Raw genomic sequence first — 115,343 nt, 5'->3', positions numbered from 1 at the left:
CGCGGTGGCGCAAACCGGGCCGTACTTGCAAGGGTTCGGCCTGAAGGCCGCGCTCTGCGATTATTCGGGGCTGAAGGGCAGCGATGAATGATGAAGATTGATCTTCAAATCACCGTCAACAAGGACGTAGCCAAAGGTGTACTCGACCTTTGTCTCGTTACCGTCCGGGCCTGTGAAGTAGTAGTTACCCATGGCCATTGCGGAGGTGTCGTTGGTGTAGATGCCGTTGTTCTCCCACCGAACATTGGTCCAGCCCGAGATCGCGAACCCTTTGTCCTCCGTTCCGTCTTGCCCAATGAAATAGCTCAGAGCTTCGTCAAATGTTTCACGGAACTGATCTTCCGCTGCCATGGTCGGCTTAAACATGACGTTGGTCTCGCCATATGCATAAAGGTCATTGATGTGTTCCTTCGCACGGGCGGTGTAGTCGCCGCCATCGGCATGAGCTTTGGCAATCGCGACAATACCCTCGCCCCAGGCTCTCTGTGCATCAATGACAGTCTGTTCGGAGATCGGTTCCGCTGCAGCTGACGTCGCAATGGCGGCAACGGCGAGGCCGGAGGCTGCGGTCAGAACAGGATGTAGTTGTTTCTTCATGATGGGTGTCCTCTCTTTCGTGGAATCGACGAGATCGTGGGCTCCCGTTCTTTCGCCGCGTCCGGGGATCGAAGGGTAGACGGGAAGCGGTCGCCTCGTCAAGATCGGGAGGGAAAGAAGCTTGTGAGCGGCTAGGGTTATGGGAGAGCGATGACCAAGAGAAGATCTGGTCCCGGCGCGCGCGTGGTCGTGAGGGCGCTCGTCGCGGTGCTGATCGGCATGCTGGCCGGCGGTGGCTTCAACGCCGCGCTGGGCGAGCAAGGCGCTGACACCCCGGCGCTTGCGTTGCTCGGCGGCGGCCTGGCGCTCGTCGCCGTGATCGTGTGGGAGATCCGGCGGCGAGCCAGGCAGACAGAAGGAGACTGACGCCCCGCCTACTGCAAGGAGAAGGCGACCAACTCCGCGATGTTGTTCTCGTCCAGAGCCGCTACGACGAGGTATTGCCGGCTGTCCGCCCTGTACGTGATCGGGAACCCGGTGGTGGGGCCTCCGGGCAGCGAGATCTCATGGACGATGTCACCCGTGCGCTTGTCGTACGCCCGGAGCACCGGAGCTCCGCGCTGCCCTTCGCCCGCGAACAGGAGGGTGGACGTCACCAGCAGCCCGGAGCTCTGGGTGAGGATTCCGGTCTGCGGCACGTCCACGCCCTGGAGATCCGGATGCTGCTGGATGTACTCCGGCGTCTCGCCGTGCGGGATCTGCCACAGAATCTCGCCCTCAGTGAGGTCGATCGCGGTGATCCGGCCGTAGGGCGGCTTCAGGAGGGGCAGGTCGCGGACGGTCGGGACTCCCCGTGAAAACGAGATGTGGTAACGCACGCCGGTCCCTTCCGTGCCGTCCGTCAAGCCGAACAGCGTCGGTCTCGTCTGCGACGGCACGAAAAGGAGGTCCGCCTCGACATCTACCGCGCCGGCGGGCCAGTTGACGCCGCCACCCGCGCCGGGGAGCCCAAGGGTCCCGAGGTTGACGCCCGGCTCAATCAGTGACGGCGGGGTATACAGCGGCCCGAGCCGGATTTGCTCCACGATCCGCAGCGCCTCGGCCCGGAGCTCCGGCGTGAAGTCGATGAGGTCGTCTTCGGTGACGCCCTGGCGTTCAAACGCGGGCGGCTTGGTGGGGAAGGGCTGGGTAGGAGACGTCCACTCGCCCGGCACGTCCGACTCTCCGACGGCGCGCTCTTCGATCGGCCACACGGGTTCGCCCGTCTCGCGGTTGAGTACGTAGGCAAACCCCTGCTTCGAGAGCTGCACGAGCGCCTTGATTGGGGCGCCGTCGACCTCGATGTCCACGAGGATGGGGGCGGTGGGGATGTCGTAGTCCCAGAGTTCATGATGGGTGAGCTGAAAATGCCACGCGCGCTCACCGGTCTCCGCGTCGAGGGCCAGGACGGAGTTGCCGAAGAGGTTGTCCCCGGGCCGATAGCCCCCGTAGTAGTCGTTCGTGGGCGTTTCCGTAGCCACGTAGAACAGGCCGAGCTCCGGGTCCGCCGTTACCGGCGCCCAATGTCCGACGTTCCCCGTGTATTTCCAGGACGCATCGAGAAGCTCCGGATTCTCCTGCACCCAATCGTGGGTGCCGGTCGGCACGTTCCAGAGGGATTCGTCCGCCTTCAGCCAGGTGTCGACGCCGAATTCTCCCTCCTTCGGGACCGTGTTGAAGCGCCAGAGCATCCGACCAGTCCGGGTGTCGTACGCCACGATGTCGCCGGGCATGTTCATGGGCCAGACCTCATTCGGAGAGGCCCGGGTGGGAATGCTGCCGGTATGCAGCGAGATCGATGCCACGAGCGCGTTGCCGAGAATGGAGGGCGGTGACGTATTGGCGACGCGGCCCGCTCTCTCCGCGGCCGGTCGCTCGTTCCACCGCAGGTCGTCCATCATGTCCACGACCCCGGCCGTGCCGAAATCCTCCACCAGGTTGCCCGTCCGGGCGTCCAGCGCCACCAGCTGAAAGCTCGGCGTCACGACGAAGATGCGCTCGTCGCCGGCTCCGTCCGTCCAGTAGGTCACGCCGCGCCCGGCGCTCCGGGCGACGGGCTCGATGATGTCGCCCCACCGGCGCTCGTTGTCGCCCGGGTGCCAGTTCCAGATGGTCTCGCCAGTGGCGGCATCAAGGGCGATCACGCTGCGCTGGTTACCGATGGTCGTATAGAGGACGCCGTTGACGACGATGGGACTGATCTGCGTCCGGCCGGACGGAGGCGGATCGCCCTGGTCTCGCGCGCTCCATCGCCAGGCCACTTCCAGGTCGCCGACGTTGGCGGCGTTGATGTCATCCAGCGGGGAATACCGGGTGGCGCCCGCGTCTGCCCCGAACACGCCCCATTCCCCATCGGCGGCGCCGTTCTGGGCGCTCGCGCCGACGGTTCCCAGGCATGCGACGGCCGCGACCGCCGCCCAACGGATCACCGGGCGCCGACTAGAAGACGTATTGCACATGGTTGTAGAAAATATATTACGAGGGCGATGACCGACGACCACACTTTCCGGTTGATCCTCATCCTCGGCATAGTGGTCTTCCTGCCGGTGGCCCTCTACTACCGGATCCGCTCACAGGCGAGCGGCGAGAAGCTCGACCGGCGACAGGAAGGCCTGTTCATCCTCTTCACGCTACGCCCATGCGGGATGGCCGCGCTAGGCGGCCTCCTGGCCTTCCTCATCAACCCGGCCTGGATGGCGTGGGCCTCCGTGCCGCTTCCCGCCGCCCTCCGATGGGCCGGCGTGGCGATCGGTCTGCCCGGGATGGCCCTCGGCTTCTGGACTTTCCGCAGCCTCGGCAGGAACATCACGGACACCGTCGTCACCCGACGCGAGCACACGCTCGTGACGAGCGGTCCGTACCGCTACGTCCGTCACCCGTTCTACGTCATGGTTGCCTTCGCACTCGTTGCCTACGCGCTCGCAACGGCGAACTGGTTCATCGCGCTGACCGGCCTCGCCACCCTGGTCCTCCTGGTGATCCGGACCGGGACCGAGGAGGCGAAACTCGTCGAGCGGTTCGGCGATGACTACCGGCGCTACATGGCGCGGACAGGGCGCTTCTTCCCGCGCCTCCGGTCTGTCCCCCCGCCGCCGGCGTAGGCTTACCCCTGCCGGGCCGGCGGTGAGGCATCCGAACCGAGGGGTCTCGCCGGCACCCCGGCATAGGTGCCGGGCCCGTCCAGGGTCACGTGCTTGGGCACCAGGCTCAACGCGCCGATCTGCACGCTGGGACCGATGGTCACGCCGATGCTGATCAGCGATCCGAGCCCGATCGTGGAACGGTCTCCCAGGCGCACGTGCGCCGTCTTCACGAAACCGCGCTCGACGGTGTGGCCCGACAGGTGAACGTCGCCGCCGATGACCACGTCGTCGCCGAACTCGAGAAGGTTGTGGTCGCTCACGGCCAGGCTGTTCACGTAGACGCGGCGCCCCACGCGGGCGCCGTTCAGGCGCAGGTAGGCGCTCCAGATCGGCGTTCCGCGGAAGAGGGTGCCGGCGAACAGCCGTACGACGTGAATGGCGACCATGTAGCGCACCCAGTCCAGCAGCGGCCAGTCGAGATCGGCGAGTCGCATCTCGGCGTCGGGCCGTGTTCGCCAGCCGGTCACGCGGGTGGCGAGCGCCGATCCGAACATCAACGTGATGGCGAACAGGGCGTACGACGGAACGATGGCGAAACTGGCGGCGACCATCCGTGCGACGGGGTCGCCCTCCGTCCAGGCGAGCAGCGGCTGCCACACCGCCATGACGGGCAGAATGGCCAGTCCGCAGACGATTCCCTGGACTACGACGAGCGACGCGACGGCCCATGCGCAGCGTGCCCGCGCGGCAAACGTCCCGCCGCCCCGCGGCCGGCCCGCGGCGTCGCCGGCCGACTGCGGCACGGACTCCGAACGGCTCACATGATCCTCGAAGGCCCAATCATAGCCAATTGCTGGTCGTGAACCGCCGCGCCGGCACTCGGGCCTTCGTCAGGCCCGCACGGCGCCGGCGAGCACGGCGCAAAGGACGTCGAGCAGCACGTCGAGGTCGGCGGCGTCGTTGTACAGATGCGGCGCGATGCGGATGGCGCCGCCGCGCAGCGAGACCGACACATTCCGCTCGGCGAGATTGCGGCCAAGCTGCGGGATGTCGGCGCCGTCCGGCAGCCGCACGCCGAGCAGGTGTCCGGCGCGCCAGCGCGCGTCCTCGATGCGGCAGCCCAACTCGCGGAGGCGCGGCACCACCCGGTCGGTAAGGGCACGCGTGTGCGCCGCAACCGTCTCCGGCTTCCAGTCGCGCACCTGCTCCAGCGCGGCTTCGAACATCGGCAGCAGGACGAAGTTCGAACGTTCGCCGACGTCGTAGCGGATGGCGCCCGGCCGATAGTCGTCGCGGTAGTTGACGAGCTCGTTGAAGTGGTCGCTGTCGGGGCGCGTGATCCAGTTCTCCTCGATCGGCGTACCACCGTCGAAGGCGGGGCCGTACCAGGCCGCGCCGACGGAGTACGGTCCGGTCAGCCACTTGTAGCCGGCGCAGGCCACCGCGTCCGGACGGATGCGTCCGACATCCAACGGCAGCGCGCCGACGGACTGCGTCCCGTCGATGACCAGCCGGGCGCCCACGGCCCGCGCGCGCGCGCCGACCGCCGCCAGATCGAACCGCGCACCGTCGGTCCAGTGCAGCTCCGGAATGGCAACCACCGCCGTCCGCTCGTCGATCGCGTCCAGTAGGGCGGTGTTCCAGGCCTCGGCGCGCGATCCGGCGGTTTCCGGCGCGGCGACGGTGCGCAGCGTCGCGCCCGCCTCGCTGCAGGCGCGTCGCCAGGTGTAGACCACGCTCGGGAACTGTTCCTCGACGACGACGACCGTCTGTCCGGGCGCGAGCGGCGTGTTGCGCGCAATCGTCGCCATGGCATAGGAAACGGACGGGATGATCGCGACGCGATCCGGATCGGACGCGCCGATGATCTGCGCGAAGAGCTGGCGGACGCGCGAGCTCGGCTCGAAGAAATCGGCGATTCCGAGCCGGGCGGGCGCTTCGATGCGCTCCAGCGCCTGCCGCCCGGCGGCGGCGACGCGCTTCGAGGCCGGGGCCATGAACGCGCAGTTGAGGTAGTGCGACTCGGGCGGCAGCGAGAAGAGCGAGCGGTAGTCGCCTTGTGGAGTGCCCATGACTCCAGCTTAGTCCACGCACAGACACGGCGCGTTCCAAACGGCGAGGTCGACGGACAGACGTCGATTGGCTATGCCGGCGGGCTGACCGACGTTCCGCGCGCCGGCTGATGGTCAGCGGCCGGTTGGCTTCGGCAGGCCGCGGTTGGTGAGGACGTAAGCGGCGAACGTGCCCAGCCAGTGGCCGCCCTCGTAGGTCGCTCCGGTGACCGAGGCGAGCCCCGACGCGCGGTGAGCCTCTGCCGCGGCGAGGAGGGCGGTCCGTCGGCCATCACTCGCCGGGAGCCCCGCCGCAATGCCGTCCAGCATCCAGGCGCGGCTGAGGTTCAGGCCGTCGAGATGCACCAGCTTCCCGTCGGTCGGGTCGGTCACCACGGCCGGTTCGAGCCACCCCGCCCCGCCGGCATCCGGAATCCCGGGCAGAAACCGGTGCAGCCAGTCGGCGAAGTCGGCTGGAGCCTTCACGCGGCGGACGAGATCCGCCTCCGCCAGGCAGGGAGAGAGGAAGTCCTGCCCCGACGGCTCGTAGCGCAGGGGACAGTCGTAGTCGGCGAAGTAGTAGTCGCCGATTCGGCCCTCGAGCAAGGCGGCCATTTCGTCGTCGCCGGCGGTACGGGCCCAGTCGAGGATGAGCCCGAACGCGAATGCGGTCTGGGAGTGCTCGCCGCCGCGAATCGGATACGTCAGCTTCGGCAGCCATTCCCGAATCCGTTCCGCCGCCAGCGACTCGAGCGGGGCGAGGGCGTCCCGCCAGCGCCGCGCGTCGGGATCGTCCCACTCGCGCAGCTCGGCCGCGAGCTGCAGCAGCCACGCCAGCCCGTACGGCCGCTCGAACGTGTCGCGTCCAGGCGTGTCCACGTAGTCCACCTCCGCCCGCAGGTTCTCTGCCGTGAGGCTCCGGGTGAGTGCGGTGCGGGACGCCGCAGCCGTCTCCGCCCCCGGATAGAGCCGCGCCAGGCGGGCGAGCAGCCAGTGCCCGTGCACCGAGGAGTGCCAGTCGTAGCAGCCGTAGAAGGCGGGGGTCAGTTCCCGCGGCGGGCGCGCGTCGCCGTCATCGTTGAGGACGTGCGCGACCTTGTTCGGGTACTCGCGGTGCACGCAGTCGAGCGCGAGCCCGGCGAGCCGTGCCGCCACCGCCTCGTCGGACTGGGCGGCAGCCGCCGGGACGGCGCCAAGGGTCAGCGTGACGATGGCAGCGAGACGAAACCAAGGTTGGGCCTGTATCGGCACATCGCAGATTCTATGCGGTGACGTGCCAGCGCGCGTTGGACGGGAAGCCGCCGGGGCTTGAAGGTGTCACGGAGTCGGCGGAAGCAGCATGCACCCCCCGAGCGCGCGGTTCAGGCCACTTCCTTTGATCCGTGAAAATGCTCTATTGAACTACTGTTTTTCAAGAAATATAATGCCATGTGGTCATTGCCCGCCCGATACCTATCACGCGCATCCACGAGTCGTTCGGCGTTCATTCGGTCGTGGCCCTGACGGGTCCTCGCCAGTGCGGCAAGACTACCCTCGCGCGTGCGATTGCGGCTGACGTCCACCAAAGCACGTATTTCGATCTCGAAGCGGCGGTCGACCGCAGGCGGCTGCAGGCGCCGGAACAGACCCTCGGACGCTTGTTCGGACTCGTGGTTATCGATGAAGTGCAGAGGCTGCCTGCCCTCTTCGAAACCGTGCGGGTTCTCGTCGATCGGCCGGACAACGGGGCGAGGTTCCTGTTGCTCGGGAGCGCGTCACCCGTCTTGGTCAAGGGCGTGTCGGAAACGCTCGCCGGCCGTGCGGGGCTCGTCGATCTATCGGGATTCGATCTTCGCGAGGTAGCCGCAGACTCGTGGCGGAGGCTCTGGCTGCGCGGGGGGTTCCCGCGCTCCTATCTCGCTCCGGACGGCAAGGGCTCATGGCTCTGGCGCGAGAGCTTCGTCCGCACCTTCCTCGAGCGCGACATTCCGCAATTCGGAATCACGATTCCAGCGGAAACGCTGCGCCGGTTCTGGACGATGATTGCCCACTACCACGCACAGACCTGGAATGCGGCCGAGCTCGCCCGTGCGCTTGGCGCCAGCGAGGGCACCGCGCGCCGCTATCTCGACATCCTCGCCGGGGCGTTCATGGTGCGCATCCTGCCGCCGTGGTTCGAGAACCTGAGGAAACGCCAGATCAAGGCGCCCAAGGTCTACGTGCGCGATACCGGCCTGCTTCACGCCCTGCTCGATCTGGAGCGGGAAAACGACCTCGCCGGCCATCCCAAGGTCGGGGCCTCGTTCGAGGGCTTCGCCATCGAGCAACTGTGCATCGCCTTCGAGACGAGCAACGCCTGTTTCTGGGCGACGCACGGCGGCGCGGAGCTCGATCTGCTAGTCACACACGGCGGGAAACGCTACGGCTTCGAGTGCAAGCTCGCCGACGCTCCAGGCACGACGCGGTCGATGCGCGTCGCGCTCGATGACCTCGGCCTGGAGCATCTCTGGGTCGTCTATCCCGGTGATGAGCCGTATCGTCTCGATGACCGGATCTCGGTGCTGCCGGTAGCGCGCATTCCTCAGTTGGCGGCGTCGTTGCGGGAGGGAGCCTGAGGGGATGCCTGCTTCTCGCGGACAATCTCGCCCGTCCGCTCATCGTAAGCCCGGAGCAGCGGCGGGCCCCGCTGCCCGTCGAGACATCGGCTACCTGGTCGAGGAGCGAGAGATCGTGAACCCACCGGATCCGAACCAACCGCTGCTCTCGAAGGCAGGACGCCAGCGAACTGATCGACGAGCTTCTGGACATCCCGACCCGCTACGGCTGGCGCGCAGATCACCGGCTCGTAGAGAATCAGAGGTGCCTCCATGGGTTCTGATCCGCCGCTGGTATCGGCAGTTCTTTCCAGAGCTGGCAGCGAACGGTCCATCGTCCACGGGGCAGGGCGACAGCTAGCTGCTATGCCCGTGGAGTTATAGGCTCGCGTTGTTTCGGAACAGGCACGGTTGCTACAGCATCGGCCTGCCTCGGTAATGAACCTGCACCTGCTCTACGCCGCCATCGACGGCGCCCACGTCGCCTTCCTGGTGGCGCTCGCAATCCGGCTCCTGGCGCTGGCTCCGCGAAACCGCAACGTGCAGTTGATCGCGCTGCTCGCTTTCGGCGCGATCTGCTCGGTCGTGTCCGCGCGGCACTCCTACATGGCCGTGCTCCCTGCCGCGTTCGCGGTGGACTTGGGACCGCTCATCATTCCCATGAACCTCGCCCGGAACCTCACGTCGGGCCTTGTGATGGTCCTTTCCCATCGGATCTTTCGGGACGGAGAACGGTTGCCTCCTCCGCTGTTGGCAGTCTGGGCTGTGCAGACGTCACTCGAGGAGCCGCTCGAATGGATGGCGACGTTCGCGTGGGCGCCGGCACAGCCACACACGATGTTCGCCCTCTATGAGGTCGTTCCGTCAGCGCTCCAGATCGTCATGCTCGGGTTCGCGCTCGTCTGGGCGCTGCGCGATTCCGATGCCGACCTGGTGGAGGCGCGTCGGAAGACCCGCGTCGTGCTCGTCGTGGTGTCGGTGGCCCATATCGTGTTGGCACTGCTCGTCGAGCGCCTTGCCCTGCAGATCTGGGCCCTGCCCAGCGACGTCTATTTCGCCGTGCACACTTGTGTCACTGTCCTCGGCTTACTGCTGTCCGGCACCATCGTCGTGCTTCTCCTCCGACCTGACGCCGCGCGATTCGTCGATCCGCTACGACCGGCGCCCGTCGCCGCGGCCGCCGAAGTCAGCCGGGACGAGTACGACGTGGCGCGGATTCGGGCCGCGTTCGAATCCGAGCGGGTGTACCGGCGCATGGGGCTCACCGTAGGTGCGCTCGCAGAGCACCTCAAGATACCGGAGTATCGCCTCCGCTCCTTGATCCACAAGAATCTGGGCTATCGCAACTTCAACACGCTGCTACATGACTACCGCGTGGCCGAGGTCTGCGAAGCGCTGGCCGATCCCGCTCAGGACGATATGCCGGTGCTCACACTGGCCCTGACGGCCGGCTACCAGTCGATCACGCCGTTCAACCGGGCGTTCCGGGCACTCAAGGGGATGACGCCGACCCAGTTTCGCGCCCGCAGTCGGCAAAAGCCGGCCGATTGCTGAAAAGTCAGGGCGATTCCCGAAAACGACCGCTGCTTCAACAATTCGCCGAGACGACCTGGTCCGTCGAACCGTAGATTCGCTCAACGGTTTGCGCCAGGAGGTGTCGCGATGAGTGAAGCGGAGGTGTTGCCATGAGTGAATCGTTGGTCGAGTGCCGTAGCCTGACATACGCCTACACGCGAGGCGGCCAGACGCTCGTCGTGCTGGATCATCTCGATCTCACGATTCAGAAGGGCGATTTCACGGCGCTGATGGGGCCGTCGGGTTCCGGGAAGACGACGCTGTTGAACCTGATCGCCGGCCTGGATCGACCGATGTCGGGGGAGGTTCGAGTCCTCGGGGTGCCGCTTGGCAACCTGACCTCGACGGCGCTGGCTGAGTGGCGGGCGCGCCACGTCGGGTTCGTCTTTCAGTTCTACAACCTGTTGCCGGGGCTGTCTGCGGTCGCCAACGTCGAGTTGCCGCTACTCCTGACATCGCTCACGCGAAGCCAGCGGCGCCAGCACGCGGACACCGCGCTGCGGATCGTCGGGATCGAGGATCGTGCGGCGCACAAGCCGTCGGCCCTCTCGGGCGGTCAGCAACAGCGGGTCGCGATTGCCCGCGCGATCGTGACCGACCCAACGTTGCTGGTGTGCGACGAGCCGACCGGCGACCTCGACCGGGAGACCGCGACCGGCGTGCTGTCGCTCCTCCAGTCGCTGAATCGCAAGATGGGAAAGACCATCGTCATGGTCACGCACGACCCCCAGGCCGCGGAGTACGCCGATTCCGTCGTTCAACTGGACAAGGGCGCACTGATCGGAGCGGCAGCATGACTTGGCTGAGCTTGGTCAGAACCGGGCTGTGGCGCAAACCGACGCGGACGGTGCTGACGACGCTGTCGCTGTCGGTGGCCTTCGTCCTGTTCATGCTGCTGCGTGCTCTCAGCGTAGCGTTCACGGGCGGCGCCAGCGTTCCGGGCGTCCAACGACTGCTCGTCGATGCGAAGTACGCGATGACCGACAACCTGCCGCTCGCCGCGGTGCAGAGCGTGCGAGAGATCCCCGGTGTGGCCGGAGCAACGCAGATGAGCTGGTTCGGCGGCTACTACCAGGATCCGGCGCACGCCTTCGCGAAAGCCCCGGTCGACCAGACGCAGTACTTCCGAGTCTTTCCGGAACTCGTGATCGCCGACGATGTGCTTGCCCGGTTCCAGGCATCGCGCCGGGCCGTGGTCGTTCCCGTCGCCATGGCGGAGGAGCACGGTTGGCGAACCGGCGACCTCATCCCGATCGTCGGCGACATCTGGCCGAAGTCGGACGGATCGTGGGACTGGGAGTTCGAGGTCGCGGGGACCTACGAGGTACCTCCCGGAAGCGTTCTCCAGCCGTGGTTTCTGCTCCGCTACGACTACTTCAACGAATCGGTCGCAGACTGGGCGAAGAACGAAGTCGGCTGGGTCGTAGCGCGCCTGGACGACGGCGTCGATCCGAAGATGGTCGTCGACGCCATCGATGTCCGCTTCGAGAACTCGTCCGACCCGACACGTTCGCTGTCCGAAGATGAGTGGAGCCGGCAGTTCGCGAACCAGCTTGGAGACATCGGCCTCATCGCGACCCTGATCCTCGGCGCCGTGTTCTTCACGATGCTCCTGCTGACAGCGAACGTTGCAGCACTGGCGTTTCGCGAGCGCGTGCCGGAGCTGGCCGTCATGAAGGCCCTTGGATTCAAGGACGGCACCGCCGCAGTCGTGGTGCTCGCCGAGGCCTTGGCGCTCTGCCTCATGGGCGCCGTGGGCGGCGTCGGGATCGGGTTCGCGCTCGAGATGCCCCTGAATGCACAGCTCGCACCTGTCGTCGGCCGCTTCCAGATGAGTTGGGTTGACGCCGGACTCGCCCTTGGGATCGCGGGAGGGCTGGGTTTGGCCATCGGCTTGCCGCCGGCGGTCTCCGCGAGACGCCTGTCGATTGTCCACGCACTAAGGGAGATCAGCTAGATGTTGAAGCAGACAGCCGCCGTCACCCGCATGAGTCTGGAGAGCCTCGGCTCGCGCGCCGCCTCAAGCGCGACCGTCGTCGTCGGTTCGGCGGCCGTGGTCGCCGTGCTGCTCGGGCTGCTTGCGATGTCCTCCGGCTTCCGATCCGCTCTCGTAGAGACGGCGAAGCCCGACCGCGGGCTGATCCTCAGGAACGGCAGCAACAACGAGATGGACGGGTGGATCGGTCTTCAGGAGCTCGCGATCCTCGAGGCGTACGAAGGCCTCGACGTGACCAGCGGAGAGGTCTACGCAACGCTCACCGTGCCGAAGCGTGGGGCCGGCACTACGGTGGACGTCGTCTGCCGCGGCGTCACCGCGGCGGCGTTCACGCTGCGCCCCGAGGTCAGGATCGTCAGTGGACGCACGCTGACGCCGGGAAGAAACGAGGTCATCGTGGGCGCTTCCGCTGCGCGGCAATACGCCGGCCTCGAGGTGGGCGACAGGGTGCAGGCGCGCACCGCGATGCTCGAAGTCGTCGGTCACTTCGTCGCCGAGGGCGCCCCGGCGGAGTCCGAAATCTGGATGGATCGGGCGATCTCGCAGAGCGTCTTCCGACGCATGTCCGCAGTCAGTGTCGCCCGCGTGAAGCTGGCTGCGGACGCCGACGTGCAGACATTGAACCAGCGCTTGGCCGCCGATCCTCGGCTGACCAGCACGTTGATTCCAGAGCACGAGTTCTTCGCCGCGCAGTCGGCGTCACGCGCTGCGCTGATCGATGCGTTCGCCTACCTGATCGCCGGCATCATGGCGCTCGGATCAGTGTTCGGCGCGCTGGCCACGATGTTCACAGCCGTCAGCCGGCGCTCGGTCGAGATCGCGACTCTGCGCGCGCTCGGTTTCCACAGCGTTCCGGTCGTCATCTCGGTCTTGGTCGAGGCGACGGTGCTTGCCCTCGCCGGGGGAATCCTGGGCGTCGCCGTTGTGTACGCAATTCTTGACGGCTACACCGCATCGACGCTCAACCCGGCCGCGGGGTCCCAACTGGCCTTCGCCTTCCGGGTGACACCGGAGTCGATTGGGCTCGGTCTCGCTTGGGCCCTTGCAGTCGGCGTCATCGGCGGCATGGCGCCGGCAATACGCGCGGCGCGTCTACCGATCACAACCGTGCTGCGTGGGGCCTGAGTGTTGCCACGCGCGTTCAATCAGGAGGAACCACCGGTGGCAGCGTCACTCGACGAGCTGAAGATCGACCGGTCGCGGCGCGGCCGATCCCCGCTCGTGCGAATCGTTGGGCTGGTTCTCGGCCTCGCCGTCCTGGGTGGTGGGGGCGTTGCCGGCTGGCACTGGTGGGAAGAAACCCGGATTCCCGCTGTGCGGACCACGGTGGTACGACAGACATTGCCAGCCGACGGTGCTGAACGCTTCGGGCTACGTTACGGCGCGCCTGCAGTCGACCGTTTCCTCGAAGATCACGGGACGCATTGTCGAAGTTCTCGTCGAGGAGGGGATGGCGGTGACCGAAGGCCAGGTCCTCGCCCGGCTCGACGACACGACCGAGCGGTCGTACGTGGCGCTGGCCGAAGCCCAGCTCCGCGCCGTGCGGAGCGCCTTGGCTGAGCTCGAGGTGCGACACGAGGAGGCGCAACTCGACCTTTATCGCCAGCGCCAACTGCTGGACAAGCACCTGATCGGACAGGCGGACTTCGACGCGACGCAGGCCCACGCGGACTCGCTTGAGGCGCGGATCGCCAACCAGCGCGAGCAGGAGGTCGTTGCCGAGCGCGAAATCGACGTGCGACGGACGGCCCGGGAGGACACCGTCATCCGCGCGCCGTTCAGCGGCGTGGCCATCTCCAAGGACGCCCAGCCGGGAGAGACGATCTCGCCGGTCAGCGCCGGCGGGGGCTTCACCCGCACCGGCGTCTGCACCATCGTCGACATGTCGTCGCTCGAGATCGAGGTCGACGTCAACGAGAGCTACATAAACCGGGTTTCGCCCGGACAGCGTGTGGTTGCGACCCTGGACGCCTACCCCGACTGGGAGATAGGGGCCCGCGTCATCACGACTATTCCCGCCGCCGACCGCCAGCGCGCGACAGTTTTGGTGCGGATCGCGTTCGACGCGCTCGGCGACTCCCGCATCCTGCCGGACATGGGGGTGAACGTGAGATTCCTCGAGGCCGGGTCGCCGGAGGAAGATCAAGTCGAGAGAGCTACGGAGGGGTAGGGATTTCCACGGGTAGATGCTCCCGGTCGCCCCACTCCTTCCACGAACCGAGATAGTTCCGGACGCGCGGATAGCCGATGAGGCGTAGCGCGAGGTATCCGTGGGCGGCGCGGTAGCCGCCCTGACAGTAGGTGACAACTTCCCGGTCGGGAGTCACGCCGGCTGCTTCATACATGGCGCGTAGGTCGGCGGCCGGCTTGAAGGCGCCGTGCTCGTCCAGATTGTTCGTCCACTCGACGTGGATCGCGCCCGGAATGGCGCCGCCCCGCTTGGCGCGGACGGTGGCGCCGCAGTACTCGCCGTCGGTGCGCGTGTCGAGGATCGCGGCATCGGTCTGACCCAGCCGCGCCTCGACGTCGCGCCACGTCGCGAGCCGCGTGTCATCGCGGCCCGTCTCCCATCGCGCCGCCTGCGGTGGCACGGCCTCGGTGGTGGTGAAGTAACCGTCGCGCTCCCACGCGCCGACGCCGCCGTCGAGCAGCCGCGCGCCGGTGTGGCCGAAGAACTCGAGGAACCAGAAGGCGCGCGCCGCCCGGATGCCGGACTGTTCGTCGTATACGACTACCGGCCGCCGGGCCTCGACGCCGCGCGTCGCCAGCAGGTGACCAATAATCCAGAGAAAGGCGTCGAGCGGCGCGGGATCGGTGTCGATGAGGCTGATGCCGAACAGGTCGAGATGTGCGGCCCCGGGAATGTGGCCCGCCGCGAACTCGGCGGCCGGCCGCAGGTCGATTACTACCGGGACGCGCGCGCTGTCGGCGGGCGGACGCCGCGCCGCGGAGCCGGCCGCGACGCCCAGTTGCCCCGCCAGTTCGTCGGGCGTAATCAGCAGTCGGGGATTGGCGTAGCCCTTGGGGTTTGCCCGGTTGGCCATCGCGCCCCTCACGTTATGTGACGACCGGCGAGCCGCTCATCAGCGACTCGAGCTTCTCACGCAGCGTGTCGGGGATCCGGACCGGCCGCTCGACGGAATAGTCGTAGACCACCTGCACCGACTTGCTGGTGGCGACCAGGGCATCGTCGCGCACGCGCCGTGCCTCCATGTCGAGCGTGAAACTGGCGCCGCCGATGCGGTTCACGCCGACGCGCACCTCGATCTGGTCGCCGAACACCACCTGGACCTTGTAGTCGCAGGAGGTGTGCGCCAGGATCAGGCTCAACCCGGCCTCCTCGAGCGTGCGGCGCAGGCCCAGGGTCTCCGCCATCACCAGGCGCGCCTGCTCGAAGTAGGTGAAGTAGACCGCGTTGTTGACGTGCTTGAACGCGTCGCAGTCGCGGAAGCGAACCTCGATCCGGTGGGAGAATGCGGGCGTCACGGAAGCCGGGCGTATTATATCGCGTGCCGTCGACCGTAGCCGCGACCGAGACGTTCACGCCGGCCGAGGCGGCGGCCCTCTCTCCCTACTTCGGCAACACCGACAGCCCCATCTTCGTCCTCACGAACCTGCCGGAAGTGGTGAAGGGGGCGCTGTTCGCCCGCTACTCGCGGTCCGCGAAGTCGGTCCGCCGCCTCTTTCTCGACGAGTTCCTCGAGACGGCTGGCGAAGTCGACCACGGCGGCGCCGAGGGACCAGGATCGGCGCGGGCCGAGACGCTCTACCGTCGCGTCTTCGACCAGTACGGCGACGACTCGGTGGCGCAGCTCGGCGGCGCGCACCTTGCGTGCGAGGGCGTGTCGAACGTCCTGACGAAGGTGCTCGAACGGGGTCGGCTGATGTCGTACCTGGAGCAGTCGACGCGCTACGTCCCCTACACCCAGCGGCCCGACGGTCGGTGGAAGTACGTCATTCCCGGCGAGCTGCAGGAGGATGCCGAGCGCGCGGACTACGCCGCCGTGCTCGACCGCGCGTTCGAGACCTATGCCCGCTGGATCGAGCCGATGCAGCGGCTTTTTCGCGAGCGCCACCCGCAGGCGGAGGGCGATTCCGACGGCGTCTACCGCGCCGTGATCCGGGCGAAGGCGCTCGACACGTTGCGCGGCCTGCTGCCGGCCGCGACTCGATCCAACGTCGGCATCTACGGCTCGGGCCAGGCGTGGGAAGCGCTGTTGCTCCGGATGCGGGCGCATACGCTCGCCGAGAGCAGGGAAGTGGCCGGCCTGATGCTGCCGGAGCTCCGAAAAGTGATTCCCGCGTTCCTCCAGCGCGTCGATCGCGAGGACCGCGGCGTCCGTTGGAGCGGCTACCTCCGGGAGCAACGGGCCGCGACCGAGGCGCTGGCCGCGTCGATGGACGGGCCGGGGGGCGTGCACCGAGGTGGAGTAGAGCAGGTTGCCGGCCTGGAGGCCGGCGCACCAGCCGGCGCACCAGCAGACGCACCGTCCGGGGCGCCCGCGGGCGACGAAGTGACGCTGACCGACTTCGACCCCGACGGCGAGGTGAAGGTGGTGGCGGCGGCGCTCTATGCCGCGTCGGACGTGTCGCATGGGCAGCTCCTCGCACGGGCCCGCGCAATGTCGACGGAGGAACGGGTTCGCGCGCTTCGGGCCTATGCCGGCGAGCGGAGCAATCGACGGCACCGCCCGGGGCGCGCTTTCGAGCACGCCGACTACACATTCGACATCCTGTCGGATTACGGGGCGTTCCGCGACCTGCAGCGCCACCGCCTGCTGACACTCGACTGGCAGGCCCTGACCGCCCGCCACGGCTGCACCCGGCCGGAGGCAATCGACGCCGTCGGGGCCCGCGATGACTGGGACCGCGTGATGGGCGACTCCGCCGATCTGGCCGCCCGGATCGCGGGCCGCCACTCGCCGCTCGTCGCGCAGTACGCGGTTGCGATGGCGTACCGGATCCGCTTCTACATGCGGATGAACGCCCGTGAGGCGATGCACGTGATCGAGCTGCGAACGACGCCGCAGGGGCATCCTGCGTATCGGCGGGTCTGCCAGCGGATGCACCGGCTGATTGCCGAGCGCGCGGGTCACCGGGCGATTGCCGAAGCGATGACGTTCGCCGACCACTCCGAGGTGGAGCTGGAACGGCTCGATTCCGAGCGCGCGAGCGAACGGAAGCGGACCGCTAGTCCCCCGCCGCGAAGCGGTCGTACTCCGACAGGAACGTGAGGCTGTCGAACGACGACATCCGGTCGAGGAAGAGCACGCCGTCGAGGTGGTCGGTCTCGTGCTGAATCACCCGCGCCGCGAAACCGGCGGCCGTGAACTGCTGCGGCGCGCCGTGCCTGTCCAGCGACTGCACGCGGATCTTCGTTGCGCGGGGAACGCGGCCGCGGATGTCCGGGATGCTCAGGCAGCCCTCCCAGTCTTCTTCCGTGGCGTCCCCGAGCGGCTCGATCTCGGGATTGATCATCACGACGGGCGGCAGCCCCTGGTCCGGATCGTCCACGCCGGCCACGAACAGGCGGAGCTCGCGGTGCACCTGCGGCGCCGCCAGCCCGATGCCGGCGTACTCGTTCATGGTTTCGAACATGTCGTCGATGAGTCGCTGGATCTCGGGCGAACTGATGTCGGACGGTTCGAGCGGCGGGGTGGGAGTGCGGAGGACGGGGTGCCCCATGCGCGCCACCTTCAGGATGGACATTGCGGGTGGATTATAGGCCGTGCGGCGCTTCGGCAGCCTGCGAAGCACCCTCGTCGGCCGGCGGTTTCGGCGCCCGCGCGTCGCGCCGCGCCGGAAACACCGCGTCTGTCCGCTCGGCCGCGGCGAGGGCCTGGTCAATCATCGCGTCCATCGGCAAATCGCGCTCGGCCCGCTCCACTTCGTCCCGGGACGCGCGGGTGGCCGGCCGGCGCGGGACGAAGAGCGTGCAGCAGTCCTGATCCGGAATGATCGAAATCGGATAAGTCCCGAGCCGGCGCGCTTCGTTGACGATTTCCTCCTTGTCGGATCCGACGAGAGGGCGCAGCACGGGTAGCCGGACGACGTCGTTGATCACGGCAAGGTTGTCGAGGGTCTGCGACGCCACCTGGCCGACCGACTCGCCGGTCACGAGCGCCCGGGCATCGCACGCGCGCGCCAGGCGTTCGGCGATCCGCATCATCAGCCGGCGGTAGAGGACGACGCGGAGCGGCGGCGGCGCCGACAGCACCACCTGCTGCTGAATCTCGCCGAACGGCACCGCATACAGCCGCGACTGCAACTGCCGCCGCGTGAGTAGCTCGACCAGCTCGCGTGCCTTGTCGAGCGAGGCGCGCGACAGAATGGGGTAGGCATGAAAGTGGACGAACCGGACGCGGCAGCCGCGCTTCATCAGGCGGTTGGCGGCAACCGGCGAATCGATGCCGCCGGAGAGGAGGCAGACGACCGAGCCGCTCGATCCCGTCGGCAGCCCGCCCGCTCCCGGTTCCTTCCCGATGGTGTGGAAGATGCGGCCCGGCAGCACTTCGACCCGGATCGGAACGTCGGGCTGCTCGAGGTTGACGCGCCAGCCGATCTCCTGCTTGATCCGGCCGCCTACCGCCCGTTCGATCTCGGGCGACGTGAGGGGATAGGTCTTGTCGGCGCGCGTCGCGCGGACACGAAAGCTGGTGTCGGCGCCCGCCCCGTCTACTCCCGCTTCGAGCTGCTCGACGATGGCGGCGGCAATCGCGTCGACGTCCGGTTGGGATGTCCCCGCGCGGGCAAAGTTGGCCACGCCGAAGACGTTGGACAGCCGTTCGCGTAGCGCCGGCCAGTCGGCTGACGGGCCGAGCGTTACCTCGATCCGCCCCATGAGGGCGCGGACCTGTTTCACGTCGAGGCCCGCGGTCGCCTGGCGCAGGTTGCTCACCAGACGGTCGATGAACCAGGGACGGTTCCGTCCCTTCAGCGCGATCTCCTGATAGTGAACGATGACCGAATCCATGGCGACTTCAGGCGGCCGCGCCAGGACCCCTGGGCGGCGGAGACATCCCCGCGGCGGATCCCGTTACGATACCCCGGATGCGTGACGTCGTGGCGGCGCTTGTCGCCATCGCCCTGTTCGTCCTCGCGCTCCGCCTGATGACGTCGTTGACGAAGGACCGGCGGCGGCGCAAGTCGGAACGGGCGACCTTGGAGGCGGGTGGACGATCGGTCCTGGCCGAGATCCCGGGCGACGAAGGGCTGACGCTATTCACCGAGGATGGGTACGCCTTCCACTTCGGCGACCGGGAGATCCCGAAGCACACCATTCGCTCCGCGCGCGTGCTGATCAACGGCGCTCCGATCGCGGCCTCCGTCGCGCCGGGTCGTCCCGAAGCGAACGCCATTCCGACCGAGGTGGTAGAGGACCGGCCGGAAGGGATCACGCGCGACCGATGGGACGTCGCGATCGACACGGACAGCGACACCATCCTCGTGCCGTGCGGCGCGATCCGCGAACGGATCTCCCAGGAACTTGCGCGCGGCATCTTCGAAGCGGTCAAGGCGGTGGTGGAATCGGCCGACCCGCGGACCGACCCGAACTGAGCGTCGGCAGGGGCGCGTCGGACCCGCGCGTGGGCAGAGCGACGGAGGACTAGTCGGACGTGGGGGGATCATTCTGGACGCGATGGCGGTCATACAAGCTGTCAAAAAACGTGACATGCATGACGACGCTATATGGCGGTTGATCCAGATCGAGGCGTCCAGAGAAGCTGCCCTCAACCTCGTGCTGCCGCCGGACTGGAGAGTTCAGCTCGATCGACTGAAACGCGTGCGTGCGATTCACGGAACGACCGCCCTCGAGGGCAATCCCCTCTCAGACGCGGCGGTGGGTCGGCAGATGGATGCCATGGCCTCCTCGACTACTCCTCCCTCCGGTCAGTCTGGGCGCCTGCGGACGCATCCGGTCGTCGTGGGGACCGAGGCGCTGGGCGGAGTGCATCGGGGCGCGCCGCCGGAAGACGTATCCAGACTCGTTGATGAATTCGTCGAGTTCGTGCATTCCCGGGCGTTCATGGCGAACCACCCCGTGGTGCGAGCCCTGCTCGCGCACTTCTTCCTCGTTACGATTCACCCGTTCGGCGACGGAAACGGAAGGGTCTCCAGGCTGGTCGAGGCGGGGATTCTCTACCAGGGCAACTACAACGTCTTCGGGTTCTATGGTTTGTCGGACTATTTCTATCGTCATGGAGACGAGTACAAGCGGCTGCTTCAGCACAGCCGGCGCACGCAGCCGTTCGACCTGAATGCGTTCGTGGGGTTCGGTGTCGAGGGCTTTGCCACCGAGCTCAAGGGCATCAACAACTTCATCAAGACGAAGCTGAACCGAGTCGTCTACCGTGCCACCCTGCTGGACTTTCTTCTCCACGAAACCGAGCCGGTCGATCCCTTCACAGAAGCACCGTCGCAGAAGATTGACTACTCGGAGCTCCGCGACGCTCCATACGTGAAGAGCGTGTACCGGGGCGTCACTACGCGCACGTTCTACCGGGAACTGACAAGGCTGGCGGAAACGGGGTTCATCAAGTTCTCGATCCGAGAACGCGAACCGACCGTTGAGATCGACTTCGGAGCAATCGGCAGGTACTGACTCAAGTGAGCGAATACGACTCCGATCAAGCCGCTCCGCGCCAACGCTCTCGCAGACGCGGTTCGGGCATACCGGCCGGGCTCTTGGCGATGTTGGCGATCGGCCTACTGGCCGTTGCCGGCATTGGCGCCCGCTACTACCTGCACGGGGATCTCGACGTCCTCCATTCCGTGTTGAGTCTGTTCCTGTCCATCAACCTGCTGATTTCCTATTGGGAGGCGTGCCTGTTCTTTCGGCGGGACTACATCGAGCAGCGCACCGTGTACTGGCGCAACTGGCAACGGGAGACGGGCCGGACGCCGGCTGGTGAGTTTCTCTTCAAGAGGGTGCCGTTGAGACGGGCGCTTTCCCCGACGGTCTGGGCGGATGTCTGGGCGACGTACTCCCAGTTCGACGAGTCCTATTCGGATCGCCGCACGTACGGCTTCAACGTCGATATCGTCAACGGTTTCGTCACGCCGGCGCCGACGCTGATTCTCTACGCGGCGTATACGGTCGATTTCCTGCCCGCGGTCCATGCCGGTATTCTCGGCGTCATGCTGTTCTGGCAATGGACTTATGCGACGTCGGGCTACCTGGTGAGTTTCTTCGTGGCCAACCGGCACAGACATATCACCAGGGGCGAGATGTGCGCGTACATTTTCGCCACGAATTCCCCCTGGGTGCTGTGCGGGCTGTTGGGGCTGTACGTGTCCGTTCGCCTGGTTCTGGACGGCAACTACAGCGTCCTGGGCTATTGATCATCGGATTGGGGGGGAGCATGGACGCGCTTTTCTTCGAGCTGTTCAGCGGGTTGCCGCGGCAGGGGCCGGGAGAGGCCGCGAGTACGCTTCGAGCCCTTGCGCTCGTTCCGGGTGTCGGCCCGGGAACCCGCGTGCTCGACATCGGCTGTGGCACCGGCGCCCAGACACTGGTTCTGGCGAAGGGCTCGGCGGCGCACATCGTGGCGGTGGACAATCACGCGCCGTTCGTCGACTTCCTGAACCGCGAGGCGCTGCGCCTGGGGCTGACGCACCGGCTGGAAGCCCGGGTCGCCGACATGGGGCGGCTCGACTTTGGTGACGGCTCCTTCGAGGTCATCTGGTCCGAAGGGGCGATCTACAACATCGGCTTCGAGGTCGGGCTCCGCGACTGGCGCCGGCTCCTCGCGGATGGAGGCCACATCGTGGTGACGGAGGCCTGCTGGCGGCGGCCGGACCCGCCCGGTGCGTGCGAGGCGTTCTGGAGAGAGGAGTATCCGGACATGCGTGACGTGCCGACTCTTCTGCAGGCCGTCGACCGGTGCGGTTACGAGACGGTGGCCCACTTTCCCCTCCCCGCGTCGGCCTGGTGGGACGACTACTATCGCCCCCTTCAGGACAACGTGACCGCGTTCCGCAAGCGTTATCCCGGCAGGCGGGACGCACAGGAGCTGGCGGACGGGATCCAGCGCGAGATAGACGTCTGGCATGCCTTTTCGGAGTGCTACGGCTACCAGTTCTTCGTGCTCCGCGCCCACTGAGACGCCTGGCGGCGCGCCCCAACCGTGAGAGAGTGTTGACGGATGGTGGTCGATGTCGACGGGCTGACGTTTACCTATGCAGCCGGGACGAGCCCGGCGGTCCGGAATCTGTCGTTTCGAATTGACCGGGGCGAGATTCTCGGGTTTCTCGGACCGAGCGGCGCGGGGAAGTCGACGACGCAGAAGGTTCTGATCGGGCTGCTGCGAGGCTATGAGGGCGCCGTCTCCGTGCTCGGCCGTGACCTCGCGGATTGGGGAGCCGACTACTACGAACGAATAGGCGTCTCGTTCGAGTTGCCCAATCACTACCTTCGGCTTACGGGCGTTGAGAACCTGAGCTACTTCCGGGCGCTGTACCGGGGAGAGACTCGTGAGCCGGAAGCGCTTCTGGAAATGGTGGGTCTGGCGGACGACGGGCCCCGCCTCGTCTCGGAGTACTCGAAGGGCATGAAGACACGGCTCGGCGTGGCGCGCGCCCTGCTCAACGACCCGCAGTTGATCTTCCTCGACGAGCCGACGGTGGGGCTCGACCCGGGTAGCGGGCGGGGCATCCGCAACCTCGTTCGGGAGATGAAGGCTGCCGGGCGCACCGTGTTCCTGACGACCCACGACATGACGGTGGCCGACGACCTGTGCGACCGCGTGGCGTTCATCGTCAACGGAGAGATACGGATCGTCGAGTCGCCGCAGAAGCTCAAGCTGGCCCACGGCGCGCGCACGGTCGTGATGGAGTACCGCCTCCGGGGCAACCCCGGGCGACGCGAGTTTCCGCTCGACGGGCTCGGCGCCAACGCCGACTTCCAGGCCCTGCTGCGTGACGCCACTATCCAGACCCTGCACACGCAGGAAGCGACGCTCGAGGATGTCTTCCTCAGCGTAACCGGCCACAGCCTGGAGTAAGCCGATGCGCAGGCTGGCCGCCACCGTTCGCCTGGACTTCCAGTTGCAGATGCGGAACGGCTTCTACTACGCGGTGGCCTTCCTGCTGGCCTGCTGGTTCGTCGTGCTAACGGTCCTTCCCGCCATCGACTGGGCCTATGTCCTGCCCGCCTTCGTGTTCGGCAATCTGGTCGTGGTCAACTTCTACTTCGTCGCCGGACTCGTCCTGCTCGAGAAGAACGAAGGGACGCTGGAGGCCCAGGTGGTGACGCCGCTCGCGGACTGGGAGTATCTCGCGTCGAAGACGCTGACGCTGGCCGCGCTCTCGCTGGTCGAGCAGGCCGTCATCGTCTGGTCCGCCCATGGCGGCGGTTTCGCGATAGGCCCGCTGGCGGCGGGCATCGTGCTGGCGGCCACCCTCTATACGCTGACGGGTTTTGTCCTCGTCGCCCGCTATCGGTCGATCAACGAGTTCCTCTTTCCCTCGGTCCCGTTCACGTTCATTCTCTCGCTGCCGATCCTGCACTACTTCGGCGTATGGGATACCTGGCTGCTCTATCTCCATCCCTTCACGGCGCCGCTCACGCTGCTGGCGGCGGCGTTCGGGCCGATTCCGTCGTGGCAGTGGGCCTATGGGTTGCTCTATTCCGCGGTCTGGGCGGGGCTGCTGTTCCTTGCCGGCCAGCGGGCGTTCGAACGCTACCTGGTTGCCCGTGAGGGGACCCGCTGATGCCGTCGGCAGCCGCCGTTATCCGGGCGCTCGGGCCTATCGACGCCAGGAGCATCGCGCGCGACAGCATGCTGCGGTGGCTGGTCGGGGTGCCGGTCGTCATCGCCCTGGCGTTCCGATGGGGCTTTCCCGCCCTGAACGTGTGGCTCGGCGAGCGCTACGGGTTCGACCTCGTCCCGTACTACCCGCTCCTGGTGAGCTTCCTCGTCCTGATGATCCCGACGCTGATGGGGTCCGTGGTCGGATTCCTGCTGCTCGACCAGAAGGACGATCGCACCCTCACGGCGCTTCAGGTCACGCCGCTCACGGTGGAGGGCTACCTCGCATACCGCATCGCGGTGCCGATGGCGGTGAGCGTGCCGGTGATGATGGCGTGCATCGCCATCGCGGACCTGGTGACGATAGGTCTGGTTCCCGCCTTTGTCGCCGCCGTCCAGACCGCGCCTACCGCGCCGCTCTACGCGCTGTTCGTTGCCGCCTTCGCCTCGAACAAGGTTCAGGGATTCGCCCTCATGAAGGGAATCGGCGTGCTCTCGTGGCCGCCCGTCATTGCCTGGTTCATCTCGCCGCCCTGGCAGGTGGCGTTCGGAATCGATCCGCTGTACTGGCCTCTCAAGGTGTTCTGGATGCTGGAGGCCGGCGAACCCCGGGTGTGGCTCTACTTCCTCGCCGGACTGGCTTACCAGTCGCTCCTGCTCGCGATCCTGATGCGGCGCTTCAAGACCGCTATGGCACGGTAGGGGACGCGCGTAGGCGTCCTACGAACATCTCGTGTCGGCCTGGCTCCACTTCCGGGTGCACGAACGGCACGCTGCGAGCCTCGAAACCGACCTCGGCCAGCAGATCCAGCCAGCGCTGGCGCGTGAAGAGCCCTTCGACGTGACGGTCGTGCACGACCCGCGCCGAGCCGTCACGGTCCCGCAGCAGGAACGCGTAGTCGACGACGTACTGAGTGTCGTCGGGGTCCGGATCCCAGCGCCACTCGAGATAGCGCAGGCCGCGCCGGTGCGCGCCGGCGGGGCCGGTAGGCGCAGGCTCGTCGCAGCCACCGTCGTCCGTCATTTCGTCTGGGAAGTTCTCGCGGACGTAGTCGGGCGCGAACAGCACGGCGCCGCCCGGCCGGCAGTGGACCCGCGCAGTCTCGATGGCGCGGCGCAGATCGGCTTCCGTCGCCATGTAGCAGACGGCGTCATGGACGAACACCGCGTCGAACGTCCGGCCGAGCCTCAGCGTGCGCATGTCGCCGAGCCGATGCTCGCATTCCGGGTTGAGGGCGCGGCTCACGGACAGCATTTCTTCCGAGATGTCCGTGAGCAGCAGGTTGGGGAACCGCCGCTTCATGTGCAGGGCGTTGTTGCCGCCGCCGCTGCCGAGCTCCAGCAGGGACTCGATCGGCCCGTCACAAGCGTCGGCCAGCAGGTCGGCATAGATGCCCGCTTCCACGGCGTAGGCGGTCGCCGGGTCGTCGAGGAGCGGCCACCACTCCGCGAGTTCTTCGTACAGGCGCATGGCGATGGGGAGCGGCTACTCGACGGTGAAGGTCCCGTTCACGCTGCGACCGCCGTCGGCGCGCTGCCGCCGGACGGAGGGGACGTCACCGACGGTGAACCCGAACGTCCCGGTCCGGATCGGCGTGAAGCTGAACTGGGCCGTGCCGCCGACGTCGAATTCGATGGCTCGGAACGCCAGCGCCTGCAGGTGCACCTCGATCCCGTTGATGGTGACGAGGCGCAGGTGCGAGTTGCGCAGCAGGTCGTCGACCTCGAGGCGCCACGACTCGGTTCCGTCGCTGGTGATGTTAAGCCGGTAGTACTCGCCGGTCACGAGGTTGAACTCGGCGGTGGACAACACCGGGCCATCCGGGCTCGTCGTGATTTCGAGGTGGATGTCCAGCGGCGGTCCCGCGGCCAGATTGCCGCCCACCTGGGCCTGGGCGCCGGCAGCGGCGAGCGCCAGCGCCAGGCCGCAGGAGGCGACGACAGTGATTCGCGGCCGCATGCCGGTGGTTATACCCGAACGTCATCCGGCGGGCCAGCGGTCTCGCCAACAAAGTCCCTTGACGGAGTTCTCCCGCGGGGGCATGCTCGGCATGAACGGTCGCCGCCGTCGCGTCACGACGGGGCGCCGGCCGGAGCGCAACATGGAGGAGCACGATGAGCAAGCGTTTTGCCGGAGCGTCGGTCGTCGCCGCGTTGGTTGCTGCGGCACTGGTCTCCTTCTCCGCGTCCGGCCGCGCCCTGGGCGGGGCGCAGGCCGCCGAGGCGGACATCAGCGGCGTGGTTACCAGCGCGAACGGACCCGAGGAGGGCGTCTGGGTCATCGCGGAAACCACGTCTCTCCCGACGAAGTTCGTCAAGAGCGTGGTCACCGGCGACGACGGCCGGTACCTGATTCCCGACCTGCCGGAGGCGACCTACGACGTGTGGGTGCGCGGCTACGGGCTGGTCGATTCCGATCCGGTCACTGCCGCGCCGGGCGACACGGTGGACCTGGAGGCGACCGTGGCGGCAACGCCAGCCGAGGCCGCCCGGGTCTACCCGGCCAACTACTGGTATTCGCTCATCCGGCCGCCGGCGACCGACGAGTTTCCGGGCACCGGTGAGGACGGCAACGGTATCGCCGCGAACCTGCAGCACCAGGAACAGTGGGTCGATATCCAGAAGCAGGGTTGCATGCTGTGCCACCAGCTCGGCAACCGGATAGTCCGCGAAATCGACAACCTCGACCAGTTCGACTCCAGCCTCGAGGCTTGGGACCACCGCGTGCGAATGGGCCAGCGCGGCGGGCAGATGACCAACGCCATGAACCGGTTCGGCCGGGTGCGCGGGCTGCAGATGTTCGCCGACTGGAGCGATCGGATCGCCACCGGCGAAGTGCCGCCTGCCCCGCCGCGCCCACAGGGGATCGAGCGGAACGTCGTCATCTCGATGTGGGAGTGGGGGACCGACATCGACTACATCCACGACGAGATCGCCACCGACAAGCGCGATCCGACGATCAATGCCGGCGGCCCGGTCTACGGTGTGAACATCTCCAACGACGCGCTCACGATTCTCGATCCGGTGACCCACACCGCCACCAGCCTGAACGTCCCGCTGCGGGTCGACCCGGACACGGTGCCGGGAATGATCGCCCGCTCGATGCCGGCGCCGTCGCGGTTCTTCGGAGACGACCTCATCTGGAACGACCCGGCCAACCCGCACAATCCGATGATGGACAGCAAGGGGCGCGTGTGGATGACCTCGGCGATCCGTGACCGCGCCAACCCCGACTACTGCCAGGAAGGGTCGGACAATCCCTACGCGAAGTACTTCCCGCTGCCCAGCGGCTTCCGGTCCGCCGTGTACTACGAGCCGGACCGGGAGCAGTTCGTGCTGGTCGACACCTGCTTCGGAACTCACCACCTGCAGTTCGCCGAGGACGAGAACGACACCCTCTACTTCAGCGGCGGGGGGCAGGTCATCGGCTGGATCGACACGAAGCTCTACGACGAGACCGGCGACGAGCGGCTCTCGCAGGGCTGGTGCCCGACGGTTCTCGACACTAACGGCGACGGCGTGATCACGAAGCCGTGGAACGAGCCGGCGCCGCGCGGGCGGGCGGCCGAGCAGGACCCCGACCTGTCGCTCGACACCCGCGTGAACATCGGCAGCTACGGCGTCATCGGCGATCCGACCGACGACAAGGCGGTCTGGATCAGCTCGAACCGGTTCCCGGGCCGGCTCGCCCGGCTGCACGTCGGCGACAGCCCGCCGGAGAGCTGCGTGACGGAGATGTACGAGGTGCCGTCGGTCCTCGATCCGAACGTGCCCCCGGAGAAGCGCGGATTCGGCTCGCGCGGGCTGGACATCGACCGCGATGGCGTCATCTGGACCGCCCTGTCGGGGTCGAGCCACCTGGCCAGCTTCGACCGCCGCAAGTGCGCGGTGCATAACGGTCCGGTGACCGCCGAGGGCCGCCACTGCGTCGAGGGCTGGACGCTCTACCCCACGCCCGGCCCCACGATTGCCGGGACCGACCCGCCAGTGCGGGCGGACTACCACTACTACAACTGGGTGGATCAGTGGGACACGCTCGGCCTGGGCCGGGACATCCCGATTGCGACCGGTTCGAACTCCGACTCGCTGCTCGCTTTCGACCCGGACACCGAAGAGTGGACAGTGTTGCGGGTGCCATATCCGCAGGGCTTCTTCACGCGGGGGCTCGACGGCCGGATCGACGATCCGGACGCCGGCTGGAAGGGGCGCGGGGTGTGGGCCACCTACGGCGCGGCGGCCACCTGGCACATCGAGGGAGGCGTCGGCGTGAAGCCGGGCATGCTGAAATTCCAGGTGCGCCCGCATCCACTCGCAGAATAGTGAGCGGATCGAACACGCAGACGGTGCGTCGTGCAGGAACGTGGGCGGACGGAGTGCGCCCGGCAGTCGGTCGGCGAACTACTCAGAAGGACGCGTGGAGACTGACCTGGACCTGCCCCTTCGAGCCAACCGGTAACGTCTGGATCATGTAGCCGGCCTGGAGGCGGGACCGGTCGCTGACTCCGAAGCCAAGCGCGGTGTAGAACCGGTTGCGGTCGAAGCGCTCCACCGTCCTGCCCGGCCCGATGTCGAGCTCCCCGTTGACGAAGACTTCGTTGTACAGCGCCAGGTAGATGGACCCACTTCCGGTCCCTCGTCCATTCAGCGCGACATCGCCGAACAGGGCGTAGCGAAACCGTGTCCGGAAGTCCTGGCCGTCAACCCAACGCTGTTCGTAGCGGTAGCGGTGGCGCAGAAAGACGACCCCTCCAAAGGCCTGGGTAAGCGACGCCTCCTGGTACACGCGTCGCTCTGCGCTGGTCTCGCTGCTGTCGCCGAAGGCGCCGCTCGTGATGTGCGCCACACCCCCAGTCAGCAGCACAGAGGATGCGGGCGAGTAGGTCAGGCCACCCCGGATCAGCAACTGCTCCAGGTCGCTTCCCAGATCCCAGTTGCGGTGCTGCACGTCACCCTGTAGCCCCAGCGACGAGTCGTCGAAGCGAGTCGACCAGTACAGCATGTACCAAGCGCCGAGCTGGTCCCTGTCGACCGGCGTCTGCGCCAGGGCCGCACCCGGCGACAGCATCGCGCCCGCAAGAACAAGGGCGCCGATCAACACGCGCAGCACGGGGTCAGGCAGCACGGGGCTCAGACGCGGAGCATCCCGCCAGGGCCAGTCCGGCGGCCGATAGGCCGAGACGTTGTCCACAGGCTCTGCGCGACGTGGTTGGTAGCGTGCTTGCCGTGTCGGCAGCGGGTACGTGTGTGACCCTGTCGAACATCTCGTTTTCCCCTCCTTCGGCGGTATGGGCAGTTTAGCAACAACGGGAACCAGTACCTGATACCTCACACGTTACCAGAGGCGCAGTCGACGACGGCGGCGGCAGGCCGAGCGGCGCAGCGCGCAGGCGATCGCTCGACGAGCGCGGGAATCGACTGCGGGCTCCGTGTCATGCTGTGGCAGAATGGCTGGGTGAAGCGGCCAGCCGTCACGGCGGTCGTGCTGTCCGTAGTCCTGGCCCTCGCGGCGGGGACCGCGTTCGCCCAGTGGGGCTGGGGACGCTCGCGCTATCCGCCCCGCTTCCGTCCCCCCGAACACCGCGACGCCGGATTCTCCTTCTGCCGGCTCATGTACTCCAGCGAGTACGCGGGGCGCGGCATGGGCCGCTGGTCGACCGACTATCCATACGCCGACATCAACTTCATGATCCGGCTGTCGGAGATGTCGACCACCAACGTCAACTTCGACGACGAAGACGAACCCATCCACTGGGTGGTCCCGATCACCGACGACACGCTGTTCGACTGCCCGTTCATCATCGCGTCGGCCGTCGGGTCTATGGTGCTTTCCAGCGACGACGCCGACCGCCTGCGCGAGTACCTGCTGAAGGGCGGCTTCCTCTGGGTCGACGACTTCTGGGGAAGCTGGGAATGGGAGCAGTGGGAAAGTCAGATCCGCAAGGTGCTGCCGCCGGGGCAGTACCCGATCGTCGACTTGCCGATCGATCACGCGCTGTTCCGGACCCTGTTCCAGATCTGGGAAGTGCCGCAGATCGCCAACATCGGTTTCTGGATGCGGTCCGGGGGAGGCACGTCCGAGCGCGGCAGCGACAGCGCGGAGCCGCACTTCCGGGTGATCTTCGACGAACGCCAGCGCATCATGGTCGCGATGACGCACAACACGGACATTCAGGACTCCTGGGAGCGCGAGGCGGACGATCCGCGCTTCTTCGAGGAGTTCGCGCCCGACGGCTATTCCTTGGGGATCAACGTCCTGCTCTACGCGATGGGCTACTGATCGAGGGCGGGCAGGACGGCGGACGGAAGCACTACTGAGCGCCTACCTGCGTCTTCTTGGAGACGAGGTTGAAGAACGAGAAGAGGTGCCCGACCACCTCGGGGTTCCTCGAGATGAACAGCGAGTGGTCGCCGCCGGGGATTTCGATGTAGACGTGCTGCATCCCCAACTCCCGCATCTTCGCCACTGACTCGCGTACCCCCGCGGTGGGCACGACGCGGTCATCCGAGCCCTGCAGGACCAGGAACGGAAGGTGCCGGATCGCGTTCGCGTCGACGTAGTCGGCGTTCATGCTGCCGCCGGCCACCGCGGCCAGTCCGGCCCAGAGGTCCGGGTAGCGGCTGGCGAGGTAGTAGGTGCCGGCGCCCCCCATGGAGTGGCCCCAGAGGTAGATCCGGTTCTCGTCGATGTTGAGCTCGCCGGTGACGAGCTCGAAGACGTTCATGACGTCCTGCTCGGCCCGCCGGTCCTGTTCGGAGTCGCCGCGGTAGCCGTATCCGCCCCGCCGCGTATAGCCGAGCGGAGTCACCACCACGTAGCCGTGGTGTTCGGCCAGATCGAGGAACCCCGCGTAGTTCATCAGCCAGTCGTACTGACGTCCGGCGCCGTGCAGCGAGACCATCAGCGGCGCGGGACTTGCGGCGTTGTAGCTTGAGGGCACGAAGAGGGCGTACGGGATAGTCTCGCCTGTCTCCTCCATCACGTACGTCCGATGCTGGACGCGCGGGTCGTTGACCGCGTACTCGTCATCCCGCGCTTCGCGTTGGGCGAGGGCATCCGCCGGGACGAAGGCCGCGAGAGCGAAGAGGACCGCGAGCGTCACGATCGGGCGAGCCAGGGTTCGGATTGTCTGCATCGTTGTCCTCCTGCGGGCCCGGCCGGTCTTGCACGTCTTGGTAAACGTGCCGCTTCCGGCCGGAGTCGTCTCCGTTAAGCGGTGTCGCACTACTATTGACGGCGTGGGGCTCTCGGTACGTTTCGGCATTCCAACATGAGGTGCACTATGCGGAAGGGTATACCGGCGTTGTCGGCGTTGGTTCTCGCCTTCGGGACGTTCGGCACGCTCGGCGCGGCTCCGGCCGCGGCCGAAGACATCGAGATCACCGAGTGGGTGGTGCCCTGGGAAGAGACCCGGCCGCGCGACCCCTACGTCGATGGCCAGGGACGCGTCTGGTTCGTCGGTCAGCGGGGCGACTATCTGGCCTACCTCGACCCGGGGACGGGCGACTTCCGGCGCTACGACCTGGATCCGGGCACGGGGCCGCACAACCTGATCGTCGACGAAGACGGGATGGTGTGGTATGCGGGCAACCGCGCGATGCACATCGGCAAGCTGGATCCGGAGACCGGGGACATCGAGAAGATCATGATGCCGACGCCCGACGCGCGGGATCCGCATACCCTCACCTTCGACCACAACGGAGACATCTGGTTCTCGGTGCAGGGCGGCAGCTTCGTCGGCAAGCTGGGCACGCAGACCGGCACCGTGGAGCTTATCCCGATCGAGGGTAACGGGCGGCGTCCCTACGGCATCGTCGTCGACGCGAACAACCGCGCGTGGTTCTGTCAGTTTGGGACGAACGTGCTCGCCACCGTCGACCCGGAGACGATGGCGCTCGAGGAGTTCGAGTTGCCGCGTGCCGAGGCCCGGCCGCGCCGGGTGGGGCTGACGTCGAACGGCCACCTGTGGTACGTCGACTACGCCGGCGGTTACCTCGGCCGTCTCGATCCGGCCAGTGGCGACGTCAAGGAGTGGGCGGTTCCCGGCGGCGCGGATTCGCGGCCGTACGGGATGGCCGTCGATGCCGACGACCGTCTGTACTTCGTGGAGTCGGGCATACAGCCGAACCGCTTTATCGGGTTCGACCCGGCCAGCGAGGAGTTCTTCGCGATGACGGAGATCGCCAGCGGGGGTGGAACCGTCCGCCACATGTACTATCACCCGCCGACGCGTGAGATCTGGTTCGGCACCGACACGAACAACGTCGGCCGCGCGCGCGTCCTACCGTAGCGCGGAGCACTTGGTTCGATACGCCGCTGCCTCCGCCGGCGCTCTGACGGTGGCGCTGCTGGCGGCAGCGCCCGTGTCGGAGGCCATCTACCTCGAGGGCCCGCCGCCGGAGCACGCCGGCGGGTTTGGCGGGGATACTTGTCACACCTGCCATTTCGAGAACGACCTCGATGCGCCGGGAGGCTCACTCACCCTTAACGGCGTCCCCGACACGTTCGATCCATCGGCAACCTACCGCATCACAGTGACACTGGAGCGGCCCGGGATGGAACGGGCCGGTTTCCAGTTGGCGGCGCGGGTCGGCGAAGGCGACGGCGGCGGCGGAGCGGCGGGCGTGCTGCAGGCCCTGGGCGAGGATGAGCGCGTGCAGGTGGTCCTTGGAGCGGACGGCGTGACGTACGCCCAGCACACCGAGCCGGGCACGGCGCTGACTCTCCCCGACGCGGCCCTCTGGACCGTCGAGTGGAGCCCGCCGCCCACCGGCGATGCAATCTCCGTCGTCTTTCACGTAGCGGCGAACGCGGCCAACGACGACGCTTCGGAGTTCGGCGACTTCATCTATACGGCCTCGGCGACGACGCGTCCGGCTGTTCGCTGATCCTGCCAGCCTGTGTGACGACTGTGGATGGTGCCGGCCTGGAGGCCGGCGCACCAGGCTGTCCCACCCACCGGCGCACCAGCCGGCGCACTACCTAGTTGAGGCTGGCGACACGCCGGCGGAGCGCCTTGACGTGCTCCCAGATTTCGGCGTGTTCGTCCTTCTCGCCATCGCCGTCGCCGTCGGCGTCGCCATCGCCGTCGGAGTCGGCTTCCTCCGGTCTTGCCGTGAAGCGCAGGTAGGCTTCGAGGTCGCGCAACGCTGCCTGGTAGTGATTCAGGTGGTAGGCCAGCAGACCTCGATCGCGCAGCTCCGTCATGGCGGACGGATCGAGTCCGAGGAGGAGACGCGTTACCGCGTGCGCCTGCGGGAACGACCGAAGCTTGACGTAGATCTGCTTCAGGTTGACCAGCATCCGGATCAGGATCTCCAGCTTCGTCGCCCGGGCGAGCAGGCGCGGATCGAAGGCCGCGTCCTTGCCCGCGTAGCGCTGCAGCAGCGATTCGCAGTCACCTTCCGAGAGAATGGCGCCGTCGTGAAACGGGTCGACTATGACCTGATTGCCGGCGCCCCCCGATGCCCCCGGTTCCAGCGGCGACTTCAGCAGGAAATGACCCGGGAAGTTGACGCCGTGGATCGGGACGCCAGCGCGCCGTGACACCTCCATGTAGACCAGCGCCAGCGTGATCGGGATGCCGGTGCGGCGGTCCAGCACCTCGTTCAGGAAGCTGTTGCGGGGATCGTCGTAGTGGTCCTGGTTGCCGGCGAAGCCTTGTTCCGTGAAGAGGTAGTCGCTGATCGCGGACACGCGCCGCGCCGCGCCGGCGTCGTCGCCGAGCGCCCCCACGCGTGCGGCCGCCTCCCGGCCCATCTCGTCCAACTGATCGAGATAGGGCGACGTGTCGAGCCGCGGATACTCGAGCCGGGCAATCAGGAAGGCGGCGGGAGCCAGGTCGGGCGCGGGTGAGTTGGCGACCTCGGTGAAACGCCTGATGAAGTCCTCCGAGATCATGGTCGATGGCGGCCGGCCGTCAGTGCCCTAGAAGCGCCGTGAGCGCGAAGCGGTCGAGTTCGTCGAGGCTCTCTACAACCGCCGCGGCGCCCGTGAGCTCGTCCGCAGTATAGCTGGTGGTGACGCCGGCACAGGGCAGCCCGGCGGCGTTCGCTGACTCGATCCCCCACCGTGAATCCTCGACGGCGACGAAGCCGGCGGGTGAGACCGGGCGGCCGAGCGCGTTACAGAGCAGTTCGACCGCGCGGACGTAAGTGTCCGGGGCGGGCTTGCTCGCCGGCACGTCGTCGGCCGCCACGATCGCGACGAAGTGCTGTAGCAGTCCCGCGCGAGTCAGGATGGCCTCGATCTCGTGGTGGAGCGCCCCCGACGCGACGGCCAGTGCGGTCCCGTCCGTCGCGAGCTGCTCGATACAGCGCCGGGCGGCCGGGTACACGACGTCCGTCGCCGCAACCCGCGCCGCGAAGCAGTCGGCCTTCGCCGTCGCCAGTCGCGCCGCCGCCTCGGGCTCGAGCGGGACGTTCCGATCCCGCGCCAGCGCGACGAACAGGCCGGCGTCGTCCAGGCCGAGGTAGCGTTCCCAGTACTCCTCGTCCGAGAGCGTCATCGGTCCGCCGGCCAGGGCATCCTGAAACGCCCGCAGGTGGATGGGTTCGGTGTCGGCGATGACGCCGTCGAAGTCGAGGATGACGCCGAGCAGCTTCACGGCAGCCGGCGTTCGTCCTCGGGCGGCAGCCTCTCGCCGGCGCGAATCGGAATCGGCAGGCGGTTCTGCGGCGGCGGGAACGGGCAATCGAACTGCTCGTCGAAGTAGCAGGTGGGCGTGTAGGCCCGGTTGAAGTCGAGGTCGTACACGCCGGTCGGGGAGAATGGCAGGTCGAGGTAGCGGCCGGCGGCGTAGGTCTCGGTGCGGCTGGTCTCGTCACGGAACGGGATGAACAGTCCGGGATCGCCGTCCGAGACCAGCGCGTCGAGCCGGTACCGCTCGCCCTGCAGGACGAACTCCAGGTGGCCGACATGCTCCATCTTCCGCATCAATCCGGTCGACGTGGGGACGTCGAAGACCTGCGGGTCGTCGGAAAGCACCAGGTTGGCGGGAACCCGATATGCGGGATTCGGTTCGTAGTACCGAAGTGGAAGCATCCATGACCGGCGGTCGAGCGGTACCGGCGAGTCGGGAGCGCTCCGGAAGAACTCGTCCTTGAGGGCGCGGTCTTCCAGAAGCCGCGGCACGTAGTCCGCCTCGTCGGGCGGCGGCGGGCCGCAGGCGGCGGCCACCGCCGCCGAGACGAGCATCGTCAATGCCAGACTGCGGCCCGCCGACCGATGCCGGGCCCGGCGCCGGGCACCGGGGCCTGTCGCCGACTTCGTCGCCACCATTGCAGTCTAGACGGGATACGCTCCCCGCGCGACCGCCGCATCCGCCAGACGCCGGCGTACCGCGACGGCGTTGACCGGCGTCACCTTCAGCAGGCGCCGGAGCGCCGCAAGGTGCGTGCGAAGCGTGTCGCCCGCCGCCATCGTCGCGAGCGCCGCCCGCGCCGCGACGTCAATCCGCATTGCCGCCTCGTTGACGTACACCGTCGCGGCATCCACCTGCAGATCCGCGCCCGGCACCCCGGCCGCCGATGCCGCCCGTGCCCGCTGCACGGAACTGTCGGCCGCGTAAGTGTCGATGATGATGTCGGCCGCGAGCGACAGGACCTCCTGCTCGTCGTTCAACCGGTCGCCGTAGGTCTGGAGCGCCAGACCGACCACCGCCAGCACCACCTTCCGGAACATGCCGACGGCGGCCGCCTGCGCTTCCAGCAGGCCGTCGCCGGGCGGCGGGGCTGGGGCCGGCGTCAGCAGCTCGTCCTGCAGCTTCCGGGCCGCCTCGATGAGAGGGAGGCCTCCCTTGAGCGCTCGCTTGATCAGCATGCCGGGTATCAGCAGCCGGTTGATCTCGTTCGTGCCTTCGAAGATCCGGTTGACGCGCGAGTCGCGGTAGTGCCGCTCGGCGGGGTAGTCCCGGACGAACCCGTTACCGCCGTGAATCTGGACGTTCTCGTCGAGGACGTAGTGGAGCGCCTCGCTGCCCGCCACCTTGAGGATCGACGATTCGACGGCGTATTCCTCCAGTGCCCGCAGCAGCGCCGCGGAGTCGTCCGTGTCGGCCCCGCCCAGGGTGGTGTCGATGAGGCCGGCGGTGCGGAAGACCATCGACTCGACGGCATACGTCCGCGCGACCATCTCCCCCAGCTTGTGCTTGATGGCCCCGAAGTTGGCGATGGGCTGGCCGAACTGCTGCCGGCTCGCGGCATAATGTGCGGCCTCGCCGACCGCCGATTCCGCGCCGCCTCCCGCGGAGGCGCCCAGCTTGAAGCGGCCGTAGTTGAGCACGTTGAACGCGACGCGGTGCCCCTTGCCTACTTCGCCGAGCAGGTTCTCCGCCGGTACGTGAACGTCCTGCAGGACCACCGGCGTCGTCGACGAGCCGTGCAGGCCCATCTTGTGCTCTTCCTTGCCGCTCGCGACGCCGTCGAACGACCGCTCGACGATGAACGCGGTGAACTGCTCGCCGTTCACCTTGGCGAAGACGATGTAGAGATCGGCGAAACCGCCGTTGGTGATCCACATCTTCTCGCCGTTCAGAACGAAGCTGCCGTCTTCCTGGGGAGTCGCACGGGCCCGCGCGCCGAGCGCGTCGGAGCCGGAGCCCGTCTCGCTCAGGCAGTAGGCGCCGACCGTCTCGCCGGTGACGAGGCGAGGCAGGTAGCGCTGCTTCTGCGCTTCGGTGCCGAACATCAGGATCGGCAAGATGGCGAGGCCGGTGTGGGCTCCCATGGTGGAACTGAACGAACCGCCCCGGCCGCTCGATCCGCCGATGATGGCCGAGCTCACCTTGTCGAGGGCCAGGCCGCCGTAGGCCTCCGGCACGTCGGTTCCAAGTAGTCCGAGATCACCCGCCTGCCGGAGTAGCCGGCGCGCCAGATCCCAGTCCTTGGTTTCGAGCTGGTCATTCTGGGCCAGCGTCTCCTCCGCGAACTGATCTGCGGTCTGGCGGATCAGCCGGTGCTCCTCGGTCATCCGTTCCGGCGTGAAGACGGTGTCGGGTTGCGTCTCCGCGAGCAGCCACGCGCCGCCTTGGGCCGCGGGTTCCTGTGCCGTCATTGTTGCCGTCGCCATCGTCTTCTCCTTGTTTTCGAGTGCGGCCAGCTTCAGAGCCGCTCGAAGATGCCCGCCGCGCCCATGCCGCCGCCGACGCACATGGTCACCATGCCGTACCGCCCGTTCCGCCGCCGCAACTCGTGGAGGAGCGTCGCGGTCAGCTTGGCGCCGGTGCATCCGAGCGGGTGGCCCAGCGCGATGGCGCCGCCATTGACGTTCAGGCGGTCCGGATCGATGGGGAATTCCCGGACGCAGGCGAGTACCTGCGCGGCGAAGGCCTCGTTCAGTTCCACGAGGTCGATGTCGTCGATCGTGAGATTCGCGAGGCGCAGCGCCTTCCGCATCGCCGGCACCGGGCCGAGGCCGAACAGCTCCGGCTTGACGCCCGCGGTGGTGTAGGTGACGAACCGCGCGAGCGGTGTCAGCCCAAGCCTTGCGGCATGCTCCGCCGTGGTCACCACCGCCGCCGCCGCGCCGTCGCTCATCTGCGACGAGTTGCCGGCGGTAACCGAGCCGTTGACCCTGAAGGCCGGGCGCAACGACCCGAGCTTGCCGAGCGAGGTGTCGGCGCGCGGCCCCTCGTCGGTCGTGACCCGGACCTCGCGAACCGTCGGTCCGTTGCCCTGACCGCTTCCCGTCGCGCCGTTGCCGGCGCCGTTCCCGTTGGCCGGTTCGGCGCGCTGCACGGTCACCGGGACGGTTTCCTCCTCGAAGCGTCCCGCGTCGATGGCGGCCAGCGCGCGCTGATGGCTCCGGAGCGCGAAGGCGTCCTGCTCGTCGCGCGTGATGTGCGATTCGCGGGCGTGGTTCTCGGCCACCAGCCCGGTGCTGAGGTAGACGTCGGGGTAGTTCTGCACGAGCGCCGGGTTGGGCACGAACTTGTGGCCCACCATCGGTACCAGGCTCATCGACTCCGTGCCTCCGGCGACTATGGTCTCGGCGTTGCCGGCCAGGATGCGTTCGGCCGCGAACGCGATCGATTGCAGACCGGAGGAACAGAAGCGGTTGATGGTTACGGCGGATGCCTCCACCGGAATTCCCGCCCGCAGGCTGGCGATACGGGCGACGTTCATCCCCTGTTCCGCTTCCGGCATGGCGCAGCCCAGGATCACGTCATCCACCTTGGCGGGGTCCAGGTCGCCGGCGCGCTCGAGGGCCGCGCGGATAGCGATGGCGGCCAGTTCGTCGGGGCGCGTGTTCCGGAACGATCCCTTCGGCGCCTTGGCGGCGGGAGTGCGGACCGCGGAAGCGATGACTGCCTCTCTCATGTTCTGCTCCGTCTTCCTGTCCCCGTCCGGCGCTGATCGCCCGCCATTCCGTGCCTGGCCCGGGTGCGTGTCACGCGTGCGCGGGCGACGGAACCGCAGCAGCCACTATGGCGTCGTTCGCAAACCGCGCGACGACGTCGGCAAACCGGTCGGGCTGGGTAACCAGTCCTATGTGTCCGGTGCGTTCAATCCCATCGTACCGCGCTCCGGGGATGGCGTCGAGGTACGACCGCGTGCTTTCGACCGGCACCACCCGGTCCAGTTCCGCCTCGCCCGTAACCACCTGCACGGGAGCTTTGACGCGGCCGCAGTCCGCCGTGAAGTCGACCGCGGCGGCCAGACGGACCCGCTGGGCCATCCGGATGGGCGACATCGCAAAACGGATCACCCGGTAGAGATGGCCGGCCGCGAATCGAGCGCGATCTCCCATGTCCGGGAGCGCGGCGGCGATTTCCGGGTACAGGCGGAACGGTGAGCCGAGGGCAAAAACGGGGGAGAGCAGCCGTGGCGCGCGGAGGTACCACTCGACGCGACAGCTCGGCCTCCACCCGGGCGCCGGAGTGGACGCCAGCGTCAGGCTGCTCACGCGCGCGGGCCGTGCCGCGGCGTAGTGGAGTGCGACCCACCCGCCGTACGAGACGCCGCAGAGTGCCGCCCGTGCCACACCAGCGTGGTCCAGCACCGCGTCGAGCCACGTGACGTAGCTGTCAAAACCGAGCGCGGGGTCTATGGTGTGGGACGCGCCGGTGTCACCCGGCAGCGATCCGGTCAGGACGCGGGTGCGGGCGGCCAGTGCGTCCACGGCGGGCGCCATCCATTCCCAGCGGCCCTGGATGCCCGGGATCAGCACAAGGGGGGTGCCGGCGCCGCGGTCGATGACCATCGTTCGCGCTCCCGCCGTCAGTTCCTGAGCGGCTTGCCTGTCTTCAGGATATGCGCCATCCGCTCCTGTGTCTTCCTCTCGCCCAACAGGCTGAGGAACGCTTCCCGTTCGAGGTCGAGCAGGTACTGTTCCGTCACCGCAGTGGCGTGAGGCAGGTCGCCTCCGGCCAGGATGCGCGCGAGCAAGCGGCCGATGTGTGCGTCGTAGTCGCTTATGTGGCCCGCGCGCCAGGCGATATGGACACCCAGGTCGAGCGCCGCGCGGATGCCGGCGCCTCCCACCGGAATGTCGGTGAGCGGCCGGGGCGGATGGTAGCCGCCGCTCGCCAGGTCGAGGGCCACGCGCTTTGCATCCGCCATCAACCGCTCCCGGTTCATGGAGATGCCGTCGGTCTCGCGGAGCAGGCCGAGGCGCTTGGCGTCGGAGGCACTGGTCGATACCGTGCCGAAGCCGATCACCTCGAAGGCGCGCTGCACGTGCGGCAGCACATCTCCCCGGGGCGGCGCCAGGTTCGTAAACCGGACCAGGAGCTCCTTCGTTCCACCGGCGGCCGGGATCAGTCCGGCGCCCACCTCCACCTGTCCCATGTAGGTCTCGGCCGCGGCCTGCACCCGGTCGCCGTGCAGGGTGATCTCGCAGCCGCCGCCCAGTGTCAGTCCAGCCGGCGCGGCGACTACCGGTATCGGGGCGTAACGCAGGCTGACGACGGTCGACTGGAAGGTGCGGATCATCAGATCGAGCTCGTCCCAGTTCTCCTCCTGCGCCTCGAGGAGGGCCAGCATCAGGTTCGCGCCGGCCGAGAAGGCGGGCGCGTCGTTGCCGATGACGAGGGCCTCGAAGTTCCTTGCGGCCTCCTCGATTCCCGCCGTCAGCATGGCGAGCGTGTCGCCGTCGATGGTGTTCATCTTCGAGTGGAACTCGACCGCGAGTACGCCGTCGCCCAGGTCTATCAGGCTGGCGCCCGGGTTCTCGCGCACCGGCGGCCGTTCCGCCTTCGCGTTCCCGAGGATCTGCAGCCCGGACGCGGCCGGGGGCAGGAGTCCGTCGCGGAACCGGGTCGTTCCCGGCGTGGACGCGGCGCGCCTCGCGGCGACCAGCGGGGGCGGGTCGTCGCTTGCGCCGGCGGCCTCGAGGACCGCGTCGACGCCGATCGCGTCCCACAGCTCGAACGGTCCCAGCTCCCAGCCGAAGCCCCATCGCATGGCGCGGTCGATGTCGTCGATCGAATGGGCGATGTCCGGAGCGACGCGCGCGGCGTAGACGAGGGTCGGCGCGAGCGTTGCCCGCAGGAAGTCGCCAACCCGGTCACGACCGTGGAACAGGGCGCGGGTCCGCTCGCCGGCCGATTCAATCGACGCAGCCGCATCGAGCGACGCCAGGCGCGGCGCTTGCCGCCCGCGGTAGTCCAACGTCGCGGGATCGAGGGTGAGGATGGCACCGCCCTCCGCCTTCGATTGTTTCCGGTAGAAGCCGCGTCCTGCCTTCGCCCCGACCCAGCCCCGTTCCACCAGGGAGGCGACGACCGGCGGCAGCCGAAAGGCCCCCCGCTCCGTGTCGTCGGTCAGTTGATCGGCGAGGTTGACGGCGACGTGCGCCATCACGTCGAGCCCGGCGACATCCACAGTCCGGAACGTCGCTGATTTCGGGCGGCCGATCACGGGTCCGGTGATCGCGTCGATCTCCTCGATCGTGTAGTCATCGAGTTGCTCGAAGATCCGCAGCACGCCGTACAGGCCGATTCGGTTGCCGATGAAGTTGGGTGTGTCCTTCGCGACCACCACACCCTTGCCCAGAATGCGGTCGCCGAAACGGATCATCGCATCGACCACTGCCGGGTCCGTATCGGCGGTCGGGATCACCTCGAGGAGAGGCAGGTAGCGGGGCGGATTGAAAAAGTGCGTGCCGAGCCAGTGCCGGCGGAAGGCGTCACCACGCCCCTCGGCGATGCTGGCGATGGGGATGCCGGACGTGTTCGAGCTGACGACGGCAGCTTCGGCCCGGTGGCGCTCCACCTTCGCGAGCAGCGCCTGCTTGATGTCGAGCCGTTCGACGACAGCTTCCACGATCCAGTCGCAGCCGGCGAGACGGTCGAGGTGGGTGTCGAATCCACCGGTGCCAATCAGGCCGGCGGCGTCGCGCGTGAAGAATGGAGCCGGTTTCAGCTTGCGCGCCCGCGCCAGACCGTCCCGTGCGGCCGCCTCATCCAGATCGAGCAGGAGGACGGGCAGGCCCGCGTTGGCGGCGTGAGCCGCGATCTGCGCTCCCATCACCCCCGCGCCCAGGACGCCGACCGATCGGATCTGGTGCACGGAGCTTCGACAGGAGGGGACTGCTGACTGCTATGGAAGAGCGGAGAGCGTGGCCTGCGCCTGGGCGCCTTCCTCGGAATTGGGGGCAACGTCCACGACGCGCTGGAAGTACTCCTTCGCGGCCTCGATGTCGCCCTGGTTCAGCGCCACCAAGGCGCGCTTGAAGAGCGGCTTCTCCCAGTTTCCGTCGACGGAAATCGCCTTGTCGTACCAGTCCTTTGCTTCTTCGGTCGCCCCGCGGGCAAACGCCTGCTCCCCCTGGTTGTAGAGGTCCTCGCGCGACGCATCGAGGCTGGAGGCCTGGTCTTCCAGAAGCTGCAGCTCCTCGGGGGTCGCGGTGCCGGCCACCATCTTCGTGCGGGCGCGCGCCACCTGGATGTCCCGGTTGCCCGGATCGTCCTCGAGTGCCCGATCGAACGCCGCGACGGCCTCGTCGTGATTGTTCTGCACGGCATGGGCGTTGCCGATGTTGATGTATAACTGGGTCAACTGCGGGAGCTGAGCGAGAATCTCCTCGTACCCACTGATCGCCGTGGCGTAGTCGCCGGAGTTCAGAGCGGCGTCCGCCGCGTCCTGGGCTGCTTCGATGGCGTCCAGATCGATCCCCGCGACCGCCTCCGCGCCGAGGGCCTGTTCGAGCGGATGAAGGATGCGGTTCAGCGTGAAGTTGATGGGCGGCGTTCTCGCCTGCGACACCGTCGCCGGCCCCTCGCTGGGGGTGAAACCCCGCGGTTGCCCGTTTGCCGTCCCGCACTCGACATCGCAGTCGGCCCGGAAGGTCCATTGGCCGCTTGCGAGGCCGAGAACGGCGTAACGGCCGTCGTCCTCGGTGTTCGTCACGAACTCGGGGGGATTCGCTTCGGGGTTGGTTGCCGTGATGGTGACGCCGGCCAGCGGATTACCGTCCTGGTCGGTCACCGTGCCGCCGACGCGTCCCCGTTGCGCGTCGGCAGTGGCCGCGGCGGCAAGCACGAACAGCGCCGCGACGGCGGAACAGACTGCATGGCGTGAGTGCAGATGCATGGCAAACTCCTGGGCCCGCCTCTGGGGCCATCAACCTGTGAGTATATCCGAACCGGGCGGTATCATTGGCGGATGCTCAGGGTGGGAATCGGCCTCCTGGTGACGCTCGCAATGGCCGGAGCGGTGGCGGCCTGGGTCTCGGCGGGACAGGCCGAGGGTCCGGCGCTGGCGATAGAGCAGCCCGAGACGTACGTCGGCAGAACGGCGTCGTTCGTCGCTACCGCGGAGGCGCCCGGGGCCGAGTTCACCGCGCTTGACGCATACATCGAACAGAATGGAGCCGTCCACGCGCTCTTCGCGCTGAACGGCTCGGAGTCCGCGGCGGCGCAGGCCGCGGTGAGTCAGGAAACCGAAGCGCGCCTTCGCATAAGCCGGACGTTCGATCGGGAGACTCATCCGGGACTCTCGCCCGGACCCGCCCGCGTTGTCGTTACCGCTACGCGCCCCGTGCTGTTCGGCCTGCGCGAGCGAAGCAGCGAGGTGGCCATCGACGTTACCGTGCGCTTCGATCCTCCGCGGCTCTCGCCCGTGTCGACCTTCCACTACATCAATCACGGCGGCTCGGAGCTGGTCGTTTACCGCGTCACGCCGGACGATGCCGATTCCGGCGTCCGGGTGGGTGAGCGGGAGTACCCGGGTTATCCGCTCTCCGCCGCCGGCGTCGACGGCCCGGATGATCTGCGCGTCGCGTTCTTCGCCCTGTTGCACGATCAGGATCTCGCCACGCCGGTCGCACTATGGGGACGCGACCCGGCGGGCAACGAGGCGTCCGCGCCGTTCGACCACCGTATCTTCGAACGCCAGTTCCGGCGCGCGCGCCTGCCGGTGGGGGACGCCTTCCTGCGTAGCGTCGTCCCCGCCATCGCGGCCGAGGCCCCGCAGTTGGCCGACGAGGATGTGGATGGCGGGACGGACGTATCCGATCTGCTTGACCTCTACCTGTTCATCAACCGTGAGCTCCGCCGGCAGAACCGCGAGACGGTCTCCGCTCTTGCGGCACAAACCGCCCCGCAGCGTCTCTGGGACGGTCCGTTCCGCCAGCTTGCCAACACGCAGGTGGAATCCGGCTTTGCGGATCACCGCACGTACCTCTACGGAGGCGACGAGGTGGATCAACAGGTGCATCTCGGTTTCGATCTCGCCTCGACCGCGAATGCGCCCGTTTCCGCCGCCAACGCCGGCACCGTCATCTTCGCCGACTACCTCGGCATCTTCGGCAACTGCGTCGTCATCGATCACGGTCTCGGGCTGCAGTCGCTCTACGCGCACCTTTCGTCCATCGATGTCGCTGTCGGCGCCACGGTGGCACTAGGCGAGACGATTGGGCTGAGCGGTCAGACCGGCCTCGCGGGGGGCGATCATCTCCACTTCGCCATGCTGCTCCAGGGCCAGCCGGTGACGCCCATGGAGTGGTGGGATCCGCAGTGGATGGAAGATCGGATCATGCGCAAGCTGCGCTCGGCGGGCGGTCGGTGATCCCGGTTATAATTACCGGGATAGACGTGTGTCGCGGTCCGCAACCGTCACTGTGGCCGTTCCCGTTTCAGTTCACACCGTGCAGGAGAGAAGTTTGATGCGACAGCGAACAATCTGGACCGTCGTCCTAATCGCGGCGATCGCGACGGCAGTCGCGTGCAGCCGCCGTTCCGATGTACCGCCCGTTTCGGTGATTCCGGAAGCGGGGGGGGGCGCCGCCAGCATGGCGGCCGGCGCCACCGGCACCAGCCGCATCACCGGCACCGTCACTTTCGACGGCACTCCGCCACCAGCCGAGACCATCCGGATGAACTCCGACCCGGTCTGCGTCATGGAGGCGACCGACACCGAAACCGACTACTACGTCGTCGGCGACGGTGGCGGTTTCGGCAATGTCTTCGTTTACGTGAAGGAAGGCATCTCCGGGACGTATCCGACGCCGAGCGAGCCGATGCTCCTCGATCAGCAGGGCTGCCGCTACACGCCGCACGTTTTCGGCGTGCAGGTGGGCCAGACGGTGACAATCCAGAACTCCGACCCGACGCTGCACAACATCCATGCCACGCCGGCTGCCAACCCCGAGTTCAATACCGGCCAGCCGATCCAGGGGATGACCATGGACCGCACGTTCGATGAGGCCGAGGTGATGGTGCCGTTCAAGTGCGACGTCCATGGCTGGATGAACGCCTACGTTGGCGTGCTTCCGCATCCGTACTTCGCCACCACCGGCTCGGACGGCGGCTTCGACATCTCGAACCTGCCGGCCGGCGACTACGTGGTCGAGGCGTGGCACGAGATGCTCGGCGCGCAGACGCAGAGCATCACCGTCGGCGACGGCGCCACCGCGGAGCTGTCGTTCAGCTTCAGCGCCGGCTGATTGCGGCGGGCGGCGGGGGCGCGAGGTGCGCTGGCTGCATCGCTACACCCGGCTCCTGGCCGTGGCGTCGCTCCTGCTGATAACGGCCGGAGGTCTGGTCACGAGCACCGGTTCCGGCCTTGCCGTGCCGGACTGGCCGAACACGTACGGCTACTTCATGTTCGCGTTCCCTCTCTCCGGCATGGTGGGAGGGATCTTCTACGAGCATGGCCACCGGTTGATCGCGAGCGTTGTCGGCATGCTGACCATCGGTCTGGCGATCTGGCTCGCGCGGGTCGAGCCGCGCCGGTGGGTGCGCCGACTCGGCTGGATTGCGCTCGCGGCGGTGGTCGTGCAGGGGATACTGGGAGGGATTACCGTCCTCTATTTCCTGCCGGCGCCGATCTCGATTAGTCACGCCGGACTGGCGCAGCTCTTCTTCACGCTCATCGTCAGCCTGGCCATCTTCACGTCGCCCGGTTGGCATGACCGCTACCGCGGTCGGGCCGGCGCGGCAGACGGACCGGATGCGCCGTCCGGCGCCGACCCGATCCTCGCACGGCTGGCCGTCTTGCTGCCGGCTGTCATCTACTTGCAGATCCTGGTCGGAGCCACGATGCGGCATACCGGTGCGGGACTGGCTATTCCTGATTTTCCGCTCGTGTTCGGAGGCCTCGTTCCGCCGGAGTGGACCAGCGCGATCGCCATCCACTACGCACACCGCGTCGGGGCGGTGCTGACGACCGCGCTCGTCTTCGCGACCGCCGCGCATGCGCTGCACCACCACGGGACGCGGGCAGAGCTCGCGCGGCCGTCGATGCTGCTCTGCGCGCTGGTCGTCGTACAGGTGGGTCTGGGTGGATGGACGGTGTGGAGCAGCCGGCAGGTGGCGATCAACACGGCGCACGTTTCGGTTGGCGCCCTGCTCCTCGTAACGTCAGTCGTCCTGGCCTTGCGGGTCCATCGCGGATGGTTCACGGACGCGGCTGACGATCGCCTCGCGGGGTCATCGATCGCGGCCGGGAGGCTGCGAGCCGGATCGGAGTCTCCCGCGTGAGCGCGTTGCGCGCCGGCGCGCTGGCTCTTGTTGCCGCGCCTCATCGCGCGGTCCATTTTCTTGCGCTGGCAAAGCCGCGCCTCAACTCGCTGGTGGTTGCGTCGGCCGGCGTCGGCTACTGGCTGGGGATGGCGGGTCCGCTCGATCTCGTGGCGACGCTCCACCTGTTGGCAGGGACGGCGCTGGTGGCGGGGAGCGCCGCCGCGCTGAATCAGGTGGATGAGCGGGACATTGATGGGTGCATGGCACGGACCCGGCAGCGTCCGCTGCCGGCGAGTCACGTCACGCCGTTGGAGGCTCGTCTGTTCGGTGTTCTGCTCGGTGGGGTAGGTCTGCTCGACCTGGCGTTGTGGGTGCATCCGCTTGCCGCGACGGTCGCGCTGGCGACGCTGCTGAGCTACGTCTGGATCTACACACCCCTCAAGCGCCGAACCGCCTGGGCGACGGTGATCGGCGCCGTGCCGGGTGCGCTTCCGCCGGTGATCGGGTGGGCCGCGGCGCGCGGCACGCTCGGCGTGGAGGCGCTGGTGCTGTTCGGGATTGTCTTCTTCTGGCAGCTGCCGCATTTTCACGCGCTGTGCTGGCTCTACCGTGACGACTACGACCGCGCCGGCCTCCCGCTCCTGGCGGCCCGCGACCCGGACGGAGGGCGGACGGCCCGACATGCTCTCGGCTACGCGACGGCGCTCGTGCCGGTAAGTCTGGCGCCGGTGTTCGTCGGCCTCGCGGGAACGGGTTACCTGGCGGTAGCGGCGCCGCTTGGGTGTTTCTTCGTGTTGTTGGCGGCCCTTTTCCTCCACCGGCGGACCGAATGGCGCGCCCGCGCGCTGTTCGTCGGGTCGCTCGTCTATCTGCCCGTGCTATGGAGCGCAATGCTCGTCGCACGCATGATGTGATGGCCCGCGGGTCGGGAGAACCCGGTCCGACGTCGCGGGACGATTCGTGGGACAACTCGTGGTGACGCCATGCTGGACGTAACCTGGCTCCCTCACCTGAACGCTACTCTGAACGCGACGTCCGGCATCCTGCTGTCGGCCGGATACCTCTCGATCCGCGCCGGCCACGTCGGTCGCCACCGCGCCTGCATGCTGGGCGCGGTTTCCGTGTCGATCATCTTCCTGGTTTCGTACGTCATCTATCACCTGGAAGTGGGCTCCGTGCCGTTTACGCGCGAGGGTCCCATACGGCTCGTCTACTTCACGGTCCTGATCACCCATGCGGTGCTGGCGGTCGTGATTGTCCCGCTCGTCACGCTCGCCGTGATGCACGCGCTGCGCGAACGGTTCGACCGGCACGTGGCGATCGCACGCTGGACGCTGCCGATCTGGATCTACGTCTCGATCAGCGGCGTAGTCGTGTACTGGATGCTCTACCAGATGTAGTCGGGCGCCGGCCGGGCTGCTAGCGCACCGTGCTGACCGCGGCGGCTGCGAGGGTCGCGACCCGTCCCCGTAGCGCCACGACGCTTCCCCCACCGTCCGGATGGACCCGATTCGACAGGAACACGACCACCGTCTCGGTCTCCGGGTCGATCCAGATCGACGTCCCGGTGAACCCGGTATGGCCGTACGATCGCGTCGCCGGGAAGAGATCGCCGCGCGCCGACGAGTAGGGTGAATCGAGATCCCAGCCCAGGCCGCGCCGGATCGACAGTGCCGGGGGCGTCGACGGAGCGGCCATCCGGTCGACGGTCAGCGGTGAGAGCACGGCGCGGGTTCCGTCCGCCGTTCGGCCGCGTGCGAGCAGCATGGCGCCGAACCGGGCGAGGTCGTCCGCCGTCGAGAACAGCCCGGCGTGCCCGGCCACGCCGCCCATCCGGCGCGCCGTCGGATCGTGGACCGTGCCGCGCAGCATGACCCCGTCGGGACCGCCGCAGGGCCATCCGAGCGGCGTGCATGCCTCGGTTGGCGCGGTCCGGGCGGCGGCGTCCGCCGGCGGCTGGAACATGGTCTCCCGCATGCCGATCGGGTCGAACAGCCGTTCCCCGGCAAAGGCGTCCAGCGTTTGCCCGCTCACGCGTTCCACGATGGCGCCCAGCAGAATGAAGTTGAGGTCGCTGTAGATGAAGCGCTCCCCGGGGGGGGACTGGAGTTGTTCGTCGAGGATTCGCCGCAGCGCCTCGCCGGTTCCCTCGAACTCCTCGTCGAGCGGCAAGTCCGGCCGGAGTCCCGAGACATGCGTCAGCAACTGCTCGATCGTGATTGCTTCCTTGCCATGGCGCTCGAAGCCAGGCAGGTGGAGCGCGACGGGGTCACGCAGGCGCAGTGCGCCATCCTCGACAAGCGCCATTACGCTCGGGGCGGTCGCCACGACCTTGGTGAGCGACGCCACGTCGAATAGCGTTTCGGCGGTCATCGCCTCACGTTCCGGGCGGATTGAACGCAGTCCGATGGCTTCCCGGTAGATGGTCCGGCCGCGATGGCTCACCAGCACGACGGCGCCGGGGAGATCGCCGGCCTGAATCGCTTCTTGAACGACCGTGCCGATCCGCGCCAGACGAGCGCTGTCGACAGTGATGGAGCGTTCCGGCTGCCCGGTCGCCACGCTGGAGATCAGGCCGGCCGCGAGGAACGTGGCCGTTGCCGCGGCGGTCCGAAGGCATGGGTGGATCAGGGGCATCGCTGGGGTTCCGGGTGGCCGTTTCCGAGTGTATACTGGCTGATCCGTGCTATCAGCCTGAGGGGCACCGTATGTCGAGAGTAGCTGTCGTCACGTCGGCGTTATTGGTCGCTGGTTCGTTTCTGGTGGTGCTTGCTCCACCTGCCGAGGCGCAGCCCGGCTTCATAACCGGAACCGTGCGGGATATAGCGGGCGAGCCGATCGTCGGCGCGGAGGTGGTCGGAGAGAACCCGCGCACGCAACGCAATGTTGCGGGGGTGACGAACGACTCGGGGCGTTTCTCGTTCGTCGGCCTGGAGTCCGGGCGGTGGCTCTTCATGGTCCGTCGTCGCGGCTACGAGCCGGTGCAGGGGTTCGCCAACATCAGCGCCAGCGGCAACGCCCGGGTCGGTTTCGTGATGGAGGTGGATCCGTTTCATCCGCCCGCGCCTTCCACCGGCGTACTCGCCAACCTGCGCGGTGACGAGTTGGAGGCGGCGCTCGATGCCGCCGATGCCCACTTCGAGAACGGCGATTTCGACGCTGCAATCGAGGCGTACCAGGCCGTGCTTGCGAGCGTACCCGGCCTGACCGCCCTGCATCTGCAGATTGGTCACGCCTACGAAGCGAAGCAGGATGTCGACAGCGCGCTTGCGGCGTACCGTGCCATCGCGGCCGACGACCCGGTCAGCCCGGAGGCGCAGGCGGCGATCGACGCGTTGCTGTCGAGTGGCGGCGACCGCTAGAGAGTTGGTAGAATTCTTCCGTTCTCGACGGCCTGTGGCGGTATCGTCTAGGGGTTAGGATACGTGGTTCTCAGCCACGGGACCGGGGTTCGAATCCCCGTACCGCTACCATTCAATCTCATCCGTCGGGTCGTCTGTACGAGCTTAACCACGGGCTGCTAGGCGCTTGCGCCAGCGGAACTTCCAACGCGCCGGGCACGGCGCGCTAGCGGGGTCCCCTGTACGGGTACTCGCGGTACCAGTCCGCCCAGCGCGCGCATCCCCGGTCGCCCGCCTGAGTGCAGATCTGTCCGCCGCGGACATAGTGGCCCCGCGCGCTCTGGTGATCGCCGGCAAGGTCGTGGACTTTTCCGAGCTCCAGGTGGGCACGGCCTCGAACCCAACTGGCGGCGCCGTCGCGCGCGGCGAGGACGAGATCGGGCCGCGCCAGGTCGCCTTCGCCCAGCCCGACGAGCGCGGTACCCCGCTTCAATCGCCAGATGGCGTCCTCGCCCATCATCCGGTCTCGATGGTCGCGCTCCAGACGCCGGAAGCCGTGGGACAGGATCAGTTCGGCGAGCGCCGGCCGGCCGTCGCGGAGCCAGGTGGAACCGGTTTCGATCCATAACAGCCGGTTTCGGGGGAAGCTTCGCCGCAGGTTGTTCAGGACCCCATGAGCGCGGCGGAACTCCCGCTCCCGGTTGTAGATCATCGCCAGCGCAAACTGCGCCTCGGTCCGCACCTGGGTCGACCGTCTGGCCGCGTCCGCCAGTATCCGGATCGCCTCTGGTTTCCCGCCGTCGAAACCGACGAGGTACGCCATCCACCGGAGGGGGCGCGGGAGGACGGAGACGATGTAGCGGTAGAGGCCGACCAGCATCTTGGCGTCGTGGTACCCGGGGTCCAGCTCCAGGACCCGGTCGTGCGCCAGGTAGGCGCGGCGGGCGGACCGCAACGCCTGGAACGGTTCCCGCAGGATTGAGGCGCGGTATGACGCGTCGAGCGCCACCGCGACACCCAGTTCGTAGTGGGCGTCGGGATCGCGCGGATCCTCCCTGACCGCTGCCTCCGCCAGCCGGATCGCGTGGGCAGCGTGCTGCTCGAAGGTCCGGGCAAGTTCCTCCGGAGGATCGTCGAACTCACCGGAGGGGCCGTACATCGATCCCGCAAGATAACTGTCGAGTAACGACGTTCCTCGCTCGAACAGTATCCGCAGCCATGCCGCCACCGCCACGGCGCGGTACGGGGCCGGGTGGTCCGGCCGTTCGGCGACGGCCCGCTGAAATGTGTTGATTGCCTCGTCGAAATCCAGGTTGTAGACCAGCTCGAAGCCGGTTGCCAGCGTCGTGTCGTAGTCCTCCGCACTGGCTGTGGCGGGTGCGTTCCGCGGGTTGGCTTCTGCCCAGGAGGCCAGGGTGGCGAGGGCGACGGCAAGCACGACGGCCAAGCGCCTGTGCGGGGGACAGCGGGACATGGACTGCTGATGATAAGCGACCCGTCGCGTCCGCAACGCTCGCCTCGAACCTGAGATAGACTCTGCCTGCTGAGATCCAGTCTGATCTGGGAGGCGCACGCTCAGGTGCATCAGGGGCTTCGTACGCTCGATGAGTTACCCATCGGCCAGTCGGCGGTAGTCCACCGCGTCGGCTGCGAGCAGCGTGTCGGCTGCCGTCTCATGGAAATGGGGCTGCTGCCGGGGACGCCGATCGAGATGGTGCGCCGGGCGCCGCTTGGGGATCCACTCGAGATCCGGTTGCGCGGCTACCTGCTGAGTCTCCGATCCGCCGACGCCGCCGGCGTAACGCTGGTGCCCGACGGGCATGCGGATCCCCCGGGCGCAACCGACGGCGACGGTCACTCCCACGGCAGCGCCATTCCCTTTGCCGCGCATCCAGCGCGCGCCGCGACAATCGGCGGGCGCGTGCCGCGCGTCCTGGTCGCGGGTAACGCCAACTCGGGCAAGACCACGATCTTCAACCGGCTGACCGGCGCCCGCGCCAGGGTAGGCAACTACCCCGGCGTGACGGTGGCGCGTGCATCGCGTGAAATCGACCTGCCGGACGGCCCGCGCGTGGAGGTGGTCGATCTCCCGGGCACCTACAGCCTCAGCACCTACTCGCCGGACGAGCAGGTGGCGGTCGACGAGGTGCTTGGCCGCCGCGGCGACGACCCGGACGCGGTCGTTGTGGTCGTGGATGCCACCGCACTGGAGCGTGGCCTGTATCTCGTGATGCAGATCGTCGAGACCGGTGTCCCGGTGGTCGTAGCGCTCAATATGGTGGACGAGGCGCGGGCGGCGGGCGTGGACGTGGACGCGTCGAAGCTGGGTGACTGGCTCGGTGTGGAAGTGGTGCCGATGGTCGCCACGACGGGCGAGGGGCTCGACGACCTGCGAGCCGCAATCGCGCGCGCCGTCGGTCTGGCGGCCCGCCCGGAGGTGGCCTGGTCCGATTTTCCGCCGGCCGTCGAGAGTGCCGTCAGCGAAGTGGAACAGTCGCTCGATGGCTCGGGGTTCGTTCGGACCCCCGCCGCGCGACGTTCCTGGGCCGTCTGGTCACTCCTGTCGCATTCGGCCGACGAGGATGACGTCGAAGGTTTGCCGGACGGGGTACGCCGGACGGTCGATACGGTGCGTCAGCAGGCGGCGGACGCGCAACTGGAGTTGGGCCGCGGCCTGATCGCCGCCCGCTACGGCTGGATCGAGCAGGTGGTGGCGGACGTGCGGCGCGTGCGGCCGGCTGCCGCGCCCAGCGTTGTCTGGACCGAGCGGATTGATTCGGTCCTCACCCACCGGCTTTGGGGCCTGGGCGTGTTCGCCGTCGTGATGGCGTTGCTCTTCGAGGCGCTGTTCACGTGGTCCGAGCCGTTCATCGGCGTGATCGAGACGGTAACCGTCTGGCTGCAGAACGGCGTAACCGGCGTGTTGCCGGCGGGCGCCCTGCAGGACCTGATGGTCAATGGCGTGATTGCCGGCGTTGGCAATGTCGTCGTGTTCGTCCCTCAGATCGCGATGATCGGGTTATTTATCGCCGTCCTCGAAGATGCCGGCTATCTCGCGCGCGTCGCCTTTCTCATCGACCGGCTGATGGGCCGGGTCGGTCTGCACGGGAAAGCGTTCGTTCCGATGCTGTCGGGCTTTGCCTGCGCCATTCCGGGGGTAATGGCGACCCGCACCATCGAGAGCCGGCGCGACCGATTGATCACGATGCTGACCTTGCCGATGATCTCGTGCAGCGCGCGGCTGCCCGTCTTCGCACTGGTGACCGCGGTGGTCTTTGCGGGCAGCGGGCGGGTGTTCGGACTGTTCAGCACGGGCGCCGTCGTGCTGTTTTCGATGTACGCGGTCTCGGTGGTGGCGACTCTCGGCGCCGCCGCCGTGCTGCGCCGGACGGTCCTGCACGGCCCACGCCTGCCGCTGGTGCTGGAACTGCCCCCGTATCGCATGCCGGTCTGGCGCAATGTCTTTCTGGCGACATGGCGCGGGCTCCGCAAGTTCCTGATCGATGCCGGCACGATCATTCTGACGATGACGATCATCCTGTGGGCGCTGCTCTCGTACCCCCGGAGCGCGGAGATCGCGCAGCGTTACGAGGCGGAACGCGTTGCGGTGGCGGCGTCGGTGGCCGATGCGGACGCGCAGGCCGAGCAGATGGCGGCACTTGACGGCCAGGAAGCGGGCGAGCAACTCCGCTACAGCGTGGCTGGCCGGGTAGGCCGCCTGATGGAGCCCACCATTGAGCCGCTCGGTTTCGACTGGCGAATCGGAGTGGGCATTCTGGGCGCCTTCGCCGCTCGCGAGGTGTTCGTTTCCACCCTCGGAATCGTCTTCGGCATCGCCGAGGCGGATGAGGAAAGCGTGTCGCTCCGGACGTCGCTGCAGGAGGCGCGGCATCCCGACGGCAGTACGCTGATGACGCCGCTCGCCGGAATATCGCTGATGGTCTTCTTCGTCCTGGCGTGCCAGTGCATGAGCACGATCGGCGTCGTGCGGCGCGAGTCCGGTTCCTGGGGCTGGCCAATCTTCATGTTCGCGTACATGTCGGTGCTGGCCTACGTCGCGTCGCTCGTCGTCTACCAGGTGGGTTCTCTGTTAGGCTGGGGTGTCTGACGCCAGGGAGGCAAGCGCCGATGGAATGGCTGTTCGGCGGGCCCGCGGGCTGGCAGGAAGGCGTGGCGGCGGTGATTGTCGCCGCGGCCGTCGTGTCGCTCTACCGCCACCTCCGCGGCATGTTCGGCGCCGCCCGACCCAGTAGCGGCGCCGCTGCCGGGTGCCACGGCTGCGCCAGCGACTGCGAGGAGCCGGATCCGGCTACGAATGTAGCGACAGCGATCGGGCCGGGAAGCGACACGCCATCTCCCGGCGGCGCGCCCGTCACGCCGACGGTGCGCGGGTCACTGCACTGACGAAGGCGTCGAGGCGGTTGCGGTGCGCGTCCAGGATGGGATGTGACCACCGTGCCGTCACGGTCGCCAGCACGGTGTGCTGGTACCAGAGCATCCCTTCCAGGTTTGTGTTGAAGGCCTCGATGAAGACCGGTCCCTGCCGCTCGAGTTCCATCGTCATCGTCGTCAGGTTGTGGATCTTGTCGGCCGACGCGACGGCGAGCGAGCCGAACCTTGGCGTCGACCGGAGCTGCTCTATGTAGGTCTCCTTCCGCTCCTGCCAGGGGGCCGCCTTCTGCGGCTCCGAGACGTCACGGACCATCCCGAGGACGAGCTGTCCGAAGTTCGAACGGATGACGTCAGGATCGAGGTCCGTGTCTTCCAGCGTGTCGTGGAGCATCGCGGCGATGACGGTGTCCTCGTCGAAGCCGAAGTCGGCGGTGATCAGTGCGACCGACAGGACGTGCCCGGTCTGGTAACCGCGCTTCGCCTTGCGCCGGCGCAGGCCGTGGGCTTCGATCGCTGTGTTGATCGCCAGCTCGATGCGGGGGGACCAGGTCACTGGCCGACCGCGTTGCTGCTGGGAGCGAGGTAGCTGCGCCGCGCCCGCGCCGTCAGGCCCCGTTGCGTCAGCAGCACCCTGATATCGTGAAGCTGTCCGTCGGTGCGGGGCGTGAAACCCAGGACGTACTGGCTGTGCAGCTCGCGCGCCACGCGCGTGAAGGTGGGGCCCAGGTCGGCCGCCTCGGTGAGCTCGAAGTAGCCGCCGCCGGTTTCCTCGGCGAACCGGCGCAGGTTGCGGTCCGGCCGTGTCGTGACGTAGCGGATGCCGTTGAAGTAGTTGCTCTCGAAGCCGATCGAGTAAATCATCACTTCCTCGGCCACTGCCCGGTCGACCACGTTGCCGGCGCCCACGTCGCTGTCGGTGTCGTCGCCGTCACTGAAGAGAAGGATGACGCGGCGGCCGTCCACGCCGGTCAGCGCGTCCAGTGAAACATAGGCCGCGTCGTACACCCTCGTGGAATTGCCGAAGCCCAGGTCGGGAAGCTCGGCAATCAGCGCGTCACGGTCGCCAATGAACTGGGGCGGGTTGATCTCCAGCTTGTCGTTGAACGCGCCGACCCGCGCGCGGTCGGCCGGCAGCAGACGCAGCAGGAACTGCTCGGCGCCGGCCATCAACCGGTCGCGGTTCAGGTCCATGCTGGCGCTCGTGTCGAGCATTACCACCACTGTGATCGGCCGGACAGAGTTTTCGAACAGCACGATCTCGGTGGGTTCCTCGTCGTCGAAGATCGCGAAGTCCTCGCGCGTCAGATTGGGAACCAGCCGCCCGTCCCGGTCGGTGACCGTGACGTAAAGGTCGACCAGTTGGGTGCCGCTCCGGAACATCGGCTGCTGCTGGGCGGCGACAATCGCCACGGAGGCGAGAAGCAGGAGGGCGAGCGACGGCACGAGGCGCTGTCGACCGTTCATGTAAGACACTCTAACTCCGCCATTCCCAGAGGGCAATGTGGCAGGTGTGGCTGATTGTCAATGACGGCCGGTCGGTAGTACGGTTAGGGAACTGGCAGGGTCGGCGGGGGCGCCCCGGGAGGATGAAGACAATGGCAAGGCACGTGAGAATCTCTCGTCGGGGAGCGGCGTTCGCGGTTTCTGCCGTGGTATTGGTTCTGTTCGCGGCGCAGCCCGCGTCGGCTGCCGTTGCGGAGGGACTGGCGGCGCCGTACCTGCACATCCAGTTGGCCCTCGCCAACGATTCGATGGACGGTGTCAACGATGCCGCCAGCACGATGGCGGCCGAGGCGGAGGGCATGGGCGCACCCGCCAGGATGATTGCCGCCACCGCGCGGGCGCTGGCTGGCGCGAGCGACATCGAGACTGCCCGCGCGGCCTTCGGTCCGTTGAGCGACGCGCTGATTGCCTACGGCGAGGAGGTAGGTTTCGGCGAGCTGCGGATTGCCTACTGCCCGATGGTGGACAAGTCGTGGGTGCAGGCGGGGTCCGAGCTTCGCAACCCCTTCTACGGGTCCCAGATGCTCACTTGCGGCTCCTTCGTGGAGGTGGGCAGCCGGTGACGGCGCCGGTGTGACCGGCACCGGCGTGCGGCTCCAGCTCGACGCCGCGCTTGAGGATCGGATCCTGATCCTCGACGGCGCGATGGGGACTGCGGTCCAGCGCTACAGGCTGGGCGAGGCGGACTTTCGCGGCGACCGGTTCGCGGACCATCCGCACGACCTCAAGGGCAACAACGACCTTCTGGCGCTGACGCGCCCTGATGTCGTCGGCGCAATCCATGACGCCTACCTGGAGGCGGGCGCCGACATCATCGAGACCAACACGTTCAGCGGCACGGCGATCGCGCAGTCGGACTACGGCCTCGAAGCGATCATCCCGGAACTGAACTGTGAGGCGGCGCGTCTCGCGCGCGCCGCGGCCGACCGCTGGACCGAGCGCACGCCCGACCGGCCGCGCTATGTTGCCGGCGCCATCGGCCCCACCAACCGGACGCTGTCGATTTCGCCTGACGTCAACGATCAGACGTTTCGGGCCTCGACGTTCGACGCCATGCGCGATGCCTACGTGGAGCAGGCGCGCGCGCTTATCGAGGGCGGTGTCGACCTCCTGCTGATCGAGACGATTTTCGACACGCTGAACGCGAAGGCGGCAATCGTCGCCGTGCGCGACCTGTTCGACGAGCTGGGGGTGGAGCTGCCGATCATGCTGTCGGTGACGATCACCGACCGGAGCGGGCGAACGCTCTCCGGCCAGACCATCGACGCGTTCTGGGTCTCGGTGGCCCACGCCGACCCGTTCGCGGTCGGCCTGAACTGCGCCCTCGGCGCCCGCGAGATGCGGCCGTACCTGGCGGAGCTCGCCCGGGTGGCGACCGGCACCTGGATCAGTTGCTACCCGAACGCGGGCCTCCCGAATGCGTTCGGCGAGTACGACGAACATCCGGAAGAGACCGCGGGGCTGCTGCGCGAGTTCGCGGAGAGCGGCTTCGTCAACCTTCTGGGCGGCTGCTGCGGGACGACGCCGGAGCACATCAGCAAGCTGGCCGAGGCGGTGGCGGATGTCGCGCCACGCCAGCGGCAGGCGCCTGCCGCCGCCGGGCGGGTAACCGAGTACAGCGGCCTCGAGCGGCTCACGGTCCATCCCGACAGCAACTTCCAGATGATCGGCGAGCGGACCAACGTCACCGGCTCGCGGCGCTTCGCACGGCTCATCAAGGAGTCGGACTACGCCACGGCGGCCGACGTGGCGCTCGACCAGGTGCGGGGCGGCGCCAACATCATCGACGTCAACATGGACGAGGGGATGCTCGATTCGGAAGCGTCCATGAGCTATTTCCTCCGGCTCATCGCCACCGAGCCGGAGATAGCGCGCGTCCCGATCATGGTCGACAGCTCGAAGTGGTCGGTCCTCGAGGCGGGGCTCAAATGCGTGCAGGGCAAGGGCATCGTCAACTCGATCAGCCTGAAGGAGGGGGAGGGGCCGTTCCTGGAGCAGGCGCGCCGCATCCGGCGCAACGGCGCCGCGATGGTGGTGATGGCATTCGACGAGACGGGTCAGGCCGACACGGTCGAGCGGAAGGTCGAGATCTGCTCCCGGGCCTACCGGTTGCTGACCGAAGAGGCGGGCGTGGCCCCGGAAGACATCATCTTCGACCCGAACGTCCTGGCGGTTGCCACGGGTCTCGAAGAGCACGCCGACTACGCGGTCAACTTCATCGAGGCGACACGGCAGATCAAGCAGCGTTGCCCTGGAGCGAAGGTGAGCGGCGGAATCTCGAACCTTTCGTTCTCGTTCCGGGGGAACGACACGGTCCGCGAGGCAATGCACGCCGCGTTCCTCTACCACGCGGTTCGCGCCGGCCTCGACATGGGAATCGTCAACGCGGGCCAGCTCGCCGTCTACGAGGACATTCCGGCCGACCTGCTGGAGCATGTCGAGGACGTCATCTTCAACCGGCGCGCCGACGCGACCGAGCGGCTCGTGAGCTTCGCCGAAGGGGTGAAGGGAAGCGCCCGCGAACGGAGAGAAGACCTCTCGTGGCGCGAAGCGACGGTCGGCGAGCGTCTCGCGCACGCCCTGGTGCAAGGCATCGTCGACTTCATAGAAGCCGATGTCGAGGAAGCCCGGCAGCAGGCGGCGCGTCCGCTCGACGTTATCGAAGGCCCGCTGATGGACGGGATGAAGGTCGTGGGTGATCTCTTCGGCGCCGGGAAAATGTTCCTGCCGCAGGTGGTGAAGAGCGCACGCGTCATGAAGAAGGCGGTGGCCTACCTGCAGCCGTTCATGGAGGCCGAGCAGAGCGCCAGCTCGGCGCAGGGGACCATGGTGCTGGCCACGGTCAAGGGGGACGTCCACGACATCGGCAAGAACATCGTTGCCGTCGTGCTTCGCTGCAACAACTACCACGTGGTTGATCTCGGGGTGATGGCGCCGTGCGACGCCATCCTCCGCCGCGCAGCGGAGGAGCAGGCCGACCTGATTGGGCTGAGCGGCCTGATCACGCCGTCGCTCGACGAGATGGTGTTCGTGGCCGGCGAGATGGAGCGGCGCACCCTGCGGACGCCGCTGCTCATCGGCGGCGCGACGACGTCCCGGCAGCACACGGCGGTGAAAATCGCGCCGGCCTACGGGGGCAGCACGGTGCACGTCGCGGACGCCTCACGCGTGGTCGATGTGGTATCGGGCCTGCTCAATCCGGACCGCCGCGCCGCGTTCGATGCCGCGAACCGCGCCGATCAGGATCGGCTGCGGGCTCAGCACGCGGGGCGGGCGGAGCGGACGCTCGTGCCGTATGCGGATGCGTGCGCCAATCGGTTCCGGACCGACTGGGACGGCGTCGACCTGCCGGTTCCGTCCTTCAGCGGGCGGCGGTGCGTCGAGGTGGGGCTGGACGAGCTAGTCCCGTTCATCGACTGGACGTTTTTCTTCGCGGCATGGGAGTTGAAGGGACGTTTCCCCGACATCCTCGACCACCCGGTGCGGGGCGCCGCGGCGCGCGAGCTGCATGAACGGGCGACCGCCCTGCTGGGTGAGATTATCCGCGACGGCAGCCTGACGGCGCGCGGCGCCTACGGCTTCTGGCCGGCCGCGTCGGAAGGGGACGACATCGTCCTCCATGCGCCGTCATCCGCTGCCGGCGGCGAGCCGGGCCCGGAGCTCGTCCGATTCCACATGCTGCGCCAGCAGGAGCAGTCCGGCGATGGCCGGCCGCACCGCTCGCTCGCCGACTACATTGCGCCCGGCGACTCCGGCCGGCGCGACCACGTCGGGGCCTTCGCCGTCACCGCCGGTCTCGGCGTCGACGATCTGGTCCGCCGCTACGAGGCGGATCACGACGACTATCACGCCATCATGGTGAAGGCGCTCGCCGACCGCCTGGCGGAGGCGTTCGCGGAGTATCTGCATGCGCGGGTTCGGCGCGAGTGGGGCTATGGCGCCGGCGAGCAGTTTTCCAACGACGACCTGATCGCCGAACGCTACCGCGGCATCCGCCCCGCGTTCGGTTATCCCGCCTGCCCGGACCACAGCGAGAAGTTCAAGCTGTTCGACCTGCTCGACGCGCGTGCGGCCGGCCTGGATCTGACGGAAAACGGCGCCATGACGCCCGCCGCGAGCGTCAGCGGCCTGTACTTCGCGCATCCGGAGGCGCGCTACTTCACGGTTGGCCGTATCGGTCCGGACCAGGCGGCCGACTACGCGGCGCGCAAGGACGTTCCGATCGCCGCGATGGAGCGCTGGCTCTCGCCGAACCTCGCGGCATCGCCGGCTGAAGCCCCTCCACTCGCCGCGTCCGGACGCTGACGGACGGTGCACGACCTCGGCATCCTCCGTGACCTGGCGATCATCGCCGGGCTCTCCATCCCGGTCGTCGCGCTGGCGCAGCGCCTGCGCCTGCCGCCCCTGGTCGGCTTCCTGGCGGTCGGCTTGCTGATCGGCCCGTCCGGGTTTGCGCTGATTCCGGATCCGGACGAGGTGTCGGCACTGTCGGAGATCGGCGTCGTCCTGCTGCTCTTTGCAATCGGCCTGGAGCTGTCGCTCTCCGACGTCCTTCGGTGGGGACGCTCCGTAGTCGTCGCCGGCGGCCTGCAGGTGTCCGGAACCGTCGCCCTGGCGCTCGGCGTCGGTCTGGCGGCGGGTCTCCCGCCGGGGCGCGCCGTCTTCTACGGCACGCTGGCCGCGATGTCCTCTACGGCCGTCGTAACCAAGACGTATGCCGACCGGGGCGAACTGGATACAGCCCACGGCCGCGAAGTGATCTCCATCCTCCTCTTCCAGGATCTGTGCATCGTCCCGATCATGCTGCTGCTGCCTCTCGCGGCTGGCGCGTCGGCGGACAGCGGCGCGGCGATGATGGACGTCCTGGTGGGTCTTGCCGCCATGACCGTGCTCATCTTCGGCGGCCGCGCGATAGTACGCGCGACGCTCGATCGCATCGTCCTGCTGCGCAACCGCGAGCTGTTCACGCTCTGTGTCGGCTTCGTCGCTCTCGGCACGGCGCTGGTCGCCGCGGAAGCGGGATTCTCGCTCGCAATAGGAGCGTTCATCGCGGGTCTCGTCATTTCGGAATCGGAGTACGGTCTGCAGGCGCTCTCCGACGTCATTCCGTTCCGCTCGCTGTTCAGCGGCGTCTTCTTCACGTCGATCGGCATGCTGCTCGACCTCGGCGTCGTGATGGACGCGCCGGTCGCCGTCTTTGGCATGACGCTCGTGTTGATGATCGTGAAAGGGGTAATTGCGACGGGCGCCGTCGTCCTGCGCGGGGTGCGCCTCGAGACGGGCTTGCGCAGCGGAATCAGCCTGGCGCAGGTGGGGGAGTTCTCGTTCGTCCTGGCGGCGGTCGGCCTGGACCTGGGGCTATTCGCCGGCGACGACTACCAGTTGTTCCTCACCGCCGCGGCGCTCTCCATGATGGCGACGCCGTTCCTGATCGGGTCGGCATACCGCGTGTCGGAAGCGATTGGCCAGATGGTGCGGGGCACTCTCCACCTTGGACGCGAAGCGGATGCCGAAGCCCGCGGAGGTGACGAGCTGAGCGCACTGCGCGACCACGCGGTGGTGGTGGGCTACGGTGTCGCCGGCCGTTACCTGGCCCGCATGCTGCAGGCGGCCGGGATCCGGTGCGTGGTGATCGATCAGAACGGTGCGCTGGTTCGGCAGGCGGCCGACGACGGACTGCTGGCCGTCTACGGCGACGGTGCGCATCCGAGCATGCTCGAGGAAGTGGGATGCGAGCGGGCGCGCCTCGTGGTCTACGCCATCTCCTCGCCGGTAGAAGAACGCCGCGGCGTAGCGGCCGCGCGCGAGTTGGCGCCCGGGGCGACGATTGTCGTGCGAACCCGTTACGTTCGAGCTATAGAAGACCTGATGCGGCTCGGCGCGAACGAGGTGGTGGTGGAGGAGTTCGAGGCGTCGCTCGAACTGTTCGCCCGTGCCCTCAGGAGCTACGAGATCCCGCCGCGCCGCATCGCGCATGAGCTGAGCGCGGTGCGCGACGAGCACTACGGGCTGCTGCGGGGCACGGCGGCCCCGGACATGGCCCTTGATGCGCTGCAGCATCTCGGCATCCACGACGCGCTCGAGCTGGTGGAAGTGGAAGTGGGATCGAAGGCGGAGGGCGAGAACGCCCGAACGCTGGACCTTCGGCGGCAGACCGGCGCCATCCAGATTGCCGTCGTGCGGGGCGGCGTGCCGATCTACCGCCGGGACGACGCGTTCCGGTATCAGCCGGGAGATACGGCCGTCATCGTAGGCGACCCGGAAGCCCTGGAACGCGCCGCCGCGTTGTTTCGCGCGGATCCTCCCGCAACGTTGTAGGTATCATCGAGCCAGGAGTCAGCAGATACGGACTCCCCGCGCACCTCCATGGAGTATCAGATCCGGCAGTACGGCCTGCAGCAGGGCGCTCTTGAAATCGAATACATCGAGGAGTACTTCGGCGAGTTCCGGCGCCGCAAGAGCGCCGACGAGGTAATTGCCCGGCTGGGGGACCGTGACCACCAGATCCTGATGGCGGAGGCGCCCCTTCCGGACGACCCGTCCACCGTCGTCCCGGTTTCCTACAAGGTGTCGCACGAACTCCGGACCGAGGAGACCATACCGAAACTGGCGGATCTCGTAGCGCGGCTCCGGTCGTACATCGACTTCGACGGGCGCAAGGTCCTCTATAGCTGGATCGGGGGCACGCGGCGCGACTGGCGCGGCCGCGGGTTCTTTCGGGCGCTGACGGAGGAGCAGGAGGCCTGGGCGCACGACAACGGCTTCGCCGAGATCGTCGTCAAGACCAAGAACCGCCTCTACGGCATGCGCGGCACGCTCGACCACCTGCAGTTCAACGTGATCAAGTTCGAGCCGAACGAGGCGGACAACCGCGAATCGAAGGTGTACCTGAGCAAGCAGCTCGGTCTCGAAGTGCTCGACGGCCACCGCAGCCAGCGGTCCGTTGTCCGATCGGTGTGAACCCCGTCACCATTGACGCGATCGACGATCCGCGCATCGGCGACTTCCGCGTCGTCTCCGACCCGGCCCTCATGCGCGAGCGAGGGCTGTTCGTTGCCGAGGGCTCGCTCGCCGTCGAGCGCCTGCTCGCCTCCCGCTTCCGAACGCGCGCGCTGCTGGTTACCGAGAGCGCGCTTGCCCGGCTGAAGCCAGCCATCGACGCGTCCGTCGAGTCGTCCCTTGCTGGCGCGCCTTCCGATGCCGCTGCGCCGTCCGATGCCGCTGCGCCGTCCGTCGTTAGCGCGCCGGCGCCTGACCTCTACGTCACCGGGTCGGCGGAGCTTCGGCGCATCACCGGATTCCGGTTCCACCGCGGATGTCTCGCCCTCGGGGAACGGCCCCCAGACGGTTCGACGCCGGGCGGCCTGCCGCCGCCCCGCGCGGGGGCTCCGGTCGTGACTCTCGACGCGGTTGCGGACCCCGACAACGTCGGAGCCATCTTCCGCAACGCGGCGGCCTTCGGCGCCGCGGGGGTCCTGCTGTCGCCCCGGTGCGCCGATCCGCTCTACCGGAAGGCGATACGCACGTCGATGGCGACCACGCTCTCGCTGCCGTTCCAGGTTGCTGCAACGGACGACTGGCCTGGGCCGCTGGAGCGGCTGCGTGACGACCGCGCCCGCCTGATTGCTCTCACTCCGGCGCCGGGCGCGGCCGACCTGGGGTCCGTTACCCGGTCGTCGTCCGGCGGCCCGCTCGTTCTGATAGCAGGCAACGAAGGCGACGGTGTCAGTCAGGCCGTTCTCGAACGGTGCGATGCGACGGTCCGGATCCCGCTCGATCCTGCGGTGGATTCACTCAACGTTGCGACCGCGGTTGCCATTGTCCTCCAGCGGTTCCACGAGGCGACCGGCCACCAAGATACGTTGCCAGGGTAGACCGAAGAGCCTTTTTCAAGTGCCTACAGGGTAATCTAGACGAAAAAACGTTATAATCGCAATGTGATTCACCGATTCGCCGTATCGAACTACCGATCCATACGCGACGAAGTAGTCCTCGATCTGCGCATTCCCGGCACCGCTCCTGACCTTCCGCGCTTTCGTCCCAGCCGGGTGAAGCCCGACATCCGCCTCCCGACCATCGCAGTCTTGATGGGGCCCAACGGGTCTGGGAAGACGACGCTGCTGCGGGCGTTGACCACGATGGCGAACGTCGCTTCTCTACCCTCGCGGTCCGACGATGCTAACGCCTTCATCGACGCGGTAGTGCCCTTCGCCTCGGAGTCGACAATCGGAGATGCCACGCGCTTCTGTCTGGACGTCGAAGCAGATTGGTTGGCCTTGGACGAAACTCCGCAGCTCTTTCGCTACGAGCTGGCTCTGCGGCGGGACCGCCGCGACCAGAATAGTCCCGTTTTCAGTTACGAGGCTCTGTCTCACTTCCCCCGGGGGCGGTCACGCCGCCTCTTCGAACGTGAGAGTGCAGAGGCGCCGGTCCGCGTTTCCAGAGAGATTTCCGGCGCTCTCGGGTTCGACTCCAGGGCTGGCCGGATCGGCGCGATCCGGGACGACGCACCAGTCATCGGCACCCTCGCGATGCTCAAGGTCCCCCTCGCAACGCGGATTGCCGACTGGCTGCAGAGTCTTGCGGTGGTCTCCAACGTCTCCATTGTCAAGACGCTGGCACTACCCACCAAGAACGTGGTCGACATTCTCGCGAGCAACTCCGAACTACGTGCATGGGCGTCCAAGCATCTGGAGTCCAGCGACCTCGGGATTCAGGGCGTCGAGGTTCGGGAGCGAACCGTCACGGATCCGGAGGACTGGCTGACAGTCTGGTTCAACCATCGCGAACCGGTCGCCGCTCTGCCCCTCATGGTGCAATCCGGGGGTACCCAGCGGCTCTTTCATCTCTTGCCTCAGCTCTATGTCGCCCTTGAGAAGGGCCTTCCTGCCGCCCTGGACGAGATCGATGCCGACCTTCACGTCGACATCGTCGGCGACATGCTGGGGTGGTTCAGGTCTCGAGAGACCAATCCGCGCAATGCGCAACTCCTTGTCACCTCACACAATGTGGGGTTGCTGGACGACATGGAGAAGGAAGAGCTCTTTGTCGTGGAGAAGACACGACGAGGCGAAACCAAGGTACACGGCGCTCAGGACGTCCGAGGCCTTCGGCGCGATACTCGGCTCTACCCCAAGTACCGCGCCGGCGTTCTCGGCGGCATTCCGAAAGTCGGTTGAGACAGGATGCGGCGTCGGCGCGTCGTCGAACCCCGCCAGGTGATCTTCGTCGGTGTCGAGGGCAAGAGTGATCGCGCTTTCGCTCAGCTTCTCCAACGTTGCTGTGAGGACGCGGGTCTTCACTTGCACCTAGACGTCAAGCCTGCGACTGGTGGCGACACCGTCTCAGTCGTCGAAGAGGCCGGTCGTCGGATCGCCAGACATCCCGGCAGGCGGTTTTTCACTGGGCAGGTCGTGCTGCTGGATCGGGACCGCCTTGATCGAGACCGGAAGAACGGTCGCGACGCACGTATCACGGCGGCCAAGTGGCGGCTGGAAGTCGTCTTTCAGGAACCGAATCTGGAGGGGTTGCTCCTCCGGCTGCATCCGGGTTGCGAGCAACGAAGGCCGACTGCAAGGGAATCGCTCCTGGAGCTGCGACGAGTGTGGCCCGCCAGCCGGACACGCCCCAGGCTGTGGAGCGTCGCCACTTCCCAAAGCGAGATGCCGGACACGAGCAGCGGCGACGACGGGCTGGCGGATGCAACCGCGTTCCGCTGTGCCGGCGAGAGTCGTGCGCTATCTGTGAGCCACCAGATCAGGACGTGTGTATCGAGCAACGCGATCACCGTCGAAGGCTCTCCCAATGTTCTTCGGGGACAGCCGGTCCGACGATATCGCCCAACACGGCAACGGTGCCCTTGAGGGCCATCTGGGGATACGCGGCGCCGGTGCGGTTGGCCGGCCCCAACTCCGCGACCGGCCGGCCGCGCTTCAGGATGACCACACGCTCGCCGGTTTCCGCGACGCGATCGAGGATGCCCAGGCAGCGTGCCTTGAGATCGGATGCGTTGATGGTCTCCACATGACTAGCGTCAATGACTAGTCATATTCGTGTCAAGCGCGAGACGAACACCGGCGGACGACTTCGGCATCGAGCCGGGAGGCGTGTCGGTGATGATGTAACTTAGAAGATCGCGATCGGATTCAACGGTGACCCCGTCCCGCCGATGACCGGGATCGGCGCCGCCGTCAACATGAACTCCCAACGGTTCTCCGCCGCCGCGGTCTCGGCCAGCGCCTCGAGGTCCATGTTGTCGAAGATGTCGGTCCCCATCGCGGCAATCAACAGCGTATGGACCGGCAGGTTCACATCCTCCACCAGGGACGGCTGCACGTCGGTCGCGGCGTCGCTCCCGACGAACGAGACGTCCCGCTCGCGGATCCAGCGGACGACCGACGCATGGATACCCGCGGAATTACCGGAGAGTTGCCACGGCCCTTCCGCCGCGCGTCGCGCCCAGCGCCCGGTCCGGATGAAGATGACGTCGCCGGATCCGACCGTCGTGCCGGCCTGCTCCAACCACGCCTCGATGTCCTCGACGTAGATCGCTTCGCTCGGCTCCAGGTACGGCACGCCCTTCAGCCGGGGGATGTCGAGCAGGACGCCGCGCGTGACGATCCCCTGCTGCAAGTTGGAGATGTCGTTCTTCGTGCATCCCTCTTCGGCCGAGCTCGCCGAGGTCGGGACGTTGTTGTAGAGCAGGCCGTTGTAAGCGAAGTGACACAGCGAGTCGATGTGGCTGACGCCGTAGCCGTGGTAGGTGAACTCGATCGTGTCGCTCGTCAGGCTCTCCGACATCGTGTGGTTGAAAGCGCTGTCGGGGTTGTCGACCGCCTCGTCGGGCATGGGGCTGTGCGCAAGCGATACGGTAATGCCGCTCTGGACCAGCCCCGCCGCCTCCCGCACCTTGTCCGGTGTGATCAGGTTGGCGGTACCGAGCTCGTCGTCCGCGCCCCAGCGGCCCGCGTTCGACACCTCCTGAAAGAGCGCATCGAACTCCTCCGCGTTGCGCGGGAAGTTCCGATCCTCCTGGGTGTCAGCCCCCGAGCAGGCGGCGATGATCACCGCAATGGCCGCCGCCGCTACTGCTGACGCCGTCGTCCACTTCCGTGTCATGGTGGTTCTCCTTCGGTGCCGACCGGTCAGGCGGTCATTGTAGTCAGCATTTGCACTCTCACGGTCGGGGTGCGACGTCACGCGGTCAGGCGCCCCAGTTCCTGCACCTCGCCGTAGCGGAAGCAGTCGACCTGGTGATCGTTCACCATGCCGGTAGCCTGCATGTGCGCGTAGCAGATGGTGGAGCCGACGAACGAGAAGCCGCGCGACTTCAGGTCCTTGCTCAGCGCGTCGGACTCCTTGGTCCGAGCCGGTACCTCCGACCACGATCCCCATCGGTTCTGTCTGGGCCGACCGTCGACGAAACGCCAGATGTAGGCGTCGAAAGTGCCGAAGTCCTCCTGCACCGCGAGAAACGCCCGCGCATTCCTGATGGCGGATTCAATCTTCAGCCGGTTCCGGATGATGCCGGCGTCGTTCAGCAGCCGTTCCACCTTGCGCGCGTCGAATCGCGCCACCTTCCTCGGATCGAACAGGTTGAACGCCCGGCGGTAGGCCGGCCGCCGCTTCAGGATGGTCAGCCAGCTCAATCCCGCCTGCGCGCCCTCAAGGACGAGCATCTCGAAGATCTTCTGATCGTCATGGAGCGGGACGCCCCATTCCTCGTCGTGGTACGGCAGGTAGAGCGGGTGGGACGCGCCCCACGGGCAGCGCACGCGATCGTCGCCCGGTGCGGTCACGGGGGCATGATACTGTCCGTAACCGATGCGCAGCCGTTGTCTGGCCGCTCGGTTCGCGGTCGCCGCCATTGTCCTCGCGGCAGTCCCGCCCGCACTTGCGCAGCAGGCCGAGCGGGAGCCGTTCGTCGCGACGCTCACCGTCGAGGAGATGTCCGGCAAGCAACTCGTCCTTGACACGGCTCTCGGGATGATCGCGATCGACCTCCGGCCCGATATCGCCCCGAATCATGTCGGGCTGCTCCTGCAACTCGTCGAGCAGGGGGCCTACGACGGGACGACGTTCCACCGGATGGTGGCGAACGGCATCGTTCAGGGAGGCGATCCGCTTACGGCCGATCCGGATCGAGCGACCGACTACGGCCGCGGTGGGCTCGGCCTGGTGGACGGAGAGATGAGCGATGCGCCTCATCTCCGAGGAACGGTGTCCGCCGTGGTTGCGCCGGGCGACCCGAACAGCGGCGGCGCGCAGTTCCTGATCTGCGTCGTGGATCAGCCGGGCCTCAATGGGCAATACACCGTCTGGGGCCAGGTCGCCGACGGCATGGATGTCGTCACGCGCATCTCCGAGACCCCGATCGACGCGGAGGGACGCGCCACCGAGCGCGTCGTGGTCCGGACCGCCACGATCCGCGACAAGCCGCCGCCGGAGGCGCCGCCGTACACGACCGAGACCGACGCCGAACTGGCAGCCTATCGGGTCGTTCTCAACACGACGCATGGCCGGATCGCGATCGATCTCTACCCCGACCGCGCGCCCAGCCATGTCCGCAACTTCCTTCGCCTCGCCGACGCCGGCGTCTACGACGGCATCGCCTTCCACCGCATCGTCCCCGGCTTCGTCATCCAGAGCGGCCATCTCCCGACGCGCCGCGAAATGCTGACCGACCGCCAGCAGCGCTTCATCGAGAACCTCGATCCGGAGTTCAACGATACGCCGCACGTGCGCGGCGTCGTCTCCATGGCGAGACTCGACGATCCATCGAGCGCATCCACCAGCTTCTTCATCGTCACCGACACGTCGCCGGAGCTCGACGGCGTCTACACCGCCTTCGGCGTCGTCACCGAAGGGCTCGATGTCGTAGCGTCTATCGAAGCGGTTCCCGTCGACGGGGAAACCCCGGTCGACCGGGTGGAAATCGTCGACGCCGAAGTCGTCCGCCGCTAGCAGCCCGTGGTGAAACCCCCGCTACATTCGAGCGGCGATACATCCCGGCTGAACTGCGTTGCTCCTCGGTCGCATATGGCCAATATGCTCCCTCGTCGCGCCTTGTCAGCCGGGCGTCTCGCCGCTCTCGGTGTGACGCGGGGTTTCACCACGGGCTGCTAGTCGTCTTTCGCTTGACACGCATATGACTGGTCATTGACACTAGTCATGTGGAGACCATCAACGCATCCGACTTCAAGGCACGCTGCCTGGGCATCCTCGATCGCGTCGCGGAAACCGGCGAGCGTGTGGTCATTCTGAAGCGCGGCCGGCCGGTCGCCGAGTTGGGGCCGGCCAACCGCACCGGCGCCGCGTATCCCCAGATGGCCCTCGAGGGCACCGTTACCGTGTTGGGCGATATCGTCGGACCGGCCGTCCCCGAAGAACATTGGGAGAGCCTTCGACGGTGATCGCGCTGCTCGATACGCACGTCCTGATCTGGTGGCTCACGGATAGCACGCGACTCTCGCCGGCGCAGCGGGATGCCGTTGCCTCCGCCAGCGCGACGTCGCCGCTGCTCGTGTCCGACATCTCGCTTTGGGAAGTGGCGACGCTCCATAGCCTGGGACGTGTCCGGCTGGCGGTTCCGCTTCGGGACTGGCTGGAAGCGGCGGTTGCGCCGCCGCTCGTGCGGGTCCACGGCATTTCCCCAGCCATTGCGGCGGAGCTTGGCGCATTGCCCGATTCATTCCACCGCGATCCGGCCGATCGGATTCTCGTGGCGACAGCCCGTGTCCTCGGCGCCACGCTGTTGACGCAGGACCGGCGCATTGTCGAGGCGGGCCTGGCCAGTACGCTCAGTTGATTGCCGGTGAGCCGGCGTGCGCTTCCAGCGTGTCCGTTGCGGTGTCCGCGGCGCGTGGCGGATACAATCTGCGCCACCGATGGATCTCGAAGCACGCATTTCGACTTTGTTCTCCCAGGGCGCCGACGCCGACCGCACCGAAGCCCGCGCCGCGTTCGCCGAGTTGCGGACGGAACTCTCCGCCGGCCGCGTCCGCGCGGCAGAACCGGACGCTGACGCCCCGACCGGCTGGCGCGTTAACGCCTGGGTGAAGCAGGGCATCCTGGTCGGCTTCCGCTGCGGCGACATCGTGCCGTTTGCGTCGCCCGACGAGACGTCCCCCTGGCTCGACAAGGACACGCTGCCGCTCCGGCCGCTGTCGGCGGAATCGCGCGTGCGCCTGGTGCCGGGGGGATCGTCGGTGCGTGACGGCGCCTACCTCGGCGCCGGCGTCATCTGCATGCCGCCGATGTACATCAACATCGGCGCGTATGTAAGCGACGGCAGCCTGATCGATTCGCACGCGCTGGTGGGCTCCTGCGCCCAGGTCGGCAGCGGCGTTCACGTCAGCGCCGCCGCACAGATCGGCGGCGTGCTCGAGCCGGTCGGCGCGCTGCCGGTCATCGTGGAGGATGACGTTCTCGTAGGCGGTAACACCGGGCTATATGAAGGGGCAGTGGTCAAGCGCCGGGCGGTCATCGCGGCCGGCACGGTCCTGACCGGCTCGACGCCGATCTACGATCTGCCGAACCGGTGCGTGATCAAGCCGGTCGCGGGCGAGCCGACGGTGGTGCCCGAAGGGGCGGTCGTCGTTCCGGGCGCCCGCGCCGTCACGGCGGAGCCGGGCCGGGAGTGGGGCCTGTCCCTCGCCACGCCGGTTATCGTGAAGTACCGCGACGCCAAGACCGACACCCGCACCGCGCTGGAAGACTGGCTTCGGTGATTCAATGATGGAACCTGCCGCGACCGACGTCGTCGATCTCGCCCGCTCGCTCATCGACATCGAGTCGACCAGCGGCCACGAAGCCCAGGCTACCGACTGGCTCGCCGCCTGGCTGCGGCGCCAGGGCTACGACGTCACCGAGCAGCCGGTGGTGGACGACCGCGTCAACATCATCGCCACCGTAGGCGCCGGCGATCCGGAGATTGTCTTCTCGACCCACATCGATTGCGTGCCGCCGTTCTTTCCGAGCCGTGTGGAGGGGGACGTTCTCCATGGCCGGGGCGCATGCGATGCGAAGGGGATCCTGGCGGCCGAGATCATGGCCCTCGAACGTTTCCGGGTGGCCGGGGAGGAGCGTGTCGGCCTACTCGTGGTGGTGGGTGAGGAGCGAGGCAGCCACGGCGCGCGTGCCGCGAACCGGCTCGCGACGCGTTCCCGCTATCTGATCAACGGGGAGCCGACCGACAACCGGCTGGCCCTGGGGACGAAGGGCGCGTTCCGCGTGCGTATTTCCGCCACGGGACGGGCGGCCCATTCAGCCTACCCGGAGCTGGGGGAGTCCGCCATCGACAAGCTGCTCGACGCACTGATCACACTGCGCGATCTCGAGCTCCCGTCGGATCCCGTCCTGGGCCAGGCGACCTGCACCGTGGGGCTCATCGGGGGAGGCGTCGCGCCCAACGTGATCCCTCCGGAGGCGGAGGCGGACGTCAACTTCCGCACCGTCGGTCCGTCGAGCGCGATCCGCGCACTGCTCGACGCGCGACTCCGGGATGTCACCGTCGAGGAGATCCTGGACGTCCCCGCGGTGCGGCTGACGACGCGGCCCGGTTTCGACACCCAGGTCGTCTCGTTCGCTACCGACATTCCCTTCCTCACCTCGTGGGGCCAGCCGCTGCTGCTCGGCCCAGGTTCCATCCATGTGGCGCACACGGACCAGGAGCAGGTGGCCATCCCGGAGCTGGTCGGCGCCATCGACCTCTACGAGTCGCTGGCGAAGCAGCTATTGGACGAGGCCTAGACCCTTCAAAACGCCGATGATCCGTTCGTGGCTCTCCGGGCGGGGAGGCGCCATGGGCGAGCGGTAGGTAGCGGTGTCGATCAGGCCCATTTCCGCCAGCGCCGCCTTGACCGGGATCGGATTCGACTCGACGAAGTTCACCTGCATCAGGGGCAGGAGGCGGTTGTGGATGGCGCGAGCCTCGGCGTAATCGCCCGCCGCGGCACGGTCGACCAGCGCGGCCATCTCCTCCGGCGTCTCGTTGGAGACGACGGAGATGACGCCGCGGCCGCCGAGCGCCATCAGCGCGAGGGTGAAGGCGTCGTCGCCCGAGAGGACGGAGAAATCGTCCGCCATCGTCTGGCAGATCTCGCACATCTGGCCCAAGTCGCCGGAGGCTTCCTTCACGCCGACGACGTTTGGAATCTCGGCCAGTCGGCGCAGCGTCGCGGGCGTCACGTTGCAGCCGGTCCGGCTCGGGACGTTGTAGACGATGATCGGCAGCTCGGTCGCTTCGGCAATCGTCGCGTAGTGCAGGAATAGCCCGTCGGGCGTCGGCTTGTTGTAGTACGGCGTCACCGACAGGATGCCGTTGGCGCCCGCGCGGGCCATGTCGGCGGCCAACTCGGCGGATGCGCGGGTGTCGTAGCCGCCCGCGCCGGCGAGCACGGGGACGCGGCCGTCTGCCGCCCGCGCGACCAGCTCGACGACGCGGATCTTCTCGGCGTGCGCCAGCGTCGGGCTCTCGCCCGTCGTGCCGCACGGCACGAGGAAGTGCACGCCGCCGTCGACCTGGCGCCGCGCCAGGCGAGTGACGGCCGCTTCGTCCAGATCGCCAGTCTCGGTGAACGGCGTTACGAGCGCCGGTCCGCAGCCCGCCCAGTTGGTTGCCATCTCAGTCGAGTCCCAGCACGTCGCGCATCGTGAACCATCCCTGCCGGCCCACCACCCACCTGGCCGCCTCGATCGCGCCGCGCGCAAACGTCGCCCGGTCACGCGCGGTGTGGGTCAGCGCAATCGTCTCGAAGGGTCCGTCGTAGCCGACCGTGTGCATTCCGGGCATCTTGCCGGCTCGCGTCGAGGCCATGTCGATCTCGCGCGTGTAGCCGGCGCCGCGCATCGCCGCCTGGAGGGCGAGGGCGGTCCCGGATGGCGCATCCCGCTTGGCCGCGTGGTGGTGCTCGTGAATGAACGCGCCGAAGTCGGCGTGCGGCGCGATCAGCGCGGCGCCGCGTTCCACGATCGCCTGGAAGAGATTGACGCCAAGCGAGAAGTTGGCCGCATGCACGACGCCGATCCCGGCATCGTCGGCCAGCCGCCGCACTTCGGTTTCGCGGTCGTTCCAGCCGGTCGTGCCGATGACGACGTTGATGCCGCGCGCCGCCAGCTTCGCGACATTCGGCACGATCGCGTCGGCGAGTGAGAACTCGATGGCCACCTGCACGCCGTCGAGGGCCGGCGAGTCGATCCCGCAGCCGTCCCGGTTGTTGTGGATGTCGAGCCGCTCGGCCACCGCACAGCCGTGCGATTCGGCGATCGCGTCGACCGCCCGGCCCATCCTGCCGTAGCCGACCAGCACAAGGCGAACCGGAGCGTGATGGGACGATTGGGAGGCCATCGGTCGGGTCCGGCGGTTCACGGAGCCGCGTGCCGGACGATTATACTCGCGCGTTATGCCGACACCCGCGGCCCTGCCCGAGACGATGACCGCCATCGAGATCAGCGAACCCGGCCCGCCCGAGGCGCTGCGGCCGGCCGTGCGGCCGACGCCGCGGCCCGGCTCCGGTGAGGTGCTGGTGCACGTGGCGGCAGCGGGCGTCAACCGGGCCGACGTCATGCAACGCGAGGGACGCTATCCGCCGCCTCCGGGTGCATCCGACATCCCGGGACTCGAGGTTGCGGGCACCATCGCGGAGGTCGGCGGAGATGTCGTGGACGTTGCGGTGGGCGACGAGGTGTGCGCCATCGTCAGCGGGGGCGGCTACGCCGAGTACTGCGTCGTGCCGGCGCCACAGTGCCTGCCGATTCCGCCGTCGGTCAGTCTCCGGGATGCGGCCGCCCTCCCCGAGGCGTACATGACGGTCTGGACGAACGTTTTCGAGCGGGGCCGTCTCGCGAGGGGGGAGACCTTCCTGGTGCACGGCGGATCGAGCGGCATCGGGACCGCCGCGATCCCGCTGGCGAAGTTGCGCGGCGCGCGCGTCTTCACGACGGCCGGCTCGGAGGAGAAGTGCACGGCCTGCGCCGCCCTCGGAGCGGACCTGGCGATCAACTATCGCGAGCAGGACTTCCTCGAGGTGGTGCGCGAGGCGACCGATGGCCGCGGCGCCGACGTCATCCTCGACATGGTCGGCGGCGCCTACCTTCAGCGCAACATCGACAGTCTCGCCCTCGAGGGCCGGCTCGTGATCATTGCGCTGATGGAAGGCGCCGAGTCCGAGCTGAACCTGGCGGCGGTCATGTCGAAGCGTCTCACCGTTACCGGCTCCACCCTCCGCGCGCGGCGCGTGGACCAGAAGGCGACGGTTGCCCGCGCCGTGCGTCAGGAGGTCTGGCCCCACCTCGCCAGCGGCGAGCTCCGGCCGATGGTTCATGCGACCTATCCGCTGGCCGATGCCTCCGAGGCACACCGCGTCATGCAGTCCAGCCGCCACATCGGGAAGCTCCTAATGATCCCGTAACGCTTGTCATGGCGCGGGCCGGCGCGTCCGTCCCCAGACCGGCCTCGCGATATACTTCTGCAGCACGAGTCAGTTGGGGAGGCCTCATGGCAGCCAGCAAGGTTGGGCGTAACGATCCATGCCCCTGCGGAAGCGGCCGCAAGTACAAGGCGTGCTGCGCCAACAAGGCCGAGTCGCGCTCGAAGATTGGGCTCTACGCGGTTGTCGCCGTCCTCGTCGCTATCGCCGGCGTCATCGTCTATACCTTCACCACCGAAGGCACCGGCCCTCGGCAGGTGTGGGACCCCGCCCACGGGCACTACCACACGGTTCCGTAGACGCAGCTCTGGTCAACCTGCCGGGATCGCCGGTCTGGAGACCGGCGCACCTGACGGGCCGCACCGATCACGCCGACAGGCGCGCCATCCCGTCCGAGTAGATCCGCCGCACCTGGTCCGTCGTAGCCGTGTACTGCTCCAGCAACTGACTGCCCGAGACGGACGTGCGCAGGCGTCTCGCGAGCGGTTCCAGCGCCCCCGGGTCCGTGGAGATGGCGTTGGTGCCGCTGTCGGATTCAATCCGCAGGACGGTTTCCAGTTGCCGAAGGAAGGCGTAGGCGTCGCGCAGGACATCGGCTTCGTCCGAGGGCAGGTAGACGCTGTCGGGCAGCGACGCGAGGAGGCGGCGCGAGCCCGGGACCCGAAAACGTTCGTCGTCCCGACCCGCGCGGAGCTGGAGCACCTGCAGCAGGAAGTCGATGTCGGCCAGGCCTCCCTTGCCCCGCTTCAGGTCGAAACGGTCGCCGGTCGCCTCCCGGGCCAACTCGGATTCGATCCGGCCGCGGACATGCATGGCGTAGGCCGGGATGCGCGGCGACCATTCGCCGTAGACGAACCGATTGACGACTGCCTGGACCTCTTCGCCTAGCGCCGGGTCGCCCCCCGCGAAACGCGCCCGCGTCCACGCCATCCGTTCCCAGATCTCGGCCCGGCCCTGGAGGTAGCGCTCGAAGGCGACCAGCGGAATCGCCAGGGCGCCCATCTTGCCTTCGGGACGGAGCCGGGTGTCGATCTCGTAGGCCGCGCCGGCCGCGGTTCGTTTGGACAGCAGGTCGAAGATGGCGCGGACGAACTTCTGGTGAAGCTGGAATCGCTCCGCGTCGGAGGGGTCGCCGTCGTAGAGGAACACCAGGTCGAGGTCGGAGTGCACTGTCAACTCGGAGCTGCCGAGCTTGCCGAGGGCGAGAACGGCCCAGCCGGTGTCGAAGTCAGACGCATCGGCGGATGCCCGGGCGGTGACCGCGGGAGCGGTGCTCGCCGCGCGCGCCGCGGCCCGCAGGGCGCAGTCGGCCACCAGGGAGAGCTTCTCGTTCAGGGGGGTGAGCTCGCGCAGAGCGAGCCACTCGACGAGCACCTTGAACTCCTGCATCGCCTTGACGCGCCGGAACGGATCGAACTGTGACTCCAGGCCGCCGCCGTTGTCCGCCAGCACGTCGGCGAACGCCTCTTCGACGGCTGGCCGGAAGGCCTCGATGTCGAGGACGGCCGACGCCATGAAATCGAGGAGTTCGGGATACGCGGCCAGTCGTGCGGCGAACAGATCGCCGGCGTCGAGGCCTGCCATCAACCGGCGCCGTAGACCGGCGTTCTCGAGCAGCGTCCGGAAGAGCCCGGTCGCGCCGAGGGCTTTCGAGACGACGCGCTCGAAGCGGATGAGGACGCGGTTCGGCGCGGTCAGTGGCGGATCGTCCGACATGATGGTCGCCAGGAGATTCGAGAGCAGGTTGCGCGCCGACGCTCGCCCCGTGGTAGGCGCCGCGTCGAGCGCACGGAGGGCGGCGAGCCCACTGTCCGGATCGTCGAAGCCGGCCCGCTTGAGCCGCTGGCGTGCCTCGCCGTCCTCCATTTCGCCGGCGAGCAGGCGAAAGATCGTGCGGCCGGCCAGCGCCTCGGCCTCGGTCTCTTCGTAGAACAGGTTGGCGTAGATCGCATGGACCCTGTCCCGGTGCGTGTCGAGCACCTGGGTCAGCGTCTCCATCGCGTCGAAGCCGAGCCGCCGGGCCAGCGCGCGCAGGCCGCGCTCGGTTCCGGACAGGCTGTGCGTTTGCTGGCCCTGGGCCGCCTGCAGCCCGTGTTCGATGTTGCGGAGGAAGATGTACGCGGCCTGAAGAACCTGTTGATCGTTCGGCTCGATGAAACCGAGCGCCCCGAGCTCGCGCAGCGCGGTCAGGGTGTGGCCGGTGCGGAGCGATGCATGCTCGCCGCCGTAGATCAGCTGAAAAACCTGTGCGAAGAGTTCCACCTCGCGGATGCCGCCGCGGCCTTCCTTGATGTTGGCGTCCAGATCGCCGTGCTTCGCATGTGCCCGATCCGCCCGCTTCTTGTAGCGAGCCAGTTCTTCGATGGCGGCATGGTCCAGGTATTTCCGGAAAACGAACGGCGCCACCCGCTCGACGAACCGGAGGCCGAGCTCCCGGTCGCCGGCGATCGGCCGGGCCTTCAGCAGGGCGAAACGCTCGAACGTCTCTCCCGTGGTCTCGTAGTAGTGCACCGACTGCTGCAGCGAATAGACCAGGGCGCCCCGCTGGCCGAGAGGACGCAAGCGCATGTCGACGCGGTAGAGGTAACCCTCGGCGGTATGCTCGCTCAGCAGAGCGGTCAATCGGCGCCCCAGCTTCTGATACCGCTCGTGGGCGTCGAGCGCGGCGGGGTCGTCGTCCCCGCCCGGCAGCTCATAGACGTAGATCAGGTCGATGTCGGAGCTGTAGTTCAGGTCGCCGCCCCCCAGCTTGCCCATGGCGATGACGGCGAAGCGGCCCGGCAGCGGTCCCGCCTTGCGGGCCGCCATCTCCCGCGACGCAATCCCCAGCATGCCGTCCACCAGCGCGTCGGCCAGATTCGACAGTTGCGCGGTCGTTGTCGTGAGCGTGGTGGCGTCCAGCATGCCGAACAGGTCGCGCGCCGCGATGCGCAGGAACTCGCGTCGCTGAAACCGCTTGAGCGCGTCCACCTGGTGTTCGGTGGCCGCCATCTCGTTAAGCAGCCGGTTGACCTCGCTCGCGTAGTCGTCCCGGTCGGGTGGCCGCTGCTCAAGCTCGTGGTGCAACCAGTGGAGGTACTCGGGGTTGCGAATCAGGATCTCGCTCAGGAACGGGGACGTGCCGAGAATCTGCGTCAGGATCTCCAGCATGCGTGGGTCCGCACGCAGGTTGTTGATGAAGGTGATCTTCGGCGTGTGTTCCGACGCGAAGCGGCAGAACCCGACCAGGGCGGCGTCGGGGTCGGGTGTGGTGGCAAACGCGTCGAAGAGCGTTTCCGCCATTTCGCCCAGGGCCAGCCGGCTCGGCAGATCGGCGGCCAGTTGCTGCAGGTGCGCATCCGCCGCGGCCCCGTCGCGCAGCCCGCACGTCTCGAGGAAGGCCGCCGCACGTTCAGGCGCGAGCTGCGCCGCGAGGAAGATATCGCGGGGAGTGACGACTGCCGGCTCGGTGGGAGGCATCCCTGAGGGGGAGTATCAGGGAGCGGGCGGGCTGGTGCAAACCTCGGCGTGGAGGCCGGCGCGCTGGCGGGCGCACGAATGGTTGCCGGCCTGGAGGCCGGCGCACCAAGGAGGCTGGCGCACCCGGGAGGCCGGCGCACCAGGAAGGCCGGTGGGCCAGGAAGGCAGTAGCCCGAGGCGCCGGCAATGACGCCTCGGGCTACCGGGTGGTGACGAACTTGCGGCCGACGTCGTTCGCGCCAGCGCGCCCTTGGGTCGCGCGGGAGCAAACTCCTAGATGTCGAAGTAGAGCGCGAACTCCCACGGGTGGGGCCGCAACCGGATCGCGTCGACTTCGTTCTCGCGCTTGTAGGAGATCCAGTTCTCGATGACGTCGGGCGTGAAAACGTCTCCCTTCAGCAGGAACTCGTGGTCCGCCTCAAGCGCGTCGAGCACCTGCGACAGGTCGCCCGGCGTACTCTCGATCTTGCCCAGCTCCTCCGGCGGCAGGTCGTACAGGTCCTTGTCCATCGGCTCCGGCGGCATGATCTTGTTCTGGACCCCGTCGAGGCCCGCCATCAGCATGGCGCTGAACGCAAGGTAGCCGTTGCAGGTCGGATCCGGGAACCGGCACTCGACCCGCTTCGCCTTCTCGCTCTTCGAGTAGACCGGGATCCGGACGGCCGCGCTCCGGTTCCGCATCGAGTAGATGAGGTTGATCGGAGCCTCGTAGCCGGGCACCAGGCGCCGGTACGAGTTGGTCGTCGGATTGGTCAGCGCGAGCAGCGCCGGCGCATGCTTGAGGATGCCGCCGATGTAGTGGACGGCGGTCTCGCTCAGGTCGCCGTAGGTGCCGGCCGCGAAGAACTGGTTCCGGCCGTTCTTCCAGATGCTCTGGTGCACGTGCATGCCGGAGCCGTTGTCCTGGAACACCGGCTTCGGCATCAGCGTAACCGTCTTGCCGTGCTTCCGCGCGACGTTCTTGACGGCGTACTTGTACTTCAGCAGCTTGTCGCCCATGTTGACGAGCGAGTCGAACCGCATGTCGATTTCTGCCTGGCCGGCGGTTCCCACCTCGTGGTGGTGCACCTCGATGTCGACGCCCAGCGCTTCGAGGGCGAGCAGCATCTCGGTCCGCAGGTCCTGGTGGCTGTCCATCGGGGGCACCGGGAAGTACCCCTGCTTGTAGCGGATCTTGTAGCCGAGGTTCCGGGAGTTCCCGGCGCCGTCCGGATTCTCCACACGTCCGGCGTTCCAGAAACCCTCGCCGGCGTCGATGTGGTAGTAGCCCTCGTTGTAGCCCTGCCCGAACCGGACGTCATCAAAGATGAAGAACTCCGGCTCCGGCCCGAAGTAGGCAGTGTCGCCGATGCCGGTCGACTTCAGGTAGTTCTCCGCCTTTTGCGCGATGTGGCGCGGGTCGCGGGAGTAGTCCTCGCCGGTCACCGGGTCCTTCACGTTGCAGATCAGGCAGAGCGTCGGCTCGGCCGAGAACGGATCCATGAACGCGGAGGATGCATCCGGGACGAGCAGCATGTCGCTCTCCTGGATCTCCTGGAACCCGCGGATGCTCGATCCGTCGAAGCCGATTCCCTCCTCGAACACGTCTTCCGCAAACTCCTTGGCGGACACCGTGAAGTGCTGCCACAGTCCCGGCAGATCGATGAACCGGAGATCGATAACGCGGATCCCCTCCCCCTCGATCTTCGCCATCACGTCATTCGCTGTCATTCCGCTACCTCTCCATCATGTTGGTGGTCGCTACTCCGTGGTGTTCCTCCTCGCGCGACGTTCGACCATCCGCGCGCACACCCTGTCCGCCGTCTGCGGCGCAACGCCTACACGACGTCGCGCTCTCCCGTCCGAATGACGCAACTCTGCTCGACCGGCAGGACGAAAATCCGTCCGTCGCCAATCTCGCCGGTCCGCGCCACATCCATGATCGCGTCGATCGCCGTCTCGACCTGGTCGTCCGCGACGACCACTTCGATCTTCACCTTGGGCAACAGGCTGATCTCGTACTCCCGGCCACGGTAGATGGAGGAGTGACCCCGTTGCCGGCCGTGTCCCCGCACCTCGCTCACGGTGATTCCCGACAGGTTCGCCTCGTTGAGGGCGTCCTTTATTTCGTCGACCTTGTTCGGTCTCACAATCGCCTTGATCAGTTTCATGCCGTCGTTCGTCCAGAAGGCCCTCGGTAGAGCGCCGCTCAGTGATTCGCCGCCGCCCCGAGCGTTTCCTCCAGGTCCGCCTTCAAACGCTCCTGTGTCTCCTCGGTCAGTTTGCCGCCCTGCTCCGTCAGGTGGAAGACGTCCAGCGCCTTCGTTCCCTCGGTGTTGATCAGCACCAGATCGATCGAACAACCGCTGTCCGCGATCGCGCGGCTTACCCGGTAGAGAAGCCCCCATCCGTTCGGCGCGACCATTTCCACCACCGTAAAGCGCTTCGAGTAGTGGTTGTTGTAGTGCACGTGGGGCGTTATCTGCTCGACCGGCAGCTTCTTCCGGCCGGCCCGCCAACGGCCCTTCAGCTTCTCATCGATCACCACCCGTCCGCCGATGACGTCGTCGAGCAGGGCCTCCAGCTCGTCGCGCGCGGACGGGTTCAGGGTGAGGAACTTCTCGCGGTCCTCGAACTCGAAGATATCGAGCGCCACGCCATGCTGATTGCTCATCACGTGGCCTCGCATGATGTCCATTCCGAAGAACGACAGCACCCCGCAGATGTTCGAGAAGAGGCGCGGCTGATCGAGCGCGATGGCGCTCAATTCCCACGACGTCTCATGCGTCTTGAGGATCGGTCTTACGATGCCGGGCTTCAGGTCCCTGGCCAGGCGAAGGTGGTCGTAGACCACCGGGCCGTCCACGAGCCGGAGGTAGCGCTGCGGAAACCCCTCGAGGTACGACGTGAGCTCCGCCTCCGTTATGTCGTCCGGACGCTGCACGTTCAGCGCGATCCGCGCGACTTCGTCGTGGTCGATCGAGTCGTCGCCATAGCCGAGCGTCAACTGGTTGTAGCTCTCGACGTAGAGCCGCCAGAGCATTTCTTCCTTCCACGGGGTCAGCACGCCGGGGCTCACCGCGTCGACATCGGCCAGGGTCAGGAGCGTCAGCAGCTTCAGCCGCTCCTCGGTTCCGACGAGCCGTGTGAAGCCGATCACCGTGTCGGGATCCTCGGCGTCGCGCCGGAACGCAACGACGGACATTTGCAGATGGTGGCGTATCAGGAACTCGACCATCTGCCGCGACCGTTCCGGCAGGCGAAGGCGCCGCATCGCGTCGTTCGCCATCCGGACGCCTTCTTCGGCGTGGTTCCGGTTCGTCCACTTGCCGACGTCGTGGAACATCAGCGCGAGCACCAGCAGCTCCGGCTCATCCAGTTCCCGGAGCAGCCCGGCGAACCGTTTCCGGCTGTGCGTCATCGGCGTGCAGAGATGCTCCACGTTGCGGATCGCGCGGAGGGTGTGCTCGTCGACCGTGTACCGATGGTAGAAGTCGCGCGTCACGTGGCAGTAGATCTTCTGGAACTCCGGAAACATCCGGCCCAGCAGGCCGCGGCTGTGCATCTCTTCCAGCCGGTCATAGAGCCCGGGGCGCGGGCGGAGCAGGTCCAGCAACTGATCGCGCTCCCGGTCTGTCGGAAAGAAGGCCTCCGGCATGTAGCGCTCGCCATGCCGTTCGACGCAGGTGAGCACCTGTTCCGACACGGTCGAGTCCCGCGCGAGCGCTTCCTCGAACGGGCGCAGCCAGATGCGTGGTTGCAGCGACGCGCGAGTTCCGTCGGCGAAGCGGATGCCGTCCCATGCCTGCACGAGGTCGTCGTCGATCGGCTCCACCGCAGTGTCGGCGTCTTCGGGCGCGGTGGCGGCCTTGAGCAGCGTCTGCAGGGATCGGTTGATGCGCCGGGCGTGATGGTAGTAAGTGCTCATCAGCCGCTCGACCTGCCGTCCCGGCTGCTCGCCGGGCGAACCGAACGCCTGGGCCACCGCTTCCTGCAACCCGTGCTCCAGCACGTTGGCGTTGCGCTTGCGCTCCATGTGCAGGACGGAGCGGACCCGCAGCATGAAGTCCTCGGCTTCGGCGAGGCGTCCGGGATCCACGTAGGTGTCGTACGGCCGGTCTTGCTCCATCCCCTGGAGCAGTCGGATCGCGGTCGCGTCGCGCAGCCCGCCCGGCGAATCCTTGACGTCTGGCTCCAGGTGAAACACGGTGTGGTTGAATCGCGACAGACGCTGCTTGATCAGATCGACCAGGGCCTTGCGCATGGCCGGGCGCCAGACCGAGCCGTTCGCCAGGCAGGTGTCGGCCACCCGCCCGAACAGGGCGCGGTCCCCTTCCAGGAAGCGCGCCTCCATGAGCGCCGTCAGGTACTCCGGGTTGTCCACCTCGGGCTGTGCGAGTTCGTCGAAGCGTCGGATCTGGTGGCCTACTTCAAACCCGAGGTCCCAGAGCGGGTGCAGGATCGCGCTGATGAACTTCTCTTCCGTCGCCCCGATCTCACCATCGAGGACTATCAGCAAGTCGATGTCGGAGTGGAGGCAGAGGTGACGCCGGCCGTACCCGCCGATGGGAATCAGGGCGCACGGCGTGTCGGTGACGGCGTCGGCGGCACGATAGATGCCGCGGAGGATGTCGTCGATCCGTGATGTGTAGCGTCCGAGCCAGCGGATGCCGCCGCGCGCATCCCGGGTGTTTTCCTTCAACTCCTCCCGGGCCGCGTCGAGTTGCGACCGCCAGGTCGGCCCAAGGGCAATTCCGCCGGCGTCGATCGGCGCGGCGTGGTTCGTGGGGAGCATCGCGGAGTCGATCAACGCAAGGTGGTCGCCTGTTAGCGCGCCATCAGTAGCCGACGCTGAAGCCGATGGAGCCGACGACCTGCACTTCGTTGCCGTCGTTCAGCGTTTCGAGATAGCCGCCGAGCAGCAGTGCGTGCACGCCGCCCGTCAGTTCCCAGGCGCCGTAGCCCTCCGGCACCGAAAGCGGCATGCTGGCCACGAGGCCGAGGTCGAAGAAGCCGAACCGGTCGTCGGCGCCGGCGCCATCCTCGTAGTAGTTCGTCAGGCTGAGACCCAGGGTGGCGGGCAGCGCGAGCGTGACTCTTCCGTCCAGGATTTCCATGGCCGGCTCGACCCCGAGTTCGACGTATACGCCCTCGCTTGCCCCGCCGTCCGCCTGGCCATCCATTTCAATCGCCAGGCCGACGTGAGGCGACATGGGAAACCGCAGCAGGTCGCTGTCGTCCATCGCGAGCGTCAGCGCCAGTTCGTGCACGGTGGAGAAGCTGTCGTTCGGACTGAGGTACGACGTGTAGGTGAGGCCGGCGCTCCAGTTGTCGAATCCGAACCCGAAGCCGGTGAAGAAGTCCGACTCGTACCACGGCTTCACGTTGAGGGCCGGGCCGTCGGCGCCCGTCTCGCCGGTGTGCAGGCTGTTCCAGGTACCGATCGTGAACGTGACCCCGGTCAATCCTTCGTCGCGCTGCAGCAGCGAGAACGAAGCGTCGGCGTAGGGCTGGGCAATCAGGCCTCCGGTCTCCTGCTTGATGCCACGGAAGAGGTACGCGTGGCTGAAGTCCATGCCGATGGTGGCGGAGGCGCGGCTGTCGCCTCCCTGCGCCAGCGCCGATTGCGGCGCCAGCGCGCCGATTCCAATGCCCGCCACCACCACTGTCGCGCACATTCGGGCTGCACCGCCCCCTCGCCAGTTCATTTCGAATAGCCTCCTCGCGGGATTTGTCCGGGCCCTGCACAAGCCAGGCTGCTGCGATGACGACAAACCAGCGTATCTTACCAAGCGGCCCACAAGCAGGAAACAGAAAGAAGGGGACCGAAGGTGGGTCAAGCCTTCGGTCCCCCGGTCGGACTCTGCAGAGGAGGACAGCAGAGTCGTGCTACAGGGCCTGCTAGTAGCCGAGACTCAGGCCGAACGTCGCCAGCAGCTTCGTGCTGCTGTCACCGCCGTCGATGGCATGGGCGCCCTCACCCAGCACCAGGGCGGTCAGGCCGATTCCCAATTCCCACGAGCCGTACTGCTCCGGGACGGCGAGCGGGATGCCGAGCGCCGCACCGGCTGACAGGAAGCCGAACCCGCTGTCGGAGATGACGCCCGGCGCGCTCTCGTACTGGTAGTAGTCGCTCAGGCTCATGCCGATGGCGACCGGGAAGGACAGGCTGACGGGCGCGTCGGCGAGAGGCGCCGCCGGTTCGATGCCGAACTCCAGGTAGTTCCCGGTGTCGTAGCCGTCGGCGCCGCCCGAGAGCTCCGCCGCGACCGTCAGATAGGGGCTGATGTAGCCGTCATCCACGCTCAGCCCGAGGGCCAGCTCCTTGGTCGTGCCCCAGCTTCCGCGCGGGCTCATGTAGGCGGTGTAAGTGACATCGAAGCCGACCATTCCGGCGGACGCTCCGATCCCGGCGTAGAAGTCGGTTTCGTAGAAGCTCTGAGGCGCTCCCGTGAAACCCTCGTCGCCGACCGAGTGGAGACTGCTCCAGGTGCCGGCCGTGATCGACGCGTTTCCGAAGCTCATGCTTCCCTCGAGGGTCGGCTGGGCGATGAAGCCGCCCGTTTCCTGCACGATGCCGCGGAAGTAGTAGTCGCTGACGACATCGACGCCGCTGCTCAGGCTGATGTTGCCGCCGTTCTGTGCCGCGGCGGGACTCGCGAAGAGGCCGGCCGCGGCGAAGACCGCGAGGGCGATGGTTGTGTTGCGAAGAGTAGTGCTCATCTGTCTGTTCCTCCCTGAAGCGTGAATTACTGATGCAGGTGCTGAATCTGGAAGCCCCCGTAGGCCTCCATTCCGTGCTCGCCGACGTCGAGGCCCATCCGTTCCTCGTTCTCGCTGACGCGGAGCCCCATGGTTGCCTTCAGCGCGTAGAAGATCACCAGGGCTGCCGGCAGGGAGATGGCGCCGTAGGCAAGGACGCCGATAAGCTGCGTGACGAACGAGTGGTCCGGGTTGACGCTGAAGATCCCGACCGCGAGGGTCCCCCAGACGCCGCAGACGAGGTGGACCGATATCGCGCCCACCGGATCGTCGAGTTGCGCCCGGTCGATCAGGATGACCGCAGCGACGACGATGAATCCGGCGATCAGGCCGATGACCATCGCCGCGTTGACGCTGACCGTGTCGGCGCCCGCCGTGATGCCGACCAGGCCGGCGAGCGATCCGTTCAGCACCATCGACAGGTCCGGCTTGTGCTGGACCGACCACGAGCCGATCATCGCGCCGACGACGCCGGCCGCCGCTGCGAGCGCGGTGGTGACGAACACCAGCGAAACGAGTCCCGGATCGGCGCTCAGCACCGAACCGCCGTTGAACCCGAACCAGCCGAGCCAGAGCAGGAAAACGCCGATGGTGGCAAGGGGCATGCTGTGGCCCGCGATGGGCCGCACCTTGCCGGCGACATACTTCCCGAGCCGCGGTCCGAGCACGATTACACCGGCCAGCGCGCCCCAGCCGCCCACGGAGTGGACCAGCGTCGATCCGGCGAAATCGTAGAAGCCCATCTGATCGAGCCAGCCGCCGCCCCATTTCCAGGAGCCCGCAATCGGATAAATGATTGCGACATAGATGGTCGTGAAGACCAGGAAGGAGCCGAGCTTGATTCGTTCCGCCACGGCGCCGGAGACGATGGTGGCGGCGGTGGCGGCGAACATCGCCTGGAAGATGAAGTCGGTCCAGTAGGTGTATCCCGGGTTATAGGCACTGGTGATGCCTTCGGCGCCGGCGTCGATGCCGAACCCGGCAAAGCCGAAGAACTGGCCGATCGAAAAGTCACCGGGATACATCAGGTTGAAACCTACGAACGCGTAGGTGAGCAACCCGATCGAGATGACGCCGGTGTTCTTGAACAGGATGTTGACCGTGTTCTTGGCCTGCGTCATTCCCGACTCCAGGCACGCGAAGCCGAGGTGCATGATGAACACCAGGAACGTGGCCACCAGCATCCAGGTGTTGTTGACGGCGAACATCTCGGCCGTCACGTCGTCCTGCGCGAACGCGGCGGCAGGCGCCAGCGCCACGAGGAGGAGCGCCGGCAAGGCGACGCGGCCGAAACGGGCGAGTGAGTGACGAACTGCGTGTGTCATGAGTGGTTCCCTGCTCCTGGTCGTGGGGTGGTTGCCTAGAGTGCCGTCGGGCCGGTCTCGCCGGTGCGGATCCGGATCGCCTGCCCCACGTCGCTGACAAAAATCTTTCCGTCGCCGATTTCACCGGTGCGGGCCGCGCCGGTGATCGCGTCAACCGCGGCATCGACGAGGTCATCGTCGACCACCAGGTCGATGCGGATCTTCGGAACGAAGTCGACCGAGTACTCGACGCCGCGGTACACCTCGGTGTGTCCCTTCTGGCGACCGAAGCCCTTGACCTCGGTGGCCGTAAGCCCGGCGATGCCCGCCTTGGCGAGGGCATCCCGCGCGTCGTCGAGCATGTGCGGCTTGACAATGGCCGTGATCAGTTTCATGCGCTCTCTCCCAGGTACCGTCCGTGCTGCACCGGCGATCTGACCGGTTTCGTTGTCGAGGCCGGCGTCAGCCGGACTGCGTTGCTGCTACGTTGCCAGTGCACTAAAGCAATATCCGTGCCAACTCTCGCCAAGCACTGGTTCTTTGGAGCCCCGGAGCCAATCAGCCGTGGGCTGCCGGGGTCAAAACGCCCGCGACGACGCGCCGCACGGTGAATCCCCGGCAGGGCGCCCCCAAGGAAGAAATACATTTATGTATATTTTAGTCATGGAATATACATAAATGTAGGTTTATGTCGTCTGCCTTGTGTAGGACGGGTCTCCGAGGCGCCTGGAACCCCGAAGAACGTGCGATCTGGCTGTTTCTTGCGTGCCAGCAGGGGCTGCCGGAGTCCGGAGGGCATCCGGCGGCACCGCGGAGAGAGGAGCAAGATCTACACAATTGTGTTGAATCTGGACCAGAGGCTACAAAAATGTAGTCTCAGTTTTGCTACCGAAAACGTCGGCAGTCAATCCCGTACTTCTTGACCTTGTAGTTGACGATCCGCTCGGTGGAATCGAGCAGCCTGGCCGCCTTCACGCGGTTCCCGCGGGTCGTCTTGAGGGCGTCCTGCAGAAGGTCCTTCTCGTAGGCGGCCACCGCATCGCCTAGCGGGACGCGTGTGACCGTGCCGGATGCTTCCGCCGTCTGGAGGCTGGGAGGCAGATGGTGTGCGTGGATCACGCTGCCGTCGCAAACCAGGGTTGCCCGCTCGATGGTGTTCTCCAGCTCACGCACGTTGCCGGGCCAGTGGTACGCCATCAGCATGTCGATGGCCGGCGTGGAGATCCGCTTCACGTCCTTGCGGTGTTCCACGGAGTACTTCTCGATGAAGCTGTCGGCGAGGAGCTGGATGTCGGTCTTCCGCTCGCGCAGCGGGGGCACGAATATCGTGAAGACGTCGAGCCGGTAGTGGAGATCCTCGCGGAACGTGCCGCTGGCGATAGCCTTCTCGAGGTCGGCGTTGGTGGCCGCGATCAGCCGCACGTTCGCACGGATCGGCTCGACGCCGCCCAGGCGCTCGAACTCTTTCTCCTGGAGCACGCGGAGCAGCTTGATCTGTGTTGACAGGTTGATGTCGCCGATCTCGTCCAGGAACAGGGTGCCGCCCTCGGCGAGTTCGAAACGGCCTTTCTTTCGCGCCGCGGCGCCGGTGAACGCGCCCTTCTCATGGCCGAACAGTTCCGCCTCGATGAGTGAATCAGGCAATGCGGCGCAGCTCACCTTGATAAACGGCCTTTTTGCCCGCGGCGAGTTGTAGTGGATGGCGTGGGCGATCAGTTCCTTGCCGGTGCCGGACTCGCCCCGGATCAGGACCGTCGTATTGGTCGCCGCCACCTGCGTAATCTGTTCGTACACCTGCCGCATCGGGCCGCTCGTCCCGATGATCTGCGCGAAGTCGTACCGTTCCTTGAGTTCCGCCTTGAGGTGGATGTTCTCGTCCAGCAGGCGCTGCCGCTCCGCTTCGGCCGCCTCCTTCAGACGGATCGCCTGGCCGAACATGCTGGCGACGACGCGGCAGACATGCAGATCGCGGTCGTAGTGCCGTTTCGCCTCGAAGCGGAAGTCGATATTGAGCGCTCCAATCGCGTTCGTGGCGCCCGGAATCGGCACGCACAGGAAGGTGATCTCGGAGCGCGCGCCCTTCGGCCGGCGGCCGGTCCGATGGAGGAATTCCGGCTCCTGGCTGATCTGCGGCACCACGACGGGTTGACCGGAAGCGACCACGCGGCCGGTGATTCCTTCACCCATCTCCCACTCGGCGTGCCGCCCCTCGCCAAGTACGCCCGCCGACGCCCATACGCGGAGACGTCCCGTATCCGGGTCCGAAAGGACGACGGCGCTCCGGATGACGCCGTAGTCGTTGTCGAGGATCTCCAGCGCCCGTTGCAACCCGGCGCGGGGCGACTGCGCCACGGTAAGCGCCTGATTGATCTCCGCCAGCATCGCCAGCGGCCTGACTTCCTCAGGGAGTGACTTCAGCCTGATCTTTGGCATGAATACCGGCTGTCCGGCGGGCAGGGCTGTTGTCCTGCGCCGGGGTGTCGTCGTGCGCGCGCGGCGCGTCGAAGCCATACGCCCGAAGGCGCATGCAAATTCCTTGCCAGTCCTTCAGACCGGCTCCGGAAGGCTCGAGACGCCCATCAGCCAGGCGTCGATCCCGCGTGCCGCGCTCCGTCCTTCCGCGATCGCCCAGACGATGAGCGACTGGCCCCTCTGCATGTCCCCCGCGGTGAAGACGGACGGCACGGAGGTCATCCAGTTCCGGTCGCGCCAGACGTTGCCGCGTTCGGTCAGGCGGACATCGAGTTCCTCGAGCATCCCCGGCCGCTCCGGCCCCAGGAACCCCATTGCGAGCAGGACCAGGTCGACTTCCTGCTCGAACTCGGTGTCCGGCACGGGTTCGAACGACAGCCGGCCGTCAGCCCGCACCATCTCCACCTGCCGGCCATGCAGCCTGGCGACGCGTCCGTCTTCGGTTCCGGTGAACCGCTCGGTCGACACCGAATAGACGCGGTCGCCACCCTCCTCGTGCGCCGCTGACACCCGGAAGATGTTCGGCCAGGTCGGCCAGGGATTGTCGGCGGCCCGTTCGTCCGGCGGCCGCGGGAGCAACTCGAACTGCGAGACGGAGGCGGCGCCCTGACGGTGGGCGGTGCCCAGGCAGTCCGCCCCGGTGTCTCCGCCGCCGATGATCACGACGTGCCTGCCGGTCGCGGTGATTGCCTCCGCGTCCGGTATCGTCTCGCCTTCGTTGCGGCGGTTCTGCTGCGTCAGGTAATCCATGGCGAAGTGGATGCCCTTGAGCTCCCGCCCCGGCACCTTCAGGTCGCGCGGCCATCCGGCCCCGCCGGCGAGCAGCATCGCGTCGTGCCCGTCGCGCAGCTCGACGGCGGAAACGTCCGCGCCGACATTCACACCGGTCCGGAATCGCACTCCCTCGGATTCCATGATGTCGAGCCTCCGCGTCAGGAAGCGCTTCTCCATCTTGAACTCCGGAATGCCGTAGCGGAGCAGGCCGCCAATCCGGTCCGACTTCTCGAAGACGGTGACGGTGTGGCCGGCCCGGTTCAGTTGATCCGCGGCGGCCAAGCCGGCGGGGCCGGAGCCGACCACCGCCACCGTCTTGCCGGTCCGGATCGCCGGCGGCTGCGGCGCAATCCAGCCCTGCTCGAACGCATGCTCGACCGTGGCGAGCTCGATCGACTTGATGGTGACCGCGTCGTCGTCTATGGCCAGGACGCACGAGCCTTCGCACGGGGCGGGGCAGAGGCGCCCGGTCCACTCGGGGAAGTTGTTGGTCTTGTGTAGCCGGTCGATCGCCTCGCGCCACTTGTCGCGGTAGATCAGATCGTTCCAGTCGGGGATCAGGTTGCCGAGCGGGCAGCCCTGGTGGCAGAAGGGAATGCCGCAGTCCATGCAGCGCGCCCCCTGCGCCCGCAGGTCGACATCCGCGTAGGGCAGGTACACCTCGTTCCAGTCGTTGACCCGCTCGCCCTTGGGCCGCTTCGGCGCCGCCTGCCGGTCGATCTCGAGGAATCCCTTCAGCTTGCCCATCGTTTTCCGTTCGGTTGGTTCGCGCGCCGAGTCTACGACGCCACCCCGATCAACTCGGCGAATTCCGGCTCGCGCGCCTCCGCCCGGGCGCGCGCCTCGGCTTCGAGAACCCGCTTGTAGTCGCGCGGCATCACCTTGACGAAGCGGGCGCGCGTCGCCTCCCAGTCATCCAGCAGGCGGCGCGCCACCGGGCTGCCGGTCAGCTCGGTGTGGCGCGCCAGCAGGTCCTTCACGGTTGGCACGTCGTCGTCGGCGAGCGCTTCCAGATCGACCATTCCCGGGTTGCACCGGGTCGCGAAACGGCCATCGACGTCGAGCACCCAGGCGACCCCGCCGCTCATGCCGGCCGCGAAGTTCCGCCCCGTCCTGCCGAGGACGACGACACGCCCTCCGGTCATGTACTCGCAGCCGTGGTCTCCCACCGCCTCGACCACCGCATGCGCGCCGCTGTTCCGGACACAGAACCGCTCGCCGGCGATTCCCCGGAAGAAGGCTTCGCCGCCGGTCGCCCCGTACAGCGCCACGTTGCCGATGATGATGTTCTTTTCGGCCGTGAACGTCGCCTCGGCCGGGGGCCGGACCACGAGGTGGCCGCCCGAGAGCCCCTTGCCGCAGTAGTCGTTGGCGTCGCCGTCCACCGTCATCGTCACCCCGCGCGGCAGGAACGCTCCGAAGCTCTGGCCGGCGGAGCCGGTGAAGTGGATGCGGATCGTCTCGTCCGGCAACGCCTCCGCTCCCCAGCGCTTCGTGATGTGGTAGCCGAGCATCGTGCCGACGGTGCGGTTGACGTTCCGGATCGGCAGATCGATCGCTACCGGCGTCCGGTGGTCGATCGCTTCCCGGCACCGTTCGATCAGCGTGTTGTCGAGCGCCTGGTCGAGCCCGTGGTCCTGCGGCTCCGTGCAGTACCGGCCCACCGTGGGGGGGACGTCGGGCTGGTGCAGGATGCTGGAGAGATCGACGCCGCGCGCCTTCCAGTGGTCGACCGCCGACTTCATGTCGAGCCGGTCGGAGCGGCCGATCATCTCGTCCATCGTCCGGAAGCCCATGTGCGCCATCAGCTCACGCACTTCCTGGGCCACGAACCGGAAGTAGTTCTCCACGAACTCCGGCTTGCCCGAGTAGCGCTTTCTGAGCTCGGGATTCTGGGTAGCGATGCCGACCGGACAGGTGTCGAGGTGGCAGACGCGCATCATGATGCAGCCGGACACCACGAGCGGGGCGGTGGAGAAGCCATACTCCTCGGCGCCCAGCAGGGCGGCGATGATGACGTCGCGCCCCGTCTTCATCTGGCCGTCCACCTGCACGACGATCCGGTCGCGCAGGTCGTTGAGGGTCAGCACCTGCTGCGTCTCGGCCAGCCCCAGCTCCCACGGGACGCCCGCATGCTTGATGCTGGTGAGGGGCGAGGCGCCGGTGCCGCCGTCGTGGCCGGAGATGAGCACGACGTCGGCATGCGCCTTCGAAACGCCGGCGGCCACCGTGCCGACTCCCACCTCGGCCACGAGCTTCACGTGGACGCGCGCCTCCGGATTCGAGTTCTTCAGGTCGTGGATCAGTTGGGCCAGATCCTCGATCGAATAGATGTCGTGGTGGGGCGGCGGCGAAATCAGCCCCACGCCCGGCGTCGAGTAGCGCACCTTCGCGATCCAGGGGTACACCTTGAATCCGGGGAGCTGGCCCCCCTCGCCCGGCTTCGCCCCCTGCGCCATCTTGATCTGCAGGTCGTCGGCGTTCACCAGGTACTCGCTCGTCACGCCGAAGCGGCCGGACGCCACCTGCTTGATCGAGCTTCGCCGAAGGTCGCCGTTCGCGTCGGGGACGTAGCGAGCCGGGTCCTCGCCCCCTTCGCCGGTGTTCGACTTCGCGCCCAGGCGGTTCATCGCGATGGCGAGCGTCTCGTGCGACTCGGCGCTGATCGACCCGTACGACATCGCGCCGGTGGAGAAGCGACGGAAGATCGCCTCGGCCGGCTCCACGTCGTCGATCGGAATCGGCCGGCCGGCCGGCTTCAACTCGAGGAGGCCCCGCAGCGTCGCCCGCTTTCGGTTCTGATCGTTCACGAGGGTGGCGTACTCGCGGTAGATCCGGTTCTGGTTGCTGCGCGTCGCGTGCTGCAGCTTGAAGACGGTCTCCGGATTGAACAGGTGGTACTCGCCGTCGCGGCGCCACTGGTACTCGCCCCCCGTATCCAGCTCGTCATCCTCCCGGCGGCGACCGTCGAACGCCTGCCCGTGGCGGCGGATCACTTCCTCGGCCACCGTGTCGATGCCGATGCCGCCGACGCGCGATGCGGTCCAGGTGAAGCAGGTGTCGACGAACCCCTTGTCGAGGCCGACCGCCTCGAAGATCTGTGCGCCGCGGTAGCTCTGCAGCGCCGAGATCCCCATCTTCGACATCACCTTCAGCACGCCCTTCGTGCATGCCTTGATGTAGTTGGCAATGGCCTGCTCCAGGTCGATATCCTCCACCTCGCCGTCGGCCAGGAGCTCCTCGAGCGTCTCGAAGACGAGGAAGGGGTTGATGACCGCCGCGCCGTAGCCGACCACCAGCGCCATGTGGTGGCACTCACGTGCCTCGCCCGTCTCGACGATCAGCGAGCAGCGGGTCCGCGTGCCCGCGCGCACGAGGTGATGGTGGACGCCGGCGGTGGCGAGCAGGGCCGGAACCGGTGCGTGATTCGCGTCAACACCCCGGTCCGACAGGATCAGCAGCGTCGCGCCGTCCGCCACGGCGGCGCTGGCGGCTTCGCGTAGGTCGTCCATCGCGCGTTCCAGCCCGGCCGTGCCCTTCGCCGGGTCGAACAGCATCGGCAGCGTGACCGATCGGAACGCCGGGTCGTCCAGCGCCTTCAGCTTCGCCAGATCACCGTTGGTGATCACCGGCGCGTCCACCTTGACGTGGTGGCAGGAACGGGCGTCGGGCGCGAGCAGATTGCCTTCGGCGCCGAGGGTCGAGCCCATGTCCGTTACCAATTCCTCGCGGATGGCGTCGAGCGGTGGGTTCGTCACCTGCGCGAAGAGCTGCTTGAAGTAGTCGTAGAGCAGGCGCGGCCGATCCGAGAGGACGGCGAGCGCGGTGTCGGTCCCCATGGATCCGGTCGGCTCGATGCCTTTCTGGGCCATGGGGGCGATCAGGATCCGGAGGTCTTCTTCCGTATAGCCGAACGCCCGCTGCCGGTCGCGGACCGATGACCGCGGCGCGGGCGGTGCGGCGGGAACCGCCGGCAGGCCGTCGACGTGGATCAGTTCCCGGTCCAGCCACTCGGCGTACGGATGCTCGCGGGCCAGCTCCGTCTTGATTTCCTCGTCGTCGACGATGCGTCCCTGGGCCGTGTCGACCAGAAAGATCTTTCCCGGGTGGAGGCGTTCCTTGACCAGGACGTTCTCCGGTCGGATGTCGAGCACGCCCACCTCCGACGCCATCACCACCAGGTCGTCCTTCGTCACGATGTAGCGCGACGGCCGGAGGCCGTTTCGGTCGAGGACCGCGCCGATCACCGTCCCGTCCGTGAATGCGATCGACGCCGGTCCGTCCCACGGTTCCATCAGCGAGGCGTGGTACTCGTAGAACGCTTTCCGCTCCGGGCTCATCGACTCGTGGTTGCGCCAGGGCTCCGGAATCATCATCAGCACCGCGTGGGCGAGCGGGCGTCCGGTCAGGGCCAGGAATTCCAGTACGTTGTCGAATGTCGCCGTGTCGCTTTGACCCTCCCGGATCAACGGGAAGAGCTTCTGAAGATCGTCGTTGCCGAACGCCTCGGAGCGGCAGAGCGATTCGCGCGCCCGCATCCAGTTGATGTTGCCGCGCAGCGTGTTGATCTCGCCGTTGTGCGCGATGTAGCGATAGGGGTGGGCCAGCGGCCACGACGGGAAGGTGTTGGTCGAGAAACGGGAGTGGACGAGGGCCAGCGCCGTTTCGACGTCGGGATCGACGAGGTCGGGGAACATCTGCTCGATCTGATCGGAGATCAGCATCCCCTTGTAGACAATCGTGTTCGACGAGAGGCTGGCGACGTAGTAGAGGGCGCGCTCGCGCAGCTCGAGCGTGTCGGCGGCGTGCGCCATGCGCATCCGGATGACGTACAGCTTCCGCTCGAAGCGAAGGTGGGCGTCGGGTGTGCCGTCCAGATCGGCGCTGCGGCCGATGAAGATCTGCCGGATCACCGGCTCGCCGCTCCGCGCCGTGGCGCCGAGGTGCGAGCTGTCGGTCGGGACGTCGCGCCATCCCAGGAGCTGCTGGCCCTCCTCGGCGACGATCTCGGCGAAGCGCGATTCAACCCGCCGCCGCTCGTCGGCGTCGCGCGGCAGAAAGATCATGCCGACGCCGTAGGCGCCCGGCTCGGGCAGGTCGAAGCCTGCCTCCGCGGCGGCCTTCCGCAGGAACTTGTGGGGAAGCTGCAGCAGGATGCCGGCGCCGTCGCCGGTGGTCTTCTCGCAGCCGCACGCGCCGCGGTGAAGCAGGTTGATCAGCACCTCGATCGCCTGCTGGACCAGCTTGTGCGAGCGCTGGCCCTTGATGTTGACGACGAAGCCGACGCCGCACGAGTCGTGCTCGAACGCCGGGTCGTACAGACCCTGAGCTTCAGGGAGTCCGCCGGCAGGGGCACCGGGAGCGGAGTGTCTGTCCTTCATGCTGGTCCCCTTCTCAGGCGGCCTGTTCGGCGCTCGCCTGTCGGAGCACCCGGATGAACTCGGTCACCGCCGGACTGAGCCGGCGTCCGCGACGATGGACGATGCTGAGCGGCCGGACGAACGGCGCCTCGCCGTCGAGCGTATCGAGCGGCACGGCGACCAGCGCGTGCAGTTCCACCTCGCGGCGGAGGGTCGGTTCCGGCAGGATGGCGACGCCTGCGCCGTCCTCCACCGCCTGCTTGATGTTCTCGATGTTGTCGAACTCGGCCACGACCTGGACGTCCGCTTCGTTCCGCCTGAGGTAGCGGTCGAGCTCGCGGCGCACCGGGAGTCCCCGGTCGAACGTCACGAACGCCTCGCCGGCCAGCTCCCATGGTCCGATGGCCGAATTCCGCCTCGCGAAGCGATGCGACGGCGGACAGGCGACCATCATCGTCTGTTCCTGCCACGGCACCACCGTCAGGTCGCGTCCTGGCGCCGCGAACGCCAGCAATCCCAGGTCGTACTGATCGCTCTGGATGCAGGTCGGGATCTCGTCGGGGTGCATGTAGTCGATGTCGACGTGCGCGCCCGGCTCCGCCGCGCGGAACCGGTCGACGTACTGGTTCAGGTCATGCATGCCGACCGAGTAGATGGACGCCAGGCGCACGGTGTGTCCGGCCCGGTCCGTCTTTCGCCGTACCGACTCCTCGAGCTCCCGATACCGCTCGACGATCTCCTGGGATCCCTTGAAGAAGAGCTCGCCCTCGGGCGTCAGCCGCCAGGGCCGCCGGGACCGGTCGATCAGTTGCGCGCCGATCCGCCGCTCGATCTGCCGCACGGTCTGGCTGGCCGACGACTGCGACACCGAATTGGCGAGCGCGGCCCGCGAAAAGCTCTGGTGCCGGACGACGTCGCAATAGATACTGAGGGCCTCGATCTGCATGGGATGAACGGCCATTCTAGACGCGGCATTGGCTAATAGCAAGCGCTATCAGCATTAGTTATTTTAATGCTAATAGGCGCTGTGCCGCCTTTCGCGCCAGGTGCGCCGGCGTCCACGCCGGCATTGACTGTTCTCTTGCCGGCCTGGAGGCCGGCGAACCCCGGTTCCAGCTAGACGAGGGTCTCGAGGGCCGGCGCGTTCGGGATGCGAAGCGTGACGCCGGTGCGGCCGCCGTCCGCGAGGGGGGCCGATTCCACACGCGTCTCGCCGAAGATGAGCCGTGCCGCCTGTTCGACGGCTCCTTGCAGGGCCCGCTCCACGCCGGCGGTCTTCGGCGCGTGCAACTGGTCGTTGACGACAAGCTCGATTCGATCGACCTGGAACGGTATTGCTCCGTCCGGGTCGTCCGCCGTGTCCTGCTGCAGGCGCCGGGCGGCGAAGAAGAGCGTGCTCGCGGCGTCGGCGATGCGGTCGGCAAACGAGCCGGGAGTCTTCCGCTTGATCGTGTAGGCGAAGCCGGCGCGCCGGTGGCAGTCGAAGATGTAGTTCGCCTCGTGGGCTACGAGCAGGACGTTCGGCGACTCGGGCAGGTGTCCGTAGTCGGCGACATCGATCAGCAGGCCGGGGACCGCCCGTTCGCGGATCCACTCGTGGAAGATATCGATGATCTCACGCGGACGGACCGCACGGCCCTCCGCGATGAAGAGCTTGAGGCTGAAGCGCTCGATGGCGTCGACGTCGATTGCGTGAGCCACGTGGGCGGCCTGCGCCATGGGACTTGCCGCCCTCAGGCGGTCGGCGACCCCGCGGCGGCGGGCGCCGCGCCGACGCCGCCGGCCGGCCGTGCGGCCAGTCGGGCGGCGCAGGCATGGCACGCTTCGAGAAAGAGCTGCGCCTCTTCAATCAGGTGGTGCACGGTTTCTCCGGTCTCGCGGGGGCCGGAGCCATGCCGGCGGAAGAGGTACATCGCGAACTTCCCCCCGGCGTACTTGTCGAAGAAGACCTGGGTGTCGAAGAAGCGGGTCCTGAACTCGCGCACCACCGTGTCGGCGTCGTCCCCGATGTCGATGAACTCGGTCTTGATCAGCCCGCGGGCGCCCAGCAGCATGGCCCGATAGGCGAGTGCGTCGGCCTCGGCCGGCGAGCCCTCCTCCAGCTTCAACTGCGCTTCGAAGATCTGCGCCTCGGCCGCCGCGAGGTCGAACTCGGTGAGCGTGACCACTTCGCCGGCGCATTCGCCGACACCCATGTCACCCAACGTGAACTCGCGCGGATCGCCCCAGTCGGAATAGAAGGACGGGTCGTCGTCGTGCGGCGGGACGGTTGCGAGGTCGGCGAACATCTCGCGCAGCTCACGTTTGCCGATCCGCCGCGTGTAGTCCTGGAACGTCTCGTTCTCCCGCCGCTCGGCGACGAACCGGCTGGTGATTCTGTCGATCACCTCCGGGATGCGCTTCGACGGAATCGCGCCCGAGGCCAGTCCGTAGGACCCGGCGTTCTCCGTCCACTGCCCGCCCAGCACCACCTGGAAGTGCGGGACGGCGTAGCCGCGGACGTTCCGGCTTACGCCGTAGAAGCCGAGGTCGGCGATGTGATGCTGGCCGCACGAGTTGAAGCAGCCGCTGGTCTTGATCCGGAGACCGCGGACGGCCGGGTCGGTCGTCTCGTCCTGCCCCCCGAGGTGATTGGCCAGCTCCGCCGCCAGGCCGCGTGAAGAGGCTATGCCCAGCTTGCACGTGTCGGTTCCGGGGCACGCGGTAATGTCGGTGATCGTCCCCGCGCCCGGGCTGTCCAGCCGGATTGCCCGCAGCCCGTCGTACAGCCCTCCGAGATCCGCTTCCCGCACCCACCGCAGGACGATGTTCTGCTCGGCCGTCGCCCGCGCCTCGCCGTTCGCGTAGCGCTCGACGAGGGTGGCCAGGCCACGCATCTGGGCGGACGTGAGATCGCCCAGGGGCAGCGTGACGGTGACGACGGCGTAGCCCGCCTGGCGCTGGCGGTAGACGTTGGTCCGCGCCCATCCGTCCAGTCGCTGCCGGGCGGCGTCGGCGCTGCCGTTTCCGTTGCGCAGCGACACCGGGACGCCGGATGGGCCCCGAGTCGCGTCGGCGGACGGTCCCGCCGCATCGGGAGTGCTGGCCGCCGCGTCCGGAGTGCCGGCCGCCGCGTCCGCGACGTACGCCGTCCAGCGCGGATCCTCCGGCAGCCCCGCCCGTTCTTCCAGCACGAGCCGCCGGAACTCCTCGATTCCAAGCTGGGCGACGAGGAACTTGATCCGCGCCCGGGCGCGGTTCTTCTTCTCGCCCATGCGGGCGAAGACGCGCGCGATCGCCTGCGCCGTCGGCAGCAACTCCTCGACCGGCAGGAACGGATCGAACAGCTTCGCCTGGTACGGCACCGCGCCGAGCCCGCCGCCGACGTAAGTCTCGAAGCCGCGACGCTCGACGCCGTTCTCCGTCTTCGTGACCGCGATCAGCCCCAGGTCGTGCATCGCCACCAGGCCGCACGCCTCGTCGCGGCATCCGGAGAAAGCCACCTTGAACTTCCGGCCGAAGTCCTGCGTGTCGGGGTGGCCGAGCAGGAATTGCATGCACGCCACCGCGTAGGGCGTGACGTCGAACGTCTCGCCGTGGCACACACCGGCGAGCGGGCAGGCGGTGACGTTGCGGACGGTGTTCCCGCATGCCTCGCGGGTCGTGATGCCGACCGCCGCGAGGCGGCGCATCATGTCGGGGGTGTCGTCGATATGGACGAAGTGGAGCTGGATGTCCTGCCGTGTCGTCACATGGCAGACTCCGTCGCTGTACTCGTCCGCAAGCTCGGCGAGCGTACGCATCTGCTCGGGGTCGAGCAGTCCCATCGGGATCTTGATCCGCTGCATGCCGGGCGCGTCCCAGACGGTGTCGGGGCCCTTGGTCAGCTTGTCCGCCGGATACTGCAGCGGCTTCGGGCCGGTTCCGTCGTTCCGCTGTCCGTTGTCGTAGCGTTGCCCGTAAACGCCCCGGCGCAGCCGCGTCTCGGCGAAGACCTTCTCGTCGATCTTTCCCTGGCGCCGAAGCTCGATCTGACTCTCGAACAGATCGATCTCCGCGCCGAGATCCGCCGGAATCCGTTCCGCCAGTTCTGTCTTCCAGTTCATCGCACCTGCCCCCCGGCGCGGCGTCTTCCGGCCGCCCCTTCGGCATCCAATTCCCCGTCGCCGCGACGCTCCGCGTCCGCTCCGATCAGGAGCCGCAGCCGCGCCACCTCGCCGACCACAATCGTCCCCGGCGCCGGCGTTTCGCTACCGCGTTCCGGGCTCGCCCCGCCTGCCTCGCCCGCCGGTTCGAACCGCTCGTCGGCCAGCGCGTCCAACCGACCGCGCCAGGTCGCCATGCCGGGGGTTGCCGCCCCCAGGACGACGGCAGCCGGCGTGTCGGGCCGCCACCCGACATCGAGAAGCGTCCGCGCAATCCGCTCGCGGTTCCGCAGTCCCATCAACACCACGAGGGTCATCGATTCCGGCGCCACGCCGCGCAGGATCGGCTCATAGGCCTCCGGCGCATGTCCGGACACGACGGTGAATCCCGTCGTCATGCCGCGATGCGTGACCGGAATCCCGGCAAGGCCCGGCGCCGCCACGGCCGACGTCACGCCCGGGATCACCTCGAAAGGCACGCCCGCCGACGCCAGGGCCAGCGCTTCTTCGCCGCCGCGCCCCAGCAGGAACGGGTCGCCGTTCTTCAGCCGGACTACCCGCTTGCCGCGCCGCGCGCCCCGAATCATCAGACGGTGGATGGTCTCCTGCGTCACCGCCGGCCGCCCGGCGCGCTTGGCGACGCTGAAGTGCTGAGCGCGGGTGGCGAGACCGACCGTCGATTCGGGTACCAGCCCGTCGTACAGCACGAGATCCGCTTCCGCGAGACACTGCGCCCCGCGTACCGTGAGGAGATCGGGATCGCCCGGTCCGGCGCCGATCAGCGAGACGAAGCCGCCGCCAGGGTGCGCCGGCGTCCGCGCCGGCGGGGCGCTCCCGGGTCCGCCGGCATCCATGCCGGCCTCCGGTCGCCCGTCCTGGCCGTCCCGTCCGTACAGCGCGATGAGCGCTTCCAGAAGCTCGGGCCGCCGCGCCTCCATCGGCGTGCCGTCCCGCCGCCACCGGGCGCGCAGTCGATCCGACTCGGCGAGCCAGCGCTCGAGATCCGTCTCGGGGAGGACCGCGTCGAGTCCTTCGCGGAGCAGCCCCGCGATCGCCGGCGCCCTTCCGTCGGTCGAAATTGCCATCGTCGCGCCGGCGCGGCGCACGACGCCGCCGAGATAGAGACTGGCGTTCGGCGGATCGTCGACCGCGTTGACGAAGAGCCGGCGGTCGCCGGCGGCGCGCGCCACTTCGCGGTTCACTTCGGATGTCGCGGCGGCGACCACCAGCCAGACGCCGTCGAGGTCCGACGGCTCGAACCGGCGACGGATCACCGCGATGTCGGGGATCGAGGCGATCGCATCGACGATGGCCGGTGCGACCACCGTCACCCTGGCTCCCGCGTCGAGCAGCCCCCGAAGCTTGGAGGCGGCAACGCCGCCGCCGCCGACGACCAGCACGCGCCGGCCGTTCAGCTTCAGGAACGCGGGAAAGAGCTGCATCGGTTGTTCGAATCCTGCGTCACGGGCCCGCCGGCGGGGTGGTCGGTTCCGGTGCCGCGTGCAGGCCGCACTCGGTCTTCGCGGTGCCCCGCCAACGTCCCGACCGTTCGTCCTCGCCCGGCGCGACCCAGGTCGTGCACGGCCAGCAGCCGATGCTGGGGAAGCCCCGGTCGTGCAGCGGGTTGTAGGGCACGTCGTGCTTCACGAGGTAACGCCAGACATCCTTCGACGTCCACGTGACGAGCGGATTCACCTTCGCGATCTCGAACTTGCCGTCCCACTCGACCGTCCGCGCGCTTGCGCGCTGCGGCGTCTGATCGCGGCGGATGGCGGCGATCCAGGCATCGACGTTCGCCAGTTCCTCGCGGAGCGGGATCACCTTCCGCATGGCGCAGCAGCGGTCGGGCGAGCGTTCCCAGAGCCGATCGCCGTACACGGCGTTCTGTTCGTCCACCGCCAGCGCCGGCTTCACGCCGCGGATCGTCAGCCCGTAGCGCGCCTCGAGTCGTTGCCACAGATCACGCGTCTCGTCGAAGATCAGGCCGGTGTCCAGCGTGAAGATGTCGATCGGCAGCGCATGGCGTCCGATCAGATCGATCAGCACGCAACCCTCCGGACCGAACCCGGTGGCGAACGTCAGGCGGTCGGCATACTCGTCCACCGCCCAGCGCAGCACGTCCTCCGGGGCCACTCCCTCCAGCATCGCGGCGACCGTCGCCAGGTCGTTTTCTTCCGCGTACCCGTTGTCAAGCCGTTCCGCCCGTTCCAGAACCGTCGTGCTCACCAAATGCCTCCGTACGCCAGCCAAAGGTCGTTCGTTCCACCGAACGTCGCCAGATGAATGCCGAGCAACAGCAGCACGGTTGCGAGACCGGCGCGCAGGACGCGCTCCGGAACCGCGACCGACATCCGCGCCCCAAGCAGGACGCCGGGGATGGCGCCCGCAAGCACCAGCCCCGCCAGCGCCAGATCGACGCGTCCCGCCGCGGCATGACCGACCGTCGCCGCCGCCGACAGAAAGAGCGCATGGACCAGGTCGGTCCCGACCGTCGTCCGCGCGCCGAGGGGATAAGCGAGGACGAGCGCACAGAGCAGAAGCGAACCGCTCCCGACGCTCGTGGTCGCGACCAGCACGCCGACAACGAAGCCGATCGCGACCGTCACGCGCGTCGCCGGCTGTGTCGCGGACCGCAACTTTCCGGTGAAATGGACGCGCAGCCAGAGCGCACCGCCCGCGAGCACCAGCACGACGCCGAGGGCGCGCGTCAGCCAGTAGTCGATTTGCGCCACCGGCAGCGCACCGAGAATGGCGAGCCCCACGACGGCGCCCGGAATCGATCCGAGGGCCAGGCGTCCCACCGTCGGCCAGTGCACCTCGCGGCGCAGCGCGTAGAAGCCGCCCCCGAAGAGCTTCATGACACTCGCGATGAGCACGTCGGAGCCGATCGCGATCGGCGCCGGCACGCGCGCGATCAGGATCAGCGCCGGCGTCAGCAGCGCGCCGCCGCCGGTGGACGTGGCTCCGACCAGCAGGCCGACCACGAAGCCGATCAGGGCGGGCGCGATCTCGGTCACGCGGAAACCCTCGCACCGCGAGGCGCGCTGCCGTTTGTCGCCCTGGCCGTCCCGTTCACCATCTGCGTTCCGTTCATCCGTTCTATCGTTCGACGCGGCCACAAAAAAAGCCCGAAGGGCGTTGCCCCCCGGGCTTTCAGTCTGTCGCGCGTCGTCTGATGTCTGCTTTTCGCTTACGCCATCGATGCATCCGAACGCGTACGACCATCGCCCAGGGGAGCCCCGTGGGGCCCCATACAACAGCAGCAACAACAGGCGCAGCCGGGGGTGATGATCGGAACGTTCATGCGCGTGAGGGGAATTGTAGCCCCATCTGCACCTCGGGAGTCAAGTGGCGGCGGAACGTCAGCTGACCTCGGCGATCCGGGCCACGAGGGAACGGACAGCCTCCGGCAGTTCGAGGGACGTGACCGCGGCGCGTCCGTCGTCCGACATCTTGCGCCAGGTCTTCTTCAGGATGTCGGCCACCTTGTCGTCGTCGTGCTTCGCGGCGAAGTCCGCGAGGTAGTGGGTGAGGAAGACGTGGCAGATGATGTCCTCGAGAAGCTGGACGTCGGGGTCGGCCTTGAGGCGGTCCTTACGGACGAGGGCCTGGACCCGCGCGATCGTCCGCTCGTCGTAGCCGACGCCACGGAGGATCTCGGCCGCCGTATCAGCGTGAAAGGCGGCCAGGTCGGTGCGCCACTGCCGGTAGCCGGCGCGGCCCTCCGGGTAGTCGCCGCGGGGGATGGTCCAGCGCCGGATGTGCTGGCAACGGGCGGCGAGCCGGACGGTCTCGGGAGCATCGGGGGCGAACCGGTGGAGCGCGGCCGTCATGCGATTGGCGTAGACGAGCTCCTTGGGCTGCGGAACGCCGCCGTCCACCTCCGTGTTGGGATCTTCCGCGTTGGCGGCGTCGAAGCCGAGAATCGCGTCCCGGAAGCGGGTGGAGGTGTCGGAGAGAAGCACCATAGTCGCCGAGAATACCAGTGCCGACCTGGAGGCCGGCGCACCAGCTTGCGCACCGGCCGGGGCGCTGGAGGCCGGCGGTCACTCACAGGTCATTCCTCAACGCACCATGTCCAGCTAGAACGGCGCTATACTTTGCAATTATCGCGGATTTTCCGCGATAATGGGCCTGTGTACACCCTTGTAGGCACGCCTCCGCCAACGAACGCACTGCTGTCCTTCTCCATTCGGAATGTACGTTCCTACTGGGAAGAGGCAACACTGTCGCTGATCGGCACCAGGCTGTCGGATGCGGAAGTTGTCAGGGGCTTGCAGGTCGCCGGCATCCAGGGGCCAGCAAACGTGCTGCCCACGGCAGGCCTCTTCGGAGCGAACGCATCGGGAAAGTCGGCGTTCCTGCGGGCGATGGCGGACATGCGCGCGGTCGTGCTGAGTTCGTTCCGCAAAGGGGATCAGGAAACCAAGCTCCCTCGCCAGCCGTTTCTCCTTCACGACCACGGCGCCGAACAGCCATCCCGGTTCGAGATCGACCTGATTCTCCACGGAGTGCGCTGGCAGTACGGCTTCGAAATCGACGACCAGTCTGTTCGCGACGAGTACGCCTACTACTATCCGAAAGGGCGCCAGGCGCTGGTCTTTCGTAGAGAACGCGATGATCGGACGCCGAGCTTCGGTCCCGCCTTTCGCTCGTCCGGCCGCGTGCTTGCACGCCTCGTGCGCAGGAACGCGCTGCTATTGTCAGTCGTCGGCGCTGTCGCGGATGGCCCGGTAAACGCCCGTTCAAGCGTCACCACCCTGATCGGCCCCCTATTCGACTGGTTTCGCGACAATCTTCGGCTAATGGCGCCCGACAATCGGGGCGCGGGCATAGCCAAGACAGCCGAGCTCCTCCCGCATCCTAAGGCGCGCGGAGCGATTGTCCCCCTGCTGCAAGCCGCCGACCTGGGCATCAAGGACATCGAGCGAATCGTTATCGACGCGGAAGCCGCCGAAAAGTGGCAGCGAGCGCTTCGCGGTCTCGATGGACTCGAAGAAGAGCCGGCTGGTGCGCAGGATGAGTACTTCTTGCGCAGCAACCTCCTGCGTCTGAGCCACGCGGGAACGGAGGGCGCTGTTTCCGTTGATCCGGAGCACGAATCTCAAGGAACACTGGCATGGGTTAGCCTGCTCGGACCGCTGCTAGAGACAATACGTAGAGGATCCGTGCTTCTGTTAGACGAGCTCGACTCGAGCTTGCACCCCCATCTCGTACGACGGTTCATCCGGCTCTTCCACGACCCCAAGACCAACCCGTGGTGCGCGCAACTTGTCTTCAACGCCCACGATCCGACAATCCTCGGCGACAGCAGCCAGCGCACCCTGGGCCGAGACCAGATATGGCTCACCGAGAAGAACGTCGACGGCGGAACGACGCTCTATTCGCTGGCGGAGTTTCAGCCGAAGCGAGACGAAGCGCTCGGAAAACGCTACCTTCAGGGGCGCTACGGAGCCGTTCCCGTCCTGGACCCGGCAGAGTTCCAACTGCTTGCCGACGCGGACGGTTCATGACAAGACCTTCCGGCCGGTACCCGCGTCGGCGCCACGTGAAGCGCGAAACGCGTCGCGTCTTTCGTATCCTCACCGAGGGTGAGGTAACGGAGCCCCGCTATCTCACCGAGTGGGCTCGTCTCAACCGACACAAGGTCTTCGTTGAGATTACAGACCGCGGCATGACTCCCGATGCGCTCGTCCGGCGGGCGCAAGAGCACGCGCGAGCTGGACGCCCAAGACGAAGAGACCCCGCCTTCGACGAGATCTGGTGCGTGTTCGACGTCGACCAGCACCCGAACGTTCCGCAGGCAGTGCACAATGCCGGGCAAAGCGGTATCGAAGTCGCAGTCTCCAACCCGTGCATTGAACTCTGGCTCGTGCTGCACGCTCGTCACCAGACCGCCTGGATCAGCCGTCGTGATATCCAGCAACGTTCTCATGAGCTGGGCCTGACGAGTGGCAAGAGGATTCCCGAAACCGCGTGGATGACCCTCATCGACGACTTCGAAACGGCGAAGCACCGTGCACGGGAACTCGACGCGCGTCACGAAGGCAACGGTTCTCCGCGTCGAACAAACCCCAGCACGGACGTGTGGCGGCTGGTAGATCGACTCCGGTACGGACTCGACACCGCGCCCGTCCCGTGACGTTTCCCCACACCGTAGTAACTGCTCCACACTCGCCGGAGTTGGCAAGCTCCCCGTCGAACGCCGTGCGGTTCTCCACCTCGCGAGAGCGCCATAGTCGCCGAGAAGACCACTGCCGGCCTGGAGGCTGGCGCACCGGCCCGCGCACCGCCCGAGGGCACTGGCCAGCGCGCGACGAGTCCGCGCTACTCCTCGGCGCTGATATAGCCCTGACGTTCCAAGTGCAGGATGATGCGCTGGGCCGCCTCGTCCGGGGTCAGCCTGGTCGTGTCGATGGTCACCTCGGCGTCCGCGGGCGCCTCGTAGGGATCGGAGATCCCGGTGAACTCCTTGATGATGCCGGCCCGCGCCTTGGCGTAGAGGCCCTTGCGGTCGCGCTGCTCGCACACCTCGAGCGGCGTGTCGACATGGACGAGGGCGAAGCCCCCAAGCGGTTCGATCATCCGCCGGACGTCCTTCCGCACCGCATCGTAGGGGGCGATCGGGGCGCAGACGGCGATGCCCCCGTTCTTCGTGATCTCGGAGGCGACGTAGCCGATGCGCCGGATGTTGATGTCGCGGTGCTCCTTCGAGAAGCCCAGCTCGCTCGACAGGTTCTTCCGGACCAGGTCGCCGTCGAGCAGCGTTACCGGCCGCCCGCCGAACTCCAGGAACTTCACCAGGAGTGCGTTCGCGATGGTCGACTTGCCGGAACCCGATAGTCCCGTGAAGAAGACGGTGAAGCCCTGCCGGCCGCGCGGCGGATGGCTCCGGCGCAACTCTTCCGCGACGTCCGGGAAGGTGAACCAGCTCGGGATGTCGCGTCCCTCGGCGAGTCGCTCGCGCAGTTCGGTGCCGGAAATGTTGAGCGTGCGCCGTCCCTCCTCCACTTCGTCGATCGGGAGGTAGGTGTCGGCGTCCTGAACGTAGACCATCAGCTTGAACGGCACCATCGTGACGCCCAGTTCCGCCTCGTGCGTACGGAGCAGCTCCTGCGCGTCGTACGGCCCGTAGAACGGGTTGCCGGCGGAATCGCTGCCCGGACCGGCATGGTCGCGGCCGACGATCAGGTGGGTGCAGCCGTGGTTCTTCCGGATGATGGCGTGCCACACCGCCTCGCGGGGCCCGCCCATCCGCATCGCGAGGGGCAGCAGGGACAACTGCGCCGTGTTCGACGGATAGCGGTGCAGCAGCGCCTGGTAGCAGCGCACGCGCGTGTAGTGATCCACGTCGCCCGGCTTGGTCATGCCTACCACCGGGTGAATCAGCAGGTCGGCGCCCACCTCCTTCGCGGCGCGCAGGGTCAGCTCCTGGTGCGCCCGGTGCATCGGGTTGCGTGTCTGGAAGGCGACTACCTTCGTCCAGCCCAGCTTTGCGAACTGCGCCCGGAGCTCGGCCGGCGTGTGACGGATCTGCCGGTAGTCGTAGTGGGTTACCGGCTGCACCACGGTGACGCGCCCGCCGACGTAGCAGGGATGGGTCCGGTCGAGCAGGTGGGCGACCCCCGGGTGCTCGGGGTTGTCGGTGCCGAAGACCGCCACCGCCTCGGCGGCGCGGTCCGGCTGCCAGATGTCCTCGACGTCGACCACGGCGAGCATCACCCCTTCCGGATCGCGGAGGGCGAGCCTGGACCCGGGCGTGAGCGAGCCGGCGAGGTCCTCCGACACGTCGAGCGTGATCGGAATCGGCCAGAGCGTGCCGTCGGCGAGGCGCATCTCCGCGCAGACGCGGTCGTAGTCCGGCTGCGTCATGAAGCCCGTCAACGGAGAGAAAGCGCCGGTGCCCAGCAGCTCGAGGTCGCAGAGCTGGCGTTCCGTGAGGTCGTGCGAAGGCCAGTCGCGGGAGGCTTCCTTCAGGCCGGCACCGTCGGCATCGGTGGCGAAGAGATCGACGAGTTTCCCTCCATGAGGGGTAATCAGGTGGTCCTGCACGATCGTGGTTGCTCCTTGTCTGGCGGTCGGGGTCGTCTCGAACCGGAAACTCTAGCATGCGGAAGGACGCAGTCCCGGAAAGGGCGTGCGATTGCGCTCGCGCGGTGGAGGGTCTATCGTTGATCGTTCGCCGCCTCGGGCGGCGGTTCGTTGGCGCGTCGCGCGTGTGACGCCAAGGCTTGGGAGGATCTCATGAGTGTCCGTAATCTGGTCGTGTGGGTGGCGTCGGCTGCGGTCGTGGCGGGGCTGGCGCCGGCGGCGTTCGGGCAGGACAACTACACGGCGCCTCGCAACGCATTGGGGCAGCCGGACCTGTCGGGCATCTGGGCGAACAACAGCGCGACGCCCATGGAGCGCCCGGAGCAGTTGGGTGAGAAGGCGACGCTGACCGACGAGGAGCTGGCCGAGCTGACCCAGCGGATCGACGAGTTCCGCGACGCCGAGCAGGCCGGCGACCTGTTGGGCGACCGGCTCATTCAGCAGGCCCTCGGCAACTCCGAGTTCCAGGACTTCGATGTCATCACCGGGAACTACAACGCCTTCTGGCTGGTGGAGCGCCAGCTCGACAATCGCACCTCACTTGTCATCGATCCGCCGAACGGCCGCATTCCGGCGATGACCGACGCGGCCCAGGCCCGCGCCGCGGAGCGCAGCGCCTACCGGGCGGAACATCCGTCCGACGGCCCGGAAGATCGCACGCTGGGCGACCGCTGCCTCCACTTCCAGGCGCCGAACATGGGTTCGGGCTACAACAGCTACTTCCAGTTGCTTCAGACGCCGACCCACGTGGCGATCTTCCAGGAAATGGGGCATTTCAGCCGGCTGATCCCGATCGAAGACCGGCCCCATGTCGACGAGGACGTTCGGCTCTGGGCGGGCGACGCACGCGGCCGCTGGGAGGGCGACACGCTAGTGGTCGAGACGCGGAACTACTCACCGAAGACCGGCTTCAGCGGCGCGTCGGAGAACCTCCACCTGGTGGAGCGCTTCACGCGGATCAGCCCCAGCATCCTGCGCCAGGAGGTCACCCTGAACGATCCTGACACCTGGACCCAGCCCTGGACGGTCGAGTTGCTGCATGAATCGACCATGGATCCGATCTTCGAGTACGCCTGCCACGAGGGGAACTACTCGATGCCGGGCATCCTGGCCGGCGCGCGGCTCGAGGAGCGGGAGGCCGCCGGGGGCGGCCAGTAGGAAGGACCGGCAACGGGCTGCTAGCGCCGCGGCCGCGCGCGCCAGAGGGCGGCGGCCACGCTCCCGACCAGGGAGTGAAGGACCGCGGAGATGGCGCTGGGGACGGCGGTAAGGGGGTTGGCGAAGTTCTGTTGCGCCAGCACGACGCCGAGTCCCGAATTCTGCATCCCGACTTCGATGGCGGCCGTCCGGGCCGCCTGTTCCTTCCTCAGCCAGAGGCGGCCCGCGACGTAGCCGAGGACGAAGCCGCCGGCATGCAGCGCGAGGACGGCCAGGAGCAGGCGCAGGCCGGCATCGATCACCTGCTCGCGGTTGCCGGCGATCACTGAGCCGGCGATCAGGATGATCGCGAGGACGGCGACGAGCGGGGCGACCGGCAGGACGCGATCGCAGGCGCGCGGGAAGCGGGCCTTCAGCAGCGCGCCGGCCGCGACGGGGAGGATCACCACCTGCACGGTGTCGGTCAGCAGGCCGATGACGGGCACGTCGATCCGGTTGCCGGCAAGCAGCGCGGTGAGGGCCGGGGTGGCGAGCGCGGCCAGCAGCGTCGAGGCGGTGGTCATCGTGACGGAGAGGGCGACGTCGGCCCGGGCGATGAACGCGATGACGTTCGACGCGGTGCCGCCCGGGCAGCAGCTCACCAGGATCAGGCCGACCGCGAAGGGCGCCGGAAGTCCGAAGACCAGGCCGAGGGTCAGGCCGAGGAGCGGCATGAGCGTATATTGGAGCGCGACGCCCGGCAGGACGTTCGCGCGTTCGCGCACGATGCGGCGGAAATCCTCGAAGCCGACGGTCATCCCCATGCTCAGCATGATCAGGCCGAGTCCCAGAGGGATCAGCGGGCCGCTGAACCAGGTGAACGACGCGGGACGCCAGAGGGCGAGCGCGCTGGCGAGGATGAGCCAGAGAGGGAAGGCGTTGGTGGCGGTCGCGAGCAGGCCCAATGCCGGGGATTGTATGTGCGCGGCGCACGCGCGGTAAGCGCGGGGAGGCGGTGAACGGGTGATGGGGTTTCAGGCAGACCTGTTGAACGGGAAGGCGGCGCTGGTGACCGGCGGCGGGTCCGGCATCTGCCGCGGCATGGCGCTGGCGCTGGCCGCGCATGGTTGCGACGTGGCGGTGACCGGGCGGCGCGCGGAACCGCTGGAGGCGGCGCGGGGCGAGATCGAAGCGCTCGGCGCGCGCGGATTCGCGGCGGCGGGCGACGTGCGGGACCCCGCCGCGGCCGAGGCGGCGGTGACGTCCACCGTCGAGGCGTTCGGACGCCTCGACATCCTCGTGAACGGGGCGGCCGGCAACTTCCTCTGCCTCGCGGAGAACCTCTCGCCGAACGGGTTCGGCGCGGTGGTGGACATCGACCTGAAGGGGACGTTTCACATGTGCCGGGCCGCCCTGCCGCACCTGAAGGCGCAGCGGGGCAGCGTGCTGAACATCAGCGCGACGCTGCACTATCTCGGCACGGCGGCGCAGTTGCACGTCTCAGCGGCGAAGGCGGGAGTCGATGCGTTGACCCGCGTGCTGGCGGTGGAGTGGGGCCCCTACGGAATCCGCGTGAACGGGATCGCGCCGGGGCCCATTGCCGACACCGAGGGCGTGAAGCGCCTGCTGGTCGGCGAGGCCAAGACGCGGACCGTCGGCACGACGCCCTTGCGGCGGCTGGGCGCTATCGATGACGTATCGCACGCGGCGTTGTATCTCTGCTCGGATCTGGCGTCGTTCGTGACGGGGGTGACGCTGGTGGTGGATGGGGGATTGTGGCTGGCGTCGAGCCGGATGAGCGAGGCGTGGGACGCTTCGCTGGCGGCGGCGGAACGGGCATCGTCCTAGCGGACGGCCGGGGAGTGAACTGATGAGTGATCTGGCGAAGCAGGAGTGCATTCCGTGCAAGGGCGGCGTGCCGCCGCTGGCCGGCGCGGAGCTGGCGGGATTTCAGGAGCGGCTGGGCGGCGACTGGAACGTCGTCGAGGGGCACCACTTGGAGAAGGTGTACAAGTTCGACGACTTCCGGCAGGCGCTCGATTTCACCGTGAAGGTAGGGGAGATGGCCGAGCAGCAGGACCATCATCCCGACATCTATCTGGCGTGGGGACGGGTGAAGGTCATCATCTGGACGCACAAGATCGACGGGTTGACGGAGAGCGACTTCGTCTTCGCCGCGAAGGCGGACGCGCTGCTCTAGGGTGCGCCGGCGTCCACGCATTGGTGCGCCGGCGTCCTCGCCGGCAATAGATGCCGGCCTGGAGGCCGGCGCACCGACCGGCGTACCGACCGGCGCACCGACCGGCGTCCCGGTCAGTCGTCCCACGAGACGGGATCGCCCAGCGTGATCGTGCCGTCGTCCAGGCTCTCGGCGTAAGCGCCGCCGGCCCAGGCCGGGCGCATGACCGACCGCAACCCGGGGGCGGCTTCGTCCATCCGCTCGCACGGGCGGGTTTCGCCGTTGATGCGCAGGCGGCACGACCCGATGCGCAGGATGCGGCCACGGGCGCCTTCGAGCCGGATGCCGGAGACGAGGAGGTTGGCGCGGCGGACGGCGGGATCGACGTCATCCGCCATCCCCTCGCTCACCCGATCCCACTCACCGCGCGAGATGAGCGTCACCTGCCGCTTGCCGCCCTGATCCGCATTCCCGACGAGCCCCTGCCCCGCGCGCAGCTCAGCCTGCCGCACCGGGTCCATCGGCCCGCGCCGGAACCGCTTGATCCAGACCTGTTCGAGCCGCCCCGCGTCCGTTCCGGCCGCCGCCTTCGTTTCTGCCATCTTCATCCGTCTCCGCGCTGCCTCCGGCGCGGGTTTCGCCCCCTGTCGCTAGTGTAAGATCCCCGCTCGATGAGTGCACCGATTATCGATAGCGACACGCGTTCCGCCACACCGCGCGAGGCGCTCGACGCCTGGGTGCGCGAAGTCGTCGAGTGGCATTTCGACCCCGCGACGGGGAGCCCCTTCTGGCTCGACTGGGCCGGCCGGGCGGGATGGGATCCGCGCGGCGAAGTGCACGGTTTCGACGACCTGAAGAAGTTCGGCCACTTCGAGGACGAATGGCTCCGCGGCGGCCCCGTACGCCGCTGGGTGCCGAAGGCGTTCGCCGACCGCCCGATCTACGTGTTCGAGACCGGCGGCACGACCGGCATTCCGAAGAGCCGGATCGCCATCGACGATTTCCGGACCGACTACGAGCTCTTCTCGGAGACGCTCCCCGACGAGTGCTTCCCGAAGGGGTCCAATTGGCTGATGCTGGGGCCGAGCGGCCCGCGCCGGCTCCGCCTCGCCGTCGAGCATCTTGCGCAGTACCGCGGCGGCATCTGCTTCTGCGTCGATCTCGATCCCCGCTGGGTGATCAAGCTGATCAAGAAGGGATGGATGGACCACCTGAAGGCGTACCAGGCGCACGTCATCGATCAGGCCCTGACGGTGCTGTCCGCCGGCCACGACATCAAGTGCCTCTTCTCCACCCCGAAGCTCATCGAGGCCCTTGCCACCCGCCTCGAGGACGAGGGATCGAGCATCCGGGAGACCGGCATTACGGGCATCTTTGCGGGCGGGACGGAGTTCACGCCGCAGTGGAACCGTTTCGCGCACGAGGAACTGCTCGACGGGGTCTACATGACTCCCACGTACGGCAACACGCTGATGGGGCTTGCCGGCTCGCCGCCGAGCGGAGCGGAAGAGGGTTACAAGATCACGTACTACGCGCCACAGCCGCGCGCCGTCCTGCAGGTGGTGGATCCGGACGACGCCGACCGTGTGGTGGGCTACGGCGAGACCGGCCGGGTGATGTTGACGACGTTGACGAAGGAGTTCTTCGTCCCCCGTTTCCTCGAGCGGGACGAAGGAGAACGCGAGCCGCCCTGCGATCAGTATCCGTGGGACGGCGTGAGCGGCGTGCGCCCGTTCAGCGCCCTCGCGTCGTCGACCACGGTCGGCGTCTACTGACGGGGTCAGGTATCATGAGGGGGCCGCCCCGCGCGGCCCTGGCGGGCAATCAGCGATCGAGCGTAACGACGGACGGACCAACGCCGTCCATTGCAAGGAGCGAGACCCAGAATGCGAACTGAACTGCTGAACCGGAACCTGCTGATCACGCTGGCGATCTTCGCCCTGGCCGCGGCCGGGTGCGGCGGCGGTGGTGAGATGGCTCCCGAAGAGCCAATGGAGATGGAGGCCGAAGAGCCCGCCGCGGACGCCGCTCCCAGCGGACCGCCGCGCGTCTTCTTCGTGGCCCCGCTCGACGGCGAGGCGATGTCCAGCGACCACGACGTCGAGATCGAGATGGGCGCGGAGAACTATCCCATCTCGGCCATTCCGGAGGGCTTCGACCCGGAGAACGACACGCCGCGCCCCGGTATGGGCCACTACCACGTCGGTCTGAACACCGGCTGCCTGCCGGTCGGCGAGGTGATCCCGCAGGGCCAGGGCTGGCAGCACTTCGGGGATGGCTCCAACGCCTACACACTGCAGGTGGAGCCGGGGACCTACGAACTGACGGTCCAGATCGGCGACGACCTCCACGTGACCCAGGAAGGGCTCTGCGAAACCATCAGCATCGAGGTGGCCGACGGCATCTAGCCGTCCGCAGCCGTCGAAACACGCCGTGATTCATTTCCCCGCGCTCCGGTGGGGCGAGCCCTACCGGAGCCTTGAGGTCGACAAGGTCGTTCACTTCGACACCGGCGAGCCGGTGGCGGAGGTGAGTCAGGCCAACCCGGGCATCGTCGCGCGCGATCTGCGCAAGGCGGAGCGTGCGCGCGCCGCCCTCCGCGACGTGCCGCCGGACGAGCTGGTCGCCATGGTCAAGAAGGGCGCCGAGCTCTTCTCGTCGGCCGAGCTGCCGCTTGGCGACGGGACGCAGACGCCCGACGACTTCGTGCGGCAACAGTCGGCGACGACCGGCCTCCCCGAGCACATGTGCCGCATGAACATGGAGAAGCTGCGGTACGTGCTCGACCACATCGACGACATCCTGGCGTCGCTCACGCGGCGGCTCGACCCGGGCATCCTCGCCCGCGGCTTCGGCGAGGAGGATGGCGTGATGCGGAGCTACCAGGCGACCACGCCGGTGCTCGGCATGGTTCTGCCGTCGAACTCGCCCGGCGTGCACAGCCTCTGGCTGCCGATCATCCCGCTGCAGATCGGGCTGGTGCTGAAGCCGGGGCCGCAGGAGCCCTGGACGCCGTGGCGGATGACGCAGGCGTTCTTCGAGGCGGGCGTGCCGAAGGAGTCGGTCGCGCTCTATCCGGGGCTGGGCGACGTCGGGGCGGCGGTGCTGAACAACTGCTCGCGCAGTCTCATCTTCGGCGGCACGGCGACGGTGGAGCAGTACGCCGGGAATCCCGGCGTCCAGGTGCATGGTCCCGGCTTCTCGAAGATCCTGCTCGGCGACGACGAGGCGGACAACTGGGAGCAGCATCTCGACCTGATGGTCGACAGCGTGCTGATCAACAGCGGCCGGAGCTGCATCAACTGTTCGGGAATCTGGACGCCGCGGCACGGGCGGGCCATCGCGCAGGCTCTGGCGGAGCGGCTGGGGCCCATCGCGCCCCTGCCTCCGGAGGATCCGGACGCGGCCCTTGCCGCATTCACGGTGCCGGGCCAGGGGCCGGCGATTACGGCCGACATCGACAACGCGCTGAACGAGGAGGGGGTCGAGGAGACGACCGCGGCCCACCACCCGGACGGCCGGCTCGTGCAGCGCGAGCGGTGCGACTACCTACGCCCGACCGTCGTCTACTGCGCGTCGCCCGATGTGGCGATGGCGAAGAAGGAATACATGTTCCCGTTCGTCACGGTGGTCGAGTGCCCGCAGGCGAAGATGATCCGGTCGATCGGCCCGACGCTGGTGGCGACCGCCCTCACCGCGGATACCGCGTTCGAGCAGGATCTGCTGGACGCGCGGAACATCGACCGGCTGAACCTGGGGCCGATTCCGACCATCAGGCTGAACTGGCTGCAGCCGCACGAAGGCAACATCGTCGACTTCCTCTTCCGTCCGCGTGCGCTGCAGAAGGCGTCATAGGGCCTACTAAGGGCGGGGGGCGCGCGTGCTGGACGTCCGGAACGTTTCCAAAGCGTACCCTACCGCCCGCGGTCCGCTGCCGATCCTGACCGACGTTTCGTTCTCGCTCGGGCGCGGTGACGCCGCGTCCATCGTCGGGCCGTCGGGAAGCGGGAAGAGCACGCTTCTCTACATCGTCGGAGCGCTGGAGCCGCCGTCGAGCGGCAACGTGACGCTCGAAGACACCGACCCGTTCACGCTGAACGACGTCGAGCTCTCCGCGTTCCGAAACTCGAAGGTGGGTTTCGTCTTCCAGGATCACCTGCTGTTGCCGCAGTGCACGGTGCTGGAGAACGTTCTGGTGCCGACGCTGGTGAGCGAGCCGGACGCGGCGGTGCTCGAGCGGGCGGAAGGGCTGCTGAAGGAGGTCGGCCTGGCCGACCGCATGGATCACCGCCCGGCCGAGCTGTCGGGCGGCGAACGGCAGCGCGTGGCGCTGGCGCGGGCGCTGATTCAGGAGCCTCCGCTCGTTCTGTGCGACGAGCCGACCGGCAATCTCGACCGTGATTCGGCCGCAACGGTCGCCGACCTGCTGTTCGAGTTGCACCGACAGCAGGACAGTGTGCTGCTGATCGTGACCCACAACCCGGATCTGGCGGCGCGGTGCGCGATCCGCTACCGCCTGGACAGTCAGCGGCTGACGCCCGCGGGCGGATAGCGCCGCTAACGGAGCATTCCATGGTGGTCCGCGCGCTCGTTCGACGCAATCTCGGCCACTACTGGCGCACCAATCTGGCCGTCGTGGGCGGCGTCGCCGTCGCCGTCGCCGTCCTCGCCGGCGCGCTGCTGGTCGGCACGTCGGTCCGATCCAGCCTGCGGGCCCTGGCCCTGGAACGGCTCGGCGCCATCGACCGCGTCGTAACCACCGGCCGCTTCGTCAGTGAAGAGACCGCCGGCGCGCTGCTTGCGGCGGACGGCGTGGCCGCCCACTTCCCGTCGGTCGTTCCGATGGTTGCCGTCGAGGGCTTCGTCACCCACCAGGCGAGCGGCCGCCGCGCGTCGGGCGTCCAGGTATACGGGGTAGACGACCGCTTCTGGACGTTCCATGACCGCGACCCCGGCGGCCTGGCCCTCGACCGCAACGGAGCGTTCGTCAGCGACGGGCTCGCCGGCGAGCTGGGGGTCGCGCTCGAGGACGCGCTCCTCGTCCGTGTCGAGAAGCCCTCGGCGGTGCCGATCAGTTCGCTCCACGGCCGCCGCGACGACGTGGGCCGGACCCTCCGCCTCGGCGTCACGCGCGTTCTCGCCGCGGCCGACCTCGGGGAGTTCTCGTTCCGTCCCGCGCAGGGCTTGGCCCGCTCGGTATTCGTGCCGCTTTCGCGGCTGCAGGAGGAGCTGGAGACGGAGGGGCGGGTCAATACCCTGCTCCTGGGAGGCGTTTCGGCCACGGCGGCGGCTGACGATGGCGGCGACGCCGTGCGCCAGGAGATCGCCGAGGCCGCGGTCCGGGCCACCGCGACCCTCGCCGATCTGGGCCTGCGGGTCCGCGCCCTCCCGGAACAGGGAACGGTTGCCGTCGAATCGGACGCCGGCCTGCTGACCGACGCGACCGTCGAGGCGGTCGAGAGCGTTGCCGCCGCACGGGGTCTCGCGGCGGAGCCGATCCTGTCGTACCTCGCGAACGAGCTGCGGGTCGGCGACCGCATCACCCCGTACTCCGTAGTCACGGCCCGCGACCTCGCCCGTCTCGACGCCCCGGCCCCCGCCGACGGCGCTGCGACGGAACCGCCGCCGGTGATCCTCAATCAGTGGGCGGCGGACGATCTCGACGCAGGCCCCGGTGACAGCCTTTCCATCGAGTACTACGTCTGGGAGGACGAGGGCGCTCTCACAACGCACGAAGCCGAGCTGCGTGTCGCCGGCGTCGTCCCCATCGAGGGCGCCGCCGCGGATCCCGACCTGACGCCCGACTACCCCGGCATCACGGAGGCGACCGACGTCATCGACTGGGATCCCCCTTTTCCGGTCGATCTCGGATTGATCCGCCCCGCCGACGAGACCTACTGGGACGACTACCGCACCACGCCGAAGGCGTTCATCCCGCTGTCGGCGGGGCAGCAGTTGTGGGCATCGCGCTGGGGCCAGGTCACGTCGGTCCGCCTGACGCCGGCGGACGGCGGCGCGGCGGGTCTCGACGCCGCCGCCTCGGAGGTGGAGGACGCGCTCCGGGCCGGACTCGACCCGCTTGCGCTTGGCCTCGTCGTCTACCCGGCGCGGACGCTGGCCCTCGAGGCTTCCGCCGGGGCGACCGACTTCGGCCTCTACTTCATCTACTTCAGCTTCTTCCTGGTGGTGTCGGCCCTGCTGCTCGCCAGCCTCTTCTTCCGCCTCGGGGTCGAGCAGCGCCTTCGCGAGCTCGGCCTGCTGCGCGCCACCGGCTGGACGCCGCGCGCCATCCGGGGCCTCTTTCTGAGCGAAGCGCTCGTGCTGTCGGCGGCCGGCAGCGCCATCGGCGTCGCCGGGGCGGTTGCCTACGCCTGGCTGATCATGCTTGGGTTCCGGACCCTCTGGATCGACGCGGTCGGCACGACGCGCCTCGCCCTGGACCCGTCGCCGGCCACGCTGGCGGCGGGGGCGGCGGGCGGGATCCTGGCCGCGCTCCTGTCGATCGCGTGGACGCTTCGCGCCCTCTCGCCGG

Annotated in this window: 101 protein-coding genes, 1 tRNA gene and 1 pseudogene (1 of these 103 running past the window's edge); 50 read left to right on the top strand and 53 right to left on the bottom strand. The window is 67.6% G+C overall.

What is annotated here, in order from left to right; all coding sequences use genetic code 11:
- Together F4Y45_11275 and F4Y45_11270 are read right to left on the bottom strand one after the other, a co-directional pair.
- On the bottom strand, positions 1-98 hold the 5' portion of the coding sequence (locus F4Y45_11275; GenBank protein ID MXY25089.1) for a metallophosphoesterase family protein. 517 nt of this gene lie to the left of the window's left edge; only the first 98 of its 615 coding nucleotides appear in the window; its start codon is at positions 96-98; the stop codon falls past the left edge of the window.
- Entirely contained in the window at positions 61-597 is a 537-nt protein-coding gene (locus F4Y45_11270) for a phosphoribosyl-AMP cyclohydrolase (GenBank protein ID MXY25088.1), read from the bottom strand. The genes F4Y45_11275 and F4Y45_11270 overlap by 38 nt, the downstream gene beginning before the upstream one ends.
- Before the next feature lie 150 nt (positions 598-747).
- Between F4Y45_11270 and F4Y45_11265 the strand changes: the two genes are divergently transcribed.
- Positions 748-963, top strand: a complete 216-nt coding sequence (locus F4Y45_11265; GenBank protein MXY25087.1) for a hypothetical protein — start codon at positions 748-750, stop codon at positions 961-963.
- Positions 964-971: 8 nt separating this feature from the next.
- Here the strand turns inward: F4Y45_11265 and F4Y45_11260 are convergent, their stop codons facing one another.
- Positions 972-3,035 carry a PQQ-binding-like beta-propeller repeat protein gene (locus tag F4Y45_11260; GenBank protein MXY25086.1) on the bottom strand — a complete coding sequence of 688 codons (2,064 nt, stop codon included), beginning with the start codon at positions 3,033-3,035 and terminating at the stop codon, positions 972-974.
- A gap of 27 nt (positions 3,036-3,062) precedes the next feature.
- Between F4Y45_11260 and F4Y45_11255 the strand changes: the two genes are divergently transcribed.
- Positions 3,063-3,677 (top strand): isoprenylcysteine carboxylmethyltransferase family protein, encoded by a 615-nt coding sequence (locus F4Y45_11255; protein ID MXY25085.1) that lies wholly within the window; start codon positions 3,063-3,065, stop codon positions 3,675-3,677.
- Positions 3,678-3,679: 2 nt separating this feature from the next.
- Here the strand turns inward: F4Y45_11255 and F4Y45_11250 are convergent, their stop codons facing one another.
- The 3 genes from F4Y45_11250 to F4Y45_11240 form a co-directional block, all read right to left on the bottom strand.
- Positions 3,680-4,480 (bottom strand): hypothetical protein, encoded by an 801-nt coding sequence (locus F4Y45_11250; GenBank protein MXY25084.1) that lies wholly within the window; start codon positions 4,478-4,480, stop codon positions 3,680-3,682.
- Positions 4,481-4,549: 69 nt separating this feature from the next.
- On the bottom strand, positions 4,550-5,731 hold the full coding sequence (locus tag F4Y45_11245) for an aminotransferase class V-fold PLP-dependent enzyme (protein ID MXY25083.1): 1,182 nt from the start codon (positions 5,729-5,731) through the stop codon (positions 4,550-4,552).
- 114 nt (positions 5,732-5,845) lie between these two features.
- The gene (locus tag F4Y45_11240; protein MXY25082.1) at positions 5,846-6,865 is read right to left on the bottom strand and encodes a DUF2891 domain-containing protein; all 1,020 of its coding nucleotides are present in this window, start codon (positions 6,863-6,865) and stop codon (positions 5,846-5,848) included.
- A 281-nt stretch (positions 6,866-7,146) separates the two neighbouring features.
- Between F4Y45_11240 and F4Y45_11235 the strand changes: the two genes are divergently transcribed.
- The 6 genes from F4Y45_11235 to F4Y45_11210 all read left to right on the top strand — a co-directional run bounded on the left by F4Y45_11235 (position 7,147) and on the right by F4Y45_11210 (position 14,024).
- On the top strand, positions 7,147-8,304 hold the full coding sequence (locus F4Y45_11235; GenBank protein MXY25081.1) for an ATP-binding protein: 1,158 nt from the start codon (positions 7,147-7,149) through the stop codon (positions 8,302-8,304).
- A 417-nt stretch (positions 8,305-8,721) separates the two neighbouring features.
- Positions 8,722-9,837, top strand: coding sequence for a helix-turn-helix transcriptional regulator (locus tag F4Y45_11230; GenBank protein MXY25080.1), 1,116 nt, complete (start codon positions 8,722-8,724; stop codon positions 9,835-9,837).
- Positions 9,838-9,968: 131 nt separating this feature from the next.
- A complete protein-coding gene (locus F4Y45_11225; protein ID MXY25079.1) occupies positions 9,969-10,655 on the top strand; it encodes an ABC transporter ATP-binding protein in 687 nt (228 codons plus the stop codon).
- The gene (locus F4Y45_11220; GenBank protein ID MXY25078.1) at positions 10,652-11,815 is read left to right on the top strand and encodes an ABC transporter permease; all 1,164 of its coding nucleotides are present in this window, start codon (positions 10,652-10,654) and stop codon (positions 11,813-11,815) included. Before F4Y45_11225 ends, F4Y45_11220 begins: the two co-directional genes overlap by 4 nt.
- Positions 11,816-12,979 carry an ABC transporter permease gene (locus F4Y45_11215; protein ID MXY25077.1) on the top strand — a complete coding sequence of 388 codons (1,164 nt, stop codon included), beginning with the start codon at positions 11,816-11,818 and terminating at the stop codon, positions 12,977-12,979. It abuts the gene before it with no gap.
- 106 nt (positions 12,980-13,085) lie between these two features.
- The gene (locus F4Y45_11210; protein MXY25076.1) at positions 13,086-14,024 is read left to right on the top strand and encodes an efflux RND transporter periplasmic adaptor subunit; all 939 of its coding nucleotides are present in this window, start codon (positions 13,086-13,088) and stop codon (positions 14,022-14,024) included.
- On the opposite strand, the gene F4Y45_11205 is transcribed toward F4Y45_11210, so the two are convergent.
- Together F4Y45_11205 and F4Y45_11200 are read right to left on the bottom strand one after the other, a co-directional pair.
- Positions 14,011-14,898, bottom strand: a complete 888-nt coding sequence (locus tag F4Y45_11205) for a sulfurtransferase (GenBank protein ID MXY25075.1) — start codon at positions 14,896-14,898, stop codon at positions 14,011-14,013. The genes F4Y45_11210 and F4Y45_11205 overlap by 14 nt on opposite strands.
- Before the next feature lie 13 nt (positions 14,899-14,911).
- Complete coding sequence (locus F4Y45_11200) at positions 14,912-15,358, bottom strand: acyl-CoA thioesterase (GenBank protein ID MXY25074.1); 447 nt, start codon at positions 15,356-15,358, stop codon at positions 14,912-14,914.
- Here F4Y45_11200 and F4Y45_11195 point away from each other — a divergent pair.
- Positions 15,328-17,088: a thymidylate synthase gene (locus F4Y45_11195; protein ID MXY25073.1), complete on the top strand. Its 1,761-nt coding sequence runs from the start codon at positions 15,328-15,330 to the stop codon at positions 17,086-17,088. The genes F4Y45_11200 and F4Y45_11195 overlap by 31 nt on opposite strands.
- Here the strand turns inward: F4Y45_11195 and def are convergent.
- Entirely contained in the window at positions 17,045-17,563 is a 519-nt protein-coding gene (gene def, locus F4Y45_11190; protein ID MXY25072.1) for a peptide deformylase, read from the bottom strand. The genes F4Y45_11195 and def overlap by 44 nt on opposite strands.
- 10 nt (positions 17,564-17,573) lie before the next feature.
- Positions 17,574-18,827, bottom strand: a complete 1,254-nt coding sequence (gene thiI, locus F4Y45_11185; protein ID MXY25071.1) for a tRNA 4-thiouridine(8) synthase ThiI — start codon at positions 18,825-18,827, stop codon at positions 17,574-17,576.
- Between the two features lie 77 nt (positions 18,828-18,904).
- Here thiI and F4Y45_11180 point away from each other — a divergent pair, with 77 nt between their 5' ends.
- The 6 genes from F4Y45_11180 (at position 18,905) to F4Y45_11155 (ending at position 24,306) form a co-directional block, all read left to right on the top strand.
- Positions 18,905-19,411, top strand: coding sequence for a hypothetical protein (locus tag F4Y45_11180; GenBank protein ID MXY25070.1), 507 nt, complete (start codon positions 18,905-18,907; stop codon positions 19,409-19,411).
- Between the two features lie 82 nt (positions 19,412-19,493).
- On the top strand, positions 19,494-20,456 hold the full coding sequence (locus tag F4Y45_11175; protein MXY25069.1) for a Fic family protein: 963 nt from the start codon (positions 19,494-19,496) through the stop codon (positions 20,454-20,456).
- Between the two features lie 550 nt (positions 20,457-21,006).
- Positions 21,007-21,957, top strand: coding sequence for a methyltransferase domain-containing protein (locus F4Y45_11170; GenBank protein ID MXY25068.1), 951 nt, complete (start codon positions 21,007-21,009; stop codon positions 21,955-21,957).
- Between the two features lie 42 nt (positions 21,958-21,999).
- Complete coding sequence (locus tag F4Y45_11165) at positions 22,000-22,857, top strand: ABC transporter ATP-binding protein (GenBank protein MXY25067.1); 858 nt, start codon at positions 22,000-22,002, stop codon at positions 22,855-22,857.
- 4 nt (positions 22,858-22,861) lie between these two features.
- Positions 22,862-23,566: an ABC transporter permease gene (locus F4Y45_11160; protein ID MXY25066.1), complete on the top strand. Its 705-nt coding sequence runs from the start codon at positions 22,862-22,864 to the stop codon at positions 23,564-23,566.
- Positions 23,566-24,306, top strand: a complete 741-nt coding sequence (locus F4Y45_11155; protein MXY25065.1) for a hypothetical protein — start codon at positions 23,566-23,568, stop codon at positions 24,304-24,306. The genes F4Y45_11160 and F4Y45_11155 overlap by 1 nt, the downstream gene beginning before the upstream one ends.
- Here the strand turns inward: F4Y45_11155 and F4Y45_11150 are convergent.
- Both F4Y45_11150 and F4Y45_11145 read right to left on the bottom strand, forming a co-directional pair.
- On the bottom strand, positions 24,293-25,075 hold the full coding sequence (locus F4Y45_11150; protein MXY25064.1) for a class I SAM-dependent methyltransferase: 783 nt from the start codon (positions 25,073-25,075) through the stop codon (positions 24,293-24,295). The two genes, F4Y45_11155 and F4Y45_11150, sit on opposite strands and share 14 nt — an antisense overlap.
- Before the next feature lie 15 nt (positions 25,076-25,090).
- A complete protein-coding gene (locus F4Y45_11145; GenBank protein MXY25063.1) occupies positions 25,091-25,564 on the bottom strand; it encodes a hypothetical protein in 474 nt (157 codons plus the stop codon).
- 155 nt (positions 25,565-25,719) lie between these two features.
- On the opposite strand from F4Y45_11145, the gene F4Y45_11140 reads away from it, so the two are divergent.
- Complete coding sequence (locus F4Y45_11140) at positions 25,720-27,924, top strand: carboxypeptidase regulatory-like domain-containing protein (protein MXY25062.1); 2,205 nt, start codon at positions 25,720-25,722, stop codon at positions 27,922-27,924.
- Positions 27,925-28,006: 82 nt separating this feature from the next.
- Here the strand turns inward: F4Y45_11140 and F4Y45_11135 are convergent, their stop codons facing one another.
- The gene (locus F4Y45_11135) at positions 28,007-28,669 is read right to left on the bottom strand and encodes a DUF2490 domain-containing protein (GenBank protein ID MXY25061.1); all 663 of its coding nucleotides are present in this window, start codon (positions 28,667-28,669) and stop codon (positions 28,007-28,009) included.
- Positions 28,670-29,035: 366 nt separating this feature from the next.
- Between F4Y45_11135 and F4Y45_11130 the strand changes: the two genes are divergently transcribed.
- Positions 29,036-29,881 carry a DUF4159 domain-containing protein gene (locus tag F4Y45_11130; GenBank protein ID MXY25060.1) on the top strand — a complete coding sequence of 282 codons (846 nt, stop codon included), beginning with the start codon at positions 29,036-29,038 and terminating at the stop codon, positions 29,879-29,881.
- Positions 29,882-29,912: 31 nt separating this feature from the next.
- Here F4Y45_11130 and F4Y45_11125 read toward each other — a convergent pair whose 3' ends face one another.
- A complete protein-coding gene (locus tag F4Y45_11125; protein MXY25059.1) occupies positions 29,913-30,866 on the bottom strand; it encodes a prolyl oligopeptidase family serine peptidase in 954 nt (317 codons plus the stop codon).
- A gap of 18 nt (positions 30,867-30,884) precedes the next feature.
- Here F4Y45_11125 and F4Y45_11120 point away from each other — a divergent pair, with 18 nt between their 5' ends.
- Together F4Y45_11120 and F4Y45_11115 are read left to right on the top strand one after the other, a co-directional pair.
- Entirely contained in the window at positions 30,885-31,892 is a 1,008-nt protein-coding gene (locus F4Y45_11120; GenBank protein ID MXY25058.1) for a lyase, read from the top strand.
- A 43-nt stretch (positions 31,893-31,935) separates the two neighbouring features.
- Positions 31,936-32,490, top strand: coding sequence for a hypothetical protein (locus tag F4Y45_11115; GenBank protein ID MXY25057.1), 555 nt, complete (start codon positions 31,936-31,938; stop codon positions 32,488-32,490).
- Positions 32,491-32,584: 94 nt separating this feature from the next.
- Here the strand turns inward: F4Y45_11115 and F4Y45_11110 are convergent, their stop codons facing one another.
- From F4Y45_11110 to F4Y45_11075, 8 genes are all read right to left on the bottom strand, one after another.
- Positions 32,585-33,502 carry a tetratricopeptide repeat protein gene (locus tag F4Y45_11110; protein ID MXY25056.1) on the bottom strand — a complete coding sequence of 306 codons (918 nt, stop codon included), beginning with the start codon at positions 33,500-33,502 and terminating at the stop codon, positions 32,585-32,587.
- 19 nt (positions 33,503-33,521) lie between these two features.
- Positions 33,522-34,319, bottom strand: coding sequence for an HAD family phosphatase (locus tag F4Y45_11105; GenBank protein MXY25055.1), 798 nt, complete (start codon positions 34,317-34,319; stop codon positions 33,522-33,524).
- Positions 34,205-34,882 carry a DUF1684 domain-containing protein gene (locus tag F4Y45_11100; GenBank protein MXY25054.1) on the bottom strand — a complete coding sequence of 226 codons (678 nt, stop codon included), beginning with the start codon at positions 34,880-34,882 and terminating at the stop codon, positions 34,205-34,207. The genes F4Y45_11105 and F4Y45_11100 overlap by 115 nt, the downstream gene beginning before the upstream one ends.
- A 6-nt stretch (positions 34,883-34,888) precedes the next feature.
- Complete coding sequence (locus F4Y45_11095) at positions 34,889-36,655, bottom strand: acyl-CoA dehydrogenase (protein MXY25053.1); 1,767 nt, start codon at positions 36,653-36,655, stop codon at positions 34,889-34,891.
- Positions 36,656-36,702: 47 nt separating this feature from the next.
- Positions 36,703-37,920: an acetyl-CoA C-acyltransferase gene (locus F4Y45_11090; protein ID MXY25052.1), complete on the bottom strand. Its 1,218-nt coding sequence runs from the start codon at positions 37,918-37,920 to the stop codon at positions 36,703-36,705.
- Between the two features lie 70 nt (positions 37,921-37,990).
- Positions 37,991-38,803: an alpha/beta hydrolase gene (locus F4Y45_11085; GenBank protein ID MXY25051.1), complete on the bottom strand. Its 813-nt coding sequence runs from the start codon at positions 38,801-38,803 to the stop codon at positions 37,991-37,993.
- Positions 38,804-38,820: 17 nt separating this feature from the next.
- On the bottom strand, positions 38,821-41,070 hold the full coding sequence (locus F4Y45_11080; GenBank protein ID MXY25050.1) for a 3-hydroxyacyl-CoA dehydrogenase: 2,250 nt from the start codon (positions 41,068-41,070) through the stop codon (positions 38,821-38,823).
- 72 nt (positions 41,071-41,142) lie between these two features.
- Positions 41,143-42,135, bottom strand: a complete 993-nt coding sequence (locus tag F4Y45_11075; GenBank protein ID MXY25049.1) for a tetratricopeptide repeat protein — start codon at positions 42,133-42,135, stop codon at positions 41,143-41,145.
- Between F4Y45_11075 and F4Y45_11070 the strand changes: the two genes are divergently transcribed.
- The 5 genes from F4Y45_11070 (at position 42,130) to F4Y45_11050 (ending at position 46,906) form a co-directional block, all read left to right on the top strand.
- Positions 42,130-43,611, top strand: coding sequence for a M23 family metallopeptidase (locus F4Y45_11070; protein ID MXY25048.1), 1,482 nt, complete (start codon positions 42,130-42,132; stop codon positions 43,609-43,611). The genes F4Y45_11075 and F4Y45_11070 overlap by 6 nt on opposite strands.
- Positions 43,612-43,708: 97 nt before the next feature.
- Positions 43,709-44,488: a hypothetical protein gene (locus F4Y45_11065; protein ID MXY25047.1), complete on the top strand. Its 780-nt coding sequence runs from the start codon at positions 43,709-43,711 to the stop codon at positions 44,486-44,488.
- Positions 44,489-44,513: 25 nt separating this feature from the next.
- A complete protein-coding gene (locus F4Y45_11060; protein ID MXY25046.1) occupies positions 44,514-45,524 on the top strand; it encodes a heme A synthase in 1,011 nt (336 codons plus the stop codon).
- Positions 45,476-46,420 (top strand): protoheme IX farnesyltransferase, encoded by a 945-nt coding sequence (gene cyoE, locus F4Y45_11055; protein ID MXY25045.1) that lies wholly within the window; start codon positions 45,476-45,478, stop codon positions 46,418-46,420. The genes F4Y45_11060 and cyoE overlap by 49 nt, the downstream gene beginning before the upstream one ends.
- A gap of 69 nt (positions 46,421-46,489) precedes the next feature.
- Complete coding sequence (locus F4Y45_11050; GenBank protein MXY25044.1) at positions 46,490-46,906, top strand: DUF420 domain-containing protein; 417 nt, start codon at positions 46,490-46,492, stop codon at positions 46,904-46,906.
- Positions 46,907-46,925: 19 nt separating this feature from the next.
- Here the strand turns inward: F4Y45_11050 and F4Y45_11045 are convergent, their stop codons facing one another.
- On the bottom strand, positions 46,926-48,143 hold the full coding sequence (locus F4Y45_11045; GenBank protein MXY25043.1) for a beta-lactamase family protein: 1,218 nt from the start codon (positions 48,141-48,143) through the stop codon (positions 46,926-46,928).
- Between the two features lie 317 nt (positions 48,144-48,460).
- Between F4Y45_11045 and F4Y45_11040 the strand changes: the two genes are divergently transcribed.
- Positions 48,461-48,868 (top strand): tetratricopeptide repeat protein, encoded by a 408-nt coding sequence (locus F4Y45_11040; GenBank protein MXY25042.1) that lies wholly within the window; start codon positions 48,461-48,463, stop codon positions 48,866-48,868.
- A 36-nt stretch (positions 48,869-48,904) separates the two neighbouring features.
- Positions 48,905-48,979 (top strand) — tRNA-Glu (locus F4Y45_11035).
- A 94-nt stretch (positions 48,980-49,073) separates the two neighbouring features.
- On the opposite strand, the gene F4Y45_11030 is transcribed toward F4Y45_11035, so the two are convergent.
- A complete protein-coding gene (locus tag F4Y45_11030; protein ID MXY25041.1) occupies positions 49,074-50,432 on the bottom strand; it encodes a tetratricopeptide repeat protein in 1,359 nt (452 codons plus the stop codon).
- Between F4Y45_11030 and feoB the strand changes: the two genes are divergently transcribed.
- Together feoB and F4Y45_11020 are read left to right on the top strand one after the other, a co-directional pair.
- A complete protein-coding gene (gene feoB, locus F4Y45_11025; protein ID MXY25040.1) occupies positions 50,427-52,955 on the top strand; it encodes a ferrous iron transport protein B in 2,529 nt (842 codons plus the stop codon). The genes F4Y45_11030 and feoB overlap by 6 nt on opposite strands.
- 20 nt (positions 52,956-52,975) lie before the next feature.
- Entirely contained in the window at positions 52,976-53,251 is a 276-nt protein-coding gene (locus F4Y45_11020; protein ID MXY25039.1) for a hypothetical protein, read from the top strand.
- Here the strand turns inward: F4Y45_11020 and F4Y45_11015 are convergent.
- Together F4Y45_11015 and F4Y45_11010 are read right to left on the bottom strand one after the other, a co-directional pair.
- Positions 53,220-53,792 carry a bifunctional (p)ppGpp synthetase/guanosine-3',5'-bis(diphosphate) 3'-pyrophosphohydrolase gene (locus F4Y45_11015; GenBank protein ID MXY25038.1) on the bottom strand — a complete coding sequence of 191 codons (573 nt, stop codon included), beginning with the start codon at positions 53,790-53,792 and terminating at the stop codon, positions 53,220-53,222. The two genes, F4Y45_11020 and F4Y45_11015, sit on opposite strands and share 32 nt — an antisense overlap.
- Entirely contained in the window at positions 53,789-54,703 is a 915-nt protein-coding gene (locus F4Y45_11010; GenBank protein ID MXY25037.1) for a VWA domain-containing protein, read from the bottom strand. Before F4Y45_11010 ends, F4Y45_11015 begins: the two co-directional genes overlap by 4 nt.
- Positions 54,704-54,738: 35 nt before the next feature.
- Here F4Y45_11010 and F4Y45_11005 point away from each other — a divergent pair, with 35 nt between their 5' ends.
- The 6 genes from F4Y45_11005 to F4Y45_10980 all read left to right on the top strand — a co-directional run bounded on the left by F4Y45_11005 (position 54,739) and on the right by F4Y45_10980 (position 63,921).
- Complete coding sequence (locus F4Y45_11005; protein ID MXY25036.1) at positions 54,739-55,305, top strand: DUF3347 domain-containing protein; 567 nt, start codon at positions 54,739-54,741, stop codon at positions 55,303-55,305.
- Positions 55,306-55,315: 10 nt separating this feature from the next.
- Complete coding sequence (gene metH, locus F4Y45_11000; protein MXY25035.1) at positions 55,316-59,047, top strand: methionine synthase; 3,732 nt, start codon at positions 55,316-55,318, stop codon at positions 59,045-59,047.
- Between the two features lie 6 nt (positions 59,048-59,053).
- Positions 59,054-61,060 (top strand): hypothetical protein, encoded by a 2,007-nt coding sequence (locus F4Y45_10995; GenBank protein ID MXY25034.1) that lies wholly within the window; start codon positions 59,054-59,056, stop codon positions 61,058-61,060.
- Positions 61,061-61,108: 48 nt separating this feature from the next.
- Entirely contained in the window at positions 61,109-61,702 is a 594-nt protein-coding gene (locus F4Y45_10990) for a hypothetical protein (GenBank protein ID MXY25033.1), read from the top strand.
- Positions 61,699-62,616: an RNA methyltransferase gene (locus tag F4Y45_10985; GenBank protein MXY25032.1), complete on the top strand. Its 918-nt coding sequence runs from the start codon at positions 61,699-61,701 to the stop codon at positions 62,614-62,616. Before F4Y45_10990 ends, F4Y45_10985 begins: the two co-directional genes overlap by 4 nt.
- Before the next feature lie 174 nt (positions 62,617-62,790).
- Complete coding sequence (locus F4Y45_10980; GenBank protein ID MXY25031.1) at positions 62,791-63,921, top strand: ATP-binding protein; 1,131 nt, start codon at positions 62,791-62,793, stop codon at positions 63,919-63,921.
- Positions 63,922-64,086: 165 nt separating this feature from the next.
- On the opposite strand, the gene F4Y45_10975 is transcribed toward F4Y45_10980, so the two are convergent.
- The 4 genes from F4Y45_10975 to F4Y45_10960 form a co-directional block, all read right to left on the bottom strand.
- The gene (locus tag F4Y45_10975) at positions 64,087-64,287 is read right to left on the bottom strand and encodes a hypothetical protein (protein MXY25030.1); all 201 of its coding nucleotides are present in this window, start codon (positions 64,285-64,287) and stop codon (positions 64,087-64,089) included.
- 238 nt (positions 64,288-64,525) lie between these two features.
- A complete protein-coding gene (locus tag F4Y45_10970; protein ID MXY25029.1) occupies positions 64,526-64,780 on the bottom strand; it encodes a type II toxin-antitoxin system prevent-host-death family antitoxin in 255 nt (84 codons plus the stop codon).
- 87 nt (positions 64,781-64,867) lie between these two features.
- The gene (locus F4Y45_10965; GenBank protein ID MXY25028.1) at positions 64,868-65,860 is read right to left on the bottom strand and encodes a cyclase family protein; all 993 of its coding nucleotides are present in this window, start codon (positions 65,858-65,860) and stop codon (positions 64,868-64,870) included.
- A gap of 77 nt (positions 65,861-65,937) precedes the next feature.
- Positions 65,938-66,609 (bottom strand): DNA-3-methyladenine glycosylase I, encoded by a 672-nt coding sequence (locus F4Y45_10960; protein MXY25027.1) that lies wholly within the window; start codon positions 66,607-66,609, stop codon positions 65,938-65,940.
- Here F4Y45_10960 and F4Y45_10955 point away from each other — a divergent pair.
- The 4 genes from F4Y45_10955 to F4Y45_10940 all read left to right on the top strand — a co-directional run bounded on the left by F4Y45_10955 (position 66,566) and on the right by F4Y45_10940 (position 70,492).
- Positions 66,566-67,705: a hypothetical protein gene (locus tag F4Y45_10955; protein ID MXY25026.1), complete on the top strand. Its 1,140-nt coding sequence runs from the start codon at positions 66,566-66,568 to the stop codon at positions 67,703-67,705. The two genes, F4Y45_10960 and F4Y45_10955, sit on opposite strands and share 44 nt — an antisense overlap.
- 226 nt (positions 67,706-67,931) lie before the next feature.
- On the top strand, positions 67,932-68,549 hold the full coding sequence (locus F4Y45_10950; protein ID MXY25025.1) for a type II toxin-antitoxin system VapC family toxin: 618 nt from the start codon (positions 67,932-67,934) through the stop codon (positions 68,547-68,549).
- Positions 68,550-68,628: 79 nt separating this feature from the next.
- Entirely contained in the window at positions 68,629-69,471 is an 843-nt protein-coding gene (locus F4Y45_10945) for a 2,3,4,5-tetrahydropyridine-2,6-dicarboxylate N-succinyltransferase (protein ID MXY25024.1), read from the top strand.
- A gap of 7 nt (positions 69,472-69,478) precedes the next feature.
- The gene (locus tag F4Y45_10940; GenBank protein MXY25023.1) at positions 69,479-70,492 is read left to right on the top strand and encodes a M20/M25/M40 family metallo-hydrolase; all 1,014 of its coding nucleotides are present in this window, start codon (positions 69,479-69,481) and stop codon (positions 70,490-70,492) included.
- On the opposite strand, the gene F4Y45_10935 is transcribed toward F4Y45_10940, so the two are convergent.
- Together F4Y45_10935 and F4Y45_10930 are read right to left on the bottom strand one after the other, a co-directional pair.
- Positions 70,475-71,365, bottom strand: a complete 891-nt coding sequence (locus F4Y45_10935) for a 4-hydroxy-tetrahydrodipicolinate synthase (protein ID MXY25022.1) — start codon at positions 71,363-71,365, stop codon at positions 70,475-70,477. The genes F4Y45_10940 and F4Y45_10935 overlap by 18 nt on opposite strands.
- A gap of 1 nt (position 71,366) precedes the next feature.
- Positions 71,367-72,185: a dihydrodipicolinate reductase gene (locus F4Y45_10930; GenBank protein ID MXY25021.1), complete on the bottom strand. Its 819-nt coding sequence runs from the start codon at positions 72,183-72,185 to the stop codon at positions 71,367-71,369.
- Between F4Y45_10930 and F4Y45_10925 the strand changes: the two genes are divergently transcribed.
- The gene (locus tag F4Y45_10925) at positions 72,145-73,152 is read left to right on the top strand and encodes an NAD(P)H-quinone oxidoreductase (GenBank protein ID MXY25020.1); all 1,008 of its coding nucleotides are present in this window, start codon (positions 72,145-72,147) and stop codon (positions 73,150-73,152) included. The two genes, F4Y45_10930 and F4Y45_10925, sit on opposite strands and share 41 nt — an antisense overlap.
- An 86-nt stretch (positions 73,153-73,238) precedes the next feature.
- Positions 73,239-73,328 (top strand): annotated as a pseudogene (locus F4Y45_10920) (hypothetical protein).
- A 208-nt stretch (positions 73,329-73,536) separates the two neighbouring features.
- On the opposite strand, the gene glnE reads toward F4Y45_10920, so the two are convergent.
- The 18 genes from glnE to F4Y45_10830 form a co-directional block, all read right to left on the bottom strand.
- Positions 73,537-76,629 carry a bifunctional [glutamate--ammonia ligase]-adenylyl-L-tyrosine phosphorylase/[glutamate--ammonia-ligase] adenylyltransferase gene (gene glnE, locus F4Y45_10915; GenBank protein MXY25019.1) on the bottom strand — a complete coding sequence of 1,031 codons (3,093 nt, stop codon included), beginning with the start codon at positions 76,627-76,629 and terminating at the stop codon, positions 73,537-73,539.
- 273 nt (positions 76,630-76,902) lie between these two features.
- On the bottom strand, positions 76,903-78,339 hold the full coding sequence (gene glnA, locus F4Y45_10910) for a type I glutamate--ammonia ligase (GenBank protein MXY25018.1): 1,437 nt from the start codon (positions 78,337-78,339) through the stop codon (positions 76,903-76,905).
- 107 nt (positions 78,340-78,446) lie between these two features.
- A complete protein-coding gene (locus F4Y45_10905; protein MXY25017.1) occupies positions 78,447-78,779 on the bottom strand; it encodes a P-II family nitrogen regulator in 333 nt (110 codons plus the stop codon).
- Between the two features lie 38 nt (positions 78,780-78,817).
- A complete protein-coding gene (locus F4Y45_10900; GenBank protein ID MXY25016.1) occupies positions 78,818-81,403 on the bottom strand; it encodes an HD domain-containing protein in 2,586 nt (861 codons plus the stop codon).
- Between the two features lie 43 nt (positions 81,404-81,446).
- The gene (locus tag F4Y45_10895) at positions 81,447-82,316 is read right to left on the bottom strand and encodes a hypothetical protein (GenBank protein ID MXY25015.1); all 870 of its coding nucleotides are present in this window, start codon (positions 82,314-82,316) and stop codon (positions 81,447-81,449) included.
- Between the two features lie 193 nt (positions 82,317-82,509).
- Complete coding sequence (locus tag F4Y45_10890) at positions 82,510-83,331, bottom strand: hypothetical protein (GenBank protein MXY25014.1); 822 nt, start codon at positions 83,329-83,331, stop codon at positions 82,510-82,512.
- A gap of 26 nt (positions 83,332-83,357) precedes the next feature.
- A complete protein-coding gene (gene amt, locus F4Y45_10885; protein MXY25013.1) occupies positions 83,358-84,695 on the bottom strand; it encodes an ammonium transporter in 1,338 nt (445 codons plus the stop codon).
- 35 nt (positions 84,696-84,730) lie between these two features.
- Positions 84,731-85,069: a P-II family nitrogen regulator gene (locus tag F4Y45_10880; GenBank protein MXY25012.1), complete on the bottom strand. Its 339-nt coding sequence runs from the start codon at positions 85,067-85,069 to the stop codon at positions 84,731-84,733.
- A gap of 490 nt (positions 85,070-85,559) precedes the next feature.
- Positions 85,560-87,107, bottom strand: a complete 1,548-nt coding sequence (locus tag F4Y45_10875; protein ID MXY25011.1) for a GAF domain-containing protein — start codon at positions 87,105-87,107, stop codon at positions 85,560-85,562.
- A gap of 114 nt (positions 87,108-87,221) precedes the next feature.
- On the bottom strand, positions 87,222-88,667 hold the full coding sequence (locus F4Y45_10870) for a glutamate synthase subunit beta (protein ID MXY25010.1): 1,446 nt from the start codon (positions 88,665-88,667) through the stop codon (positions 87,222-87,224).
- Between the two features lie 32 nt (positions 88,668-88,699).
- Positions 88,700-93,301, bottom strand: coding sequence for a glutamate synthase large subunit (gene gltB, locus F4Y45_10865; GenBank protein MXY25009.1), 4,602 nt, complete (start codon positions 93,299-93,301; stop codon positions 88,700-88,702).
- A 13-nt stretch (positions 93,302-93,314) separates the two neighbouring features.
- Positions 93,315-94,241 (bottom strand): LysR family transcriptional regulator, encoded by a 927-nt coding sequence (locus F4Y45_10860; GenBank protein MXY25008.1) that lies wholly within the window; start codon positions 94,239-94,241, stop codon positions 93,315-93,317.
- A gap of 155 nt (positions 94,242-94,396) precedes the next feature.
- On the bottom strand, positions 94,397-94,999 hold the full coding sequence (locus F4Y45_10855) for a hypothetical protein (protein ID MXY25007.1): 603 nt from the start codon (positions 94,997-94,999) through the stop codon (positions 94,397-94,399).
- Between the two features lie 14 nt (positions 95,000-95,013).
- The gene (locus tag F4Y45_10850; GenBank protein MXY25006.1) at positions 95,014-97,365 is read right to left on the bottom strand and encodes a nitrite/sulfite reductase; all 2,352 of its coding nucleotides are present in this window, start codon (positions 97,363-97,365) and stop codon (positions 95,014-95,016) included.
- A complete protein-coding gene (gene cobA / locus F4Y45_10845; protein ID MXY25005.1) occupies positions 97,362-98,846 on the bottom strand; it encodes a uroporphyrinogen-III C-methyltransferase in 1,485 nt (494 codons plus the stop codon). Before cobA ends, F4Y45_10850 begins: the two co-directional genes overlap by 4 nt.
- Before the next feature lie 19 nt (positions 98,847-98,865).
- Positions 98,866-99,549, bottom strand: coding sequence for a phosphoadenylyl-sulfate reductase (locus F4Y45_10840; GenBank protein ID MXY25004.1), 684 nt, complete (start codon positions 99,547-99,549; stop codon positions 98,866-98,868).
- A gap of 77 nt (positions 99,550-99,626) precedes the next feature.
- Positions 99,627-100,682: a sulfite exporter TauE/SafE family protein gene (locus tag F4Y45_10835; protein ID MXY25003.1), complete on the bottom strand. Its 1,056-nt coding sequence runs from the start codon at positions 100,680-100,682 to the stop codon at positions 99,627-99,629.
- A gap of 84 nt (positions 100,683-100,766) precedes the next feature.
- Positions 100,767-101,372, bottom strand: a complete 606-nt coding sequence (locus F4Y45_10830; protein MXY25002.1) for a DUF4202 domain-containing protein — start codon at positions 101,370-101,372, stop codon at positions 100,767-100,769.
- Here F4Y45_10830 and F4Y45_10825 point away from each other — a divergent pair.
- Both F4Y45_10825 and F4Y45_10820 read left to right on the top strand, forming a co-directional pair.
- Positions 101,220-102,917 (top strand): ATP-binding protein, encoded by a 1,698-nt coding sequence (locus tag F4Y45_10825; protein MXY25001.1) that lies wholly within the window; start codon positions 101,220-101,222, stop codon positions 102,915-102,917. The two genes, F4Y45_10830 and F4Y45_10825, sit on opposite strands and share 153 nt — an antisense overlap.
- Positions 102,914-103,546, top strand: coding sequence for an RloB domain-containing protein (locus tag F4Y45_10820; protein MXY25000.1), 633 nt, complete (start codon positions 102,914-102,916; stop codon positions 103,544-103,546). The genes F4Y45_10825 and F4Y45_10820 overlap by 4 nt, the downstream gene beginning before the upstream one ends.
- Before the next feature lie 185 nt (positions 103,547-103,731).
- On the opposite strand, the gene F4Y45_10815 is transcribed toward F4Y45_10820, so the two are convergent.
- Positions 103,732-105,444 carry a bifunctional sulfate adenylyltransferase/adenylylsulfate kinase gene (locus F4Y45_10815; protein MXY24999.1) on the bottom strand — a complete coding sequence of 571 codons (1,713 nt, stop codon included), beginning with the start codon at positions 105,442-105,444 and terminating at the stop codon, positions 103,732-103,734.
- Between the two features lie 204 nt (positions 105,445-105,648).
- On the opposite strand from F4Y45_10815, the gene F4Y45_10810 reads away from it, so the two are divergent.
- Positions 105,649-106,653 carry a hypothetical protein gene (locus tag F4Y45_10810; protein MXY24998.1) on the top strand — a complete coding sequence of 335 codons (1,005 nt, stop codon included), beginning with the start codon at positions 105,649-105,651 and terminating at the stop codon, positions 106,651-106,653.
- 20 nt (positions 106,654-106,673) lie between these two features.
- On the opposite strand, the gene F4Y45_10805 is transcribed toward F4Y45_10810, so the two are convergent.
- Complete coding sequence (locus F4Y45_10805) at positions 106,674-107,597, bottom strand: bile acid:sodium symporter family protein (GenBank protein ID MXY24997.1); 924 nt, start codon at positions 107,595-107,597, stop codon at positions 106,674-106,676.
- A 61-nt stretch (positions 107,598-107,658) separates the two neighbouring features.
- Here F4Y45_10805 and F4Y45_10800 point away from each other — a divergent pair, with 61 nt between their 5' ends.
- Both F4Y45_10800 and F4Y45_10795 read left to right on the top strand, forming a co-directional pair.
- Positions 107,659-108,480, top strand: a complete 822-nt coding sequence (locus F4Y45_10800; GenBank protein MXY24996.1) for an SDR family oxidoreductase — start codon at positions 107,659-107,661, stop codon at positions 108,478-108,480.
- Between the two features lie 22 nt (positions 108,481-108,502).
- On the top strand, positions 108,503-108,832 hold the full coding sequence (locus tag F4Y45_10795) for a 4a-hydroxytetrahydrobiopterin dehydratase (GenBank protein ID MXY24995.1): 330 nt from the start codon (positions 108,503-108,505) through the stop codon (positions 108,830-108,832).
- 113 nt (positions 108,833-108,945) lie between these two features.
- Here F4Y45_10795 and F4Y45_10790 read toward each other — a convergent pair whose 3' ends face one another.
- Positions 108,946-109,413, bottom strand: coding sequence for an MOSC domain-containing protein (locus F4Y45_10790; GenBank protein ID MXY24994.1), 468 nt, complete (start codon positions 109,411-109,413; stop codon positions 108,946-108,948).
- Between the two features lie 69 nt (positions 109,414-109,482).
- Between F4Y45_10790 and F4Y45_10785 the strand changes: the two genes are divergently transcribed.
- The 5 genes from F4Y45_10785 to F4Y45_10765 form a co-directional block, all read left to right on the top strand.
- The gene (locus F4Y45_10785) at positions 109,483-110,586 is read left to right on the top strand and encodes a hypothetical protein (GenBank protein MXY24993.1); all 1,104 of its coding nucleotides are present in this window, start codon (positions 109,483-109,485) and stop codon (positions 110,584-110,586) included.
- A 111-nt stretch (positions 110,587-110,697) separates the two neighbouring features.
- Positions 110,698-111,219, top strand: a complete 522-nt coding sequence (locus F4Y45_10780; GenBank protein MXY24992.1) for a DUF4399 domain-containing protein — start codon at positions 110,698-110,700, stop codon at positions 111,217-111,219.
- Positions 111,220-111,244: 25 nt separating this feature from the next.
- Entirely contained in the window at positions 111,245-112,666 is a 1,422-nt protein-coding gene (locus F4Y45_10775) for an aldehyde dehydrogenase (protein MXY24991.1), read from the top strand.
- 28 nt (positions 112,667-112,694) lie between these two features.
- Positions 112,695-113,363: an ABC transporter ATP-binding protein gene (locus tag F4Y45_10770; protein MXY24990.1), complete on the top strand. Its 669-nt coding sequence runs from the start codon at positions 112,695-112,697 to the stop codon at positions 113,361-113,363.
- 20 nt (positions 113,364-113,383) lie between these two features.
- On the top strand, positions 113,384-115,343 hold a 1,960-nt coding region (locus F4Y45_10765; protein MXY24989.1), incomplete at its 3' end, for an ABC transporter permease.

Source organism: Acidobacteriota bacterium (genome assembly GCA_009838525.1).
Lineage (GTDB): Bacteria > Acidobacteriota > Vicinamibacteria > Vicinamibacterales > UBA8438 > VXRJ01.
This window is presented reverse-complemented; position numbering and strand designations above follow the sequence as displayed.

Coding starts and splice junctions, on each gene's coding strand:
- F4Y45_11245 (MXY25083.1), bottom strand. CDS start 5,731: ATGGGCACTCCACAAGGCGACTACCGCTCGCTCTTCTCGCTGCCGCCC.
- F4Y45_11195 (MXY25073.1), top strand. CDS start 15,328: ATGCGGGCGTCACGGAAGCCGGGCGTATTATATCGCGTGCCGTCGACC.
- F4Y45_11175 (MXY25069.1), top strand. CDS start 19,494: ATGGCGGTCATACAAGCTGTCAAAAAACGTGACATGCATGACGACGCT.
- F4Y45_10840 (MXY25004.1), bottom strand. CDS start 99,549: ATGCTGGAGGGAGTGGCCCCGGAGGACGTGCTGCGCTGGGCGGTGGAC.
- F4Y45_10945 (MXY25024.1), top strand. CDS start 68,629: ATGGATCTCGAAGCACGCATTTCGACTTTGTTCTCCCAGGGCGCCGAC.
- F4Y45_11255 (MXY25085.1), top strand. CDS start 3,063: ATGACCGACGACCACACTTTCCGGTTGATCCTCATCCTCGGCATAGTG.
- F4Y45_10810 (MXY24998.1), top strand. CDS start 105,649: ATGAGTGTCCGTAATCTGGTCGTGTGGGTGGCGTCGGCTGCGGTCGTG.
- F4Y45_10875 (MXY25011.1), bottom strand. CDS start 87,107: ATGCCAAAGATCAGGCTGAAGTCACTCCCTGAGGAAGTCAGGCCGCTG.
- F4Y45_11135 (MXY25061.1), bottom strand. CDS start 28,669: ATGCTGTCGCCGGGTGCGGCCCTGGCGCAGACGCCGGTCGACAGGGAC.
- F4Y45_10955 (MXY25026.1), top strand. CDS start 66,566: ATGCGCAGCCGTTGTCTGGCCGCTCGGTTCGCGGTCGCCGCCATTGTC.
- F4Y45_11005 (MXY25036.1), top strand. CDS start 54,739: ATGTGGCAGGTGTGGCTGATTGTCAATGACGGCCGGTCGGTAGTACGG.
- F4Y45_11075 (MXY25049.1), bottom strand. CDS start 42,135: ATGCATCTGCACTCACGCCATGCAGTCTGTTCCGCCGTCGCGGCGCTG.
- glnA (MXY25018.1), bottom strand. CDS start 78,339: ATGACAGCGAATGACGTGATGGCGAAGATCGAGGGGGAGGGGATCCGC.
- F4Y45_10965 (MXY25028.1), bottom strand. CDS start 65,860: ATGACACGGAAGTGGACGACGGCGTCAGCAGTAGCGGCGGCGGCCATT.
- F4Y45_11160 (MXY25066.1), top strand. CDS start 22,862: ATGCGCAGGCTGGCCGCCACCGTTCGCCTGGACTTCCAGTTGCAGATG.
- F4Y45_11150 (MXY25064.1), bottom strand. CDS start 25,075: ATGCGCCTGTACGAAGAACTCGCGGAGTGGTGGCCGCTCCTCGACGAC.
- F4Y45_11230 (MXY25080.1), top strand. CDS start 8,722: ATGAACCTGCACCTGCTCTACGCCGCCATCGACGGCGCCCACGTCGCC.
- F4Y45_10925 (MXY25020.1), top strand. CDS start 72,145: ATGCCGACACCCGCGGCCCTGCCCGAGACGATGACCGCCATCGAGATC.
- F4Y45_11155 (MXY25065.1), top strand. CDS start 23,566: ATGCCGTCGGCAGCCGCCGTTATCCGGGCGCTCGGGCCTATCGACGCC.
- F4Y45_11020 (MXY25039.1), top strand. CDS start 52,976: ATGGAATGGCTGTTCGGCGGGCCCGCGGGCTGGCAGGAAGGCGTGGCG.
- F4Y45_11095 (MXY25053.1), bottom strand. CDS start 36,655: ATGACGGCACAGGAACCCGCGGCCCAAGGCGGCGCGTGGCTGCTCGCG.
- F4Y45_10905 (MXY25017.1), bottom strand. CDS start 78,779: ATGAAACTGATCAAGGCGATTGTGAGACCGAACAAGGTCGACGAAATA.
- F4Y45_10960 (MXY25027.1), bottom strand. CDS start 66,609: ATGGCGGCGACCGCGAACCGAGCGGCCAGACAACGGCTGCGCATCGGT.
- F4Y45_10990 (MXY25033.1), top strand. CDS start 61,109: ATGGAGTATCAGATCCGGCAGTACGGCCTGCAGCAGGGCGCTCTTGAA.
- F4Y45_11010 (MXY25037.1), bottom strand. CDS start 54,703: ATGAACGGTCGACAGCGCCTCGTGCCGTCGCTCGCCCTCCTGCTTCTC.
- F4Y45_11145 (MXY25063.1), bottom strand. CDS start 25,564: ATGCGGCCGCGAATCACTGTCGTCGCCTCCTGCGGCCTGGCGCTGGCG.
- F4Y45_11070 (MXY25048.1), top strand. CDS start 42,130: ATGCATGGCAAACTCCTGGGCCCGCCTCTGGGGCCATCAACCTGTGAG.
- F4Y45_11170 (MXY25068.1), top strand. CDS start 21,007: ATGGACTTATGCGACGTCGGGCTACCTGGTGAGTTTCTTCGTGGCCAA.
- F4Y45_11215 (MXY25077.1), top strand. CDS start 11,816: ATGTTGAAGCAGACAGCCGCCGTCACCCGCATGAGTCTGGAGAGCCTC.
- F4Y45_11165 (MXY25067.1), top strand. CDS start 22,000: ATGGTGGTCGATGTCGACGGGCTGACGTTTACCTATGCAGCCGGGACG.
- F4Y45_11120 (MXY25058.1), top strand. CDS start 30,885: ATGCGGAAGGGTATACCGGCGTTGTCGGCGTTGGTTCTCGCCTTCGGG.
- thiI (MXY25071.1), bottom strand. CDS start 18,827: ATGGATTCGGTCATCGTTCACTATCAGGAGATCGCGCTGAAGGGACGG.
- F4Y45_11090 (MXY25052.1), bottom strand. CDS start 37,920: ATGAGAGAGGCAGTCATCGCTTCCGCGGTCCGCACTCCCGCCGCCAAG.
- F4Y45_10830 (MXY25002.1), bottom strand. CDS start 101,372: ATGGTGCTTCTCTCCGACACCTCCACCCGCTTCCGGGACGCGATTCTC.
- F4Y45_10895 (MXY25015.1), bottom strand. CDS start 82,316: ATGAACTGGCGAGGGGGCGGTGCAGCCCGAATGTGCGCGACAGTGGTG.
- F4Y45_11065 (MXY25047.1), top strand. CDS start 43,709: ATGCGACAGCGAACAATCTGGACCGTCGTCCTAATCGCGGCGATCGCG.
- F4Y45_11180 (MXY25070.1), top strand. CDS start 18,905: ATGCGTGACGTCGTGGCGGCGCTTGTCGCCATCGCCCTGTTCGTCCTC.
- F4Y45_11050 (MXY25044.1), top strand. CDS start 46,490: ATGCTGGACGTAACCTGGCTCCCTCACCTGAACGCTACTCTGAACGCG.
- glnE (MXY25019.1), bottom strand. CDS start 76,629: ATGCCTCCCACCGAGCCGGCAGTCGTCACTCCCCGCGATATCTTCCTC.
- F4Y45_11270 (MXY25088.1), bottom strand. CDS start 597: ATGAAGAAACAACTACATCCTGTTCTGACCGCAGCCTCCGGCCTCGCC.
- F4Y45_10880 (MXY25012.1), bottom strand. CDS start 85,069: ATGAAACTGATCACGGCCATTGTCAAGCCGCACATGCTCGACGACGCG.
- F4Y45_10900 (MXY25016.1), bottom strand. CDS start 81,403: ATGCTCCCCACGAACCACGCCGCGCCGATCGACGCCGGCGGAATTGCC.
- F4Y45_11220 (MXY25078.1), top strand. CDS start 10,652: ATGACTTGGCTGAGCTTGGTCAGAACCGGGCTGTGGCGCAAACCGACG.
- F4Y45_11080 (MXY25050.1), bottom strand. CDS start 41,070: ATGGGAGCGCAGATCGCGGCTCACGCCGCCAACGCGGGCCTGCCCGTC.
- F4Y45_10800 (MXY24996.1), top strand. CDS start 107,659: ATGGGGTTTCAGGCAGACCTGTTGAACGGGAAGGCGGCGCTGGTGACC.
- F4Y45_10790 (MXY24994.1), bottom strand. CDS start 109,413: ATGGCAGAAACGAAGGCGGCGGCCGGAACGGACGCGGGGCGGCTCGAA.
- F4Y45_10930 (MXY25021.1), bottom strand. CDS start 72,185: ATGGCGGTCATCGTCTCGGGCAGGGCCGCGGGTGTCGGCATAACGCGC.
- F4Y45_10975 (MXY25030.1), bottom strand. CDS start 64,287: ATGCAGCCGGAGGAGCAACCCCTCCAGATTCGGTTCCTGAAAGACGAC.
- F4Y45_11040 (MXY25042.1), top strand. CDS start 48,461: ATGGTCCGTCGTCGCGGCTACGAGCCGGTGCAGGGGTTCGCCAACATC.
- F4Y45_11030 (MXY25041.1), bottom strand. CDS start 50,432: ATGCACCTGAGCGTGCGCCTCCCAGATCAGACTGGATCTCAGCAGGCA.
- F4Y45_10780 (MXY24992.1), top strand. CDS start 110,698: ATGCGAACTGAACTGCTGAACCGGAACCTGCTGATCACGCTGGCGATC.
- F4Y45_11125 (MXY25059.1), bottom strand. CDS start 30,866: ATGCCGAAACGTACCGAGAGCCCCACGCCGTCAATAGTAGTGCGACAC.
- cobA (MXY25005.1), bottom strand. CDS start 98,846: ATGCAGCTCTTTCCCGCGTTCCTGAAGCTGAACGGCCGGCGCGTGCTG.
- F4Y45_11130 (MXY25060.1), top strand. CDS start 29,036: ATGCTGTGGCAGAATGGCTGGGTGAAGCGGCCAGCCGTCACGGCGGTC.
- F4Y45_10890 (MXY25014.1), bottom strand. CDS start 83,331: ATGAGCACTACTCTTCGCAACACAACCATCGCCCTCGCGGTCTTCGCC.
- F4Y45_11205 (MXY25075.1), bottom strand. CDS start 14,898: ATGGCCAACCGGGCAAACCCCAAGGGCTACGCCAATCCCCGACTGCTG.
- F4Y45_11140 (MXY25062.1), top strand. CDS start 25,720: ATGAGCAAGCGTTTTGCCGGAGCGTCGGTCGTCGCCGCGTTGGTTGCT.
- F4Y45_10820 (MXY25000.1), top strand. CDS start 102,914: ATGACAAGACCTTCCGGCCGGTACCCGCGTCGGCGCCACGTGAAGCGC.
- amt (MXY25013.1), bottom strand. CDS start 84,695: ATGACACACGCAGTTCGTCACTCACTCGCCCGTTTCGGCCGCGTCGCC.
- F4Y45_10850 (MXY25006.1), bottom strand. CDS start 97,365: ATGAACTGGAAGACAGAACTGGCGGAACGGATTCCGGCGGATCTCGGC.
- gltB (MXY25009.1), bottom strand. CDS start 93,301: ATGAAGGACAGACACTCCGCTCCCGGTGCCCCTGCCGGCGGACTCCCT.
- F4Y45_10795 (MXY24995.1), top strand. CDS start 108,503: ATGAGTGATCTGGCGAAGCAGGAGTGCATTCCGTGCAAGGGCGGCGTG.
- F4Y45_11100 (MXY25054.1), bottom strand. CDS start 34,882: ATGGTGGCGACGAAGTCGGCGACAGGCCCCGGTGCCCGGCGCCGGGCC.
- F4Y45_10940 (MXY25023.1), top strand. CDS start 69,479: ATGGAACCTGCCGCGACCGACGTCGTCGATCTCGCCCGCTCGCTCATC.
- F4Y45_10870 (MXY25010.1), bottom strand. CDS start 88,667: ATGGGCAAGCTGAAGGGATTCCTCGAGATCGACCGGCAGGCGGCGCCG.
- F4Y45_11110 (MXY25056.1), bottom strand. CDS start 33,502: ATGATCTCGGAGGACTTCATCAGGCGTTTCACCGAGGTCGCCAACTCA.
- F4Y45_11260 (MXY25086.1), bottom strand. CDS start 3,035: ATGTGCAATACGTCTTCTAGTCGGCGCCCGGTGATCCGTTGGGCGGCG.
- F4Y45_10860 (MXY25008.1), bottom strand. CDS start 94,241: ATGGCCGTTCATCCCATGCAGATCGAGGCCCTCAGTATCTATTGCGAC.
- F4Y45_10855 (MXY25007.1), bottom strand. CDS start 94,999: ATGGCGCAGGCCGCCCACGTGGCTCACGCAATCGACGTCGACGCCATC.
- def (MXY25072.1), bottom strand. CDS start 17,563: ATGTCCATCCTGAAGGTGGCGCGCATGGGGCACCCCGTCCTCCGCACT.
- F4Y45_10935 (MXY25022.1), bottom strand. CDS start 71,365: ATGGCAACCAACTGGGCGGGCTGCGGACCGGCGCTCGTAACGCCGTTC.
- F4Y45_11045 (MXY25043.1), bottom strand. CDS start 48,143: ATGCCCCTGATCCACCCATGCCTTCGGACCGCCGCGGCAACGGCCACG.
- F4Y45_11085 (MXY25051.1), bottom strand. CDS start 38,803: ATGGTCATCGACCGCGGCGCCGGCACCCCCCTTGTGCTGATCCCGGGC.
- F4Y45_10785 (MXY24993.1), top strand. CDS start 109,483: ATGAGTGCACCGATTATCGATAGCGACACGCGTTCCGCCACACCGCGC.
- F4Y45_11225 (MXY25079.1), top strand. CDS start 9,969: ATGAGTGAATCGTTGGTCGAGTGCCGTAGCCTGACATACGCCTACACG.
- F4Y45_11265 (MXY25087.1), top strand. CDS start 748: ATGACCAAGAGAAGATCTGGTCCCGGCGCGCGCGTGGTCGTGAGGGCG.